Source organism: Ochrobactrum sp. S1502_03, assembly GCF_044435015.1.
Lineage (GTDB): Bacteria > Pseudomonadota > Alphaproteobacteria > Rhizobiales > Rhizobiaceae > Brucella > Brucella chromiisoli.
Window position 1 is genome coordinate 1 of the sequence record NZ_JAYEXN010000003.1, and the last position, 115,343, is coordinate 115,343.

The following is a 115,343-nucleotide window of genomic DNA, read 5'->3' on the forward strand; positions in this document are numbered from 1 at the left end:
GGGAAGCCTCTATCGCCTCAGCAGAGGCATGGATGTTCATAGCATCCATCAGGCGAATGACACGCCGTATCGCAAAGCTTGAATTTTGAGTCGGGCACTTATATTTCTTACTCTACTAAGCTTGATATGATACAAGGTATATGTCAATCAATTGCTTAATATTAACATTATCTACAACACAAAATTTCTGACTGTCATTTTTTATGTGTTACTTAGCTTAGATACGCAAAGTAAATATATCGAAATTACATGCCCTTGTCTCGTTTTTATTGAAACAGAGTTAAAATCCGAATATTGCCGTCAGTGAGAGGTCATCCACTCACGCGCGCCACGAAGGGCTGCGGCCAATTCGCTTTTGCTCATGGTTGCGGCAACCTGATTGCGCATACGTTCAGCTTTCTGGTTGCCGCGAATGGCTGCGATGTTGAGCCATTTATGCGCTTCAACCACATCGATTTCACAGTCGCGACCAATAGCATATTTCAAACCCATCTCCAGCAGGATGCGATCCTGTGAAGTTTTCGTGTGGTGCTGTGTAACGCTCTGAAACTGTGTCATTTTCTTTGTCCCTGTTAAATCCCGAGAACCGTCCGCTCTTTGTTTCCGTGACGGGCTTTCGCCGCCGCAGATTGTCGGATCTGTCGTTCCGTTCATGGTCTTCAAGATAAGCCACAGGATTAAAATGCGCGTTAAAACAGATGCTTAACAACGCGACAACGAAATACAAACAAGGGGTAAACTTCGGAATTTGTTAAACATCCAAAGGCCGACAATTGCTGTGCTTTTCTAAAATAACGCAATTTTGCGGCAGCGGACCTTTAAACCAGATGATAACCATGACGCAGATTGATCATGTCAGAAACATTGCTGCCGTGCGCAAATTATCCCTCTTCCACTTCGACGAAAACTCCATTACGTTTACGTTTGCGTAAGTTTTCCGCAAGGCTGATTGCCTTGCCGCATTTTGGGAGGAATGCATGATCCGTAAACTGTTTTTGGGAATAACGGCAACTGTTGCATTGAGCGCGACGCTTGCAGCACCTGCCTTTGCCAATGAGGCAATTGTCGGCACATGGAAACGTCCGAATGGCACGATCATCAGCTATGCCGCCTGTGGTGGCGGCAAATATTGCGGCACTGTGCAGACCGGCGAATATAAGGGCAAGTCGATCGGCACCATGTCGGGCGAGGACGGCAGCTATAAGGGTAAAGTCAACAAGCTCGACGAAGGCAAGACCTATACGGGCAAGGCAAGCGTCAAGGGCAACACGCTATCACTCTCGGGCTGCGTTATGGGCGGCTTGATTTGCAAAAGTGAAAGCCTCACAAGGCAATAGACCTATATATAAAAGGCGGCTTCTCAGCCGCCTTTTATCATTATCGCGCTTTCTGACCAAAGAGCACTTTCTGCTCTTCTTCCTTGTTTGCCGAGGCCAATGCGCGTTCGCGCTCTTCCTTACCAACCACAAGACCACGCTGTACGGCAGGTCGCGCATTCATGGTTTCATGCCAGCGCTTGAGGTTGGGAAAATCCTCCAGCTTCTGGTCAAAATTTTTGTAAGCATTGATCCAACCGATACTCGCCATATCAGCGATGGAATATTCGCCTGCGATATAATCTTTGCCTTCAAGCTGGCGATCGAGCACGCCATAAAGACGGTTGACTTCATTGGTATAGCGGTCGATGCCGTACTGCACCTTTTCCGGCGCATAAACGCGGAAGTGCCCTGCCTGCCCCGACATAGGACCAAGTCCGCCCATCTGCCACATCAGCCATTCATCAACGGCAACGCGCTTGCGTTCGTCTGCTGGATAGAACTTGCCGAACTTCCTGCCGAGATATTGGAGGATCGCACCGGATTCAAACACCGAGATCGGCTCACCGCCCGGACCTTCCGGATCGATAATCGCAGGCATACGGTTGTTCGGTGCGATTTTGAGGAAGTCCGGCTGGAACTGATCCCCCTTGCCGATATTCACATATTTGACTTCATAGGGAACGCCTAATTCCTCCAGCATGATGCTGATCTTAAAGCCATTTGGGGTGGGCCAATAGTAAAGCTCAATGGGTTTTATCTGCTCAGCCATAGGTATTTGTCTCCCGCTTTCTTGGCTTTGTGCGTATTTCCGATGCGAGTTAACATAAGATTCGTGCAGCTTGGCACAAGTGCGAAGCGATCAAGTTAATGAAACATCAATATTTTTGAACGCCGGATGAATGCAGCTCTCAGGAGCAGTTCAGATGGCAGCTTTAAACTCAACCGCATAGATCAAACGATTTTGAAGCCGGGGGAAATATGCTGTTATGGCGTGTCACAATAGTCTGTTTGATGATTGCAGGTTTTGCAATCATTGCAGGTCTCTTTGTTGATCGAAAATATGATGTCTATCGTGACAACCCCGTTATCAGCCCGATGACCGTGATGCATCTCAAACCTGCGCGCGAAGAGACAAGGCTATGATTTCACGTTGCCGTCTCTCCGCACTGATTGCATTGCGCGTTTTACTGTTCACAGCGGCTTTTACCGGACCTGCTGCTACATTTGCCTATACGCAAATCGGCCAGAAAGCACAGATGAGTGCCGCCGGACTCGTTCTTTACGTGAGTCTGCAACGAAGCTCATAAAGTGAGACATGCGCGTGTCAAAGACTTTGTTATACTAGGCTATGACACAGCGAATCGATCATCCATTTCTCAACGAAATTAAAACGCCGCCCTTTATGGAGCCGCAAGTTTTTACCGATGCTGGCGCGGCTGTTGCCGCGCTGCGCAAACTTTATGATCGCAACACCGCATTTCTCCGCAAGGCTTTTGAGCAATTGGCAAAGGGAGAGGTCCGCCCGCAGCGGTATAGGGCTTTTTATCCCGAAATTTGCCTGTCTACGTCGAGCTTCGCCCACGTCGATACACGGCTTGCTTATGGCCACGTGACCATGCCCGGCGATTATGCAGCAACAATTACACGACCTGATCTGTTTGATCATTATCTCAACGAACAAATCCGCCTGCTGATGCGCAATCACGGTGTTGCCGTCACCGTTCGGGAATCGGCAACCCCCATTCCGATCCATTTTGCCTTCATGGAAGGCACCTATGTCGAGGCATCGGTTGCCAATGCCTTCACGCACCCAATGCGCGATCTGTTTGACGTGCCGGATTTGGCTGCCACTGACGACAAAATCGTCAATGCGGACTTTGATCCAATACCCGGCGAGCCAATGCCGCTCGCTCCTTTCACCGCACAGCGCGTTGACTATTCGCTGCACCGGCTTGCCCATTACACCGCAACCAGCCCGAAACATTTCCAAAATTTCGTGCTGTTCACCAACTACCAGTTCTATATGGACGAGTTTTGCGACTATGCACGCAAGCTTATGGCAGAAGGTGGCGGCGGTTACGACAGTTTCGTCGAGCCGGGTAACGCGATAACGCACGCCGGAGAATCTGCGCCGAGTATCGGCAACGCATTACAGCGTATGCCGCAGATGCCAGCCTACCATCTGCAACGGGCTGATCATTCCGGTATCACCATGGTCAATATCGGTGTTGGCCCATCCAACGCAAAGACGATTACAGACCATATTGCGGTGTTGCGCCCGCACGCCTGGCTGATGCTGGGACATTGCGCTGGGCTGCGCAACAGTCAAGAGCTTGGCGATTATGTGCTTGCGCATGCCTATATGCGTGAAGACCACGTTCTTGATGACGATCTTCCTGTGTGGGTGCCTCTGCCAGCTCTTGCAGAAATTCAGGTTGCCCTGGAAGAAGCCGTTGAGGAAGTCACCGGCCTTGAAGGCTATGATTTAAAGCGCATCATGCGCACCGGCACTGTTGCCACAATCGACAATCGAAACTGGGAATTGCGCGACCAGCGCGGCCCGGTTCAGCGTCTTTCGCAGGCGCGGGCCGTTGCACTTGATATGGAGTCAGCCACAATTGCAGCCAATGGTTTCCGCTTCCGCGTTCCCTATGGCACGCTTTTGTGCGTTTCCGACAAGCCGCTGCATGGCGAATTGAAGCTGCCGGGCATGGCAACGGACTTTTACAAACGACAGGTCGCGCAGCATTTGCAGATTGGTATTCGCGCCATGGAAAAGATTGCCGCCATGCCAGACGAAAGGCTGCATTCACGCAAACTCAGGAGCTTCTACGAGACGGCGTTTCAATAATGATAAGGGTGCTGCGGGTTTACTTGCGGCACCATCATCACGCCGCAATCAAACGCTAAGCGCCTGTCATGTCAAAACGCCGTGAAAGCCTTTCATTTTTCCTGCTGATCACCGCCGTTCTGGTGTCAGTTCCGCTTGTGCTCGGATTTCTCGGCGCAGCGCATCCGATGTTTGATTCACTTGCGCATTTCCGGCCACATCTTGCAATTCTGATGGGGCTCTTTGCGCTGCCGCTTCTGTTCACAACGATGCGGCGAGAGGGAGCAATGATCCTGCTGTTTGCAATCCTTGCTTTCAGCACAACAGTGAGCGCGGCACGCAATCTGCTTGAAGGATCATCCGCAGCCCAGGCCACGACACCAGCATCTGCTGCGCGTTATAGTCTGGTGCAGATCAATCTACGCTATAATAATCCTGAACCAAAACGCGTCTTGCAAATGATTGCGCAGGAAAAACCTGATGTGATCACCTATCAGGAAGCCGGTTCCGATTGGGCTATGTGGATCGATATTCTCAAAGGCACATATCCTTATCATTTTGAATGCCACATCGATGGCGGCAAGATGGGCGTGGGTATTTTGTCCCGCCGCCCATTCAGTGAAGGCAGCAAACAACTCTGCCTTGGCGATAACCGCCTTGCTATGACAGCGATCGATTTCAGTGGCACAAGCGTCAACGTTGCGGCTTATCACGCCGCCCTTCCATGGCCATTTAATCAAGCCACGACCATTGATGCATTGGCGCCGGAATTGCAAAAATTCAACGGCCCGTCGATGATTGCGGGTGACTTCAACGCAACGCCGTGGAGCAATGCAGTCCATCGTATTGAAAAGGCTTCGGCCACGAGGGCGTTGACCGGAATCGGCGGCACATGGATGCCACAAAGTCTTTCCGTGGTACTCGCGCCTTATATCGGTTTGCCTATTGATCAGGTTCTCGTAAGCGACGAAATCCAAGAACCTGTTGCCATTTCACGCGACAACGTAGGGTCGGATCATCTGCCCGTCAGGCTTGATTTTTCAGTTCCTTTGCCTGTCCGGCCCGATACTGATGAGCCGGAAACGCAATCCGTTATGCTTCAATAAAAAAGGCGGTTTGAAACCGCCTTTTCCATTTACATGTTTTCCTAAACTGGTCCTTCGCCGACATTTTTCAACGGCGGTCGAGACGGACACAGTTCCTGTAAACATTACATGTTTACATAAACCGGTCCTTCGCCGGCATTTTTCAGCGGCGGACGAGACGGACACAGTTCCTGTAAACATTACATGTTTACATAAACTGGTCCTTCGCCGCCTTGTGGCGGAACCCAGTTGATGTTCTGGTTCGGGTCCTTGATGTCGCACGTTTTGCAATGCACGCAGTTCTGCGCATTGATTACAAAGCGAACGTCTTTGGCCTGTGGGTCAGTTGCAGAATTGCCGTCAGCATCCACCCATTCATAAACGCCCGCCGGGCAATAGCGTGTCGATGGACCAGCAAAAACATCATGTTCTGACGTCTGCTGCAATTTCATATCAGCGACTTGTAAGTGCACTGGCTCGTTTTCGTCGTGATTGGTGTTCGACAGAAACACTGACGACAGACGATCAAAAGTCAGAACGCCATCCGGCTTCGGATAGTCAATCTTCTTATGCTTTGCTGCAGGTTCCAATGCCTGCGCATCGGTCTTGCCATGCTTCAGCGTGCCGAAGAACGAAAAGCCAAACAGCTGATTGGTCCACATATCAAGACCACCAAGAGTAACACCCACAACTGTTCCAAGCTTCGACCACAGCGGCTTCACGTTGCGAACGCGCTTCAAATCCTTGCCGATGGCACTGTTGCGCCAGCTGTTTTCGATTTCAATCGGCTCATCATTGGCACGGCCAGCCGCCAAGGCTTCTGCAATTTTATTGGCGGCAAGAATGCCAGACAGAACCGCGTTGTGGCTGCCTTTAATGCGTGGAACATTGACAAAGCCTGCCGAACAACCGATCAGCGCGCCGCCAGGGAAAGACAGTTTTGGCACCGATTGGTATCCGCCTTCGGTGATCGCGCGCGCGCCATAAGACAGGCGCTTGCCACCTTCAAAAGTAGCGCGGATTGCCGGATGCGTCTTGAAGCGCTGAAATTCTTCAAACGGCGACAAATACGGGTTTTTATAGTTGAGATGCAGCACAAAACCAACCGCAACCATATTGTCTTCAAGGTGATACAGAAACGCGCCACCGCCGGTTTTCATGTCCAGCGGCCAGCCGAATGAATGCTGCACCAAGCCAGGCTTATGCTGGGATGGATCGACTTGCCAAAGCTCTTTGAGGCCAATACCAAATTTGGCTGGCTCGCGCCCCTCATCAAGCTTGAACTTGGTGATCAGTTCCTTGGCCAGCGAACCGCGCGCACCTTCGCCAATCAGCACATATTTGCCAAGCAATGCCATGCCGCGCGTGTAATTCGGGCCATGTGTGCCATCGCGCTCAATGCCCATGTCGCCCGTTGCCACACCGATCACAGCGCCTTCATCATTATAAAGCACTTCCGTCGCAGCAAAGCCCGGATAGATTTCAACGCCAAGCTCTTCAGCCTTCGTACCAAGCCAGCGGCAGACATTGCCAAGCGATACAATGTAATTGCCGTGATTGTTCATCAGCGGCGGCATGATGAAATTTGGCAAGCGCGCAGAGCCAGCAGGACCCAGCAACAAAAAATGGTCAGCCGTCACTGGCGTCTTGAAGGGGTGCCCCTCTTCCTCTCGCCAGCCCGGAAGAAGCTGATCAATACCGCTTGGATCAACGACTGCGCCTGAGAGAATATGCGCGCCGACTTCCCCGCCCTTTTCAAGAACAACGACTGAAAGCTCAGGATTGATCTGCTTGAACCGGATCGCCGCAGCAAGGCCAGCAGGGCCTGCGCCGACAATCACAACATCAAATTCCATGCTTTCGCGTTCGGGAAGCTCATGGCTCGCGATTGCTGGGCCTTCAGACATTCGTGCCTCCGTCTGGTTTACATTCCCCCTCACTATTTCAGCGCAGGTGATGCATCCAATTGTTTTTTGCTCATGAACCTATCGCGAATGGCGATAAACCATATCTTACTGGTCTTGTTCCCATTGACGTCTTACCCTCTCGCAGAGTTAAAGACTGGCGCATATGCGTCCAATTGTCCAAAATCACTGCAATAACAGCAATGATAATATTTACCTTAACGTAAACGTCAATTGAAAAAAGCGGTGAACGGGCTGTGGGCTATTGTGACGCAACACATATTTCTGCGCGCCCAGTCACTCTATGAACCGGAATTATACGCCTTGCTCTTGCATTCACGATCAAAATTCGCCACCTCAATCTGTGAGGTAGAAACATGATCAATGATCGGGAAACGCTGGATATGGAAGGTCTGCTGCGCTTTTATGCGGAAGCGGGCGTTGACATGCCGCTTTCCGATACACCCATTGATCGCTTTGCTGAGCCGCAGCGTCAATCAGCGCATTCACCAGCAGCGCCGGAAAGCAGACCATCGTCGCAAGTGGAGCGCCAGCGCGCGCAACAACAGCCCCCACGCCCAGCAGCAACGCCTTCCCCGACCAGCCGCCCCGTGCAGGCTGCCGCCGACGTTCCCGACAATAGCCAGATCGCTCTGGCCCATGAACTGGCTTCACAAGCCGCAACGCTTGATGAATTGCGTGAAAAGCTTGCAGCATTTGATGGCTGCAATCTCAAATTTACCGCCAAGAATCTATGTTTTGCGGATGGTGATCCGTCTTCAGACATTATGTTTGTTGGTGAGGCTCCAGGACGTGACGAGGATATGGAAGGCTTGCCATTCGTCGGCAAGTCGGGCCAGCTTCTTGATCATATGATCGAGGCCATCGGTTTTAAGCGCGAGAACGTCTATATCGCCAATACGATACCATGGCGCCCGCCGGGAAATCGCACACCGACGCCGCTGGAAGCAGAATTGTGCCGCCCGTTCATCGAACGACAGATTGAGCTTGCAGCTCCCAAAGTGATTGTTGCGCTTGGTGGCCCCGCAGGCAAAGCTTTGACTGGGGCGACGGAAGGCATTTTGCGTTTGCGTGGCCACTGGAAAATACACCGCACGGCTTCAGGCATTGAAATTCCTGTTATGCCAACCCTGCATCCGTCTTATTTGTTGCGCACGCCTTCACAAAAGCGCTTTGCATGGCGCGATTTTCTTGCCGTAAAAATGAAGCTCGCCGAATTTGGCGATTGATCTTCACTGATTTGAATGGCATCGGCAGAGCCACATGTCACCAACATGCCGTAAACTTCTATTAATCGGCCATATCGACGTGACTGATATTCTTTTTACATAGCTCTTGGTGGAGTTTTTCATGGCTGGCCAGCTTCTGCCCATAGCCGCTTTGCTTACAAGCACATTTCTCATGCTGCTTGCCGGTGGCCTTGCGGGCATTCTTCTGCCGATCCGCGGCGGGCTTGAGGGCTGGTCCACGACAACAATCGGCTGGATGGGCACGACCTATGCGCTTGCTTTCACGATTGGCTGCATCGTTATCCCCCATCTGGTGCGCCGTGTCGGCCATGTCCGCGTCTTCTCCGCGCTGCTGACGCTTTTATCCATCGCGCTGCTGCTCCACTCGCTTATCGTCAATCCCTATGCTTGGATGGTTTTTCGCGGCATTGCGGGGTTTTCGCTGGCCGGTTCCTACATGATCATCGAAAGCTGGTTGAACGAACGCGTGACCAATGAATCACGTGGCCGCGTCTTCTCGATCTATATGATCATCACCATGCTCGGGCTCATGTGCGGGCAGTATATTTTGCCCTTTGGCAATGCCACGACGCAGACCCTCTTCATTATCTGTGCGATCATCTACGCCAGCGCGCTTCTGCCGACCGCTCTTTCCAGCGCACAATCACCAAACCCACTGACACAGGTCACACTCGATCTCAAAGGTCTTTACCGCCGATCTCCTGCGGCAGCTGTTGGTTCACTGATTGCCGGAATCGTTGCTGGCACATGGAGCTTTCTTGCTGCGATTTACGGCGAGATGAACGGGCTTTCGACCTTTAGTATAGCGACAATGCTGGCATGCGCCATGATAGGCGGTGTTATTTTCCAATATCCGCTTGGTCGCGCTTCTGATGTTGTCGATCGCCGTTATGTGATGGTTATCGCCGGTGTTATCGGCTTTGTAATCTCATTGATCATGCTGATCGTGCACCCCACATCACCCTATGCACTTTATACGATGATGTTTCTCTTCGGCTCGGTCATCTATCCGGTCTATAGCCTCAATGTCGCTCATGCGAATGACTATGCTGATGCCAGCGAATTCGTGAAAGTTTCAAGCGGGTTGCTTATCATTTACGGAGCGGGCAGCGTTATTGGTCCTGCGCTATCAGGCCAGCTCATGGATGTTATGGGGGCCTCCGGCTTCTTTGTCACAATGGCCGTTTCCTATGCCGCCTATGGGCTGCATGCTTTTTGGCGTATCCGCCGCTTTGAGCGCCCAGCCGTCAGCGATCAGAAAACTGAGTTCAAGATTTATACACCCGACGGGCAGCCCACGCCTGAAACCATGCAGCTTGATCCAAGATCAGAATAAATCGTCCAGACATGGGTCTCACTGTGCTTGTTGCGGCGTATTGGTCTTATGCGGCGCAATTGCAAGCTTATGCTCACGATAGATAATATAGCCGCCGGCGCTCATGACAATCGCGCTGCCTAACAGCATTTCCAATGTCGGAATATCGCCGAAAAAGAAGAAGCCAATCGCCAAACCGAGCAGCATCGATGTATATTCAAACGGTGCGATCGTGCTCATGGGGGCATGACGATAGCATTCGGTGAGTAGAATTTGAGCGATGCCACCAGCGATGCCCGCGCCAATCAACATTGCCAGCTGCGGGCCACTTGGCATAACCCAGCCAAAAGGAATGCTCGCCAGCGAAATGACGGTTGCTGAGATTGAAAAATAAATAACAACTGTCGATGTGCGCTCGGTCTGAACCAGACGTCGCACCAGCATCATGGCAAACGCAGCCATGACTGCACCGCCAAGTGCCGCAAGAGCGCCCAGCGCTTCATTCCGACCCACATGCCCCTCAGCAAACAACGTCATGCGCGGCCATATGATGATCAGAACACCAAAAAGCCCGACAATGACAGCGCTCCAACGATACATTCTGACGACTTCACGCAGAATGACAGCGCCAAGAATCACAGCAATAAGCGGTGATGCATAATTGATCGCAATTGCTTCGGGCAAAGGCAGTTTGGTCAATGCATAAAAGCTTAAGGTCATCGCAGCGACGCCGACCATTCCACGCCAGAAATGGCTGAAACCGTGCTGCGTATGGAGAATACCGGATATTTGCCCACGCGCTGCGAAATACACCAGGATTGCCAATACGGCGAAAAAAGACCGAAAGAAAATCAGTTGTCCGAGAGGGATACCATCTGCGGCCTTGAGCAAGGTCGACATGCCGACAAACACTGCAACAGAAGCAACTTTGAGGCTAATCCCCAGCATTGGATTATTTTGAAGCAGATCAGGCTCGACAGTTTGGCTGATCTGAGCATTTGCGGAGGCCGCGTCCGGAAGGGACTTCACAACGCAATTCCTTAAAACAGGGAGGGCAAAGGAGTAAGGTGGGAAATTGTAGTGACTGTGATATCCATAGGCTTGTTCGCAATAAAGCACTAGGCCATGTGGACAATTATATTTTTGGTTCGTGGTATGAACGAGAATATAATTGACCACATGGCCTCGTCAGGCTTTCACGATTGCGTAAAAAATATCCTGTCATTTTGCCTTTCTTGTCGTTTACTCAAAAGCCGGATACGACTCCTGTATCGAAGTGATTACAGAGAAGAGTTTCGCAATGCGCACTGAAACCGGCCAGACATTCCGTCTTGAGGATTACCGCCCGACCCCTTACGCCATTCCGGAAACGAAACTCGATTTCACACTTGAACCGGAAAAGACGATCGTTCGTGCCGAACTCATCATCGAGCGCCGTGCGGGAACAGTCGCGGGCACGCCGCTTGTGCTGGATGGCGATGAACTGAAATTCATCAGCATTCGTCTTGATGGCAAAGTGCTCAGCAATAACAGCTACGCCGTGACACCGGACAAGCTGGAGATCACGGATCTTCCAGACGCCGAACGTTTTTCGCTGGAAATCGTCACCGAAGTGAACCCGACGACAAATCGCCAGCTTTCAGGGCTTTACCGCTCAAGCGACGTCTATTGCACACAGTGCGAGGCAGAAGGGTTCCGGCGCATCACTTACTATTATGATCGTCCAGACGTGCTTTCCGTCTATACAGTCCGCATTGATGCGGAGAAGGAAGCCGCGCCCATATTGCTGGCGAACGGAAACCCTGTCGAACACGGCGCCGTGTCTGGCACAACCGACAGACATTTTGCCATCTGGCACGACCCCCATCCGAAACCGTCCTATTTATTCGCGCTCGTTGCCGGCTCACTTGATGTTGTGAAAGATCATTTCACCACACAATCTGGCCGTCCGGTCGATCTCGCTATTTATGTCGAGCATGGCAAACAGGATCGCGCGCTTTATGCAATGGATGCGCTCAAACGCTCCATGCGCTGGGACGAGGAAAAATTCGGCCGCGAATATGATCTTGATGTGTTCAATGTTGTCGCCGTTTCGGATTTCAATATGGGGGCCATGGAGAACAAGGGCCTTAACGTCTTCAACGATAAATATGTGCTGGCTGATCCCGAAACGGCAACGGATGTGGATTATGCAGGCATCGAAGCGGTTATTGCGCATGAATATTTCCATAACTGGACGGGAAACAGAATCACCTGCCGCGACTGGTTTCAGCTGTGTCTCAAAGAAGGTCTGACCGTTTATCGCGATCACCAGTTTTCAGCCGATGAACGCTCGCGCCCTGTGAAACGCATTGCCGAGGTGAAAATCCTCAAAGCGCAGCAGTTTCCAGAAGATAGCGGCCCCCTTTCGCACCCCGTGCGTCCACGCGAATACAGCGAAATCAACAATTTCTACACCGCGACTGTTTATGAAAAGGGCTCGGAAGTGGTGCGGATGATCCACACTATCATCGGCGCTGAACTATTCCGCAAAGGTATGGACCTCTATTTCGAGCGCCATGATGGTGATGCGGCGACCATTGAAGACTTTATCAAAGTCTTTGCCGATGTATCCGGTCGGGATTTCTCGCAGTTCGCGCTTTGGTACGATCAGTCAGGCACGCCGAAGGTTGAGGCAAGCTTCGACTTTGATGCTGTAAACGAGACCTATACCATCCATCTCATTCAATCTCTTGCGCCCACTCCCGGCCAGCCGGTGAAAAGGCCCATGCATATTCCTATCGCCTTTGGCCTTTTGGGCTCGGATGGAAAGGACATTCACCCTTCATCTGTCGAAGGTGGCGACGTGCAGGACGGTGTTATCCATCTGCATCGCGCATCAGAAACAATCACGTTCCATGGCATTAAGGAGCGTCCTGTGCCCTCGCTCTTGCGCGGCTTCTCAGCGCCAATCAATCTGGTTTTACCACTGGATGCAAAAGACCGGGCTTTTCTCGCGCTCAATGACAGCGACCCGGTCGCTCGCTGGCAGGCACTCACCAATATCTTCACGCAGGCCTTGCTTGAAGGCACCAAACGCGTGCGTGGCGGCTATAAGCCAGAAACCGACCCAAATATCCTTGAACTTGCCGGACGCATTGCTTCCGATGAAACGCTTGATCCCGCCTTCCGTGCGTTGTGCCTGACCTTGCCAACGGAAAGCGACATCGCCCGCGAAATTGGCGAGAACGTTGACCCGGATGCTATCTTTGCAAGCCGTGATCATCTGATCGCGGCCATTGGGTCGGCTTATGCCAAAGAATTTGCGGCTCTTTACACCAGCCTGCAACAAGAAGGTGCCTTCTCACCCGATGCGGTATCGGCAGGCAAACGCGCCTTGCGGAATGTGCTTCTCGATTATCTGAGCCGCCATGAAAACAATCCTGCACGGGCAGCGCAACAATTTGCCGATGGCGACAACATGACCGAACGCGCAGCCGCATTGAGCATTCTGGTGCATCGCTTTGGTGATAGTCACGAAGCACAAGGCGCTCTCGCCTCCTTTGAAAAGCGCTTTGGCGATGATGGTTTGGTCATGGATAAGTGGTTTATCGTGCAGGCAACGCGTCCAGGCGAAAAAGCGCTTGAGGCGGTTCGTGCTTTGACGAAACACAAGCTTCTTTCCTTTGAGAATCCGAACCGTGTGCGTGCATTGATTGGTGCATTCTCGGCCAGCAATCCGACAGGCTTCAATCGCAGAGATGGTGCAGCTTACAGCTTCTTTGCTGATATCATTCTGGCAATTGACCCAGAAAACCCGCAGCTTGCAGCGCGTCTGCTAACAGCTCTGCGTTCGTGGCGCGCACTCGAAGACACGCGCCGTGAACATGCGCGCGCGGCTCTGGCACGCATATCAGCGACACCAAAGCTCTCGACCGACCTGCGGGACATCGTGGACAGGACGCTTGCTTGATTGGTCACTGATTCGCGAATCACTGAGATGATTGCGTGATTCGTAAAACCCGACTCGAAATGGGTCGGGTTTTATCATTCTGGCTATATTCAAGAAGTATCGCATAAATCCTGCGAAGGCTTACGGCTTTCATGAGTCTTTTCATGACGTTAGATGGGCCACTTCTCAAACTGATTCTACTTAACAGATTGAGATTCAACGGAAAATGTCATCAAGGAATGTCATTTTTTACATCTCGTTAACGAATTCGCTGGACAGCACGAATCACTTTTGATTCATTGAAGCTGTTCGGAGGCGGCGTATTCCGAACGATTTTGAGTAAAGATTTCAATTCACGCAGTTTCGAGTGGGCGGCGCTTTTTGGCGCATATTGGAAACTGTCACGACGGATCAAGAGGGGCCGACACATGGCGAGCACCGACGCGTATGACGCGGCGGCGGGGAAGCGTGGCTACTCCGAAGCAAAGCGCAAGAAGAGCAGGCTTTCGGGCCATGCCAAGCTTCTTGCAGGTCCTGCCTATGGCAAGTTCGCGGCATTCGAACCTGCATTGCGCCGTCTTGTGCCAGCCCTCATCATTATTTTTCTTGTCATCCTTGGCGCAGCGCGCGTGTTCTCGATGCTTTCATGGCGTGAAGACATTGAATTGCAGCATAAGGCTGCCCTCTCAGCCGCGACCGCCAATCTCGCGCAGATGATCGAGCGTGCCTCCAATGGCACACAGTCCGGCGCGCAAATGACGCCGAAAGATCTGGACAATACAATTGCCGAATTTCGCGCGCGTGGTCTTTCATCCAGCGGGATGACCATTGCTATGGTCAATGATGAATCTGTCATCGTGACCGCCTCGGGGCCTGCGGCGGACATAGTGGGAAAACAGGCGGACGAGGTATTCAGCGACATCCAGCCGCTGTTCATGTTTGCGGAACGCGCTGGCGTTCTGACGATCGTCATGAAGGGGGAAGCCGCTTATGGCACGGTGTCAAAACCAGTCAGCGTGCCTTATTCGATTATCGCAGCTGAACCGGAAAGCACGATCTTTGCCGAATGGCGGCGTGCAGTCTCGCTGAATGTGACGCTGTTTGCTGGCACGACCGGCGTGATGTTTGCAATTCTTTATGCTTATTTCAGCCAGGCGGCACGGGCTCGGGAGGCCGACGATCTTTCTGGCCAGATCCAGCGCCGTATTGATATGGCGCTGGCGCGCGGTCGCGGCGGCCTGTGGGACTGGGATATGGCGCGGGGGCGCATTTACTGGTCGCGCTCCATGTATGAAATGCTGGGCTATGAAGCGCAGGATGCCGTGCTGGCTTTTGGTGACGTATCGGCGATCATCAACCCGGAAGATGGCGATCTGTATTCCATCGCCGAGCAGGCTGCGGCTGGCGACATCTCACATGTTGATCGCGTGTTTCGCATGCGCCACGCGGACGGCTCGTGGGTATGGATGCGGGTTCGCGCTGAGATTGCAGCAGAAAATGAACTGCATCTGGTCGGCATTGCCTTTGACGTCAGCGAACAGCATCGCTTTGCGCAACAGACGGCAGAGGCCGATATGCGCATCCGCGAAGCCATCGAAAACATTTCCGAAGCCTTCGTTCTTTGGGATTCCAACAATCGTCTGGTAATGGCCAATTCCAAATTCAGCGAATATGCAGGCCTGCCTGTCTGGACATTGAAGCCCGGCGTACCACGCAACGAGGTTGATGCGCATACCCGCCCGTTCAGCTTCGAACGCCGCATGGCCAACGAGCACAATCGTGCAGGCGGACAGACGTTTGAACGCCAGTTGAGTGATGGTCGCTGGCTCCAGGTCAACGAACGCCGCACGCAGGACGGTGGTCTTGTTTCGATTGGCACCGATATTACGCAGATCAAACAGCATCAGGAGCGTCTGGTGGATAGCGAGCGCCGCTTGATGGCGACCATTCACGACCTCTCCATTGCCCGCAAAGGCGAGCGCGACCGGGTGCGTGAGCTCTCGGAATTGGCGCGTAAATACGGGCAGGAAAAGGAACGCGCGGAAGCTGCAAACCGTGCCAAATCTGAATTCCTTGCCAATATGTCCCATGAACTGCGCACGCCGCTCAATGCGATTATCGGCTTCTCTGAGATGATTCAGGCTGGCACATTCGGGCCGCTTGGTTCAGACCGTTACGAGGAATATATCAACGATATTCACACCAGCGGTAACTTCCTGCTCAATGTGATCAACGACATTCTCGATATGTCGAAGATCGAAGCGGGTCACTTCTCGCTTGATCGCGAAGAGATCGACCTTTGTCCGCTCATCAATGAAACCGTGCGTATGATCTCGTTGCAAGCAGATGAGAAAAACATCACGGTTGAAACGCGCATTGAAGAAGCGATGCAACTCAATGCCGACCGCCGTGCGGTCAAGCAGGTCCTGATCAATCTTCTGTCCAATGCGGTGAAGTTCACTTCGCATAACGGCCATATCACGGTGCGCGCACGCAAGACCGGCTCAGCGCTGTTCATGACCATTCAGGATACAGGCGTGGGCATTCCGAAATCCGCGCTCAAGAAAATCGGCCAGCCATTCGAGCAGGTGGAAAACCAGTTCACCAAAACGCATAGCGGTTCAGGTCTTGGCCTCGCGATCACCCGTTCGCTTGCAGAGCTGCATGGCGGCTGGCTGCGCATCCGCTCAACCGAAGGTGTTGGAACGGTGGTTTCCGTCTGCATTCCCGATCGCAGACAGAAAATCGTCAATAACCCGGAGGCGGAAATCCACGCGGCATGATTATTTGATCAGCGTATCAAAGCTGGTTCGAACCGTTGCTGCAAGTTCGCTCAAATGATGTTCGACGCGATCAATATCTGGCAGTTCGGCCGCACGGCAAAGAAGATCAACCATTCCAGGAATGAATTCTTCGCGTTTTGCATCGCCCCCCAGACAGAGCCTGATTGTCTGGCTGAGATTTGTGTAGAAGCGATGTGCCTCAACCAGAGTGTCAATGACAGCGGGATCGGCAAAAGATGGGTCTAATCCCGCCAGCACATCTTCGGTTCCCAAGGGTCGGGGATGTCTGATTTCCTTGCCGGTCAGCACGGCAAACTGCGCGATGAATTCTAGATCAACAATGCCACCGGGTTTCAGCTTGAAATCCCAATCGTCACGCGGCGGCTTTTCCTCATAAATGAGGTCGCGCATTTCGTGCACATCTTTGGCGATCTTGTGTGTGTCGCGTTTGGCCGCCAGCACTTCGTCAATTTCGCCCCTGATAAAGTCGCTGAATGCCACGTCGCCATGGATCGGGCGCGCACGGGTGAGCGCCATATGTTCCCACGTCCATGCCTCGCTGCGCTGATATTTGCCAAATGATTCAATATGCGTGGCAACGGGGCCTTTATTGCCGGAGGGGCGCAAACGCATATCGACTTCATAAAGCACGCCTTCGGCGGTTGGCGCAGACAAGGCCGCAATCAAACGCTGTGTCAGTCGAATATAATATTGCGACGGCGCAAGCGGCTTCGCGCCATCCGATTCCTCAGCATCCTTGTCATGATCATAAAGCAGGATCAGATCGACATCGGAGCCTGCAGTCAGTTCGCGACTGCCAAGCTTGCCCATGGCAAGCAATGCAACCTTCGCGCCCTTCACCTTGCCATGGCGGCGCTCAAGTTCGGCTTCCACTGCCTCGAAAGCCTTACCAATCATCAGTTCAGCCAGATCGGAGAATGCGCGCCCTGCCCGAACACCATCAATCGCACTGGTGAGCAGACGAATGCCGATCAAAAAGCGATGTTCAGCCGCAAAAATGCGTAAGCGGTCGAGCACTTCTTCATAATCGGTGGCAGCGCCCAGAAAAACGCGCAACCGCTCCTCAAGATAATGACGCGTTGGCATTTCCGAGAAAATTGCCGGATCGAGAAGTCCATCAAAGACATGCGGATTGCGCGTGATCACCTCTGCAAGCCGGGGGGCGGCGCTCATGATCATCACAAGCAAGTTGAGAAGGCGCGGATTGGATTGAAGCAGGCTGAAAAGCTGGATGCCCGCAGGCAGTCCCTGCAGAAAACCATCAAAGCGCAAAAGCGATTCATCTGCGCGCTTTGTTGCGGCAAAAGCCTGCAACAAGGCTGGTGTCAGTTCTGTGAGACGCTCGCGTGCTTCGGCTGATTGTGTGGCGCGATAACGGCCAAAATGCCATGTGCGGATGACACGGCAAATGTCGCTTGGACGCTCATACCCCATCGAGGCAAGCGTTTCCAATGTTCCCGGATCATCGACATCGCCAGTGAAAACGAGATTACCACTGGATGAGCCAAGTTCGGGCGCCTGTTCGAACAATGCAGCGTAGTGCTTTTCAACGATCTTGAGCGCCGATAAAAACACATCGGAAAACGCGGCTGTATCAGAATAGCCCATCATATGGGCAATGCGGGCAAAGCCTTCATCATCTTCCGGGAGAATGTGGGTTTGCTCATCGGCAACCATCTGAATGCGATGTTCAACATCGCGCAGGAAGTAATATTCCTTGCCAAGCGCATCACGTGCCTTCTCGGTGATCCAGCCGCGCTCGGCAAGTCTGGCCAGCATTGGGACCGTCTGATTGCCACGCAATTCGGGAAAACGTCCACCGGCAATCAATTGCTGTGTCTGCACGAAAAACTCGATTTCGCGGATACCGCCGCGCCCAAGTTTCACATTATGCCCGCGCACGGCGATATCGCCATGGCCCTTATGCGCATGAATCTGCCGCTTGATCGAATGCACATCAGCAATTGCCGCATAATCGAGATATTTGCGCCAGACATAGGGGCTAAGTTCGGCAAGCACTTGCTGGCCGGATTCGCGATCACCGGCAACAGGCCGCGCCTTGATCATCGCTGCACGTTCCCAGTTCTGGCCGCGCCCTTCGTAATAATGAAGCGCTGCCCCCACCGGAATTGCCAGCGGTGTCGATCCCGGATCAGGACGCAGTCTGAGATCGACGCGGAAGACATAGCCGTCAGCCGTGCGATCCTGCAGAATACGAACCAGACGCCGCGTCATCCGCGAGAAAGCATCCACGCACTCATAAGGGTCTATAATCGCCGGGCGTTCTGAATCGATAAAAACAATCAGATCAATATCAGAAGAATAATTAAGTTCGCGCGCACCGAACTTACCCATGCCAAGAATGATCCAGCCGCTTTCTTTTTCGGGGTTATCGCGATCCAGCAGCTTGATTTTACCGGCACTGTCCGCATCGCGCAGAAGAAAACGAACGGCTGCGCCCGTACAGGCTTCTGCGAGATCCGTGAGCCAGCCAGTCGTCATTTCGGTATTAAAAATCCGAGCCAGATCACAAAGTGCAATCAGCACATGCGCCTCTCGCTTTCGTTGCCGCAGGCTGCTCATCAACGCCGCCTCGGTCACACCGTCTTCGAGGCCGGATGCAACAATTTCGGAAAGAATATTGGCAAGCGCCTGCTCAGGCGTATCGACTGCAATGCGATCAAGAATGCGCGGGTGACGGATGAGCGCCTCGCGCATAAAGGGCGACAGGTCAAGGACGGCTGCCAGAAAGCTCGCGGCGCGTTTGTCTTGCAAAAGGGCTTTGACGCGGCCAAGTTCTTCTTCCTTTACCCGCTCTTCAAGATCAGTCAGGAAGGACTGTGCTCTCTCGTCATCAAGGGGTGTCAGCCCACAAAGGTTTCGATCAAAAAACAGTGCCTTTGTGTCTTCAGCCGTCATAAGCCCCTCGTGTATTAGAGCACATCTCGATCTGATTTTATCAAATCGGCGCTCTGTTTATTTGTTTTGACGCGCATCTTATATGAAAATCACTTCACACTTTTCGGGATGCGCTCTAAGCCATTATGGTTTTTCATCTTTTACCAACGGAAACTCCAGAACAGCACGCAGACCGGGACCATTGTCTTCGAGACGAAGAGCGCCACCGTGCAACTTCATGACCGCCTTGGCAAGGCTTAAACCGAGCCCTGAACCCGGCTGCGTGCGGCTTTCCTCAAGTCTTACGAAACGCTCTGTCGCCTGTTCACGCTTGTCCTCGGGAATCCCCGGACCGTTATCGGCCACCACAATGCGCACCCATTGCTGATCGCGCTCCATGGAGAGACTGACGGCAGCATCCTTCTCGCTTCGCAAAGCATATTTGATGGCATTATCGACGAGGTTTGAAACCGTCTGGCCGACCAATTCGCGGTTGATATGCAAAGGCACATCGTCCAACGCTCCAAGCGTCAAAGCAGCGCCAGCATCTTCGGCAACCGGCTCATACATTTCCGCAACGTCCCTGACAATCGACGCCACCGACATGTTTTCAAGACTTTCAGTCGAATAGCCCGCTTCGAGACGCGAAATCATTAAGATGGCGTTGAATGTGCGGATCAGCTGATCGGATTCGCTGATCATAGCCTCAAGCGCTTCACGATATTCCGGGCCGGTTTTCTTGCGCGAGAGCGCTTCTTCAGCACGATTGCGCAGTCGTGTCAGCGGTGTCTTGAGATCATGCGCGATGTTATCAGAAACCTGTTTCAGCCCCTCATTCAGCTCAAGAATGCGCCCAAGCATGACGTTGAGATTGCCGGACAAGCGATCAAACTCGTCGCCCGAACCATTAACCGGTAACCGACCTGTCAGATCACCATCCATAATGCGCTGTGATGCACGCGACATATCATCAATGCGCTTGAGTGCCCGACGGCCAACAAAGAACCAGATCAGAAGTGCGCCAACGCCCATGATACCAAGTGCCAGCATCAGCGAGCTACGCACCAGATCGCGGAAACGCTCCGGTTCGCCCAGATCGCGGCCGACCAGCAGGCGCATACTATTGGGCAGCGCAATCACCACGGCAATCGCACGATGCTCGGTTTCAGCCCCCTGATCACCATAGCGCCGATATTTGAACGCGCGTTCAACCACGCCATCCGTATCAAGGACACCCGGCTCGACACCTTCGACATTGCCGGAGAGAATACGCCCCGATGGATCGGCGACGAGATAAAGATAAGCGCCCGGCTGACGGGAACGATAATCAATTGTCCGCACGAGTTGAGGTATGCCGCCACGCGCATAGGCCTTGCCAATGCTTGCAACTTCCTCGCCCAAAGCTTCCTGCGTCTGGCCATTGAGAATTGAAGCCGACAGATTTGTCATGTAAAAAACAAGCGCGACCGCGCCTACTGCAAAAAGCAGCAGGTAGAGCGTGGACAATCGCACGGCAGTTGTCCGCATAAGTGCGGAAAAACGGCTCACTCTTGTCCTCCGGAAACGGCTGTCCCGGCATTCGAAGCTGGCTTGGAACGTCCGGCTTTCAACATGTAACCTGCACCGCGCACCGTGTGCAGCAGCGGACCGTCAAATCCCTTTTCGATCTTTGAACGCAGGCGCGAAATATGCACATCAATCACGTTGGTCTGGGGATCAAAGTGATAATCCCAGACATTTTCGAGCAACATTGTGCGCGTCACGACCTGTCCCGCATGACGCATCAAATATTCAAGCAAACGGAATTCGCGCGGCTGGAGTGTGATGTCGACATTTTGTCTGCGTGCGGTGTGTGCGAGACGGTCGAGTTCCAGATCACCAACGCGATAAATAGTATCGGCCTCGCGCGGACTCGAGCGACGCTGCAAAACTTCCACACGCGCCAGAAGCTCGGAAAATGCATAGGGTTTGGTGAGATAATCATCACCACCCGCACGTAAACCCGTTACGCGATCATCCACTTCGCCGAGGGCAGAAAGAATGAGAACCGGCGTTTCCAAGCCCTTCGCCCGAAGACCTGCAACGACAGAAAGTCCATCGCGCTTGGGCAGCATCCGATCAACGACCAGCACATCATAGCTGCCATGTTCCGCCAGTGCATAACCAGTCTCGCCGTCACCGGCAATATCAGCAGAATGACCGGCCTCGGTAAAGGCCTTCTCAAGATAGCGGGCCGCTTCGCGGTCGTCTTCGATAACGAGAATCTTCATGGCGTTACTATACCGGGTCGTTGGAGAAAATGAAGCAATGCCAGGCGGATCGTCCGCCTGGCACCAGATTTAATCACAGCAAGACCAACAGTACAGCATTAACCCTGATCGATTGGTAGAGCGACGAAGCGGCTCTGATCATTGCTCTGGATCTGAAGCAACACAGCCTTGCGACCTGCCTTCGATGCTTCGGCAATAGCCTTGTCGATATCCTTCGCGCTCTTCACGATCTGATTATTGACAGTAACAATCGTATCGCCAGAACGAATGCCACGATCCGCAGCATCGCTGTCCGGGTCAACATTGGTTACAACAACACCGTCACCTTCTTCTGAAGGCGTGACCGTCAGACCATAGTTGTCAAGCGTTTCACCCTGATCGCTGTTGCCATCATCGGACTGGGTTGTGGCCTTGCCTGCATCCTTAGGCATAGCGGCAATCGTAACGTCGATTTCCTGAGCCTTATTTTTACGCCAGACCGTCAATGCTGCCTTTTCGTCCGGCGCAATCTTGGCAATCTTGCGTGCAAGATCACGTGGATCCTGAACAGGGTCACCATTGACTGCGGTGATCACATCACCTGCCTTGATGCCTGCCTTTGCAGCAGGGCCATCAGCCTGTGGCGAGGCAACGATTGCGCCTTTTTCTTCCGCCAAACCGAGCGATGCTGCAATGTCCTTGGTGACAGGCTGAATCTGAACACCAATCCAACCACGTTCAACCGAACCTGTCTTGATCAGCTGATCCACAACCTGCTTGGCAGTGGAAGCCGGAATTGCGAAGGCAATACCAACGCTGCCGCCAGATGGGGAGAAGATCGCGGTGTTGATGCCGATCACTTCACCGGAGAGATCAAAAGCCGGACCACCGGAATTACCTTTGTTTACCGCAGCGTCAATCTGGATAAAGTCATCGTAAGGGCCGGCACCAATATCACGACCGCGCGCCGAAACGATACCGGATGTCACGGTGCCGCCAAGACCAAAGGGGTTACCGACAGCGACAACCCAGTCACCGACACGGACCTTGTTATCGTCACCAAAACTGACATAGGTAAATTTATGCTTAGGCTGATCAACCTTGAGCACAGCAAGATCGGTGCGCGGATCGGTGCCAATGAGCTTGGCATCATATTCGGTGCCATCATCCATCACAACGCTATAAGCGTCACCATCGGAAACGACATGATTGTTGGTAACCAGATAGCCGTCTTCTGAAATGAAGAAGCCAGAACCCTGCGCAAACGGACGTTCGTGACCTGGACGCGGCTTTGCACCGCGCTTGCCCTGACGGCGATCATCCGGGCGCGCATCACCGCGTGGCTCCATACCGAAATCACGGAAGAAGCGCTTTAACGGATGACCGTCCGGGAGCTGATCAAAGCCTGGAGGCAGCGCGAACTGCTGACCCTGATTGTCAACTTCCTGCACTTCCTTCTTCACCCGCACGCTGACAACAGCGGGGCGAACCTTTTCAACAAGATCAGCAAAGCCTGCCTGCTGGGGACCGGTAACGCGGACAGCTTCAGCACGGGCATCCTGCAATGCGCCCAAAGGGCCGGTTGCGACAAAACCGCCAGCGAGCGCTGCCGACAGTGCCAAGGCTGCAACGCCCTTACGATACCTGGAATTAGTCGCTTTAAACATAAGTCTCTCCTTGCGAGCAATATTCTCGGACCAGCGCGCCGTTACATGGCTTACCAGCTCTGTGAACTCTTTATAGAGCTTAAGATAGTATGGGCTACCTTACCGCTCAATTTCCGCAAGATGAAACTTTTGTAAGAATAGAGCTTATAATTCCCGCTCAAACGCGATTATTTGTCGTCAAGAAGCCGGGAAAGCTGGGCTCTTTCGCTTTCAGAAAGCGGCTTTTGCACTTCAACGACAGCACTTCTTCTGCGAAATGCAAAAACAAGTGCGATGCCACCAATTAAAAGAAGAAGCACAGGGAAACCCCATAAAAGAGCTGTCTGTGCATTGAAGCGCGGCTTAAGCAAAACGAATTCGCCGTAACGATCCACCACAAAATCGATAACCTGCTGATCGGTATCGCCCGATGTCAGGCGCTCCCTCACCAATATGCGCAAATCTCGTGCGAGTTCGGCATTGGAATCGTCTATCGATTCATTCTGACAGACCATGCATCTAAGTTCAGCCGAGATTTGACGCGCACGACTTTCAAGCTGAGGATCAGGCAGAATCTCGTCGGGGTTCACTGCCAAAGCAGCAGAACCATATAGTATCAATGAAAATCCTAAAAAAAACGCCGCGAGTTTTTGGGAGAGTCTCATGCGCTTGCCCCTGCCTGCTTGGACGAAGACTTGCGCGCTTTCGACGGAGCGCCGATGCGCAATCGCCGATCGGCCAGCGAGAAGATGCCGCCAAGCATCATCACCAGAGCGCCGTACCAAATGAGTGTGACATATGGTTTCCACCAGACCCGCACAACGATGGATCCTTCACCCGGCTCATCACCAAGAGCGACATAGATCTGGCTGAACCACAGTGTGCGGATGCCCGATTCAGTTGTGGGCATCTGACGCGCAGGGAAAAAGCGCTTTGAGGAGTGGATCTGCCCAAGATCACGATTTGAGGAATCGAACAGCGTAAAATCGCCGCGGTTTTCTGTGAAGTTAGAGCCCGTTAGCGGGCGCAGTCCGTCAAAGCGCAGCGAATAGTCGGCAATGCTGACCGTATCACCGGAACGCATAACAACGACATTTTCCGTGCCAAAGGTTGTGACGCTGACAATGCCAAGCAGCGTAAAGCCAAGGCCCATATGCGCGAGCGATGTGCCGAAGACCGAACGCGGCAGACCGATGAAGCGTGAGAATGCCTTGCCTGCCGAAACTTTACCGATCCCTGCTTTGAGCCACAGGTCAGTAAGGCTGCCAAAGATAAGCCATGCCGCGAGACCGATGCCAAGTGCTGCCATCACCGAATGCGCATTGCTGCGCCACAGCACGATGCCAAAGACAATCAAAGCCAAAGCGAAGGCGGTCATCAGCCGTTGAGCGACGCCATAAAGATCACCGCGTTTCCAGGCCAGAAGCGGCCCGAAAGGCACGGCCAGCAGCAACGGAATCATCAACGGCCCGAATGTCATGTTGAAGAATGGTGCGCCAACTGAAATCTTCTCACCCGTCAGAACCTCCAGAAGTAACGGATAAAGCGTACCGATCAGCACCGTTGCTGCCGCCGTTGTGAGGAAAAGATTGTTAAAAACCAGGGCGCCTTCGCGCGAAATCGGCTGAAACAGCCCACCCGACGAAAGGCTTTGAACACGCAGCGCAAAAAGCGACAGGGAACCGCCGATGAAAATCGCAAGGATGGCTAAGATAAATAGCCCACGCCCCGGATCGGTTGCAAAACTATGCACCGATGTAAGCACACCGGAGCGCACCAGAAATGTGCCGAGCAGAGACAGCGAGAAGGTCAATATTGCGAGCAGGACGGTCCAGATTTTCAGTGCCGAGCGCTTTTCCATCACAATTGCCGAATGCAGCAATGCAGTGCCGACCAGCCATGGCATGAAGGATGCGTTTTCAACCGGATCCCAGAACCACCAACCTCCCCAGCCAAGTTCATAATAGGCCCAGTAGGAACCCATCGCGATGCCGCCCGTCAGGAACATCCATGCAAGCAGTGCCCATGGACGCACCCAGCGAGCCCATGCAGCATCCAGACGTCCCTCGATAAGCGCCGCAAGAGCGAAAGAGAAACAGACTGAGAAGCCGACATATCCCAGATAAAGCAGCGGTGGATGGATGGCGAGGCCGATGTCCTGAAGGATCGGATTGAGATCGCCCCCCTCCATCGGCGCTGGAAAGATGCGTATGAAAGGATTGGATGTGAAAATGATAAAAGCAAGAAAAGCCGTGGCAATCCAGCCTTGAACAGCCAGAACGTTGGCGCGCAGTGTCTCAGGCAGATTGGCCGAGAAGGCTGCAACAAGTGCGCTGAAAAAACTAAGAATCAGCACCCACAGCAGCATCGAGCCTTCGTGATTACCCCAGACGCCGGTGATTTTATAAAGCATCGGCTTCTGCGAATGGGAGTTCTCGACCACATTCAGCACCGAGAAATCGGATGTGACATAAGCAACAGTCAAAACGATGAAGGAAAAGGCAATCAGTGAGAAAACTGCAAGTGCAGTGGGGGCTGCAACGGACATGAGTTGCATATCTCTGCGTTGCGCGCCCACAAGCGGAACAATAGATTGCACCACAGACAAAGCCAGTGCAAGCACAAGGGCAAAATGACCGATTTCAACATTCATGTTCTATATCCCGATCTCATCATTGCCCTTCCCACACGCCCTTTTCCTTCAGGCTGTCGGCGAGATCTTTAGGAATGTAATTTTCATCATGTTTGGCCAGCACACTATCAGCGCGAAATACCCCGTCAGGGCCGAAGCGCCCCTCGGCGACAACACCCTGCCCTTCCCGAAAGAGATCAGGTGCAATGCCTTCAAACACGACTTTGACGGTTTTAATTGTATCGGTGACTGTGAAGTGTAATTCGCTGCCAACCCGCGTAACAGATCCCTCTTCCACAAGCCCCCCCAGACGAAAGCGGGCCCCGGACGTGATTTCCTGTTCAGTCAAATCCGCAGGTGTTCGAAAGAAACGAATATCCTGACTAAAAGCCATCAGCATGAGGCCGACCGCGACCGCAAGAACAGCCAGCGCTCCACCAATCATGATAAGGCGCTTGCGCTTCCTCTGGCTGACGGCGCGGGCAAGACTGCCTGTCGGTTTCGCTTTCCGATCATTATTTTCTGCAGTCGCACTCATTGGGTTGCGCTCCCTGCTTCAAGGCCCAGCCCCGCGGCAAAGCTTTTCAGCTCATCCCGCTTCTCAACATTGAGCGCTTCCGCACCACGTTGTAACGCATCAAGGGCCGCATCGCGGCGATTAAGAACAATGTAAGCCTGCACAAGCCGCTTCCAGCCGTCAAGATTGTCACCGTCGTTGCGAAGGCTATCATCAAGGCGTTGAACCATGCCTTCAACCATGGCCTGACGATCATCGGCATTCATGGCAGCAGCAGCAGCCACATCCTCTGTCGTTGGGCCATTGGCAGGCGGCGGGGCCGCAACAACCCCCTTAATACGGGCAATTGCCTGCTCAATCTGAGCACGCCATGGTGCTTCAGCAGGCGCTTCATCAAGCAGACTTTGTAACCGCTTCACAGCACCTTCGGTATTGCCATCCTGAACTTCGCCCTGCGCGAGGTAGTATTGCGGGCGAATATCTTTCGGGTTCAAACTTGCTGCTTTGTTGAATAATTCTTCAGCTTCTGCCGTCACCGGCCCACCTGACACTGCGATCAAGGCTTCACCAAGCCCAAGAAGGCGAGAAAAGTTTTCGCCTTCAAGACGAATTGCTGAACGATAAGCGTTGACCGCATCGGCACCACGGCCAATGCGCAGATAAATTGGCGCCAAGACATCCCACCCGCGTGCATCATTCGGATTTTGAGAAAGATGTGTTTCAGCACGCGCAATAAGCTCGTCAACCGAACTGTTCTGCGGACTATTTTCCAGACGCGCGGCAAGCGGCATGGACTGCATATCGGGCGCACCAAACAAAGGATAAACACCCCACGCGATCAACGGCACAGCCAGAACAGCCAGAAATGCAAGCAGGCGTCCGGAGCGGGACTTCTTCATTTGCGCGGCTGCATCCGTGCTGGCTTTCTCGGCATTGAGAATACGGCGGGAAATTTCGATACGTGCCTGTTCAGCGCTTGGCGCATCAATCATGCCGCGTGCGGCATCGGCTTCGATCTCACGCAGCTGATCGCGATAAACTTCCAGATCGTTTTTTTCAGGGGGCAAAAATTCCTGCTTGTTCCGCGTCAGCGGCAACAAAACAGTCAATGTAGCTGCAAAAGTCAGCAGTGCGGCAGTCAACCAGAATTCCATGGCTGAGACTTAATCCCAGCCGAGGCAAAAACCAACACTAACCTGCTATAAGTCGCATAGTAGGGCAATTCGCCGCAAAGGCCAAATCAGGTTAATGGCGTCCAGCTTCCATCCGTATTGCGACAAGCCGTTCCACGTGCAGTTTGTGGTGCTCCCGCAATCGTAAAGCTATGGGTATATTGGCGGCAATTTTGGGATCCGACCTGATAAGGCTGTGCGGCGGTCACATCACCAGAAGCCGACCCACTGCCGCTCCAAGACACTGCTTTGCCAGCAGGCGAATATTCGAGCGCGCGATACTCCGCTTCAAGCGCAGTTTTGCGGTCAGCGGCAGTCAATTGCGCTGCTGAACTGCCAAGAAGCCCATTACCGAGTGAAGCAAGCAGATCAGGACGTGTGTCAGCCGGGCGCGTGTTAGCCGGAGCAGAAAGACCACCAAGTGAAGTCAGCCCCGAACCCTTTCCGCCGCCGGACGTACCGCAGGCAGAAAGCGCAATCGCCATTGAAGCAACCAGAATCGGAGCAGAAAACCTTGATACAACCATCATAATAAACCGGCCTTCATAATAAATGAGCATGCATACTATCGCAGAATACAGCTAATAACTTCAATCTTCTAAATCACCTTGAGCCAAACGCAACAGTCAATCTTCGGTCAGCGGCAACACAACGCGCACCTGAAGCCCCCCCATATCGCTTTTCCCCAGATGCAGAGTCCCCCCATACTCGCGCACCGTATCCTGAACGATTGCCAGACCAAGACCTGTTCCCGGCTTCGTTTCGTCAACACGATTGCCACGTTTCAGGGCCGCATCCATCTTATCCGGCGCAAGCCCCGCACCATCATCTTCGATCAGAATTTCAAACTGCCGTTGCGAATCCGTTGCAGACTGCAAAACAATCTTTATCCGTCTGCGCCCCCACTTACCCGCATTTTCCAGAAGGTTTCCGACAATCTCCTCCAGATCCTCCTTCTCACCAGCAAAGACTGCTTCCGGCAGGGTGTTTCTGAAAGTGATCTTCAAAGAAGGGTTGAGCTTTGCTGTCACCCGCTCCATGCGTTCAAGAACAGGCGTAACCAGGGTGCGAAACACAACACTGTCACGTTGTGCTGCAATCCGTGCTCGTTGCAGATAATGCTGGATCTGGACCTGCATTGCCTCGCTTTGTTCCAGTACAAGCCGCCCCTGCTGACCACCCATTGTACGCGCCTCATTGGCAAGGACCGATAGCGGCGTTTTTAGCGAATGCGCAAGATTCCCGACCTGTGTGCGCGAGCGCTCGACAATACGGCGGTTGTTTTCAATCAGCGCATTCATTTCAACCGCAAGGGGGGCAATCTCAATTGGCAGCGATGTATCAAGCTTCGCAGAACGCCCCTCTCGAATATCAGCCAAAGCCTGACGCACTTTATCGAGAGGACGCAGACCAAAAAGAATAATGCCTGCATTAATGAAAACACTGCCTAGGCCAAAAATCGCCAGATAGAATGCAAGTTTCCTTCTAAAGTCCGAAATTTCACTTAGGACTTCACTGAGGTTTCCCATCACGCGAAAACGCGCAACACGGTTGTCATTGTCGAGCACCACTTCCGTTTCAACGATGTAAAGCTCTTCACCGTTGAGACCTGGCAAGGTGTAGCTGCGCATGAACGAGCTATCAAAAGGCGCCTGCGAAACCGGCATTTCCGGCACGATACGCCCCACTGAAGACAGAGACTGTAATTTGCCATTGGTGTTGGGAGAAATGGGGTCAACAAACCAGTACCAACCGGAGAGCGGGCTGGAATATCGCAGATCACCCAATTCCGGGCGGCCCTGCAGAAGCCCATCGGGTGTTATGCTCACGGCGCCAACAAGACTGAAAAGGTGCGCCGTCAGAAGCCGCTCGAAATTATTGCGCGCCGCATCGCCATAAAGTGTGCTGATAAGTGTCGCGACAACGACCAGCCCCAGAATAACCCAGAGCGTCGATAGGGTGACGACGCGTATCGCAAGGGATCGTAAAGAGGGGAAAACGCTGAGAAGCTTCAGTTCCCGGTCCCTTTCGTATCTCCCTGCTCGTCCGAGCGAATGCGATATCCCATACCGCGCACGGTTTCGATCAGATCGACACCCATCTTCTTGCGCAGGCGTCCGACAAAAACTTCAATCGTGTTCGAGTCACGATCAAAATCCTGATCATAAAGATGCTCAACCAGTTCAGTTCGCGAAACGACCTCATCCATATGATGCATCAGATAAGACAGCAGGCGATATTCATGGGATGTGAGCTTGAGCGCGACGCCATCGACGCTTGCCTTGGATGTCTTCGTATCAAGATGCAAGGAACCACAAACCAGCTCAGATGAAGCATGCCCGGCAGCGCGACGAATCAATGCACGCAATCGGGCCAGCACTTCCTCAATATGAAAAGGTTTGGCAACATAATCATCGGCACCGGCATCAATACCAGCAACCTTGTCGCTCCAGCGATCCCGCGCCGTCAGCATCAGAACAGGCATTGTGCGGCCACTGCGCCGCCAGCGCTCAACCACGCTAATGCCATCCATCTGCGGCAAGCCAATATCAAGGATCACCGCATCATAGGGCTCAGTGTCGCCCAGATAATGACCTTCCTCGCCATCAAAAGCGCTATCAATAACATAACCTGCTGCACCCAACGCATCCGAGAGCTGCCTGTTCAGGTCCTTGTCATCTTCAACAATCAGGATACGCAAGCCATATTCCCTTGCCTATGTTGCCTTGCCTATATTCTCTAGCAAAGTAAGTTATTGCGCAGGAACAGCCACTTCGACACGACGCGGACGTTCGCCATCGCGCCCCGGCACGAGCACCACGATCACGCACATAGCGCGACCGTTCTGTGTGGTGGGTGTTGCCTTGGCCAACTGGCCCCCCTGTGAGGCGGCCACTTGTTCGCCGACTGCCGCGCAATCACCTGCGGCGGCAATCAGCATGTTGGACTTCTGCGGGGTAGCAATTGGCAAGGCACCGGCGTTAACAGGCAACAGACCAATGCTAACGGCCAGAAGCGCGAAAATTTTGAGAGCAGGGTTCTGTTTCATCATGTCCCTTATATAGCGCCTTTCATCTGAACGATGCATGAACGATACACGCAGATGATCAACGCAAAGGAATTTTTCCCATAAAACAGCCTCAGACCGAAGCCATTCTAAACTATTGTTTTTACGCATAATATCTTCCGAAACATCCGTCAATATTCCGGTATCAGGCGATCTTCGGAACTTTGCTATCACGGTTTATGAAATTATGAAATGCGCGAAGTTGCCCCTAACCTTCCAAAAATGGTAATAAGACCGGCAATTGCAGTGGCAAGTTGCAGCATTACATCAGTCAAAGCACCATGATCCACCGCATCGCTGATGAAGCCAAAAGCGCCAGCCAGCGACAGAAAAAGCGCGACCAGCCCGGCCCAGATAGTGCGAGAAAGATACCAAGGCTTGTCTTCACTCATGACGTGTCCTTTCATTTCACAAAACATTCTGAATTTCGATTGAGGCAAAATCGCCCGCGCCTATTCTTGCGCTCAACATCGCAATCCGCAGCTCAAAACTGTTGGCTCCAACCTCAGCCATTCGTTCAGCATTCGGATAGATCCATGATGGCGTCTGCACCTCTAAACTTCGGACAAGCGTTTCCCCCTGCCAGATTTCAATCCGATAGGCTTCTGCGTCCTCCCCCAGCGGAATATCTGCGCCCATCCAGCTATCGGCATCTACACGCCCGCGCCTTATCCAATGCAGCGACAGATCACCATTACCAAGCCGTTCTGCCCTGAGATGAACAGGGCTTAAAGGTCTCAAAGCGTTCAGACCACCGATGACTTTCACAGTATCAAAATACTCATCCGAGAAGGTTTTGCCTGCCGCGCCTATCCGCCAATTGAGCTCAAGCCCGATTTCATTTGCCTGCAATCCAATGCTTTGTACGCCGCCATCAAAGAGCACAAATGGCGCTCCGATGGGTTTTTCGATGCGGCTTGCCGCTTCTGTGCCAAGCTGGCCGCGCAAAAGCCGCGATAATCGCCATTGATTCTGTCCAACTTCCTCGGCCTCAAGAAACTGAACCACCTCCCATTTTCCATCGGGAGATTTCATCATTGCCATATTGGCACCATTGAGAATTTGTGCGATCGGCTTTGATTGCAGTTCACCCGAATAAAGCACCACGTCTATGGTCTGCGCTTCGATCAGACGTCCACTCGGACCTGATCCAAGTGCCGCGGTGAGTTCTCCCATGACCGCGCGCTCCCCAATCATATTACGCTCGGCAAAACCATCATCGGAAGGCGAAGCATAAATTGCCACGCCACGCCATGGTCTGGCATGGCAAGCAATGCGAAACTGACCAGCGGGATCTTCCGCACCCGGCCAGAGCGGCACATCAATCAGATGGAAAATCGGCTTCATATCAGAAACTGACCCGCCCGGCGAAAGCTGTGGTGTTTCGCCTCTGTCGGCAAAGGCGACATTGGGCGCTAACGCCACCGCCTTGACCGCTCGCACCTCACCATCTTCGAGCGATGACACCACATAATCACGCTCACCGCCCAAAATATCGATCCGTACCCGGTCCCCGACATGAAGCGCTGCTGCCGACCACGGCAATGAAAAGCTTGCTGTGCGCCGCTCCGCATAGCGACGTGCCATCCAGCCTTCAGCCAGGGCCATTGCCTGTCCTGTTTCCATCGAACCTGAAAGGCTGAGACTCTCTGTCCCTTGTCCCGCATCGCGGCGCACGGATGCCCCCACGACCTGAAAATCACGCAGAGGATCGTTGCAATAAAGCTCCGCCACGCTGGGCAAATCGCCCTGGTCTTCAAGAACAGAGGTCAGCGCATCACCATCATGCGGCTCGACCAACAGGTCCGCAACATCCAGCGTTTGTGCGGTACGTCCAATGCTGCGGAAGACGAATGTTCCCGCCTGCTCAAAACCATGAACGCCAAATACATTCACCAAAGGTTCAAGCACGCCACGCGCTGTGGAGGGTTCTGAAATGACGAAGCCGGTCAAATGTCCATCTGCACCGGAACAATCAGCTTGCGGCAAATCAAAGTCCTCAAGGATTGCGGCAATCAGTTCATCAAGGGCAACGCCACTCAGCCGGCCGTTCAACCAATGACCCAGCCGCCAGTTTGGCGTATCACCCCACACATCCCCTTTCAGCGGAAATTCCGGGAAAGGCCTCGTATCCCAGGCCCAGAGATAAATGCGGTCCATATCCAGCATTGACCCGCCATAGACCGGCGAGACCGGATTATTTTGAGGCCAATAGTAATAATGCGCGCGCAGGAAGCGATCCATTGCGATATCGGAGCGCGAGCCATTCGAAAAATAGGGCGTGGCATTTTCCGACGATTTTGGATCGGGAAATACATTGGGCTGGTTCGGTCCCTTATCGACTGCCGGACATCCGAGTTCCGTAAACCAAATGGGCTTTGACTGCGGCACCCAACCGGTCGGTGCTGCAACCTCCTCACCATCAATCCGGTTATGATGCGGATTGCTCCACCATGCACGAGTGTCTTTGTAACGATAGACCCATGGCTTCCCCGCAAGCCCGTCAGTGATGCGTGTGCGCTTGCGCTCATCCCGGTCTTGACTGTTGGCATAATACCAGTCGAAACCTTCACGTGCCTCAACACTCTGTAGCAGTCCATCAAGATCATAGGGCCCCTCGAAACCATCGGGATTGCCGCCGCGAAGATCACTATCTCGCCAGTCGGAAAGCGGCATGTAATTGTCGATGCCAACGGCATCTATTGCCGGATGCGACCAGAGCGGGTCGAGGTTAAAATAAAAATCGCCGGTTCCGTCCTGTGCCTGATAACCAAAATATTCGGTCCAGTCTGCGCCATAACTGATGCGGCAACCCGCCCCAAGCTTCACACGCATTTCACCGGCGAGCGCACAAAGATGCGTGACAAATGGAAAGTTCTCTCGAGCATCGCGAATGCTTGTCAGGCCGCGCAATTCAGATCCCAGCAAAAACGCATCGACTCCACCGGCCCGTACCGCAAGATTTGCACAATGATTCAAAAAACGTCTGTAACCCCATGTTCCATTGACGAAAGCCTCAACCTGACTTCCCGCCTCAGGCGTTGTATCTGGCGAACCTGTTTCACCGATTGCCGGATGGCAGGTGATACGTCCGCGCCATGGATAGACCGATTGCCCAATTCCACCATAGGGAGACGGCAACTGATTATCAGCCGCAATATCCATCATGATAAAAGGATATAATGTGACTTTAAGACCGCGCGCTTTCGCATCGCGGATGGCACTGATCACGCTCTGATCGGATGGCGTTCCGCCATAGGCCGCGCCCTTGCCGCTCGTCGAAATCAAATGCGCCTGCGCGCGCGTGACATTCTCGACCTTCCATGTCAGGCTTGATAACAGCGACGCCTGATGCGTGACACCGGGGCGAATTTTACATGATGCTGCACGCAGATCATCGCCAAACCACGGCAGAACGATAGCCACGTGTTGCAATTGAGGGCACAGCGCTTGCAGTTCATCCATGGCCACCGTCCAGTCGCTACGACCGCGCTTTGCATTGCGGTTGAGTGTGCGGCGTTCACCGAAGAAGACCCGATCCGTAACCGGATCAGGCGAAAGACCAAATTCAGTTGACCCCGGAATAAGCGCGATGGCACGAAGATTCTGTGCCAGTTCTCCAACCGGTCGCAGAACCTCAAACTGAAACTGCGGAAATCGGTTTCCGTAAGTATCAAGCGGAATGCGTTCGAAAACCACATAGGCCGTACCGCGATAAGCGGGTGCATTGCCCGTGCCCTGCTTTGCCTCAATCAGCGGGTCCGGCTGCTGGGTATCGGTGCCGTGATAAATGCGCATTTCGATCTCGGTAAGATCAAGCTCCTGCCCATCGGCCCATACACGACGAATAGTAGCAATTTCACCTTCGGCAACTGCATAGGCTGCATTGCCGAAATAACTGTAGCTGGTGACTTTCGGACCGCCCTTGCCGCCCTGGCGCTCGGTGGTTTTCTTTTCCTCAAAACGGGTTGCCCAGATCAGCGTGCCCGTAAGCCGTGCTGTCCCATAGACAAATGGCAATGCAGCGCCCTCTTCTGCCGTGGCCACGCGGCCGCTATTGAGGCGTGCCCCTTCCATATGACGGGTAGAATTGATGATTGCCGTGTCGATGGCATATCCGCCCATGGCACCAAGACCTGCGCCGATAGCTGCACCCACAGGACCAAAAATGCCTCCGACAGCAGCGCCCACGGCCTGCAGAACAACAGTCGCCATTGCTTAACCTTTTGGTTCGGGAAAGATGAAAATTCCGGCTATACGTTTCCGCCATTGCGGCACCAGCGCAGAGGCCATTACCCGATGCCCCTCATAGGCATGGATGAAACGGTTTTGATTGGTCATAATGCCGAGATGCTTGGCCGCAACATCGGCACGCCAGCGAAAGATCAACAGATCACCCGGCTCAGGATTATAGCTGGAACGAGGCTGCATATGCCGGTTGGCCGCCTCCAGCAACGGATCGCCAGATGCGGCCTCCGCCCAGTCCGGCGCATAGGCACCGGGATCTTCTGGCTCCTCACCATAAAGCGCATGCCAAACACCCCGCACCAGTCCGAGGCAATCGCAGCTTATGCCGCGCGTTGAAGCGCCATGCCGATAGGGCGTACCAATCCAGCTTTCAGCTTCGGTCAAAACTTTGTCTGCGATTGTCATGGCACCAGTGCGCTCCCGTCATACTCATTGCCGCCGCTGACATAGGCAAAAGCTGCATCGTTTCCGGGAAGATGCGGAAAACCTCGGAAGTTAATGCCGTTTTCGAATTTCGCCTTACAGGTGGCAAAACTCTTGTCGCAGCCAGCAATGATACGAAAACCATCGCCTGCTGTGACAGGCAGGACCGGCTGATCGGTTAGGTTTAGATTAGTGCCACTGTGCATAAGAACACGCACAGACCGACCGACATTTTCACCACTCGTCCATGTGAGCAGTCCTTGCGTGAACCAGCCACTGCCAAAGCCCTCAAGCCCGGCAACATCAAGCATCACACCATCGGCATGCAGGATTGAACCAACGGCAGAAAATCGCGGATCATTGCCATTCACGCCGCAACGGTTATCGCCTAGCACTGCATTACACTGGCGCATAATCCGGCGCCCACAAACGGCATCGAACGCTGCAGCGGCGCCTTTCAACTCCATTACGAAGCGTCCATCGGAGCGGCTGATGGTGCCCGCTATCCAGCGCCGCAACAGCATGTGCTGATCTGGAGCATTCCAGTTGACCAGATAGCTTTCAACGATGGCACCATCGTAGCGGCCAAGTTCAATAACGCGATCGCTGATGCGCTGCGATGAGAGTGCACCCTCGACCTCGCCTCCGGCGATAGAGAGACCAAGCATTGTGGTTGCTTCGCTGCTGTTCAATCCCGTGAGCGGTTCACATAAAACACCGTCCAAAGGCAAAGCAGAATCATGATCGGTGAAACCGAGAACGACAGTGTCAGAACGCCTGATAAGCCATGCAAAGCAATGGCTTGTCACTTCACCCTTTAAATGTGATTCAAGTTCGGTCGGAATAGGGATCATGCCTTGACCTCAATGATGGGAATAGACGGGATTTCACCCGCCTGAAACGAGGCGATGCTGGCCGAAAGACGATCCGTATCGAAACGTACCGGCACATCGAACAGGAAACCAGCACTGACCCGCTGGCCTGAAGACGGCACATAACCGGATGTGAAGGCGACAATGCCAGTGGCGGGCTCAAGCGTGAAAGCCTCAGTTTCAGTCAGCCTTATGCCATCCACACCAACCACCACAGAGCCTGCAACGGGCCGCCGGATGGGGCGATCATATGTCTCGTAATGTTTGACGAGTTGAAAGCGTGTGGTGGCCCCATCGCCCGTTCCAATCACCTGATCGAGATGCGAGGGCGCAGCACAGCCGGTTGCGGAAGAAAAATCGAGCGGGTCGCGGAACCGAAACGTATGAAGCGACCCGCGCCGCGCCTCAAAAAACGCCAATACGGTTTTCAGATCATCAAGCGAGCGCAGCCCCGTCCCCGCATCAAAGTGTCGGCGTGAATGCGCCCAGCGCGCATTCCGCTTTTCCATACCTGATGTGAGCGTGACAATTTCATTGCGCCATTCCGGCCCACCGGTTGCACCAAACGAAACGCTGAGCGGAAAACGCACATCGTGAAAGGCTTCCATCTCACATCCTCCGTGCGCCACGGCGTACTGCACCTGCAAGCATGGTGGAAAGCTGTGCCTCGGACTTGCGGAAAGAAGATACATCGGGCGACGTCATATTAAAGACCACCTGCACCGGCTTACTGCCTGTGCCACCCGTGGCAACGCCAAGTCTGCCATCAGCACCGCGCGCGAGTGGCAAAATCGCCTCTGCACCGGCCTCCCCCGTCAGCCCCAGCGCCCCATTGCCCATGCCGAAATAGGTCGGGCTTGAAACCACACCGCCTTTCGCAAACGGCATGATGCCACGAATACCGCCAAGTACGCCCGACATCAGCGATGAGCCAAGACTTTGCAATGGCTGAAGCCCGGCCGAAAGTGCCGAACCTGCCAGACTGCTGGCAAGGCCGCGCAGCACATCGTCAAGCCCCTTGCCGGAAACGATTGCACTTTTGAGTGCAGTCGTCAGGCTTGAGCCGAAGCTTGATGAGCGTTTTTCGAGGTCCGTCAATGCGCGATCAAATGCGCTTGTATCCGCCTCGACGGAAACAGTTACGGTTTCATCCGTCATGATAAATCACCTATCGGGAAAGGCATGCATCAGCGCGTCGAGAGTCGCGCGCGAAGGAGCATTTTTGCTCTGCGAGACAGGCCCGAGAACGACACTGAGTTCGCGTGGGGTCATCGCCCAGAAGTCTTTTGAAGAAAGCCGCAGCAAACCAAAGCCAGCGCGCATCACCTCTTTCCAGGGAAAAGGCTGACGTGAAGGACTTGATTCAACTGCGGCACTCAAGGGTTTGAAGGAGAATCGCTTTCTTCCGTTCCGAAGGTCGCCGTCAGCAGTGCTGAAACGATGCGGGCATAGCCGCTGGCACCGCCATCGGCGCGCATTTCGGCCACGTCTTCAAACGGTACATTATGCCCACCACCATGAAGGCCCGCACAGATGATGCGCTGCATATCGAAAGCAGACAGCTTACCGCCGGAAAAGCGCATGATCAGGTCAGAAAGATTGTCTGCCTCAAAAGCAGATTCGAGTTGCGCCAGCGCACCGAGCGTCAGGCAGAGTGTCCAGTCACGACCATCCAGTCACGACCATCCAGTTTTGCCGCAACCTCGCCACGATGACGATTGACCATCATAGCGCTTCTCCGAAGGCGATCAGTCCGGCGGATTCCAACGCAATTTCAAAGGTCATTTCCGCATCGTGATTGCCGCCATATTCAAGAGCCACGATCTGAAACGGCCCTGTGATCGTTCCAAAGTCAGGAAGTAAAATCTGCCAGTTGCGAATTTCACCATCAAAGAATACGCTGCGTATCAGAGCATCAGACGTTGCATCTTTGAATATGCCAGACCCGCTTACAGAGGCCCGCTGCACGCCGCTTCCGGCCAGCAACTGTCGCCAGCGCCCGGCTGCGTCGGCGTCAGTCACATCGACCGTTTCCGCATTGAACGCAATGCGTTTGGTGCGCAGGCCGGCACAGGTTTCAAACTGCCCTGCGCCATGCGCAATTTTCAGCAAGATGTCCTTGCCGCGTTGAGCTGTCATATATGGCTCCTGAATCAAATTACGGGTTCTGTTACGGCCCGATAGCGCATGGTGCCGAGATAACTCCCGAACCCGTCGGTGTTACGGGCTAGCACTTCGGTCAACATAAGATTGACGATGCGATGGCCGTTGACTGCGAGCGGTTGTTCATCAAGACGCGTAGCGATGCGCCCGGCAATCTCCAAAACGCGTTTGCGGCCTGACTCGCGCGCCCATATCTGAATGTTGAGAAAATGCTCCCCGCCCAGCTCGCTCGCCGTGCTCCAATCCTTCGTCAGTGTCTCGCCAAGCGTGATATAAGGGAACGCGGTTTTTGGTGGGACATGGTCATAAACATGTTCTCCACCAAGCGTTTCAATGAGTTCGCCGTCGTTCTTCAAGGCCTCATAAAGTGCTTTCTGCAATGCTGCCGCGCTGCTCTTCATTGTGTTCCCCAATCAGCTTTTCTTTGTCGCCTCGACTGCCAGATCCCCAGGTGGCAATTTCCTCGCGCAGCGCTATCTGTTTGAACCGAAGCGCACGCACGAGGCCATCAAACGTTAATTTCATGGTTACGTTCACCGCCCTTCCTCCACTGCCAGACAAATCAGATAGCGTCCGCTTTCATCCGGATCGCGTACGGAACGCAGCAAGAAAACACGCCCCCCTTTTCGGAAGCGCTTGTCGGATGAAATATCCTCACGATGGCGCACCAAGATACGATGGGTTATTTCCGGGCGTGGCCGGGTGCCGAAATCGCGTTGACTGGCGGTTATTGGTTCAATGCGCCCCCAAACGGTTGATACTTCCACCCATGTTTCGCGATAGCCGCCCATGCCGTCGGCAATCGGATGCATGGCTTCCAGAGCCAGCTCTACGGTGAGCTGGCCTGGATCAATAAACAGGACGTTGTTCATAGAGATATGCGCCGCCAACTATCGACCATCTGCCCAACCATCGGCGGAAGCTCTGATGTTGCGCCATCAAGACCAGCGCGGTTCTCGTAGAGATGCGCGCTCAACGTGAGTATGGCTTGCTTGAGGGCGTCAGGCACCTCGACACCCGTTTCGCCAAAGCCCGCAATGAAGTCGACTTCAAGACCGCAAAACGACTGCGCATCAGGATATTGTGCCATGTAAACACGCTGGGGGCGGCGTCCATGCTGGAGCATGAATTCTTCGGGCTCCATGCTGATTGCAGTTCCGTCGCAGCGATATGCGACGACAGCGGTCACAGCCTTTACCGGATACTTGAAAAGAGCCAACCGACCCGAACGCGGCCAGCGATCAACGCGCAACCGCCAAGTTTGGTCGATAAGAGCCAGCCCTGTATCAGCCTCGACCAGTTCACGTGCTGTCTTGATAATACGGCGAAGAATGTCATCTTCGCTGTCCGTTGAAATTCTTAAAAATGCACGCGCATCCGCGACCGTCACCGGTTCAAGTACCGGCGGCGTGACAAGAAACATTGTCATTTATTTCCCCTTAAAATAACTCTCAAATCAGATAGTTACGAATGGCATTCCAGAAAAAGATTCAACGTGTTTGCGAATTGAATCTAGCTGCCAAAACCGGCAGGGTCGTTAAGCAGAAATGCAGCAAAGCCGCTGCGAAATGCGCATCCCGAAAACATGATTCCGCTTTCGGATACGATGCTTGTTGATGCAAATATCAGGCTCCAAACTTCAGAAGCTTGATCGCATCAAAATCCTGAACACCACCGCCAACGCGCTTGGTGGTATAAAAAAGCACATATGGTTTGGCAGAGTATGGGTCGCGCAAAACGCGAACACCAATACGGTCCACAACCAGATACCCCCGTTCAAAATCACCAAAAGCGATTGGCGTTTCGTCGGCTGCAATATCCGGCATATGCTCGGCCTCAACCAGACCAAAGCCCATCAGTGACGCTTTCTCGCCAACAGCCGAGGGCGGCTGCCAGAGGTAATTTCCGTCTGCATCTTTGAGCTTGCGCAGCACGCTCTGAGTCTTGCGATTCATAACGAAACTGGCATTCTGACGATATCCGGCTTTCAGCGCATAGATAAGTTCGATCAGCTTGTCAGACGGATCGGCTGCTGGCAGCGCACCTGCAACACCCGTTTCGATATGACCGATCTTGCCCCATTCCCAGCTTGTGTCTTCGACCGTATCATAGCTCAAAAAGCCCGTTGGCTTGTTGACGCCATTGCCGCTGATAAAGGCCTCGCCTTCCTGCTCGGCAAAGGCTGCTTCCACTTCCTCGGCGATCCACTGCTCGACATTAACGGCAGCATCATCGAGAAGCGAAGATGTTGCCGCCGGCATCGCGTAGATTTCCATAGTTGGAAACTGCAGTTCTGCCAGTTTGGCCGAAGCTGTCTGTGGGCGAGCATCAGTTTCACCGACCCAGCCTGTTGCCGGGCCGCTCACCGAAAACGGCTTTTTGAGCACAGCACCAGAAACTTGGCGCACGCTTGAAATGCCACGGATCGGCGACAACACAACCAGCCTGCGGCCAATTTCGGTTTCAAGCTCTGCTGGCACAAGATAACCGCCATCCGGCCCAGAGGCGTAAGAATGCGCTTTCTGCTCAATACCGCGCATCGCCTGTTCATCGCCACGGCGTACATAGTCATCGAAAGCCTGCTTGTGTTCGCGGTTTTCGACAACCGGACATTTGCCCAGTTGCGGACGTGCAGTTTTCAGAACAAATTGGTCAAGCGCCTGTTTCTGCTCGTCGAGCGCGTGGTTGATACGATCAACCTTTTCGCGCAGCAGCACATCGACACTCGTATTCTTTTCGACTTTTTTCAGCCGCTCATCATTGGCTTCACGAAAGGCCGAAAAAGCGGCCATGAATTCATCGAAGGCTTCCGACACATCGCCATCATTGCCCAGATTGGCGCCAAGCGCCTTTGTTTCCACGCTCTTGGTTTCGAGCTGGACTTTATGAGTGTTGTTCATTTTGATCCTGATTTAGTTAAAAGACATCATCTTGCAGGCGGCACGCATACGCTGTGCAAGGCCTGTATCGCCCGAGTTGAGAGCGTCCCGCTCATTCCGGCTTTGTAAGGCTGCAAGTGCTGAATAGCCTTTGGCTATCACCAGACGTGCAGCGGAACGGCTTAACCCCGCATCCCGCGTGAGCCAACGTTCAAATTCTCTGACTGTTGGCAAATCCGCTTTCAGATTGTTGATGCGCGCCTGTGGCAGCATCGGAAACGTCACCACCGAGATTTCCCAGAGATCCGCTTCAACAATATGGCGCAGGCCCGTGCGTGCATCCTTGCGCGCCTTCACGGTGCGAAAGCCGATGGACAGTCCATCAAGCCCGCCTGCCCGCATCAGCTCCAGTGCTTCGCGTGCGCGCGCCACACCCTTGGCAAGCCTGCCTTCCACATAAAGACCACGCGCATCCTCGCGAATATCTGTCCATACACCGATCGGCTCGGCCGCATCATGCTGCCAGAGCATCCGCACACCCGACGATCTCCGGGTCGACAGCGACTTTGCAAAAGCACCTTTTTCAATAATGTCATTGCCAAGATCAGGCAGGCCGAAAATACTGGCATAGCCGGAAAAACTCCCGTCCATTTCGACATCACTGAGCGCAAGTGAAGCACGCTTGGTTTCCAGTTTGAGATCAGGCTTTATCATTCCCGCTCCTTTGAGACGTTATAAGCCCCTGAAGCGGCGCATGCTTCACCCGCTCGGCAAAGCGCTTCAGAATGCCAAGCACCGACCATGCAGCAAGGCTTGCAGCCGTCGACCCCATCAGCATCAGTTCAGCTCGGCCAAGAAGGGCTTCAAGCGAGAGTGTTTCCGCTATTTTAACGCCTGCGGCACCGCCAAAGATCATACCGCAGATGATTCCCACCGCAAAGCGAATGCCAGCTTCGCGTTTTCCTTTGGGCAGCATATAGGCAAGTGACACGGCAGAACCGGCAACCGCTCCGGCAATCTTGGCAAACCAAACCAATGTTGCATCGGATGTCATTACGGTATCACTCAGATTACTCATGGCACTCTCCTTTCTGCGCGCAGCTGATAGCCAACCGCATCGCGTTTTTCGTCATCGCTAAGAAATGAGGCTTCTGACACAAGCCGCCAGAGCGACTCCCGTTCGAGCGACAACCCTTCGATCTGGTCAATGTCATGCTCTAGCCGCAGATCGCCGCCAAACAGTGGGCCCAGCCAACAGCCAAAGGCCTTGGCAGTCCGGTTGATCAGCGGCAGAACAGTCAGGCGATAGAAGGCGCGATTGGCTTCGGCATAATTTGCATATGTGTTATCACCCGGAATACCGAGCAGCATCGGCGGCACGCCAAATGCCAGCGCAATATCGCGTGCGGCACCATTTTTGGCTTCGATAAAATCCATATCCTGCGGGCTATAGCCCATGGCTTTCCAGTCCAGTCCGCCTTCAAGAAGCAATGGTCGCCCCGCCCCTGAGGCCCCTGTGTAGCCTTCTTCAAGCTCGGTTTTCAGGCGATCAAACTGCTCTTCCGTCAGATTGCCACCATCTTTTGGTGCGTAGACTAACGCGCCGGAAGGCCGTGCGGAATTATCAAGCAGAGCCTTGTTCCAGGCACCTGCTGCATTATGCAGATCAAGCGCCATTAAAGCCGCTTCAAGCGGCGGAAAACCATAATGATCATCCAGTGGATGAAACAGTTTCAGATGCAGGCCAGAGGATGCCTCGCCTGAAAGAGACACCACTCGGCTTGTATTGCCTGAACGATAGACCAGCGATTGCGGCCATCCATCATTCGATGTTTCTAGCGTCACCCTTTCAGGCCTGAGCAAATGCAACTCGCTGTTTCCGCTTGGAAGAGCAACACGCTCCACATAAGCATTTCCTGAAATCAGCAAATGGCCATAAAGCCGTTCAAAAAAACTGCTTCCATCCAGACCACTCTGGGGGCGCGCCACAAGATCAAGCAGCGGATGAACTTCATGCTCGGTCGTGCCCTCATAAAGCAGCCACGGCACATTGCTGGCCGCTTCGGCGATCAGCCGAACGCAACGATGCACCACCGGATTACGCATAAACCCTTCGCGCGCCAATGATGTAAAATCCCGCGCTATCCAGGATGGTCCGCGTTCCATATGAAGGGCCACAAAGCCATTCGTGTTTTTGCGCTCACGTCCCGCATCAGAATATGAGGCTGCCTTCCCGGCATTTCTACGCCACGGCAAATTCCACGCCATATATCGGCTCTCCAATCAGTGTAAATGTTATCCGAAACGCCTGATACGCGGCTTTCGGTCGTGACCGAGCATGAGTTCGGTCAGCGCCCAGACAAGGGCATCAAGACGGTCCGGCGAGCGCCCGGTGGACAGACCTTCGGGTGCGAAATCACACATTTCATCTTCAAGTGCTGCAAAGCGTCCTGCATGACGAACACGATCCTGTTCATAAAGGGCCGCCACCGGCTCGGCGCGCAGCCATTTGCCGCGCGATGCATGCCGCATCAGCACCGGAACGGTGGCATCTTCGGCCGACAGAACGGCGGCAACCATTTCACCGCCCTGATTGACCTCGGCCAAAATCGCATCGGCCTCATAAGAATGATAAAGTGCGATTGCACGCCGCGCCCATTGATGCGGCTTGGCCATATTCATGCTTTCATCAGCCAACACATGCGCAAAGCCATTTTCATCAATCCCGGCCACAACGATTCCGCAGGCATCCGACGATTTGTTGGATGATGCAGGCGGATCAACAGCGATCAGAATACGCTCAAGCTCAGGGGCTTTGGGTTCAAAACACTGTTCGATCCGCTCACGCGACCACAAAGCGCCTGCGCGCTCCTCAATCAATTCGCCATCGAGTTCCTGTCGTCCAAGGCGGGTTCCCGCATAGCGTTGATTGATAGTCTCCATAAAGCCAACAGCCAGATGCGCTGCATTCTCCGCGGTGCGCATATGCGTCATGGTTACAGAACTGTCTGTCATCAGCGCCTTCAACAATGGCACTGCCCTCGGTGTTGTAGTCACCACCTGACGTGGGAAGTCTCCCAGTCGAAGCCCGAATTGCAGCATGTCCCATGTGGCTTGCGGGTTTTTCCACTTTGCAAGCTCATCGCACCATGCGGCATCAAACTGCGGCCCACGCAAGCCATCTGGATCTTCTGATGTATAAAGAGACGCCACGGCCCCATTGTCCCACAGCAGTCGCCTGCGCGTTGTTTCATAACGGGGACGCGAAATGCGCGACACCGATAAAATGCCGGAAGGGCCATCGACCATCACCTCACGCGCATCGGCGAAAGTTTCGCCGACCAGCGCAATATGTCCGCATGCTTTCTGCGAGAAAGGTGCCAATCCCAATGCCATCCCCGATGCCCATTCCGCCCCTGCCCTCGTTTTTCCCGAGCCACGTCCGCCCAGAATAAGCCAAGTCCGCCAGTCACCAAATGGTGGCAATTGCGCATCACGCGCCCTGATCAGCCATTCACAATCCGCTGCCAATATCTGATTTTGCGTCAAGTCCGCGCCCCAAGATGTCCCGCGCGCGCCTTTGAGCAAGATCTTCAATTCTCCTGTCTATGCGGATAAGCGCCTGTCGAACCTCGTGAAGGCTTGCAACGGATGTCACCGTGTCCCCTTCAGCAGTCTGTGTTTCAGCAACAAGCTCGCCAACGGTTTTCACAGCCTTGGCCAGTGCCATCAGGGCTTCAGCCTTGCTTTTGTCCGGCAAATCATCGCCATCAATTAATTTATTGAGTTCTGCCTGCAATCTTTGCAAAGCCGTTTCACTGGCAGACGGCTTGCTGACAATTTTATCATCCAGATTGAGACGCCCGAGACGAATCCGATAGTTTTTTTCCGTGATGCCCATCACCTGCGCAATATCCGCAGGGGTGATTTCATGTTTTATTTGCAGGCAAAAAGCCAGCCTGACCTGCGCCTCGCGGTCCGCGTCATTTTTTTGCGTCTTCAACGGCCATATCCGTCAGGTTTAACCTCTTTTCATGCAAAACCCCGAAAGCGCGTTGCTTCCGGGGTTTTGTAAATATCGATAAAAGCCGGGGGTATCGAAGCTCTCATCGGTATCAGTCACAATTTCTTGACCGTATCTAATTGGTAGCAAAGCACCGTTACGCCGTCAAGGACTATTTTCCTATTTATGATTTTTTTCATATCGACTTTTGTCGACTCTGTTTACGAATTAAAATGAGTTATAACTTATTAATCTGCTATTATCCGCGAGCAGGTTTCGCTCGTTTCATAAATTTTACGGCTTTAAAGTAGAGTTCATGCGTAAAACGGCCGATGAAAGTTCTAACAAAAAAAGCCGCCGGCCCTTCCGGGTTTCCCGGCTTATAGGACTTGATGCCTGGATCGATTCCGGCCTCTATAATCTGCGTTCTCATACACGTGAATGGTGGGAAAATATCACTATTTTCTCGCGCAGATTTCGTGTTCGCGGCTTTCGACGTCTGGTCGTGGAAGTGCTGGATGAAGGCTTTACGCTTGGCACGATTGGCGCCGTCCTTATGCTCGGACTTGCACTTCCAGCTTTTGACGAAACCAAAAAAGACTGGCGTGCGCAGGATGACTATGCCGTCACCTTTCTCGATCGATATGGCAATGAAATAGGCCAACGCGGGATTTTGCATCGCCAGGCAGTGCCGATTGATGAACTGCCCGATCATGTCATCAAAGCAGTGCTTGGTACGGAAGATCGTCGCTTTTTCGATCATTATGGCATTGATTTCTGGGGGCTCAGCCGCGCGCTCAATCAGAATCTGCGTGCCAATAGCGTGGTGCAAGGCGGCTCGACCCTCACGCAGCAGCTTGCCAAGAACCTGTTTCTTTCGAATGAGCGGACGATTGAACGCAAGATCAAGGAAGCTTTCCTCGCCCTTTGGCTTGAAAGCAATCTCACCAAGAAAGAGATTCTCCAACTGTATCTCGACCGCGCTTATATGGGGGGCGGTACATTCGGGATTGCTGCTGCCTCCGAGTTTTATTTCGGTAAAAACGTCAAAGATGTCACTCTTGCGGAAGCCGCCATGCTGGCCGGGCTTTTCAAAGCGCCTGCGAAATTCGCACCGCATGTCAATCTGCCTGCGGCACGCGCACGCGCCAATGTGGTGCTTTCCAACATGGTTGAAAGCGGCTTCATGAGCAATGGCCAGGTGGCTGTTGCGCGCCGCAACCCTGCCAGCATCATCGACCGTGCAAAAAATGAAAGCCCCGACTATTTCCTGGACTGGGCCTTCGAAGAAGTCAAAAAAGTTGCAGGAAAACTTCCCCAGCGTACGCTCACCGTACGCACGACACTCGACCGCAACATTCAGAAAGCAGCTGAGGAATCGCTCGAATTCTATCTGCGCCAGAATGGCAAAGAGTATAATGTCTCGGAAGCAGCCACCGTCGTCATAGCCAATGACGGTTCGGTGCGTGCGCTTGTCGGTGGGCGCGACTATGGCGAAAGCCAGTTTAATCGCGCAACCAAAGCGCTGCGGCAGGCAGGATCGTCCTTCAAGCCTTATGTCTATGCGGCCGCGATGGAAAAAGGTCTGACGCCAAGCACGGTCGTTTCCGATGCACCGATTAGTTGGGGCAACTGGTCACCACGCAATTATGGCCGCAGCTTTGCCGGACGCGTTGATCTCACAACAGCACTTGTGCGCTCGCTCAATTCGGTGCCTGTGCGCCTTGCGCGCGATCATCTCACAACTGCCCCCATTGTTGCACTTGCAAAAGCCATGGGGGTGGAATCAACCATTTCTTCGCATAAAACCATGGTGCTCGGCACATCGGAAATGACGGTGATGGATCAGGCAACCGGCTTTAACGTCTTTCCCAATGGCGGAATGGCTGGCAATCGCCATGGCTTTACGCAGATCATATCGGCAGATGGAAAAGTGTTATGGGATTTTACCCGCGATGCACCAAAGCCGCATCGTGCGCTGTCCGAAAAAGCAGCGTTTGAGATGAACTCAATGCTTGTGCAGGTGCCAGAACGCGGTACGGCACGCCGCGCAGCCCTTTCCATGACGCGGGTTGGCGGCAAAACAGGCACGACGCAGAACTATCGCGATGCATGGTTTGTCGGCTTCACCGGAAATTTCACAGCCGCAGTCTGGTTCGGCAATGATAATTTCACGCCGATGAAAGAGCTTACCGGTGGCGTTCTGCCTGCGATGGCATGGCAGCGCATGATGAATTACGCGCATCAGAATATCGAGCTAAAGCCAATACCCGGTATCACGCCTGCCTTCCCCGCCCCTGCAAAGACGCCCCAGGCAACGCTTGCGGCAACGGCAAGCCCGCAGGAAATGATGGCCGCTCCACCGCGCGTTCTCTCACCCGCCGCGACAAAAACGCTTAAAGAGCTGCGCGACAAATTCCTCAGTTCGCCGCCCGTTCCCTCGCTTGCGGGACGAACAAAAATATCGGTTCTTTGAGTCCAGAATGCTGAAAACAATTCTCAAAGTTCTGGCCGTGCTCACGATTGCAATTGGCGGCGGTATATGGGTGACCGATTATACGCTGGACCATTTTGACGGGTTCGGTGAATTGCAGCTTGACGCGTGGAATGCCTACCCCGCCTCCGGTACCAGTCAGGCCGATCCTTATTCAAAGGCGCGCGCCGCGCGCAAAGCCTCGCTTGCACTCGGAACAGCTGAAGGGCTACCGTTTTATGCGCGTCGTGATAGCCATGGAGCGGAATTGCGGCGCGGGTGCAGTTATCGCCTTACCGGACTGACACCACCGGCACGTTTCTGGACGCTCTATCCGGCCGATCCGAACCTTGAGCCGCTTCCCCCCCGCGAAGGTCTGCAACCTGCGCTGCACTCACGTGAAGTGCTTTATGACAATGACGGCAGCATTCAGATCACAGTGGGGCCAGATGCCAGCCCGGATAACTGGCTGCCCGTTGAAGGCAGTGGCAGTTTCGTGCTTGTCATGACACTTTATGATACACCGGCTGCAAGTTCGTCCGGGCTGACTGATCTCGTCATGCCACGCATTCTGCCAATTACCGGACGGGAGGCTTGTCGTGGCTAAGGTGCTCCGCCTGTTGGTGCTTGGTCTGGTCGGCGCTGCAATCGTGCATATTGCGGTGTTGTTGCTGGTTCCGCTTTATTCGAGCAAGAATGCGTGGTCACATCTGGAAGCTTTGGGCGAGCCTTATCGCTTCTATATGCTTTCCGACACATCGGGGCTTGTCAGCGATCAGGACCCACTCATAGAACAGGCCGCATGCCGGTTTGACCTGACCGATGGCCCCGTACAGATCACCGCAAAAGGCAATCTACCTTTCTGGTCGCTATCGGTTTACGCACCCAATGGCGATAATCTTTACAGCCTCAATGATAATGTATCGACTGACCGGCAGCTTGATCTGATCATTGCCGATCCGCTTGGTGTTGCAGCGCTTCGTGCCGAGGGTCTGCAGAATGATGGCCGTTCCATCATTATTGAACTGAATGCCGGCGAAGGTGCGGTTCTCCTGCGGGGGTTCGTTCCTGATGCGAGCTGGGGTCAGCAGGTCCAAGACTTTTTCACACAAGCAAACTGCACACCATATGAAGCGGGTTAACTCCCTGCGAAACAGACACTTTCTTACGCACGGTTAATGAGTTGCTAAGGCTTCATACCTATTATCCAGGTTGCCGACTTGTGGCAAATGGCGTTCGTAGTGTTAGGTCGTGTGGAGTAATTTTGCGTGACAAATGATCAGTTCCGCGTGCTGGAAGAGATTTCAGCGAACCGGAGCCAATCACATTCAAGAGCTGACAGCAGCAAAGCAGACGACCTTCTGGGCGCTGCAATAGCTGCGTTTGCCTCCATCACACGCCCCAGCCGTCACGATGCGCATCAGCTTGAAGATCTGGCATTTCCGCTCATTGAACGCGCAACCACACGCGGAAAACGGCAAGCCGCCCACGCACTTGCTCAGATTGAAGACGCGCCGCGCCGGCTCATTCTTTCGCTTGCAAGCGAGCCAGTCGAGATTTCCGCACCAATCCTTCTGCGTTCGCCGGTTTTGCGATCCGAAGATTTGCTCGACATCATCGCCAAGAATGGGCTGGACCATGCCCGCGCTGTTGCTCGCAGGCAGTCTGACGACCCATTGCTGAAAAATGTTCTGCGCAGCTTCGATGATCCGGCAATCAATCGATTGCTGGCCCTGCAGGAAAATCTCGCGGGCCTTGAACCTGAAAAAACCGTCACGTCAGAATACACAATTGAAAAGCCGGATGACGGCTCACCCTTTGCGTCATCGCTTTCGGGTACAAGCGCACTCTGGGCACCTGAATATCTTATCGATACGGCTTTGCTCATCGATGATCAGATTTTCCGGACGGCGCTGGCCGATTCGCTTGATGTATCTTTTGAGCGCGCCGATCACATTATCGGGCAATGGCCGCAAACACATCTGCCTATCGCACTGCGCGCACTTGGAATATCCGCTTCGGAATGTTTCATGATCATGTCAACGCTTTTGGGGCCGATTGCAGCCAGTCGCGATCATTTGCGCGAATTCGTTCAGATGTATCGTTCGATTGACCGCGAAAAAGCTGTCATGCTCGTGCGGCGCTGGAAGGCTGATGACATGTCGAAACTGTTGCGCAGCAAGTTGCGCGAGATGGCGACTGCCGCGGATGTAAATACCGCTACAGCACGATCAAACTTATAGATCATCCGGTGAAATAGAAAATAGATTTGCCGGATCAGCCAGATCTTCCAGTTCAACCAACCAAAGATCTGGATCAAAGCGAATTTCGCGCTCCATGCGCTCCCCTGCTTTCAGAGCATCCACCTCGTGGAGAATGCGCAAAAACATGCGTTCTCCATCATCGTCTTCATCATAAGACGTCTGCGGTGCGGGCGAATATAGATCACATGTTCCAAGGCGCGAACTGACTTTGATGAAGATCGCACCGGCCTCTTTGGAGCCGCGACGCGCGAGATAGGCAAATCCGCCCTCGCCCTGCACTCTGCGGATTAAAGCCGACACCCAGAAATCAGATGTAACACGCATCAGCTTATCAACCCGATTTCGCGCATCTTGGAAATCAGTGCAGCATCGACTTCTCCCGTGACGCGCAGGTTGAACAATTTCTGGAATTCGCGAATGGCATCCTGCGTCGACTTACCGGGAACCCCGTCAACGCTCACTTTTTCATTGCCGAAAGCTTTAAGGCCCGCCTGCACGCGGACAATATCCTGAGAGGAAATCCTTGCCTGCTGCTCAATGGCCGGTGCCGATGCCGCATGCTTCTTTTGCGGCGCTGGTTTACGCTCCAGCGATGCAAGATCGGGCGCGCGATTTGCTGTTTCACTGACTTTCAACACGGCAGGTTCGGGACGCGGTGTCGGTATGGCCAGATCGATAACCTTTGCAACATCATCTTGCGATGGCGTTTGTGCCGAAGCATTTTGTGCAGGAACACCGAGCTTCTTCTGAAGTGCCTGCCACCGCTCAATTGCCTCACGCGTCTGGGGGCCGGTGAAGCCATCGACAGCGCCTTGATAAATACCAAGCGTCAACAATCTTTGTTGCAATCGCGCGATCTCCAGATCGGCATTTGGTGCAAGAGCGGGCAGCATTTCATCAATAGAGCCTGTCACTTGCAGGCGATCAGGCGACAATTCTGCGCTCTCCGCCACTGATTGCGACGGCACTGTCTGTGGTGTTTCTATGCTGGCAGTTTCATGCTTTTTATCAACAACCGTTCCAGGCAGCACCGCACGTGGCGTTGCCTTGAAAACAAAATTCGCACGGGTTTTGAAAAACACGGCATTATGCGCTTCTGGCTGATACCAAAGCGCATTGGCCGAAACAAACCCCATCACCACGATAAACGCTGTGGCTCCGCCTGTAAGCACAGGATTGCGCACGATGACATTGCCAGCGAAAATCGCCAGCGCGGAAGCCGAACTGAAGAAGAACTTGAGCAGACGGCGACCGAGGCTATGCCGTTTTGCGGGCTTGCGCGTCGATCCGCTCTGGGCTTTGTTCCCGGTTTTCGTCTTTCTGCCAGTCATTATTCCGTTCTCCCTGGTGACGGTGCATGTCAATAACCGTGCCAAGTTGCTGTTGATCTTCTTCTCCCAAAGCGCCCGGTTCGAGCAGTTTTTGTGGGCCTGCAACCGGAAGGTGGACCGTTACGACCGTTCCTTCGCCCACACAGCTTTTAATTTGCATCGAGCCTTGATGCAGTTCCACCAGCCCCTTGACCACCGAAAGGCCAAGGCCGCTGCCCTCTTGCGCGCGCGTATAGTGATTGTCTGCGCGCACGAATGGCGCCCCGATGCGCTGCATATCTTCCGGTTCAATGCCAATGCCGGTATCAGAGACCACGATTTCGAGATGTGGACGCCCATTGATCATTACACGCGCAGCATCGATCGTGACGCATCCACCGGTTTGCGTAAATTTCACGGCATTGGCTGCAAGATTGATCAAGATTTGCTGTAGCGCACGGCGATCCGCCACCAGATCACCGGTGCTCGCATTCACACGATGACAAAAAGCGATGCCCTTTTTCTCGGCCTGCGGCAGCATAACAGCCGCACACAGTTCAGCCACTTCCCTGAAATTAATATTCTGTGGCTCAATGCCGTAAGTGCCAGTTTCAAGCTTTGAATTATCAAGCACAGAATTGACCAGCTCGAGCAGATAATGGCCCGACTTGTGAATGAGACCAGCATATTCGCGCTGTTTTTCATTCTGCAACTGGCAACCCATTTCGTGCGAGAGCATATCCGAAAAGCCGATGATCGAATTGAGCGGCGTGCGCAGTTCATGGCTGACGGTTGCAAGCAAACGTCCCTTGCTGATCCGTTCCGCTTCAAGCTGCGCTTTCAGCGCATTGATTTCTTCAAGCAGCTTATGTTCGCCTTCGAGCGAACGGCCGACCAGGGTGATAATGCCGTTGCTGGCAGCACCTTCCATACGGAAGGCTAGAAAAACCGGAGTGCCGTTTTCCAGCATGCGCAGACGAATATCCGCTGGCTGTGATGCATGTCCTGAACGCAGGTCCGCCAGAAGCGACAAATATTGCACGCGATCTGCAACATGGATCCGATCAATCAACGCAACGCCTTCAAGATTGTGTGGCTGCACGCCCAGCACTGCTGCGGACTGCGCATCAACTTGAGTGAGAACGCCCTCGATATCCAGACAGAGTCGCACACCGCCTTCCGCGACCACAGGTTGATGCTGCACAAGCGGCTTTGATTGAAGTGCAGATTTAATCGCAAAACTGCGCGCTATAAGGCTCATCATATAAAGTATCAAAATGATCAGCGATGCGGGTGCAACAGATATGCCACCTTTAAGCGCAAAGAAACTTAAAACGCAGGCGCTCAAGCCAGTCGCTGCAAGCACAGGCGGAATCTTACGGCTGACAAACCATATTTCCAGCGGCAAGGCTGCTGCCATTATCCAAAGCGCGACGTTGCTGGCATTTAGAAACATTGAAATTGCGGCAAGACCGGCGCCATAGGCCAAGAAATTCAACGCTCCAAGTGCTGCAACGCTCAGACCCATGAGGCTGAGCGCGCATAGAATCATCGCAAAGCCAGCAAAACTTGCGGCAAGAACAGCAATGGCTGCAAAATCTGTCGTTAAGCCCGATGCGAGCACGGCTGCAAACAGAAGGGTGGGCATGAGCATAAATGAGCCGACAGTGCGAAGCGCTACGGCATCCGATTGGTCAGTCCAACGCTGGCAGAAACGTTCGTGAAAACGCGCCAACGTCTGCACCTTCGTGCCGAGAATCTGTGCTGCGTTCAAAAGAATGGCGTTCAACTTGCCTTACTCACTCAATACTCGCTCGGTTTATCCATCGCGGAAGAACCTCTGGAAGCCAGAATGCAGGTGAGGCTTTAAAGAAACGATAAAACGAAGCCATCTTCAGCAACTTGATGCAGAATCTGACGGTTCGGCGCGGGTGTTTTTTCGCTATGGTAAACAGATGGTGGATATGGGCAGTCCCGATTGCCTTTCAAGGCGCGCCACAATCAGGAGTAAGACACCAGCGATTCTTGCGGTTACGGAATCTTTTCAAATTACGTAGACAATGCCATTACCAATCCCGGCCAACAAACTCCGAGCGTAATGATCCGTTTTCTCATCAAATCCGTATTCTGGTTGTCGCTGGCATTTATTGTCATGCCGCACTTCTTTCCTGCGGACAAAGAAAACACGTCATCTAAAAATGCTGCTTCGGTTGAAGCAATGGCAAAGCCAGACTCCATCAATCAACTGCTTGCAAACGGCAAAACGGCATTGGAAGTTGGAAAGCTCTGCGCCAACAATCCTGCATTGTGCGAAAATGGCACGTCTTTGCTTTCAAGTGCAGCCAGCGGAATCCTACACCGCAGCGGCAGTATCCTCGAATATCTGAGTGATCGCATCGGCACAAAGCATGAGATACCTGCTGCCACTGTTACAAAGCAGGAGCCGCTGACAGAGCCTTCAAAGACGTCTCTCCAGACCATTCCGGTCCCCACGCCGCGTGCAAGCGCATTGCGAGCGCAAGCGAGATGAACGAAGCCCGTGAATGCAGACAGAGCCCAGAGCACATCCTGAAAAGTGCGAAACAGTTTTCCGTGACCTTGGCGGCTTTTGTCCCTATATAGATGGCTTATCCAAGATTTTATTCAGGCGAATGTCATGACCACCACGATAGACAGCATTATCTCCGACTTCGAATTTCTCGACGATTGGGAAGACCGCTACCGCTATGTGATTGATCTTGGAAAAGAATTGCCTGCCTACCCGGAAGATGCCCGCGATGCTGCACACAAGGTGCAGGGCTGTGTCAGTCAAGTCTGGCTCAAAACCATTCCACATGAGGGCGATGACCCGATTGTGGAGTTTCTGGGCGATTCAGATGCCCATATCGTGCGCGGGCTAGTGGCCATTGTGCTAGCCTTCTATTCAGGCCGCAAGGCATCGGAAATCGTCGCATCCGATCCCGAAGACCTGCTTAAGAAGCTCGGACTGGATGAGCATTTAACGCCGCAGCGTTCTAATGGCCTTCGCTCCATGGTGGCGCGTATTCGCAGGGATGCAGAAATTCTCCGTGTTTCAGCTTAACAGTTTTTCGACTGTAAGCGCGGCTGAGAGCAGCTCTTTATCAGCGCCATTGCGTGCGCTCATCATCAGGCCTGCCGGCATCCCTGAAACAGGCATCGGCAATGTAATGCTGCAAAGATCGAACTGATTGGCAATCTGCGTATTGCGCAATAACAGTTCTTCAACCCGATCATATTCGGCAGGGTTTCCACTGACCGATGCGATGGTTGGTGCAACAATCGGCGTTGTTGGCGCGATGGAAAAATCAATGTCGCGCAGCCGCTGATCCATTTCTTCAATCAGCTTCAACCGTGTATCCATTAGCTGGTTATAGGCTGCATTGGAGACGTTAAGACGCTTTACAAGCGTATGTTTTACCCTCTCATCGACGTTCGCGTCAGGGTCTTTCAGCCAAGTTTGCGCATGAACACGGCTCGCTTCAATACCGGCAATTGAGCCAATGCGGGTCGCTTCGTAAAAGGCAAGAATAAGATCATCCAGTTCAATTCTTACAATGCGTGCTCCGGCTTTTTCGAGCATGCTCACCGCCAGATCAAAAGCGGTCGCGACCTCCGGCTGCATGTCGTGCAGCAAAAGGCCAGCAGGCAGCCCTACTCTTCGCCCCTCCACAGACGCAAAAACAGGCAAAACCGGGCTATCGCCTGCCATTACCGCATCGACAAGAATGCAGTCGCTCACGTTTTTCGTTAAAGGGCCAATCGAATCAAGCGATGGAGCGAGCGGAAAGGCACCTTGGAGCGGAATGCGTTTTGCGGTCGGCTTGAAACCGACCAAACCATTGAGTGCCGCCGGAATGCGAACGGAACCGCCTGTATCAGAACCAATCGCAATTTCACTGGTGCCCTGCGCAACAGAAACCGCAGCACCGGACGACGACCCTCCCGGCACACGTGTTGGATCGGCGGCATTTGCCGGAACGCCATAATGCGGATTGAGCCCCACTGCGGTGAACGCAAATTCCGTCATGTGGGTCTTGCCGACGATGATGGCACCCGCAGCTCTCAGGCGTTGCACAATAATCGCGTCCGTATGCGCAGACGCAGCCGTTTTGCGAATGACGGAGCCAGCCAGCGTTGGCTCTCCTTTCACATCGAACAGGTCTTTGATCGAAACGATCCGGCCATCAAGCGGACCAAGAACACGCCTCTCTTTCGCACGTTGCTCAGACGCGCTGGCCTCAAGACGCGCCGTCTCCTGATAGACAACACTGAAGACGCACTCATTTTTCGCGCTCGTCTCAAGCTCTTTCAGAATTGTCTCCAGATTTTGCCGACAGCTTTGCATTTTCGTTTCCATATTCAAATTGCGATCAGCCCTTTGCCGGGCTTGCAGTCGGGCGATAGTCATCAGAACCCCAATGCAGAATCACCGGAGATCGGCATTCTTTTGCGAGTTGTGGATTATAATGTCGGTGTAGCATAGAAAGTCCCATTTTTAGCAGCATTTTGCCAGAACGCACCGGCCACTGTCGTTCCCGCTCTACCGTTTCAAGTCCTTTGAGAAAGCAGCACACATCAATCAGTACGCCGCTTAATTCGGGTCCAACGGCATCCAGCGCCCGCTCCACGCGCATCCGGCTTGCCAGCGCAATATCGGTGAGTTCCGCCATCCCACCCGGCCCCGAACGCGTGGAACCAGAAACCCCGACATCCCAGCGCGCTGACATGGATGGCATCATAGCGCCACGGGTAAAATCGGCCCGTAATCTCTCGCCTGCGCGAAATTCATCTTCACAAATGAAACTTCCACCATCAGCGTTGCGAAGACGATAAAGTTTCGCAAGCGGAGATTCAGACAGGTTGATTTCAACCTTTTCACCGTGCTCAGTCTCAACGGTTTCTGTCTTGCGCACAGGTTTTGGATTTTTCGCCGCAGTCTTGCGCGTATAGCCTGAAATCACCAAGCGCTCGCCTTCGCAAATCACAATGCCGCGCTTTTGCATTGCATCCAGTTCGACACGCGTTACGGCTATATTTCCCTGCTCGCCAACCAGCAAAACATGTGTTTCGCGGACCGAATCCTGCATCTCACAGCCACCCTGCCTGAGAAAACGAATGATCCGGGCTTCGGACGTCGAATATGTTGTGCTCATGCTGCCATCCTCCACGCCGAGAACCCTTGATTAACAACCTTTTCCAGCGTCGCAACCACAGCGTCGTAATCCTCATCATCACGCCTGTCCTCCACGAGGTGGCAGGCATACATAACCGTCGTACGATCGCGGGCAAAACCGACAGCCACCTCACGCATCACCATTCCGAATGAAGTATGTGCGAGATACATTCCCAATTGTCGAACCTGTGCCACTTCTCTCCTGCATCGCAAAGGCGAACGTAATTCTGCGCCACTGACAGCGAAATAAGCAGACAATAAATCGATAAGCGCATCACAGATTTCCACGTTTTTCTCCTGACGCCTGCGCCCCAAAGCAGGACCGGAATTATCCGGGTTAAGCGTTCGTCCGTGTCGCGCTGCAATGACTCGTAAAGCTTCTACAGCTTCTGCGCGGGTATGGATGATATCCGAAAATTTCAGAGACATTCATCTTTCCTCACCATTATAGGAATATGTTCTTATAATGAGGATTCTGCAAGTGGGGATAAGTTTATTGAAGCACTAAGACACTTCATTATCCAGAGATTTTATCAAAAAATAGGAATTTTATCCAACAGCCGTCAAAGACGGTGATCCTATCATCGGTACGCATCACGAACCCATGAAAGATCACCAAATGGAAATTGTTCTTCGTAAAGCCTGCCAGGCATTTCTGGCAGCACGCAGCCAGGAGCGTATGAACTCCATGCAGCGCATCGCACTACAGATTATCGCCGGTATCGATATGGATAATCTCTTGAGCGCCCCGCAAGACCAACAAAAACAAGCGCAAAGCAAGCTTATCCGGTTGATTGAGCGCGAGCGCCTGAAGGGCGTCAGCGGCCACTGGAGCTACGATCTCAACAGACATATCGCTTTGAAGCCGGCGCTCGACAGGCTTGGCGGAGAAATAAATACAATGAAGAGAAAGACCGTATCAGGCATAGCGAGATAAGCGCTCGAATAAAATTCAAATAAAAATAGCCCGGCATATCAATGCCGGGCTACACTCAACCTGTTTTACAACACGTAACGAATTAGAGCTCCGATCTGATTAAACAGATCAAAGCTCTAAATTTTTCTATTTGAAGCACAATCTTAACGACCTTCGCTTCGCTCCGGTCGGATTATGCTCTAAATTATGCGTCCTTAGGCTTACGGCCCAGACCCATCTTCTTTGCAAGGCGCGAACGTGCTGCAGCATAGTTCGGAGCAACCATTGGATAGTTAGGATCAAGATCCCACTTTTCACGATACTGCTCAGGAGACAGGCTGTAATGGGTCATCAGGTGACGCTTCAGCGACTTGAACTTTTTGCCGTCTTCGAGGCAAATAATGTAATCATCATGAACCGATTTCTTCGGATTTACGGCCGGCTTTGGTTTTTCAACAACGACAGGCGCTTCTTCACGAGCAACGTGGCTCTTGAAAGCAGCATGTACTTCTGAAATCAGGAGAGGCAGTTCACTTGCGCGAATAGAATTATTTCCGACATAAGCTGCAACAACATCAGCAGTCAGGCTGAGAAGCAATTCTGCGCTCTCATCGTAAACTTCAGAGTTTTCCATTTTATTTCCTTTTTGGTCGTCTTAGCATCAAACAGATTATGGCTCTCAAAAACCTGAATGCCGTCTGCGCGAATTTCTTATCCCCACCCCACCTTACAAACGATGCAATTAACAATGAATAGTGTCATTTGCAATAGAATTGTCAAACCACATTACATTAAAGTGGCCGGTTTCTTCTTATGTCATTAAATACAACATAATTATTCCCGGACTCAGACCATTAAGTTGACTGAAAACACACAGACAGCGCTGCTTTCAGCGCCATAATTTATTCGTATTGCTGGGCGGAAATGGAAAATTGTGTTGGCGCGCCCTTAAGTTGCAGAGCACTCATAAGCAATCATTTTTTTGTGATAAGTCTTTTACCATAAGCTAGAACAAATATCATTCTGCACGTGAGACCCTGAACAAGGAGTCTGGCAACAAAAAGGCCAGAGTACAATATATTTTGATTAAATAAACTCGCATTCAACGGTGTCACCAACTATATATTCGCCATACGTACATCAGCAGATTGAGCCCGATTAGCGTAGACAAGATTTATCAGTGGGTTGAAGCACTTACCCCGGAGCGCGCTTTGATCAGATTGAATCACATCAGTGCTCTAAACTGACAAGAACCAACTGGCAGTCTTACACTGCAATACGCCAAAGAGAGGACAAAACCATGTCAAGCTCTACCAGTCAGAGAAGCAATCTTAAGGTTGTTAAGACTGATGCCGAATGGCGGGAACAGCTCACGCCCATTCAGTATCAGATCACACGCCAGCACGGCACAGAACGCGCTTTTTCAAGCCCGAATTTCGACAGTTCGCTGCATGGAACCTATCGATGCGTTTGTTGTGATCGTCCGCTCTACAAGTCGGAAGCGAAATATGAATCAGGCACTGGCTGGCCAAGTTTCTATCAGCCGATTGAACCTGATGCCGTTTCTGCATTTGAAGATCATTCCTATGGTATGACCCGCACTGAAATCCGCTGCTCAGACTGCGATGCGCATCTGGGCCACGTCTTTCCCGATGGTCCGCCACCAACCGGCCTGCGCTATTGCATGAACGGAAATGCACTGATTTTCGATCAGGATTAATTCTTGTGTTTAACAGTCCGGAACGGCACAACGGTTCGGACTGATTTCATTTGCTTTTTACTGGATTTTACATGCCACACGACACCAATTTTCCTCACCCACCAAAAGCACCAAAGCATCCTGCGAGCGATACACGCCATGGCATCACCCGCACCGATGATTATGCATGGCTGCGCGCCGATAACTGGCAGGAGGTCTTCAAGGATCCGTCTGTTCTGGCGCCTGAAATTCATGATCATCTGGAGGCAGAAAACGCCTATCAGACAGCGCTCATGAAAGATACAGAAGCGCTTCAGAAGCAGCTGTTTGCCGAGATGCGTGGTCGCATCAAGGAAGACGATTCATCGATTCCGTCAAAGGACGGTCCCTATGCTTATGGCATGTCGTTCCGGACCGGCGGCGAGCAGCCTTACTTCATTCGAACCCCACGCGATGGCGGTGATGAAACCATTCTGCTCGATGGCGACAAGGAAGCGGAAAATAAAGCTTATTTCCGCCTCGCATCCGCCGATCATTCGCCCGATCACAATCGCTTGATCTGGGGCTATGACGATAAGGGATCAGAGTTCTACAAGCTCAGAGTTCGTGATCTCAGCACCATGTCGGATCTCGAAGATATTCTGTCGGATACCAACGGCGGCGGAAGCTGGGATGCAGACAGCAAAGGTTTTTTCTATACCTTGCTGGATGAAAACCATCGCCCCTCCAAGGTCTTTTACCATGAAATCGGCACTGAACAGTCGCAGGATAAGCTGATCTATGAAGAGAAGGACGCCGGTTTCTTCCTCGGTGTTGGCGGTTCTGCACTGGATGATTTTATCTTTATCGATATTCACGATCACGAGACTTCGGAATGCTGGCTGTTGCCAGCCAACGATCCATCTGCAAAACCGCAGTTGATCATGGCGCGCCAAACGGGTGTTGAATACGATATCGCGCCCGGCGGCGATGAGTTCTTCATTCTGACGAATGTTGACAGCGCCAAAGACTTCAAGATCATGCGCGCGCCCGCATCGGCACCGCAACCAGAAAACTGGGAAGAGCTGGTTCCAGAAGTACCGGGACGCCTGATCTTGTCGCATTCCGCCTATAAGCGGCATCTGGTCTGGATGGAACGTGACAATGGCCTGCCACGCATCATTATCCGTGATCGCGAAACCGGTGAGCAGCACGCGATTGCATTCGACGAAGAAGCCTATTCGCTTGGCCTGCATGGCAGCGCGGAATATGATACAGATGTTATTCGCTTCTCCTATTCTTCGATGACCACGCCTGAGCAGCTGTTTGATTACAATATGCGCACGCGTCAGCGCACGCTGCTCAAAACGCAGGAAGTCCCATCAGGCCATAATATTGCTGACTATGTGACACGCCGCGTCCTTGCTCCGGCAGCGGATGGCGAGTTGGTGCCTGTGTCGCTGATCTATCACAAGGATACAAAGCTCGACGGTTCGGCCCCTTGCCTGCTTTATGGCTATGGTTCTTACGGCATCACCATCCCAGCAAGTTTCAGCACCTCGCGCCTGTCGCTTGTTGATCGTGGCTTCGTCTATGCCATCGCGCATATTCGTGGCGGCAAGGACAAGGGTTTTGCCTGGTACGAAAACGGCAAACGTGAAAAGAAGACCAACACGTTTACGGATTTCATTGCGGCAGCAAAACACCTCGTCAGCGAAGGCTTTACGAGCCATGATCGCATCGTCGCGCATGGTGGTTCGGCAGGCGGCATGCTGATGGGTGCGATTGCCAATATGGCACCGGAAGCCTTTGGCGGCATCATCGCGGAAGTGCCTTTTGTCGATGTTCTCAACACCATGCTCGATGATACACTGCCGCTGACGCCGCCAGAATGGCCGGAATGGGGCAATCCGATCACCTCGGAAACCGATTACCGCAACATCGCGTCCTATTCGCCTTACGATAATGTCCGCGCGCACGCCTATCCGCGCATTCTGGCAGTGGCTGGTCTGACCGACCCGCGCGTTACCTATTGGGAACCTGCCAAGTGGGTTGCGAAACTGCGCGAGCTTAAGACAGACGAGCACCCAGTTCTTTTCCGCATCAATATGGATGCTGGACATACCGGTGCCTCAGGCCGGTTCTCTCGACTGGAGGAAGTCGCTTACACCTATGCTTTTGCGCTGAAAGCAGTCGGAAAAGCTTAGCGGCCTTATTTATAATCACTCCCGGCAAATCAATTGCCGGGAGTTTTTATTGAGCTTATATTGTCTAGATCAATACACGCGGAGATCAGTTCATGCATCGCGCATTTTTGACCGCTCTCATTGCTTTTCCTTTGTTGGCCCCAGCAACACAGGCTGGAGCTCAGGTGCGCAAAAATGTCAGCGAATATGCGGGGCAGCGTTGCAACACGCCACCACGCGGCAGCGGTATCATTGTCGGTCAGTTCAGCGGTGTGGACGATTCGCCCTTTATCAGTGACGGTGACGGGCGCGTGCCGATTGATCGCTACCGCTGTTTCACGACAATGGCAGAGTGCAAAGGCTGGCTCTATACCATGCAAAGCAAGTACACGAGTGCCGGAGCGGCAACGGTTGTGCGCTGTACAAAGCGGTAATCAGCGACTGGATGGATAGCCGTTTGAATGCGCCGGAATGGTTTTGAGATAAGCAGCAATCGCATCGCGATCGGCATCTGTCAGGTGCGCCATATTGGTTACAACATCCGCCATTGATCCACCGAGTGAATCAAAATCAGGTGTGAAGCCGCTTTGCAGTGCATAGGCGATATCATTTTCACTCCAATCACCAATACCACCCTCTCCAGAAGTAATATTGGGAACCACACCCTTGCGACCGTCGCTGCCCGTTTCAGGCGACAGAGCACCGGCCATCCATTGCGTATCATCAAGCCCGCCAATGACAGTGCGCGGCGTATGGCACTCGCCACAATGACCAAGCGCTTCGGTCAGATATTGACCGCGCTTGACCTGATCAGATGCATTTGCGAGTTCTACAACTGGCTTGTCGGACAGATAAAGCTGCTTCCAAAGCCCCAACCCACGACGGATATTGAACGGAAATCCGAGCTTATGCGGTGCCGTCACATTATCAGACGCAGGCAAAGTCTTCATATAGGCAAACAGGTCTGCCACATCCTGCGGCTGCATTTTTGCGTAAGATGTGTAGGGAAAAGATGGATAGAGATGCTCCCCTGCCCGCCCTGTTCCTTTGAGCATTGCATTGGCAAAGTCGTGCAGGGTCCAATTGCCAATGCCCTCTTCTGACGGAGAAATATTGGGTGCAATGAAGGTACCAAAATCCGAAACCAATTCGTGGCCCCCGGCGAGTAGCTTTCGGTCCTCATCTTTTGCTTCGGGCGCCGCATGACAGGAAGCGCAGCCCCCTGCCCAGAACACCTGCTCGCCCTTTGTAACATCACCCGGCTGCAAGGATGCGATCACCGACTGATCCACCGTCTGCGGCGTTGTCAGCATCCAAAAGGAGGCTGCACCAATGATGATTACAGCGCCTGCGGCATATGCGATTTTACGGGCCATTGTTGTGCTGATGTTAATTCTTCTTCATCCGATAGGCCTGATGGCAGGAACCGCAATTGGCTGCAACCTGCTGAAAGGCTGGCTTCAAAGCATCAAGATCAGCAGGTTTGGCCGCGAGCGCTGCGGCTGCGTCAGAGCGAAATTTTTCAACGTGCTTGACGAAGTCTTGCTTGTTTTCCCAGATCTTTGGCGAAGCTTCCGTGTCACCCTGATCAGAACCGGCTGGGAACAAGGCATCAACGTCAAACTTCTTCGCATCAGCGTTGATCTTTTCAAGGGCTGCGAGAGCGGTTACAGCATCAAAAGGCTTATCACCCTTCACCATCGGTGCGAGCTGTCCAACAGAACGCCCCATATCCTTCATGATTGCCTGACGGTCTGCAATCGCATCGGCATGGGCTGCGCCGGCGGTCAAAAGAGCCACTGAGCTGATAGCCAGAAAAAATGAACGCATACGGTCCTCCGCAGTTGAAAATGGATGAAAATCACCCCTATGCAAATATCTGATACGTTCACCGCCTTTGCAACAAGCGCACCTAATAAATGGTGACAATAATAAACAACATGCTGATATTATATCGAATATTACAATATATTCACGTTAACGTGAAAATCATGATTAAAATACTATTGTTTAAGCACTCTCAGCGTTGCGGTCTAATCTATGGGCGAGCACCCATAATCATGAATGCAAAAATCATATTTTATGTAATTCTTGATCAGCAAATAAAAACCCCGCTTTCGCGGGGTTTAAAGCTCATTATGAAACGGCAGATTATGCCTTTTCGTAAAGCTCCAGGACATAATCCCAGTTGATCAGGCTGTCCACAAAAGCTTCGAGGTACTTCGGACGCGCGTTGCGGTAGTCGATATAGTAGGAATGTTCCCATACGTCGACGCCGAGGATTGGCGTTGCGCCGTGAACAAGCGGGCTTTCACCGTTTGCAGTCTTCGAGATTTCAAGCTTGCCATCTTTAACCGACAACCATGCCCAACCCGAACCGAACTGACCAGCGCCAGCAGCGATAAAGTCTTCGCGGAACTTGTCGTAACCGCCGAGATCGGATTCGACTGCCTTTTCAAGCTTGCCTGGCAGCTTCTTGCCGCCGCCGTCTTTCTTCATCCAGTTCCAGAAATGGAGATGGTTGTAGTGCTGGCCAGCATTGTTGAAGAGTGCCTGATTCTTGCCGAAGCTTTCCTTGACGATCTCTTCGAGGCTCTTGCCTTCGAGGCCGGAACCTTCAAGCAGCTTGTTACCATTGGTAACATAAGCCTGATGGTGTTTGTCGTGGTGGAATTCGAGCGTTTCGCGCGACATGAACGGAGCAAGTGCGTCATAATCGTATGGAAGGGCGGGCAGTTCAAAAGCCATTGGAACTCTCCTCTTTGTCTTTCAGCTTACAACAGGCAGCGACTGGGGGCAGTGTGAATACATGCCCGAAAACTTGCGTGCGCAATCTACATAGGCCGCAACGGTTCATGCGGCAATGGCGCATGTTCTAAATTTGCCATGCAACTCGATGAATTTTTATTGAAATTGCATAAGGATAGAGGCCATTCTATTTTTTTGAGATAAATGCCCAAAGGGAGAAAACCGGTGTCCTATAGTTCCTATGTTTTCGACGCTTATGGCACATTGTTCGATGTGCATTCTGCCGTGCGTCGTTATGAGGAAAAAGCAGGACCGGATGGGGCGGCTTTTTCCCTGCTCTGGCGCACAAAGCAGCTCGAATATTCGTGGACACTGAGCTTGATGGGCGAATATCGCGATTTCTGGAAGCTCACGGAAGAAGCGCTTGATTTCGCCTTTGCACGGTATCCGTCCGTCGACCCGACGCTTCGCAGTGACCTGCTTGAGGCTTACTGGAAACTGGACTGTTACGAAGAAGTCCCTGCGGCCCTTAAAAGCCTGAAAAATCGCGGTGCGCGGTTGGCTATTCTGTCCAATGGTTCGCCTGCCATGCTTGAAGCCGCCGTCAAATCATCCGCCCTTGATGAATTGCTGGATGATATCATCTCTGCCGATCGTGTGAGACGATATAAGACGTCGCCATCTGTCTATGAACTCGTCACAATGCAGTGGCGGCTTTATCCGTCTGCCATTTCATTTCAATCGTCCAATCGCTGGGATGTGGCAGGGGCTGCGCGATTCGGAATGCGTGCAGTCTGGATCAACCGATCCAATCAACCAGACGAGTACAGGCACTATCCTCCCGCTCTCATCTTACCGAGCCTGCAACTGCTCGACTGAAACTCACCCAAACTTGATCAATCCAAATTGAGTGACAATGGCCTGTTGCGGCCAAAGTTGTGTCGCAACGGCAACACACGCCCCATAGCGGCCTATCAGCCACTTTTAAGCCTTATTATGAACCCCTGGCGGTCACATTTATCGGGCGTTTTGCGACCAATAAATGCGGAACGAAATGTCTGTAGCATCGTTATCGCCGCGTAATTTGTGACCATAGCAACGGGTTGGTCGCACTTAATTAACCCTGACCGTTGTAGTTATATCCACAGATCCTCCCGCCACCAAAATGGTTTTCATATGCAAACGACTCTTACCCGCCGTTCTTTTCTGACGGCCATGACAGCAACAGCGGCGGCCGGCCTCGCCGGTTGTGCTCAGTTGGGGCAGAATGTTCCCATCATTGATGTCGATGCCAATGGCAATCCTATCAACAAGACACCGCAAGCCAATGTCGACGCTTCTTACGGAAGCTGGGCATCCATGTATGCAGCTGTTGAAGACAACGGCTATCAGCTTCCGGCTATTCCGATCCAGAAAATGGACAAGCGCTATCTGCGTCAGGTTGTTCAGGATCCAACGGGCGAAATGCCGGGCACAATCGTCGTCGATACGGCCAATCGCTTCCTTTATCTGGTGCTCGGCAACGGTCAGGCAATGCGCTACGGCGTCGGCATTGGTCGTGACGGCTTTGCATGGTCAGGCCGCGCTGTTATTCAGTACAAGCGCGAATGGCCACGCTGGACGCCACCGGATGAAATGGTTGCGCGTCAGCCAGAACTCGAACCCTATAGCTCGCGCAATGGCGGCATGGCTCCGGGTCTCAAGAACCCGCTCGGCGCACGCGCGCTTTACATCTTCAAGGATGGCAAAGACACAATCTACCGCCTGCACGGCAATCCGGAGTGGTGGTCAATCGGCAAAGCCGTTTCTTCAGGCTGTGTACGTCTGATGAACCAGGACATTATCGATCTTTACAACCGCGTTCCGCCAAAATCACCAATCGTGGTGATCTGATACAAAAAAGCCCGGAGTTTTCTCCGGGCTTTTTTACTTCACCAGCGTTTAGCGTTTAAAACTGCCCAAAATGCCACGCACCAATGCGCGGCCAAGCGATGTGCTCACGGAACGTACCACGGACTTCATAGCCGTTTCAGCGACCGTCTGACGACCCGACCGGCGACCACCCGTCCCAAATGCGGTTCCCATAATTTCGCCGAGAAGACCGCCACCTTCACCGGATTCCTCCTGCTTGGCCTTCTGCTGCGCGTCTGCTGCGGCCTGCGCTTTTCGCGCCAGCATTTCAAAGGCGGAATCGCGATCGACAGCCTGATCATATTGACCGGCAACCGGGCTTGCCGCGATGATCCGGGCGCGCGCTTCAGGCGTTAATGGGCCAATCTGCGAAGCTGGCGGGCGGATCAATGTGCGCTGTACCATTGAGGGCACACCCTTCGCCTGCAAGGTCGAAACAAGCGCTTCACCCGTTGCGAGATTGGTAATCGCCTCAAACGTCTTGAAATCTGGGTTTGGACGGAATGTATCCGCAGCGGTCTTCACAGCATTGGTTTCGCGCGGTGTATAAGCACGAAGCGCGTGCTGCACACGATTACCAAGCTGCGCGAGCACCGTTTCCGGCACATCAAGCGGGTTCTGTGTTACGAAATAAACGCCGACGCCTTTCGAGCGAATGAGGCGCACCACCTGCTCCACGCGATCGACAAGTGCCTTCGGCGCTTCATCAAACAGCAAATGCGCTTCATCAAAGAAGAAGACGAGCCTTGGTTTATCGGGATCCCCCACTTCCGGGAGCTCCTCGAACAATTCCGACATGAGCCAAAGCAGAAACGTCGAATATAGACGCGGGCTCATCATCAGCTTATCCGCCGCAAGCACACTGACAACGCCACGACCATCTGTCGTGGTGCGCATCAAATCCGCGATTCGCAGCGCTGGTTCGCCAAAGAATTTTGAGCCGCCCTGCTGGTCAAGCACCAGCAACGAACGCTGGATCGCACCAACGGAGGCTTTGTTGACATTGCCATATTTGGCCGAAAGCTCCGCTGAACGCTCAGCCATTTCTGTAAGAATTGCCTGCAAATCTTTCAGATCGAGCAGCAGCAGACCTTCTTCATCGGCCAAACGGAAAGCGACGTTCAAAACGCCTTCCTGCGCGTCGGTCAGGTTCATCAGCCGTGAGAGCAGCAGCGGCCCCATTTCGGAAATCGTCGCACGGACCGGATGGCCCTGCTCACCAAATATATCCCAGAAAATGACCGGCGATGCCCGCATTTCATATGGATCAAGCTTAACTTCTTCGGCGCGTTTGCTCAAATTATCATTGAGCACGCCCTTCGCGGCAATGCCGGACAAATCACCCTTGATATCCGCACAGAAAACTGGAACGCCTGCCGCCGAAAAACTTTCGGCCAAAACCTGCAACGTAACCGTTTTACCCGTACCCGTCGCCCCCGTAACAAGGCCGTGCCTGTTACCATATTTCAGCGCCAGATATTCGGGCTGCTGATAAGAATCATCTGGTTTGCGGCTTGCACCAAGGAAAATGGCATCGTCGACAGTCATCAGGCAGGTCGCTCCGTAAAAGATCTACTGACATCAGGTTATACAAGCACCATCGCGCTGCAACAATGATTAAGCGGATTTTCTGCTTTGCTGTTTAATTTCACGGCGCTAAGTTTTTAAAAACAGAATTATTTTAAGCCATGAAAGCTTGCAAAGTCCCGATGACAATGCATATTACGTAAACGTAAGATTTTGGGAGACTTTCTATGGATGAACTGATTGCACGCATCACCTCCAATGTTGGCATTGATGCGGCAACGGCGGAGAAAGCCGTTGGTATGATTTTGGCATTTCTGCAAAAGGAAGGTCCAGCCGACAAGGTTCAGCAGCTGATCGCAGCTTTCCCCGGCGCGGAAGAAGCCATTTCGCAGGTTAAGGGCGGCGGACTCCTGTCCGGCCTGATGGGTGGTGTTATGGGCCTCGGCTCGCAACTCATGGGTGCTGGCCTCGGCATGGGTGAAATCTCTGGCGTTGCCAAAGAAACCATTCGCTTTGCAAAAGAAAAGGCTGGCGATGAACCTGTAGACGCCGTGATCGGTGCAATTCCGGGTCTCGGACAGTTCATATAAGCTCTTATTGTAAAACAAAGGTCCCGGTCTTCCGGGACTTTTTTATTTTTTTTGTATGACTTTTACGCCGACATGTTTTGACCGGCCTGCGCCCCAGCCATTAATCGCAGCGCCAAGGCCAATCAAAGCAAAAAAGAGGCCGCAGGCCGCAAAACTACCCGTCGCACTGTGAATCAGTCCAACCACCAGCGGTCCGACGGAAGCCAGTGTATAACCAATGCATTGCGCCATACCGGAAAGATGCGCCGCCGTATGCGAATCCGGCGAACGCAAGACAATCACCATCATGGCCGCAGCGATAAGACCGCCCTGCCCGAAGCCCTGAATGATCGCAAGCAACCAGAAACTCCATTGCGGCAGATAAAGAAAGCCAATCAGCGGGAGTGCTGCGCTCATGCAAAGCACAACATTGAGCAGGCTTTGGCTTTTCTGCCTCACCGCAATCGACGGGATTGCCAGACAGGTGATGACCTGCACCATAATGGAGAATGAAACCAGCCCTCCGGCTGCGGTTGCGCTCAGTCCCTGTTCACGCAAAATCGGTGCGAGCCAGCCAAAAACCACATAGGCCATAGAAGACTGAAGCCCCATGAACAGCGTGACTTGCCATGCAAGCTTGTCTTTCCACAAGCCCATAACCTTAAAGCCAGAATGTGCGACATTGTGTTTTGCGCGCAAGGCTTGTGGCAACCAAAGTGCCAAAACAAGCGCTGCCGGCAAAGCCCAGAAGGCCAGAGCCAGGTTCCAAGAACCACCCAGCATATGCTCAATCGGAATGGTGAAACCGGCCGCTGCTGCCGCGCCGCCACAAAGCGCCATTGTATAAAGCCCGGTCATGATAGCTGCGGTTTTTGGGAAATCGCGTTTCACCACGCCCGGCAGCAACACATTGCCCGTAGCAATTGCGGCGCCTGCAAGTGTCGCGCCTATGTAAAGTGATGCTGAATTTCCGATGCCGCGTATCGCCGTACCAATCGTCAAAGCGACAAGCACAAACAACAGAACTTTTTCAGCACCGAAGCGCTGCGCAAGGCGCGGCGCAAAAGGCGCGAAAACCCCGAGACAAACCACCGGCAAGGTCGTCAAAACACCTGCCGCCACACCCGACATACCAGTTGCGTCGATGATTTCAGGCAACAGCACGGACACGCTGGAGAAAACAGGCCGCAGGTTTGCCGCGATCAGAACAAGGCTCAGGCCAAGAAGGATACGCAGCGCTTTGCTTTGCTTTTCCGGCTCAGGCGGTTGCGGCACGCTGTCTGTTTCAGCATCAACCAGTGAGGCCTCAGCCGCAGGGTTTGTGTGGCTCATATCGCCAGCACCTTTCATTTCAATCTCATCACAAGACAGCGGTGTACTACATCGTACACCTGGAGCAATAGCTTAAACATTGTGATAAATACCGCTATGAAGCTGCTTGCCGCATTCCGTTAACATTTTTAACGCAATGTGGCGGGTAAAATTTCAGACTTCGCAATCGGGTGCCGCATGATCAATCTTTACTGCCTTAATGGAGATCATCTTGAACGTGTCGAGGTAGAGCCCGGCACGCCTTTGCCTGATAATATTATCTGGATTGATCTGCTCGCACCGGGCGTCAATGAAGATCACGTCGTTGAAGCATGGACCGGCATCTCGATTCCTACCCGCGAAGACATGACGGAAATTGAAGAATCGAGCCGATTCTACATGGAAAATGGCGCGCAGTATCTGACGGTGCCGATCCTTCATGCGGTCGATCTGGATCACCGTGAGCTCGCACCCGTTACATTCGTCCTTTACGGGCAAAGACTGGTCACTGTGCGCTATGCCGATCCCAAATCAGTCAGCATTTATATCAACCGCGCGACCAAACCCGGAAATGGTCTGATCCCGAACGCCAAATGCTCCGGTCTTTCGATCATGCTTGGCATTATTGAGGCAACCACTAACCGTCTGGCGGATATACTGGAAAGTGTTGCTGGCAAAATTGATGCAGCCTCACATTCGATCTATCGCCGCCAACCAAAGGCGCGGCCAATGACGACAGAGGATTTCCGGAATATTCTCACGCAGATCGGCGGACAGGGTACGTTTCTATCGCGAATGCGGGAAAGTCTTGCTGGCGTCAGTCGCATGCTTGTCTATCTGTCTGCGATCAACAGCCCTGTTGCGACCAAAAAAGACACACGTTCCTGGATCAAATCGCTGGAGCGCGATACACAGTCGCTCGTCGCTTACGTGGATTTTCTATCCAATAAAGTTACGTTCCTGCTTGATACGATTGTCGGTCTAATCTCTGTCGAGCAAAACGCAATCATCAAGATTTTCTCAGTTGCAGCCGTGGGCTTCATGCCGCCGACACTTGTCGCATCCATCTACGGTATGAACTTCTCGTTCATGCCGGAGCTGCATTCGCAATGGGGCTATCCGATGGCGCTGGGCCTGATGGTGGCCTCAGCGCTTCTGCCGCTGTTCTATTTCCGCCGAAAAGGGTGGCTGTAAATCATATCTTGAAAGCCAGAATCTCCCAGTCCTTGCCATTGATCTTCAAAACATCGCCCACCGGCTTGCCAAAAAGCATGATGGCCACAGGCGAAACGTGGGAAATTTTGCCGCTGGCTGGGTCGGCCTCGTCTTCGCCAACAATGGTCCATACCCGCGTGCCACCATCATCGAGGTTTTCCAGCTCCACCGTCATGCCAAAGCGCACAACATCGCTATCCGGCTCGGGCACGGATAGTTCTGCTGTTTCGCGACGTGACGTCCAGTAGCGGAGATCACGCGAAAGACGGGCAATTGCCGAACGCTCTCCTGCAATATTCGCCTCTGCCAGTTCGCGATGAAGACGCGCAAGCTCGTCTTCAATCATCTTCAGGCCATTGGCCGTGACGAGATTGCGATGCGGACTAATGGGACGTTCGCCGAGATCCGTCGGCGCGTCATCCTGTTCTTTGGTGAAAGCTCTGCTCATCGTCTGAATGTATCCAGAGCCACTATTTCCCGCAAGCCCACAGATTTGGCCTCATACGCGGCGAAATTAATTCGCATTTTTCTGCATCAAGAGTTTTTATTGATTGATCAGTCAATCAAATATAAAATGCATTCAAACTCACCCTCAACCCGGATGACGATTATGCCCAAAATCGGGATGGAGCCTTTACGGCGGCGCGAACTGATCGACGCTGCCATTCGTACAATCGGCCAGCGTGGTTCGCTGGACGTGACGGTTGCGCAGATTGCGCATGAAGCCGGCGTTTCGCCTGCGCTCGCGCATCATTATTTTGGCGGCAAGGACAAGCTTATTCTCGCCACCATGCGCCATTTGCTGCGTGAGCTGGGTAGCGATCTGAATGCGGCTGTGAAACTTGCGGAAACCCCGCATCAGCGTTTAGCAGCAATCATTGCCGTCAATTTTTCGGCGTCACAGTTTGCGCAGGAGACCATTGCAGCCTGGCTGACTTTCTACGTCCATGCGCAGCAGTCCGAAGACACAAGACGGCTTTTGCGCATCTATGCGCGCCGCCTGCATTCCAATTTTGTCTTCGCGCTGGAGCAACTCACCAGCCGCGAGCGTGCAAACCGTATTGCGGAAGGTGCCGGTGCACTGATCGATGGGCTTTATATCCGCCACGCCCTCGGCGCCGATGCGCCCAATGCAGATTCAGCGATTGCGCTTGTCGAAGATTACATCGCTGTTCAGCTTGCGGCGGAGAAATAAAAATGGAAGCGGATTTCGTTATCATCGGCTCAGGTTCCGCTGGCTCGGCCCTTGCCTATCGCCTGTCGGAAGACGGCCAGCATTCGGTCATCGTCATCGAGTTCGGTGGCCCGGACATTGGTCCGCTGATCCAGATGCCTGCCGCCCTCTCCTTCCCCATGAATATGGAAACCTATGACTGGGGCTTTTCAACAGAAGCTGAGCCACATATCGATGGGCGTCGTCTGGTGACACCACGTGGTAAGGTGGTCGGCGGCTCATCATCCATCAACGGTATGGTCTATGTGCGCGGCCATGCACGCGATTATGATCATTGGTCGGAAAGCGGCGCACGCGGCTGGTCCTTTGCGGACGTACTGCCTTACTTCAAACGGATGGAAAACTCCCACGGTGGGCAGGAAGGCTGGCGCGGCACCCATGGCCCGTTGCATATTCAGCGTGGACGTCGCGACAACCCGCTGTTTAAGGCCTTTGTTGATGCAGGAAAACAGGCAGGCTTTGAAGTCACAGACGATTATAATGGCGAGAAGCAAGAAGGCTTCGGTCCGATGGAGCAGACGATTCATAATGGACGTCGCTGGTCTGCTGCAAATGCCTATCTCAAACCTGCGCTCAAACGCCCTAATGTAAAGCTCGTCAAAGGACTGGCGCGCAAAATCGTGATGGAAGGCAAGCGCGCCGTGGGTGTTGAGATCGAAGCAGGCCGAAGCTTCTCGACCATCCGCGCGCGGCGCGAAGTCATCATCGCCGCATCGTCTATTAATTCGCCTAAGCTGCTGATGCTTTCGGGCATTGGCCCAGCTGCGCAGCTTAAAGAACACGGCATTGAAGTGCTGGCTGACCGGCCCGGTGTTGGCCAAAACCTGCAGGATCATCTGGAAGTCTATATCCAGCAGGAATGCACGCAGCCGATCACGCTCTACTCGAAACTCAACCTGTTTTCCAAAGCCATGATCGGGGCACAATGGCTGTTCTTCAAAACTGGTGACGGCGCGACAAACCACTTTGAATCTGCCGCCTTTGTGCGTTCGAAAGCGGGTGTCGAATATCCGGATATTCAATATCACTTCCTGCCGGTCGCTATCCGCTATGACGGCAAGGCAGCAGCAGAATCCCATGGCTTTCAGGCACATGTCGGACCAATGCGCTCAAAATCGCGTGGTAGTGTGACGCTTCGCTCTGCCAATCCACGCGAAAAGCCACGCATTCAGTTCAATTATATGTCGCACGAGGATGACTGGGCCGATTTCCGTCATTGCGTGCGGTTAACCCGAGAGATTTTTGGGCAGGATGCGTTTGCATCCTATCGTGGTGCAGAAATCCAACCCGGCGCGCATGTTCAATCGGATGATGAGATCGACAATTTCATTCGCGAGCATGTGGAAAGTGCATTTCACCCTTGCGGAACCTGCAAAATGGGATCAGTTGACGATCCAATGGCCGTGGTTGATCCTGAATGCCGGGTTATTGGCGTTGAGGGATTACGGGTCGCGGATTCGTCCATTTTCCCGCGTATAACCAACGGCAATCTCAACGGCCCGTCGATCATGACCGGCGAAAAAGCGGCAGATCACATTCTGGGTCGCACGCCTTTGGCAAGGTCCAACCAAGAGCCATGGATTAACCCGCGCTGGGAAATATCTGATCGCTAATGAACTTCGAGGAGAATAGTATGAAAGTTCAACCCAAAGCCTCGCATTTCATCGGCGGTGCATTCGTGGACGATAAAGCTGGCAAGCCGCTTTCAGTCATATATCCGGCAACGGGCGAAGAAATTGCAAAGCTTTATTCAGCAACACCGGACGTCATCGAGAGCGCCTATGCAGCAGCATTGAAAGCGCAGGGCGAATGGGCGGCACTCAAGCCCGTAGAGCGAGGCCGCATTTTGCGCCGCACGGCTGAAATTCTGCGCGAAAAAAACAAAAAACTCTCCAAGCTTGAGACACTTGATACCGGCAAAGCGCTACAGGAAACACTGGTAGCGGATGCTGCGTCAGCCGCCGATGCACTGGAGTTTTTTGGCGGTGTCATTTCCGGGTTCAATGGTGAATTCGTGGAGCTTGGTGGCTCGTTTGCCTATACACGTCGCGAAGCGCTCGGTATCTGCGTTGGGATCGGCGCATGGAATTATCCAATCCAGATCGCCGCATGGAAATCCGCGCCAGCACTCGCCATGGGCAATGCCTTCATCTTCAAGCCATCGGAAAACACCCCTCTTTCTGCCCTCGCGCTGGCGGAAGCCTATAAGGAGGCTGGCCTCCCCGACGGCCTGTTCAATGTGGTGCAAGGTTTTGGCGATGTCGGTGCCGCACTTGTCAATCACCGTCTGACAGCAAAGGTTTCGCTGACTGGTTCGGTTCCGACCGGCAAAAAAATCATGTCGCAGGCTGGCGAACAGCTCAAACATGTCACGATGGAGCTTGGCGGGAAATCGCCGATCATCGTTTTTGATGACGCCGATATTGAGAGTGCCATTGGCGGCGCGATGCTGGGTAATTTCTATTCGACAGGACAGGTCTGCTCCAACGGCACACGTGTTTTCGTACATAAAAACATTCAGGACGTCTTTATCGAACGTCTTGTTGAGCGCACCCGCAAAATCCGCATTGGCGACCCTCTGAATGAAGCAACCCAGATGGGTCCGCTCGTCAATGGCGCGCAACGCGACAAGGTTCTGTCCTACATTGAAAAGGGCAAAGCCGAAGGTGCCACGCTCGCCTGTGGCGGCGGCATTCCAAAAATTCAGGGCTTTGATAAAGGCTATTTTATTGAGCCAACGGTCTTCACGGGTGTTACCGACATGATGACCATTGCGCGTGAGGAAATTTTTGGTCCAGTCATGAGTATTCTGGAATTCTCTGACGAAGAAGAGGTGATCGCGCGTGCCAATAATAGCGAATTTGGCCTGGCGGCAGGTGTTTTCACCGCTGACATCGCCCGCGGTCATCGCGTGATTGGCCAGATCAAGGCAGGCACCTGCTGGATCAATGCCTATAATCTTACGCCGGTCGAAGTACCTTTTGGCGGCTATAAACAATCGGGTTTTGGCCGTGAAAACGGCATTGCAGCATTGACCCATTATAGCCAGATCAAGACCGTCTATGTGGAAATGGGCAAGGTCGAAAGCCCTTATTAAATCTGACGTGACGCATTCTATATTTTCGTCGCTTTTCTTGATCGCATCAGAACAAAACCCAGCCCGAAATGCAGGCGCTTGATTTGATGCGATCATTTTTTATTTAAAACGATCAATAAACCTTAATTTTAAGCGCGTAAATATAAGTTAATTAAAATATTATTATTTAGAATGAACGAATACTTCATATAAAATATTTTATTCACACTAGCGAATCTTTTACTTTTTTATATATACTCAAATCAGCATCCATATACTTGCTTCGAAATCTTAAATTTTTGCTTATCCACATGTTCTAATTAAGTTTAGATGGGATTGAGATGGATATTGAACTCTTTTTATCGATGAACATGGAGTATTCCCAAGGCCGAGATAAGTTTGGGGATGATGCATTTAAAGCCAATTATGAGGCGCCTAAAAACACCGGCCCTCATTTGAAAGGCTTTCGCGGAGTTTTACGCGAAAAAACGATGGAATCGCTGCTGTTGGGCAGCACAAATTTTAACAAGCAAAGCGATCAATGCGCCGAAAGACTGATCACGAATAATGGACTTGACCATTATATTCTTCACATCATTCTGGCGGGAACGCTGCACGGAAATTTTAACGGCATAGAGGTTTTCGCTCATCCGGGTGATATTATTCTTCTCAATTTATCGCAGGTGGTATCAAGCAGCACTGAAACAGATGGGCGGATCACAGTTCTCATCCCAAAACATGAGCTGGAAAAGCGCACCGGATGGAGAAAGTTGGATGGTTCCGTCCTTAAAGCGCAATCCCCAACAACGATTTTACTGTTTAACTATGTGAAGGATATGATCAATATCAGTTCACAGCTCAATGCAACCGAAGCAACGGCTGCCAGAGAGGCAATGCTAACACTTTTGGCTTCCTGCATTAACGGCACGCAACAAGAATTAACAAACAGCGTAGCCATGAAACTGACCATGCGACATCGGATTCTGGCATATATTGATGATAACCTTACCAATTCTGCCCTAAAGCCAAGGTCTATCCAGCAGCATTTTCACGTCTCGCGCTCACATCTTTATCGAGCTTTCGAGGCAGATGGCGGCGTGGCAAAAATCATTCGAGACAAACGGCTTGATCTTGCTTATCAACTATTGATTGAAATACAGGGCAAGCAGCTTTCGTTTAAAGAAATCGCCTATCGTTGTGGTTTTCAGAATACAAGCCAGTTTACCAAAGCATTTAAGAGCCTTTACAGCATCTCACCCAAAGAGGCCCGAAAAACCAACTCGCTGATAAGTGAATACAGTGATATTTCCATATTTCAAAAGCATTTGATTGCACAGAATGACCAATACAATATCGAAGAGGAAAAAGGGGGCGGTAAAACCACCGCGCCGCCTATGAAGCAGAAACTTATATGATCATATTGCCGGTACGAATACTGCGCCAGACTGTTCCATCTGAGTAAGCCATTTGCGCACCGCCGCTCGCGTTGTTCACAAAAACAATGGCTCCGGCACCGTGTTGAGAGGCAGATGGCAATCCGAACACCGGATAGGACGCCGGGCGAACGGGCCCATCAACATGCAGGCGGGTTGTCGGCAACATTGCCCCCACTGCAACATTGCCGGTTTCCCGGTCAACCTTCACCGCGACGCGCCAATTGCCGGCATCATTGCCAACCTTGATGCTGAAATTATCGTCACCACTCAGGCCCATCTCGGCATGTCCAGTCCAGCCTGACTGGAACAACAGGCTTGCGGTGTCAGCGGAGGTGTTTTTATTAACTTTTACCTGATGCCCTGCGCCGGCATTGTTAAACAGACTTGCCTCTGAAGAGAGTGCAAAACGGTTGGTCGCATCAGCCGTCGCTTGAATGCCCAGCATGGACAGAGAAAGACGTTCCGGGATGGAACTTGCGCCTTCCCACTGCGTGCCGTTAAACACCAGCAGGTTGCTTTCATCTTCAACATAAGCCAGCCAGCCTTTTGCCACAGCAATAAAAGACCAGCTGCCATCAACGAAGACGGCGATCATACCGGCCTTGCCTGCCCACAGCCCTGCGGCAGGTGCTGCAACGATATATCGTTCACCGGATAAAGGTGTTGCAGGCGCATCGGTTTGCGTGCGTGATTTCACGCTCAGATGTACAACTGCATCCAGCAATCGCAGCGCCTCATTATGGGTCACGTGTTTCTGTGCCTGGCTGGACGCAATATAGGGAAGTTTGAGATTGGGTGTCTGATCCATGAAAAACTCCTCGCGGTAACAATGCGAGGAGCTTAATCGCTTGCCTGATGATGGGGATAAGTCAGCTCCCACGATATGTGGAATAAGACCAGGGGCTCACCAGCAGAGGCACGTGATAATTGCCGTCTTCATCTGCGATTGCGAAGCGGATCGGGATCAGATCGAGAAAAGGAGGATTGGCAACATCGGCGCCACGCCCCTCGAAATATTCAGCGACGTGAAACTGCAATTCGTAAGTGCCTTCCTGCATCTCACTGCCACTGAGTAATGGCTCATCCGTACGACCATCCAGATTGGTGACCGTGCGCTTAATCAGCTCAGTGCTTCCCAAAGCACCAAGCCTGTAAAGCTCTAAACGCATTGCCGCCGCCGGGCTGCCATGGGCCGTATCTAGAACATGTGTGGATAGCTTGCCCATGGTTCACCTCAGATTTGCTTTTCAGGAGCCGGAATTGTCTCTATGCGGTAGGTAACATCCGACAGGAAATATTCCTCCAGATTATCTTCACTGCCCGCGCGGTCAACAATAAGAAAATCCGATGTCTCTTCGAGAGACACCAACGGATGATGCCAGACATTGCGCCAGTAATTGACACCCTGATCACCCCGCGCCAGAAATGCGCGTGGTCGGTCAGGCTTGCCATCATTATCTTCGGCGACAACCACGAGAAACGGCCTGCTATTGAGCGGAACAAAAGCCTGCGAACCAAATGGATGCCGCTCCAGCATGACAATATCGATTGGTAGCTTAAAAAACTGACCGCGAAATATATTGATCAGAACACGCGCATTGGTGCCCGCCGCCTCAACGCGGGCCAGATCATGAAAGCGCTCCGTTGTGCCATTGTTGATGAGACGGCGCTCGGCCTCCTCCACTTCAATCACATCCCCAAAAGGCGCGAAAGCGGCCTTTGTCAGCCGCTCAACCTCAAGCACTTCAAACTTCACTCAGCCCTCCCCCAGTCACTGAACGCATCTTGCATAGCAAAGCGTCGCATCCAAAGTATTGTCAATCGCGAAGCAGTTTCAACATACAGATGAAAAAGGCCGGGATCGTCACCCGGCCTTTCAAATTTACAGCGGTCTGGATCTATCAGCGCTTGAACAAGGCGCTCACAGCTGGAACGCCACAGGCCGCAAGTGCGAGCTTGATCAGATCACCGACAATGAAAACGCCGAAGCCAAAGGCAATACCTTTTTCAAGACCAAAGAGATAAGCCATCCAACCGGCACCCATGACAAGCACAACGAGTTCGGCAAGCAGCATCACACCACCCAGCGCCAAAGGATTACGGGCCAATCCCTTGTCGGCAGCGCGACCGATCATCCATGCAGCAACAAGATAGGAAAGAAGATAGCCGCCAGTCGGGCCGACCATATAGGCAAGGCCAATACCCTTTTCAGGCGTTCCGGTGAAAACCGGCATACCGAGTGCGCCTTCAAGCAGATAAAGCGCTACCGTTGCGACAGCAAGACGCGATCCATAGACCGCCGAAAGCGCAAAAAGCGCAAAGGTCTGCATCGTCACATTCACATAAAGAAGATCGACCTTGATATTTGCCGATATGGTCAGCACAGCGGTGCCGATCAGGGCAAGCGAGACAAAATAGAAAGCCCGTGCCAATTGCCCTGTGGGCAGATAGCTGGCGGCGAGTGATGCGGTGGCGGCTTTGGCCCGAGATCTGTTCTGCATTTTTATCTCACTCCTTAGACTGGGCGTTCCGGTTTGCAAAACCAGATAATCCATTTGAAACCTGACATTATAAATTCTAATCAATTCAGGCAATAAAACCAAAGAAGCATTGGACCATTCAATGGCGCTGGATTTCGACGGTCGTTTCTCTCCTGAATATGGAACTCCGATTGCCTTGAGTAAAGATATTTTACGCCTGACCGCAAATAATCCGAGCGCTTTCACATTTCATGGCACCAACAGCTACCTCATCGGAACGGATACCCTTGCCATCATCGATCCGGGCCCGAAAGATGAGGCGCATTTTCAGGCCCTTCTGGCAGCAATTGGTAACCGTCCGGTGAGCCATATTTTTGTGAGCCACACACATCGCGACCACTCGCCGCTCGCAAAGCGCTTAAAAGAGCAGACCGGCGCGCTTATCGTTGCTGAAGGTCCGCATCGCCCGGCCCGACCTTATCACAACGGCGAAGTGAATCTGCTCGAAGCCAGTGCGGATACTGATTTTGCTCCTGATCTGGCCTTGGCGGATGGCGAAAAAGTCGATGGCGACGGCTGGGTTTTGCGTGGCATACACACGCCCGGCCATGCCGCCAATCACATGGCCTTTGCCCTTGAGGACTCGGATGTTCTGTTTTCTGCCGATCATGTCATGGCGTGGGCGACCTCGATTGTAGCACCGCCGGATGGCTCCATGAGCGACTATATGGCGTCACTTGAAAAGCTGCTGGAGCGTGATGATCGTATCTATCTGCCCGGTCATGGTGGAGCTGTTACCAAACCCGCAGCTTTTGTGCGTGGTCTTCGCACACATCGCAAAATGCGGGAGCGCGCAATACTGGAGCGGATCGTGCAAGGCGACCGCACCATTCCCGATATGGTCAAGGCCATTTATCGCGACACCGATCCGCGTCTGCATGGTGCGGCCGCCTTGTCGGTGCTCGCACACCTTGAAGACCTTGTGGGGCGCGATGAAATCACCACCGACGGCAATCCCTCGCTTAACGGTATTTATCAGCCAAAGTAATTATTCAGCATCAGCAGGCGCTTTGTTGACCTCTCCCTCAAGTGCGCTCAAAAACTGCGTAATGAAAGCTGCGTTCAGCCCCATGTCGCGATCGCCATAATGTGATAAAGACCGCATATCAACATAGGTGATTTCGCCTTCGTCAAGCAGCCGAATCACCACATCGCTTTTCAGGCCAAGAATTGGACTATGCGCAATCACAGCAAAACGGATCGCGTTTTGTTGTGACAAGGGAATATCACGGCCAATTTGCGTCCAGCTAAAAGCTTTGAGCGTATTGACAACAGCTTGCGCCACACGATCAGGCGCAGCTTCATAGCGGCGTCCGATCACATCGGGATAAGCCGCCATCTGTCCCAGCATGTCCCCCTGAACGGCCTCTGAGAGCGGGTTCATCCCGGCCAAACGCTGCGGCATCGTTGATGGAAATTGTGGCGGCATCTCAAAATCGGTTGTCACATCAAAAATGCGTGCCGAGCCATACCAAAGATTACCCACAAAGCAGACCGGCAAAAGAACTGAAAACGCCAGAAACCCCGCCCAAAAGGAGCGCGCGCCGCCTTTATCTCCATTGACCCAGAGATTACGCAGTCCTTTGGCTGCGCATAGCAAAGCCAATATTGCAATCACTGCACCAAGAGCAGCAATGAGAACGAAGTGTGGTGTTTCAAGCTTGCCAAACCTGTGCAGTATGAGGCCAAGCACGGAGAGCACAAAGGCAAATATACCGAACCGCAATGCCCATATTGCGGAACGTGACTGCCTGCGTTGATAACGAAGTTTCCTCATGCAACGCCCCAGAATGATTTGAAAACCGCGGCCTCATGCATAACAGAGACTGCCTTGGCGCAAAAGAAAAAGGCGGGCGTCACACTGGCAATTCGTCCAGTTATAAAAAATGCGCTTAAAAAATATAGCTAAATCAATATAAAAATCATTGTAGCAACTCCTAATGGAGGGCATGATCGCGTATATGGGGCGTTTATCGGATTCGTCGGAAAGGACGACATGGATCGAAACCTTCATAATGGGCATTCATCAGCCACATCCAGCATTGCTGCCTCCGAGCAGGAAGTCATGACCCTGGAGGCCGTCGAGCTGGAATTTGCGCTCGGAGCCATCGACGTTTTGATTGAAGGATTTGACACAGCTCTTGCCAAAGCCGCAGAGCGGGTGGGTGGCGAAGTGCTTTTCAACATGCCTGCGCTCGATACGAGTACGGCTCAGCGCATCGGTGCCATCGCGATTGCCGGCCAGCCACAGGATCAGGTTGTTTTTGTGACTTTGGGAAATGATGGGACAACGCTTTCCGTTGCGCCGCCCACCGGCGAAAATGCTCTTTTCGTCAGTCTTGGCCGCAATTATGCAGAGGTCATGAAAAGCCTGACGCCTCAAGGTCCGATCAACGGCGAATGAACCTTGTCTATCAATTGTCCGGTTGCGGAACTGCGTCCACATGAAGATGATGTGCGGGCACCGGATTGAGTGTCATGGTTGTCTCGACATCTCTTAGCTTTACAAACTTCATGCCTTTGGCTTGAAGTGCAAGAATGCCTTTGGCAACGCCTTCGCCTGCCGAACGCGTGGGCTGATTGATATGTGAAATAATCACATCACCATCGCGTGCGGCTGAAATGCGCCGGGCAACGACGGGTGCAAGCAGCGATGCGCCCTGATCGCCATTGAGCGAGTAACCACCGATTTTATAGCCCCTGCTTTGTGCAAATTTAATCGCATCTGTCGAATAACGGGCCGTTGCATCGCGATACCAGAGCGGTTTCGATGCACCTGATTGCACGATCGCATCGGCACCACCGTCAATTTCAGAGCGAACGGCATCCAGTGAGCCTGCCGTTTTAATATTGTACATGGTCGGCACATTGGTGATGGCTGGCACATGCATGTTGCCGTGGTTCTCAATATCGAAAAGATCAGGATGGGCTTTCATCACCGCAAAAGCTTCCGCATTTTGTTTCAACCAGCGCGCGGTTACAAAAATTGTTGCCGGAATGCGGTTCCGCACCAGCACATCAAGAATACGGTGATCCGTCTTCCCCATGCAAGCATCAAGGGTCAATGCAACCTGCGGCGCAGCCGAACCGCCTTTTGCGATATGCAATTGCGGCTCAACGATGCTGATTTTCTCATGTTTATCCGTCTTTGACGATGCATCAGAAGCGTTGGCCACAGAGCAAGAAAAAACGAGCGCGGCCCCCGCCGCTGACAAAAAACGAAACATAGCCACCCCGGCACATAGAATTCTGGCAATAAGCTGCCCGCTTAAATGCCAGAATCATAGCCGAAGTGTGGTAACTATTTATTGCGAATTGCGGCTTGGGCGGCTGCAAGCCGTGCAATCGGCACGCGGAATGGCGAACAGGACACGTAATCAAGGCCTGTTTGCTCGCAGAAACTGATTGATGCCGGATCGCCGCCATGTTCGCCACAAATCCCCAGCTTGAGTTTGTCGCGTGTTTTGCGACCACGCTCGGCTGCAATCTGAATCAGCTCGCCCACACCATCGAAATCCAATGAAACAAACGGGTCCTGTTCGATCACGCCTCGGCTCTGATAGGTCGAAAGGAACGGCGCTGCATCATCACGTGAAATGCCAAAAGTGGTCTGCGTGAGATCGTTGGTGCCAAAAGAAAAGAACTCTGCGGTTTCGGCAATTTCAGCTGCCCGAAGGGCTGCGCGCGGCAATTCGATCATCGTGCCGACCATATAGTCGATCTGCACGCCGGACTCGCCAATCACTTCTTTTGCCACCGCATCGATGCGGGCCTTGACAAAATCGAGCTCCGCCTTGAGACCGACCAGCGGCACCATGATCTCCGGCACCACCGGCTCGCCGGTTTTCTTGCCCGCTTCAACGGCGGCTTCAAAGATTGCACGCGCCTGCATTTCAGCGATTTCCGGATAGGAGATAGCCAGACGGCAACCGCGATGGCCAAGCATCGGATTAAACTCGTGAAGACTATCGGCACGTTCACGCAGTTTATCCGCGTCAACACCCATGGCGCTTGCCACTTCCGCAACTTCCTCATCGGTGCGCGGAAGAAACTCATGCAATGGCGGATCGAGCAAGCGGATTGTGACAGGCAACCCCTTCATGATCTCAAACAGTTCAACAAAATCCGAGCGCTGCATTGGCAGAAGTTTGGCCAAAGCAGTGCGGCGGCCATCCTCTTTGTCAGCAAGAATCATTTCGCGCATCGCGATAATGCGTTCGCCCTCAAAGAACATGTGTTCGGTGCGGCAAAGCCCGATGCCTTCGGCGCCAAACGAGCGTGCTGTGCGGGCATCGGCAGGCGTTTCCGCATTGGCGCGCACCTTCATGCGGCGAGTCTTGTCGGCCCATTCCATGAGCTTGCCAAAATCACCAGACAGCTCGGGCTGCAACATGGCAACAGCGCCTTTCAGCACCTGACCACTACCACCATCGACAGTGATGATGTCACCTTTTTTAAAGATTTGCCCGGCAGCAAGCATCGTGCCGTTGCGATAATCAACTCGCAACGAACCCGCGCCCGAGACACATGGCTTGCCCATGCCGCGCGCGACCACAGCCGCGTGGCTGGTCATACCACCGCGTGTGGTGAGAATACCTTCAGCAGCGTGCATTCCGTGAATGTCTTCCGGGCTTGTCTCAACACGCACCAGAATGACATTGCGGCCTTCAGCTTTTGCCTGCTCCGCATCTTCGGACGAGAACACAATTTCGCCCGTGGCAGCCCCGGGAGAAGCGGGCAAGCCCTGGCCTATGACGATGCGCTCGGCACGCGGGTCAATGGTCGGATGCAAAAGCTGATCAAGTGCCGCCGGATCAATACGCAACACAGCTTCTTCTTCGGTAATCAGCCCTTCTGCGACCATTTCAACAGCCATTTTGAGTGCTGCTTTTGCCGTGCGCTTGCCGGAGCGGGTTTGCAACATCCAGAGCTTGCCGCGCTCGATGGTGAATTCCAGGTCCTGCATATCGCGATAATGCTGTTCAAGCCGATCTGCGACTTTCAAAAATTCGCCAAAGGCTTCCGGCATAACTTTTTCAAGCGAAGGCTTGTCGGAACCGGCAGCAATGCGCGCTTCTTCAGTGATGTTCTGCGGCGTGCGAATGCCTGCAACAACATCTTCGCCCTGCGCATTGACCAGAAACTCGCCATAGAGCTTCTTTTCGCCGGTCGAAGGGTTACGTGTGAAGGCAACACCCGTTGCAGAGGTTTCACCCATATTGCCAAACACCATGGCCTGAACATTCACCGCCGTACCCCATTGGGCCGAGATGCTATGCAGGCGACGATAGGTGATGGCGCGTGCATTCATCCAGCTTGAGAAAACGGCACTGATCGCGCCCCAAAGCTGTTCACGGGGGTCTTGCGGAAAAGGCGCGCCGAGTTCTTCCTCAACTTTCGCCTTATAAAGCGCAATCACGTCTTTCCAGTCGGCAGCGCTTAAAGCTGTATCGACTTCAACACCGAGATCTGCCTTTTTGTCTTCAAGAATTTCTTCGAAGAAACCGTGATCAACACCAAGCACGACATCCGAATACATCTGGATAAAACGGCGATAGCTGTCATAGGCGAAACGCTCATCATCAGCTTCGCGTGCAATCGCCTGCACCGTCTCATCATTGAGACCGAGGTTGAGAACCGTATCCATCATGCCCGGCATGGATGCTCGCGCACCCGAACGCACCGATACAAGCAAAGGTTTTTCCGAGCCACCGAACACGCGCCCGGTCAAGGCAGCCACCTGATCAAGCGCGTTTTGCACCTGCTGATCAAGTTCCTCAGGATAGGAGCGCTCATTGTCATAATAGGAGGTGCAGACTTCGGTTGTAATCGTAAAGCCGGGCGGCACAGGCAAACCAAGGCTGCTCATTTCAGCCAAGTTCGCCCCCTTGCCGCCGAGAAGGTTGCGATCACTCGCAGCACCCTCTGCCTTGCCATCACCGAATGCGTACACCCACTTTGCCATGCTGGCCTCCCTTGCGCAGGTAACGGTCCGCAATGTCTGTGTTTTTCCACAGAACTGCAGAAATTACCTTCGTGCTTATGCGATCAAGTCGTTGTCTGCCAATCAAAAAAGACAAAGCATCGTAATAGAATCGATTAGACAACGATAAAGCCAGCTCATCAGCTTGACTCTGATGGCGGATTAGATCAGAAATAAGAACAAAAATAGAACATTTGGAGTTGACTATGCGTATCACCGGTAAACTTGATTATCTTGAAATGCCTGCGGCCAAGGGATCACTGGATAGTGCAAAGAGTTTTTATGCGCGTGCTTTTGGTTGGTCCTTTGTTGATTATGGCCCGACCTATTCTGCTTTTGCGGAGGGATTGGATGGTGGTTTTGATGCCGACCCGGAAGCAACCCCCAAACCCCTGCCTGTCCTTTATTCAGCGCAACTCGAAGAAACTTTGAAGGCTGTGACAGAAGCTGGTGGCACAGTTGTGAAGCCGATTTTTGCATTTCCGGGCGGTCGTCGTTTTCATTTCACCGACCCTGCGGGTAATGAACTTGCTGTTTGGAGCGAGACATAACAACATCATGGTCGCTGGTTGACAGCGGCGCCCATATGGAAATGATGCAGCGCATCTTATTTCGTTCAAATTAGAATTCGGTGATATGCGCTTCATTCTCCCTGCCGTTCTGCTCTCCCTTGCATCCACATCAGCATTTGCGCAAAAAGCGGCGCCTGCACCCGAGAATGCACCGCTTAACCGGTGTGAAGAATTCCTCAATGGTATGAGCCTTCTCACACCTGGCAAGGATTATGCCGTCAGAGATATCCCCGATGGCTGCATTGTATCGAACAGCGTTTATCACACGATGCGCATTATGGGCTGGACGATCGACAGGGCAATCCTCGAAGCTGATCGCTTGCAGGATTATCTGTCAGAAGCACCTGACTTGAGCAAAGCCGCACCACAATGGGGACGCATCGCAGTGGACGGTGTGCGCATGACGCTGCAAAGCGGCAACAAGGTTTCCGATTATATCACCTCAATTCAGCAGTGGCCGATGGACTTTACGGCGTCTTACCGCTTCAACCCACAGAGTGGTTATCTGCACATTCAGAATGCGGAAATCAGCAGTTTAAAGATTGGCAAGGCTTCAGTTTCTGCGCAAATCAATCTGCCGGTTGATTCGTCGGTTGCTTCGCTCACCGTTAATCCAACCGCAACGCTCTCTCATCTGCGCTTGCGCCTTGATAATCAAGGACTATGGGAGAGCATCGCTCTGCCTGTTCTTGCCAATTACGCTGCATTGCCCTCCGAAACGGGTGAAAGCGACCCGGAAGCCGATATTGCGCGTCTGCGCGATGTGGCAAGCAAAGGCATTGAAATGTTGCCCGACAGTCAAATCAATGCGGATTCCCGAAAAGCGCTGCTGCGCTTTGTTGCGGACATGCCCCATCCAACCGGCTTCTTCACGATGGATGTGGATTTCGACAAGCCTTTGCCGATCAGTCTCAACGATCTGGAACCGGACACACTTGCGCAACACGCGCTGACAGGTGCAAAAATCAGCGTAACCTACAAGGCTCGCTGATCTTAAAATGACGTAATATCAGCTTGCTTCGCGCAATTGCTCTGCGGTTTGCAGATCAACCGAAACAAGCTGGCTCACGCCCTGCTCGCCCATTGTCACGCCGAAGAGGCGATTCATACGCGCCATGGTGATCGGATTATGCGTAATGATGACAAACCGTGTTTCGGTCGATGACGCCATTTCGTCCATCAAGTTGCAGTAGCGCTCGACATTATGGTCGTCGAGCGGCGCGTCCACTTCGTCCAGCACGCAGATCGGAGCCGGATTGGTCAGGAAGACAGCAAAGATCAATGCCATGGCCGTCAATGCCTGTTCACCACCTGAAAGCAGCGTCATCGTTTGTGGCTTCTTTCCGGGAGGACGTGCAAGAATTTCCAGCCCCGCATCCAGCGGATCATCACTTTCAATGAGCTGTAATTCCGCAGTGCCGCCGCCAAAAAGATGGGTGAACAGGCGCTGGAACTGCGCATTCACAACATCAAAAGCCGCCAGAAGCCGCTCACGCCCTTCTCGGTTGAGGCTCTGAATCGCCTGGCGCAGTTTTTTGATCGCTTCGATCACATCTTCACGTTCTGAAACAATCGCATCAAGACGCCCGGAGAGTTCTTGGCTCTCCTCTTCCGCGCGCAAGTTCACCGCACCAAGGCGTTCGCGTTCGATACGCAGTCGCTCAAGCTGGCGTTCGATCTGATCGGGGTCGGGCATGCGATCTTCTGGCTTGAGGCCGGTCTGTTTGATGGCCTCATGGGGCGCACAGTTGAGCGCCTCCGCAATACGCGCTTCTGCATCCCTGCGGCGTTCCTCGGCTGCCGTCAGTCGCTCTTCCGCACGCGCACGCTGTTCGCGACTGGTTGCAAGCTGCTGGATGGCAAGGGTCGCAGCCTTGTCAAGTTCTGCCTGGGCGGCCTCAGCTTCAATGAGAATATCCGCAGCCCGCTTGCGGCGCTCATCAGCTTCCGAAAGCTCATTAAGCAAGGCACGGCGTCGGCTTTCGATCTCTTCCGGCGCTTCAGCCAAGACTTCCGCTTCGTCCGCAGTTTCCGCACGGCGATCATTTAAGGCCGAAATTTGGCTCTGCGCACTCTGCGCGCGCGCGGCCCAGTTGCGGCGCTCAAGCCCGATCATGGAGAGACGCCGCAAACGATTATCCGCCTCACGGCGCTGACCTTCATAAGCAGCGCGGGCTTCCGCAAGCCTCGCACGATCCGACTGCACCTGTGCTGCAAAAACAGAATGCCGTTCGCTGATGACGCCAATATCCGGCATTTCATTCAGCCGATCTTCGGCCTCAACCACCAGAACCTGTGCTTCCTCAAGGCTTTCCTCAAGACGGGCTTTGGTATCTTCCAAACCGGCACGCTTGGTTGCCAGTTGCCCCGCAGCCCGCTCAACCGCAGAAAGCGCTTCGCGTGCATCATCAAGCTTGCGCTGGTTTGCGCGCCATGCATCGCGCGCAACACGTTCATGCTCCACGGCTTCACGAACGGCCGTTTCAAAACGCTGCAACACTTGCTCCGCATCAGACAAGCGACTGGCGGCGCGAATTGCTTCCTGCTCAAGTTCAGCGAGACGGTTCTTTTGTGCAAGCCGTTGCGCGGCAGGTGTCGGCGCATCGGCGCTCGCCGTATAGCCATCCCAGCGCCAAAGAGCACCAGCCTTGCTGACAAGCCGCTGACCGGGGCGCAACGATGCCTGCAAACGCGGTCCATCATTCTCGGAAACGACCCCAACCTGTGCCAGTCTTCGGCGCAATTGCTGCGGCCCTTTTACGATCTGATCAAGCGGCGTTGAACCGGAAGGTAAAGACGGATCGGCTTCCTGTGCCGGATTATAGGCCCAATAGACGGGTGCAGCATTATCGCTTGCTGCATCAAGGTCTTCACCCAATGCCGCACCAAGGGCTATTTCATAGCCTTTCTCAACCTGCAATTCTTCAACAACGGGCGGAAACTGGCCAGTCTCACCGGCATTGAGAATACGCGCCAGTGTCTGCGCTTCGGTCTCTATCCGGCTCAACTCGGTGCGCGCCTCATGCAAAGGCTGACGGCTCGTCATCTCCTGTTCGCGCGCACTGCCAACACATTCTTCGGCGGCAATCACCGCCTCCTCTGAAGCCGCCAGTGCTTCAACGGCGGTCTCAACGGCAAGACGTTTTTCAGCAGGATCAAACAATCCACCGATCTGCTCGACGACCGCTGCAATATCACGCTCAATATTATCAATCTGGCTGATCAGGCGGTCACGGCGGCTTTGTGTTTCCTGCAACGCGCGCTCAATTTGGCTACGTTCGGCAGCAGCTTCCGCACGTTCCGAGGTTACCCGCGCCAAGGCGTTTTCGCTGTCCTGCAGGCGGATTTCTGCTTCTTCAAAGATCGCGCGCAATTCTTCATCACGCTCACCAGATGCCTCGTTGGAGGCGGTCAGCTCCTGCTCTTCCTCGTCAAGACGCGCCAGTATATCAGCATTCTCGCGCACCAATTGTTCTTCGCGCGCAATATCGGCGGTCAATTGTTCAAGCCGCTTCATAAGCTCGGCACGGCGGGCGCGAATACGAGCATCTTCTTCGTCGAGCTGTGTACGGGCAATGGAAAGTCGCTGCACAGCAGCCGCGGCTTTGGCTTCCGCCTCACGCAGTTCGGGCAATTTATGCGCGCCAACGGCCTGATCACGCGCAGCGTTCATCTGTGCCTGCGCCATATCGCCAACAATCGAAGTTGCCTGTGCAAGCGCGCTTTGTGCTTCACCTTCCTGCGTTTTGGCGTGCGACCAACGCAAATGAAGCAACGATGCCTCTGCGCGGCGAATATCAGCAGACAAAGCTTTGAAGCGATTGGCCTGACGCGCCTGGCGTTTCAGGCTTTCAATCTGGCTGCCAAGTTCACCAACCACATCTTCGAGACGCTCAAGATTGGTTTCGGCTGCACGAAGGCGCAACTCAGCCTCGTGACGGCGGGTATGGAGGCCGGAAATGCCCGCCGCCTCTTCCAGCAATGCGCGACGCGCCTGTGGCTTGGCTTGGATAAGTTCACCGATACGGCCCTGGCCGACCATAGAGGGCGAACGTGCGCCGGTCGATTGATCAGCGAAGAGCAGCTGCACATCCTTGGCGCGGGCTTCTTTGCCATTAATACGATAAACAGAACCAGCCTCCCGCTCGATACGGCGTGAAACCTGCAATTCATCCTGATCATTATAGGCTGCGGGCGCTGTGCGGTCGGAATTATCGAGGAAAAGGGTGACTTCCGCCGTGTTACGCGCAGGTCGCGTGCCAGAGCCTGAAAAAATTACGTCGTCCATGCCCGAAGCGCGCATATTCTTGTACGAGTTTTCACCCATCACCCAGCGCAGCGCTTCAACAAGATTGGATTTGCCGCAGCCATTGGGCCCGACAACGCCCGTCAGTCCGCCTTCAATGACGAATTCCATCGGCTCGACAAAGGATTTAAATCCGACAAGACGCAGCTTGGAGAAGCGCATCAGCATCCTCCCCGCTTAAAAACGCAAAAAGCGGACGCAATAAAGCGTCCGCTTTTCATGCCGAAAGGCGGCTTAGAGCAGCTTGTCAATGATTGCCGACATCTCGTCAACCGAAAGGGCTCCAGCGTATTTTTGTCCGTTGATGAAGAAAGTTGGAGTGGCATTCACACCAAATTCCTGCGATCCGCGTTCCATGGTTGCTCTCACATCATCGAGAAGTTGCTGGTTCGTCAAGCAAGCCTTGAACGACTCCTGTGTAAAACCTGCAAGTTTCGCGATCTGAAGCAGTGCAGCTTCTCCATCAGCCGCACCAGCCCATTGTTGCTGCTGCTTGAAGAAGACTTCGATCATCGGGAAATAACGATCTTCAGGCGCGCAGCGAGCAAGCATAAAAGCAGCTGTTGCGCGCGGATCGAACGGGAATTCGCGGAAAATCAAACGCACTTTGCCCGTATCAATGTATTTTTCTTTGATCTTGGGAAAGGTGTTGATAGCAAAATCTGCGCAATGTGAGCAGGTCAGCGAGGCATATTCAACAATCGTAACAGGCGCATCGGCCTTGCCATAGACCATGTCCTTCAACTTGCCGGCTTCAGCGACCTTGGCAGCATCAACACTTGCATCAGCGCTGCGTGACTGCGCGCTCGCATTGCCAGCAAAAGCAATACCCGCGGCAGCGGCCCCCGCAAGGGAAATAACATGTCTGCGATTAAGCGTTGCAGGCATACGAATCATCCATTCCTGTTTCAATGTTAATATTCGAGAACAATTTAAGGTGGCCAACGATTAATCACCAGCCCCGTTGCAATCAAATGAAATTCAGCGCCAGCCATGCATCAATTTTATGGCAGGGCGCTCATTTCTTTGTAGCGCGCTTTTCGGCGAGGATATTCTTGCCTAGACGCGCCAATGCTGCGCGCAGGGCATCGTCTTCAATCCCGTCTGTTGCCTTGTCGATACGGCGCTCTTCCGAAGGTGCCAGAGGCACCAGCCGCCTTGGCTTGCGCCTGAAATCAAGCGCAGGCGGCTTCTGCTCGATCTTGATGCGGCCAACGGCTGAGAAGCCAAGGAAACCATTTACGCGGCTGATGATTTCGCCTGTCTCATGCTGGATCTGCAACGCAGAAAAGCCTTCGCAAGCAATAACCAGCGTTGCAGGACTAAACGGATCGTCATCATGCAGACGGCGCGGCCAGAGAATTCGCAAAGGCCGGGAGGAAGCACCGATTGCAGGCCCAACAATATCTTCCCAGGATTGCAGCAGTGAAAGATTAATCCCCGCACGCTTCTGCAACATCGGGTCCATCAGACCAGACGTCATATCAGCCAATGGGCGAAAGCCCCGTTTTGATTTCGGTTCTCTCATCGCAATCCATTATAGCCGCGAAACCAATCGACAAACAGAGGAATGCCTTCCTCGAGCGTGGTTTGCGGGTTGAAACCAAGATCCCGCGCCGCAAGCGTAATATCTGCATAGGTGCGCGGAACGTCGGCTGCAGGCATTGGTTCAAACTTGCGGATCGCTTCTCTGCCGCATGCTTTTTCAATCGCTGCAATGAAATTGCTAAGCATAACAGGCCGGTTATTGCCGAGATTATAGACCGGTGCGGTTTGTTCAGGTTGCGTGATGATCCGCTTTACAGCGCCCAATACACCACTGACGATATCATCGACGAAAGTGAAGTCGCGCTGCATTTCGCCGTTGTTAAAAACACGGATCGGTTCGCCTTTAAGGATCGCCGATGTAAACAGCCATGGCGCCATGTCCGGGCGCCCAAATGGACCATAAACCGTAAAAAAGCGTAAGCCCGTCGAGGCAAGTCCATGTACATGCTTATAGGAAAAGGCCAGAAGCTCACCCGAACGCTTGGTTGCTGCATAGACCGAAACCGGGTGATCGACAGCATCACTTTCTGAAAATGGGATTTTTTCATTCGCGCCATAGACCGAGGACGAACTGGCATAAACAATCGGCGGACGCTTATCGAGCTTGAGGGCTGCTTCAAATACTGTCACCTGTCCCATGACATTGGCGGAAACATAAGCAGCAGGGTTTTCAATGGAATAACGCACACCAGCCTGTGCTGCGAGATGCACGATCGCATCGACATCACGATCAGCTCCGATAGCAGCATTGAAAGCTTCTGCATCGGAAATATCAGCTTGCGCAAAGCGGAAGCCACTAAGCGCACGCAGCTTGGTAAGACGGGTTTCCTTGAGATCGACCTGATAATAATCATTGAGATTATCGATACCAATAACTTGCCAGCCTTCATTAAGAAGCCGCGCTGCGGTATGATAGCCGATGAAGCCAGCCGCCCCCGTCACAATCGCTTTCATGGTTTTCATTTCCCGCAAATATAATCTGTGAGGCCTGCCCGGCGGAGTGCCATGACACGGCGAGACGCAGCCGCATTCAGAGCTGCAATGAAGAACATGACCGATGAGATCGTAACCTCATGCAACAATGGATTATGCAACATCCCATAACTCGCGCACACGAAACTGAAATAAATGAGCGCGCGCCGCATCGCCCAGCTGTCCGCGGTTTTCCAGAGAAAGACAAAAATCGCGATAAAGGCTGAAAACATAAAAAACAGGCCAACAATGCCGTCATTCAGCAGCTCATCAAGCACGGTGTTATGCACATGACGGAAGCCGGCAAGCAGCGGGGCTTGTTCGCCAGCCTGCTGCCTGACAATATCCATTTTGGAATAAGAGCCGACGCCTGCTATCGGATGTTGCCCGATTATTGTGGCTGCACTTTTCCACATGACTTCACGAATATCGGCGGAGAGTTTGTCTTCCCATTTTGAGCTGTCACCGCTGTCGTAATATTCGACCATTCCGGCAAAACGCTTGGAAAGCGTGTCTCCAACCGGCCCGACAACAATAAGTGCTGCGAGTGCCGCAGCCAGTGCAACATAGACCGCACCTTGCTGCCTGAGACTGTATTTTCTTAAGAAAAGCACGATTTCGACCAATGCGCATATCGGCAAAACAACAATGACAGCGCGCGTTTCCGATGTGAGGACCGCTGCAAGTCCAAGTACCAGCCAATGCGGTCCATTTGGCAGATAGCGTGGCGCCCGCGAAATCGGAATGGCGGCAGAAATCGCCGCAACACCTGCAACAAAAGCAAATACGGCTTCATTGCCTCCGACGCCAATCCGTCCGCCTTTGGTCAGAACAAGGTAAATAACCGCCAACACCGCCAGAATAATACCGGCGCGTGAACCAAGCACGTAGGATCGCAAAGGGTTTCTGACCAGCACCATGCCCGCGCCTGCAAAGGCAAAAACGGTTATAAGCAGCGTGTATCCAATCTGCCGATTGCCAGAAAAAGGCTCACCCCTATAAAGAATAAGTCCGAGCGACCAAGCCGCGTATAGAAGAATGAAAATATAGAATTTTTTCGCAAATAACCGCGTCGTATTATGGCGGGCGGCAGCCAGATAAATGCCCAGACATGAAAAAACAAAAAGGAGAATTGGCCCAAGGCCCAGACGGACCGGCATTGCCGCAGACGCGAGCGCTAAAACCCAGCCATCCACTCTTCGCCTCACCAGAAATGACTTTTTAAAAAACTTCAACTATCCACTACTCCCAATCGCTTAATGCGCAAAGCGTAGGCGATTCGCCTGATATAGTCAGTTGTTCTAAAGAGGAGTGTGCTCAGCCTTTTATAGGCCGGCAAGCGCGCTTTGGCGTAAGTATTCCGGCCGTCCGCAATCGTTGACAGCCCCACTTGACGAAGCGCAACCAAAGGCTGCTCCGTTAAAAAGAACTCATAATCTCCTGCCCAGCCGCGCTCCAGGGCAACATCATATGGCAGCGACATTGGTTTAATCGCTTCCAGCAATTTAATTGCTCCGTTTCGCGTTACAAGATAAGCGGCAGAACTGCCCAACGGGCCGTGCAAGCAGCGCCCAATCGAATTACCACCTTCAACCTGATTGAAACGGCGATAGGCAGCTGTGCGATGATTGACGAGTTTAATCACATCCCAGCCTTGCAATTTTGATACGCTGGAGATGAAAGGTAAAAAATCCGGCGTAAAAAGAACATCGTCTTCGGCAATGACTGCGTAGGCTTCCGGGGCTGCGGCAATTGTTTCCAAAGCCTTGATATGGCTAAAATAACAACCGATTTCTGCCGGCAGAGCAATTTTTCCGTGGCGGCGGCGGAAACCAGCTTCATCAAAATTACCGAGTTCATCAGCTTTCAACTGCTTGCCTTCTACGGCCTCTACCCGGCGCAGTTCAATTCCAAACTGATCGGCACTTTGCTTCACGTCATCCCAGCGCTGTGAAGAGCGCGCAAGATTAATGACGTAGACCGGGACTGAACTGCTCACGCGTTATCTTTCTTTGACATTCATCTGCCCTGTACCACTATGGGCGTGTTGATTATAAAGCACCGCATCCTATGCACTTCAATTTTATATCAATTCCCCAAATTCAACGTTAATCATAAATCACAGAGCTAACTTTAAGACACGATCAAACAGGATTTATGCTAAAAACACTCAAATCTGACCGTACCAAGGCAATTCTCAACTGGTATGATCGCCATCACCGTATTCTGCCATGGCGCGTAACACCAGTGCAGAACGCACGGGGCATGACAGCAGATCCTTACCGTGTCTGGCTGTCCGAAATCATGCTGCAACAAACAACCGTTGAAGCAGTGAAATCTTATTTCACGAAATTTGTGGAGCGTTGGCCGGATATTATGGCAATGGCCAATGCCAGCGAAGACGATATTCTTCGCGCATGGGCGGGCCTGGGTTACTATTCGCGCGCACGCAATCTCAAAAAATGCGCAGATATTATCGCAACAAAATATAATGGGAAATTTCCGTCGACCGCAGCCGGATTGAAAGAACTTCCAGGTATAGGCGAATACACATCAGCAGCAATTGCGGCTATCGCCTTTGGAGAGCAGGCAGCCGTGGTTGATGGCAATGTTGAGCGCGTTGTCTCTCGACTCTTTGCCATCGACACGCCGTTGCCCGCGGCAAAAACCCAAATTCGTGCGCTGATGGGAGAACTGACACCAGACGACAGGCCCGGGGATTTCGCGCAGGCCGTGATGGATTTGGGCGCAACAATCTGCACCCCACGTCGCCCAGCTTGCGCAATTTGCCCGGTTAATGATGGTTGCGAGGCCTTGGCGGCCCACGACCCTGAAACATTTCCGGTCAAAGCACCAAAAGCTCAAAAACCAATCCGTGTGGGAGCTGCATTCATTGCCATTGCGGGAGATGGCTCCATTTTGCTGCGCAAACGCAAGGGCCAAAGCCTGCTTGCCGGGATGACCGAAGTCCCCGGCAGTGATTGGACCGCACGCATTGATGGCGATGTCACGATCAATGCCGCACCGTTTGAAGCTGATTGGGTGTCCTCGGGCAGCATTACCCATGTTTTCACACATTTTGAGCTGCGCCTTTCCGTCTATGCGGTCAGCGATATACTCAAACGCAATGATACGGACGGCTGGTGGTCTGCTCCTTCAGACCTTGAAGACGAAGCACTGCCAACCGTCATGAAAAAAGCGATCAGTGCTGCAATTCCGACGGCATTTAAACGGGGGAGGAAAAACCGTTGACCACTCAGGTTAAACACGTTGTTTTCGATATTGGCAAAGTGCTGCTGCATTATGATCCGGAACTCGCTTATCTCGAAGCGATTCCTGATCCAACGGAGCGTCGCTGGTTTCTGGACAATATCTGCACCGGTGAATGGAATATTGAACAGGATCGTGGTCGAAGCTGGCAGGACGCCGAAGCACTTCTCATTGAAGAGCATCCTGAGCATACCGACAATATACGGATGTTTCGTCGGAACTGGAACCTTATGGTTCCGCACTCTTATGACGACAGTGTTGCGATCCTGCGCGGGCTGATTGCTCAGGGCCATGATGTGACGATGCTGACGAACTTCGCTTCCGACACGCTGCGCGAAGCACAGGGGCGCTTTCCGTTTCTCAACGAAAGCCGTGGCATCACAGTTTCAGGCGACATCCGCACATTGAAACCAAACCGCGAAATTTACGAACACCACGTTACAAGCTTTAATCTTGATCCGGTGGCAACGCTTTTCATCGATGATAGTCCGGCCAATGTTGAAGGCGCCAAAGCCGCCGGATGGCATGCCGTACATTTTACCAGCGCACCCAAGCTTGCCGATGATCTCAGAGGCTATGGTCTCTCCTTCTGATAACAAAAAGACACCCGAAGCAAATTGCTTCGGGTGTCTTTTTATCAGACTTTGTTGGAGGTCGTCCGATAGTAAACTCTGATTTCAGTTATGCGCCTGCTGCCGCCATCTGATCGCGGATAATTTTGCGCAGATCATCAATAGGTTTCAGCACGCCTGCTTCTTCATAATGCCAGAAAGTCCAGCCATTACAGGCATCAAAACCCTGCACTTTGGCACCGATGCGGTGAATGGAGCCAGCTTCGCCATTGGCGGTGAGTGTTCCGTCCGCACGGATGATCGCAGCGTGACGGCGGCGTGCATCGGAAAGCACGGTGCCCGGACGCAAAAGACCTGCTTCCATGATCGACGTAAAAGCGACGCGTGGTTCAGCACGCTTGCCAGTCATCACTTTCAGCTCAGCCTTGCCCAGTGGCTCAACCGCATTAATCCGTGCCGTTGCAGCATCGATATAGTCCTGCTCGCGCTCAATACCGACGAAATGGCGACCAAGGCGCTTGGCAACAGCACCGGTAGTGCCCGAACCAAAGAACGGGTCAAGGATCACATCGCCCGGCTTGCTCGAAGACATCAGAATGCGTGCAAGCAGTGCTTCCGGTTTTTGCGTCGGATGCACCTTATCACCGTTTTCGTCTTTCAGACGCTCCGAGCCTGTGCAAATCGGGAACAGCCAGTCAGAGCGCATCTGCACATCGTCATTCGCCGCTTTCATGGCGTCATAATTGAAGGTGTAGCCCTTCCCTTTCGAATCTCGCGATGCCCAGATCAGCGTTTCATGCGCGTTCTGAAAGCGGCGGCCACGGAAGTTCGGCATCGGATTGGTCTTGCGCCAGATGACATCATTGAGCAGCCAGAAACCAATATCCTGAAGCTGCGTGCCAACGCGGAAAATATTGTGATAGGAGCCGATAACCCAGATTGTGCCATTTGGCTTTAGCACGCGGCGGCAAGCCATCAACCATGCACGCGTGAAAGCATCATAAGCCTGAAAGCTTTCAAACTGGTCCCAATGATCGTCAACGGCACTGACCATCGACTGATCCGGGCGATGAAGATCACCGCCAAGCTGAAGATTGTAGGGAGGATCGGCGAAAATGACGTCCACCGAGTGATCCGGAAGGCGCTCCAGAGCGGAAACGCAATCACCCTTAATGATAGAGTCGAGCCAAGCGGTACGTGGGGCCTCTACAGGCAACTCATGTGCAAGACGTACTAGGGACATGGGATACTCAATTACTTGTGAACGCGAAAAACTTGTCCCTATGGTTACTGAACAGGGTAAATATGGGGTTAACGCCAAGTGATTGAAATTGTAAATCTTTTCTTAACTTCTCTGCAAAGGCCCGCATTTGCTGGGCTTCGCACAACCATCTGTCTTTGACAGTTTTGTTCCAGCCATATTAAAGCCGTCAACCAATTGCAGTGCAGTCAGGAAAAATGGCTCATTCAATAAGGCTTGATTATTCGTTTCCCCCTATAATTGCGCCTGGGATTAAAACTGATTTGCGTAACTGTTCCATGTGTCTTCATGAATATTAATGAACTGCGTCACAACCGATATTTACGTATTCTTTTCGTACCCTTTCGCATGCGCGCAGTTGTGCGCGGCAGCGAAATAGGGCTTGTGATCGCAGGCGCGCTGGTTGGTATCATCTCCGCGCTGGCAGTTGCAGCCATTGCGGGCATTTCCCAGAGGATGCATCAGGCGCTCTTCGGGCTTGCTGACGGCGAACGACTAAGCTCCGCCTCGCAGCTTGAGTGGACAGCCTACTTCGCCCCGCTTGCAGGCGGTATTTTGATGGGCGTCCTGATCTGGGTGCTGGCACGCTGGCGAAAAAAGCCGATTGTCGACCCTATCGAAGCCAATGCGTTGCATGGCGGGCGTTTGTCGCTGACAGACAGTTTTATTCTTGTCGGGCAAAACCTTGTTTCCAACGGCTTTGGTGCTTCAGTTGGGCTTGAAGCAGCCTATACGCAGCTTTCAAGCGGATTTGCATCGCGCATTGGCCGCGCGCTCAAGCTGCGCCGGGCCGACCTGCGCACCCTTGTGGGTTGCGGAGCCGCAGCAGCCATTGCAAGTGCTTTCAACGCGCCACTTACAGGCGCATTTTACGCTTTCGAGCTGATTATCGGTGTTTATTCCATCGCGACACTGGCGCCTGTGGTGGTCGCAGCAATTGTCGGCATGCTGGTCACGCAAGCCATCGGCGGAGCACCCCTGGTTATTCACGTCGGTCAGCTTGATGGCATTGCTGCACGAGATTATGTGCCAGCACTTGTGCTGGGTTTAATTGCGGCAGGTATTGCCATTTTGATCATGCGCGGCGTGACGACAGTCGAACGGGTTGCCCGCAAAAGCGTTGTTCCCACGGTGCTGGCTCCGGCATTTGGTGGCGCGATTATCGGCATGATCGCTTTCGTCGCCCCTCAGGTTCTGGCTTCAGGTCACGGTGCATTGCATCTCGATCTCAATGCAAATCTGACAATTCCGGTGCTGCTGCTTCTGATTTTCGCCAAATCTCTGGCATCCGCCGTCTCCATTGGCTCAGGCTTTCGCGGCGGTCTGTTTTTCGCCTCGCTCTTTCTCGGCGCATTGACCGGTAAGCTTTTTGCTGCGCTCACGGGCTACGTCCTGCCACTCACCCTTGAACCGGAAGTTTATGCGGTCATCGGCATGAGCTCAATGGCGGTCGCAATCATCGGCGGTCCATTGACGATGACATTTCTGGCGTTGGAACTTACCGGGGATTTTCCAATAGCGATGCTTGTCCTGGGGGCTGTCGTTTCTTCATCGCTCATGGTCAGAAAGACCTTCGGTTACTCGTTTGCAACGTGGCGTTTCCACCTGCGCGGCGAAGCAATCCGCTCTGCGCATGATATTGGCTGGGTGCGCAACCTCACAGTCCTTCGCATGATGCGCCATGATGTTCGTACCGTTTCCATCGACACAGATATTGAAACCTTCCGCAACGACTTCCCGCTTGGCTCAACGCAGCGCGTCATTGCAGTGGATGGCGAAGGCCGTTATGTCGGAATGATACCTGTGCCTGAGGCTTATTCGGAAAGTTTTGACAGCACAGACACCCAGAAGGGCATCATTGATCTGCTTCGCTATCAGGATGAATTCCTGCTGCCGCAGATGAACGCGAAAGAAGCTGTGGTGCGCTTTGACAGGGCGGAGGCCGAAGCGCTCGCAGTTATTAACAATGCGCAGGAGCGTAAAGTTCTCGGGCTTTTGAGCGAAGCACATACGCTGCGCCGCTATAGCGAAGAACTCGACCGGCGCAGACGGGAAATTTCAGGCGAGGTTTAAGTTACTGAGAAGTATCGGTGACGGGCTCCACTCCGCGATTTTCCGGTGTAGCGCTGTAATAATATGGCGTTGCAAGAACGAACGCCAACACAACTGCAATTGCGAGAATGAACAGCACAACGGATTTTCGCATCAATTTCTCCTTCACTGAAGAAAGAAACGGCTTCACACCGACATCGTTCCCTAAAATTCCGGCAGCCGATACGCCGAAGTTTGACCTGGTGAGCATAAAGATGTAGCTCATCGACAATGTTTTGTGGGTGATCTTACCCCATCATCTCCCAAGTAAAGGCTTTTGACATGGCAGCTCCGGCCCTGATTATTTTTGATTGTGACGGTGTATTGGTGGATTCCGAAATCATCGCAGCGGAAGTCGACGCAGCACTTCTGACAGAAGCAGGCTACCCGATTGAGGCTACAGAAGTTGGCGAACGCTTCGCTGGCCTCACCTGGCAGGACATTCTTCTGACGGTTGAGCGCGAGGCAGGCATTCCCATTTCCGCTTCCCTTCTCGACAAGGCAGAAAAGCTGCTGGATGAGCGTCTGAAAAACGAAGTTCAGGCGATTGATGACATTGTCGAGGTTGTTTCTGCGCTTGATCTGCCAAAATGCATCTGCTCAAATTCGACCAGTAAACGCCTTGAGCTTATGCTCAAGCGGGTCGAGCTTTACGATCTTTTTGCGCCAAATATTTTCTCGGCGCGGGAAATTGGCTCGAAAAAGCCAAAGCCTGCACCCGATGTCTTCCTTCATGCCGCCAAGCATTTTGGTGCCGATCCGGCTGATATAATTGTAATTGAAGATTCAGCGCACGGCATTCATGCAGCACGCGCGGCGGGAATGCGCGTCATCGGCTTCACCGGCGGTGCGCATACCTATCCGGGGCACGCTGACAAATTGACAGATGCAGGCGCCGAAACCGTCATCCATCGCCACAAGGATTTAGCAAGCGTGATCGATGCTTTGTCGATCTGGACTGACGCCTGATCTTATTCAGACACATCCCGGAAAATTTCGTTGCGCGCCATGTTGGGCGCGCAAAGTTGATTAAGCAGCGCTACGCTTGCTTTTGTTTTTCGCTGCGGCATTGAGCGCGGCAAGCAATTCCTTCGACTCGCTTTCACTTAGACCAATCATCAGCCTGTCACCAATAGAGGCAGGCTCGTCGGTCGCAGCGTCGAAAATTGCCCAAGTATCTGTCGGCTCAAGAACACGTTCATATTTCGGTTTCATGGGTCTAAGCTCAGAACGTTCATTGCCGCCCTGCCCCTAATGTTTCGTTACAGTTTTTCATAAGAAGCGGCCGCTGCTGCCCATTCTAAGGCAGAGCTGTCTTATTCGTTACTGTTTTACACCAAACATCTTGCGATTCATTTCACAGAAGCAGTCGAATTTAACAAAAGCCCAGAATATTACTTCTATAGTTAATTTTTGTTTCGTAATGGCACATTGACAAAAGCGCTGATCTGATTGGCTCAAATCAAAAAGGCGCGCTCTAAGGCAACGGTCTCCTGTGGGATCCGCCAAAATTACGAACCGGATGCAGACTTGGGTCGGCCACGTTTCTTTACAGAGGAAACATTCCCGACAAGCACCTGCACCGCAGCTGCGTCGACAGGTTTTCCAAAGAACCAGCCTTGTCCAAAAAGTTCAGAGCAAATGCCGCGGAAATATTCGGCCTGAGACTCCGTTTCGACACCTTCGACCACGATGCCCAAACCATGCTGATGCGCCATCGAAATGATCTGCGGAACGATAGAAACCGTATCAACCTCATTGCCGACCGTGCGCGTAAAAGCCTTGTCGATCTTGATGGCGTCGACCTTCAACTCATCCAGATATGCAAGGCTGGAATAGCCCGTTCCAAAATCGTCAATATAGACCTTATGGCCTCTTTCGCGCAGCAATTTGATACCCTCGCTGGCCTTTGCAAAATCGACCGGTGTGCGCTCTGTTAGCTCCAGCCCGATCTGTTCCGGCCTGATGTCGGCTGTGGTCAAGCGCTCATCAATGGCCTTCATAAATTCAACGCTCTGCAGATCGCTGGCCGTAATATTGATATTAATATGCAGCGCGCGTTGCTTGTTAAGCAATCCTCCCATTTCAAGGATAACGCGGTCAAGAACGTAAAGTGTGACTTTATCCGCAATACCATGAGCTTCTGCTTTAGCGATGAATAGGTCAGGAGGAACAAAATCATCCTTGGTTATTTCCCAGCGGATCAGCGCTTCAAAACCAACGATTTTGCGGCTGCTAATATTCACGACCGGCTGATAAACAAGGGTTAACTGTTTTGCTGCAAGCGCTTTTCTCAAAAGTGACATCAACGAACGATCACGGTTGCGGTAATTGCTCCAGCCAATTGCCAGCCCGCCTCCCACAAGCATTCCAAGGCTGATAAAGACCAGCTTCAACAGCCCACCAGAATTGTCGCTCCAGCCTGGAGACGTCGCAATAAAAATACAAATGCCCGTCGTTTCGTCGCAGGATTTCTGCTGCAGGATACCATCCGTTATCTCGAAAACCCGTCCCCCACTGACGGGAAAGAGACCGCTTACGACATCTCCCGGAAAATCAATTGGATTGCTAAATAACCGGGCGAATTGTGTCCGGTCCTCGTTCACCATGAAAACAGCAAAATAATATTGAGGAATATGGAGCGCATCAAAGGCAACAGCGCTTAGCACCACATTTGCCTTATCTCGGCCTATAATGGGTCCGTGGCTACCCGGTGTAATCAGCTGCTCGTCACGATAAATGTATGTGTGATCCTTGAGAAGAACATCCTCCTTGCTTCTCGGACGTGAATCCTTGAGTTCATTCAGAAGTGTCGAACATTGCAGTTTTTCATTTTCAAGCCGACCAATATCCTTGATATGATAACCGGAGAAAAGAAGCTCGCGCATATACTGCTTATCATCAGCGCCACATATCGGGTTGGTTGAACGGTTCATTTTATCCAGCACATCACGGGCAGAACCGACAATGCGGTTCGCCTGCGTCATAAGCACCGTCATATAGGTGTTCATGTCGCCTTCTTCATCAAGCAGGCTGAACCTCTCACCTGCCCACTTGCCCGCAAAAGCACCAAGCAGCAACATGATGCAGATAACGAATGGGACCGGCGAAAGAAATGAACTGCGCGGAAACCTCATTAAAACCGCCTTACCAAACTTAAAAAATGAACAAGCCGTAAAATATTACCATCGTTCTATAATGCACTTTCATAGTTCCAGCGCATATTACCTGACGCCGGAAGCAATACAGAATGATTGTATTACCGTTCATCAAAATTAATAAATCGACTAAACGCCGAAACTACAAAAAGAAAAGTGAAACATGCTTAAGAATAGAACAACGTCTAAAAGCTGCTTCTATAATACAAACGGCTTATGGTAAAATCATAAGCCGTTTGTCAAAATTCAATCTATTAAATTCCAATCCGGCTTACTTCGTATTGTAAGGCCCTTCATCGAAGCCGACAAAAATCTGCACGCTTTGTGCGCTTGCCGTTGGGATCGAAATCGCCTTGTCGTTGAAGACGAATTGCGTCGCACCGCCACTGGAAACATTCACAGTCTGCTTGTGCAGCTTGGAATAGATAACCTTGCCACCCTCAACCACGGCAACACGAATCGGCATGGTGATATTGCCGCTCTTGTATTTCGGGCCGGGGACGACCTTGCCGGCAGCGGCAACATCAAGATTGATGGTTCCGTCAGCATATTGGCAGGCGCGCGTGGTGTCAGTCAAAGCTGCCTGATAGATGACGCGGCTTGCATCCTTGTCGCCACCCTTTTCATAGGTATTGAAATAGGCCGTGCCTTCACGCAGCGAAACGGTGGGGCAAAAAGCGCGCAGCTCCGATTCCTTGATGCGCGGCTGACCAGCTTCGGTAAGCGATCCGTCGGCTGTTTTCTGCGTGCCGCTCGTTGTGCAGCCTGCAAGTGCTGCGAGCAAAATCGTTGCAAAGACTGGTAACAACGATGAACGATTCTGTATTGGTTTCTGCATAAACCGGGCTTCCCTGCACTGATCGACCTGTTCTATACCACTATGCAATGCACAGTGTGAGGGTGTTTTCCCGTTTTTTATCGTCAAGAGCAACCCCACCCTTCAAAGGATACTTTAATTCTTGCGGCTTTTTTAGGGAGGCTCTATTGCATTCAACGGTTAAAATCCGCCTCGATCCGAAATGAAGGCCCTTAAGATGAAATATATCAGCACACGCGGCGAAGCACCTGTTCTGGGGTTCAGCGATGCTTTGCTCGCCGGACTTGCCCGTGATGGTGGTCTCTATCTTCCGCAGAACTATCCGCAATTCACGCCCGATCAAATTCGTGATCTGCGTGGAAAATCCTATGTGGATATCGCGCTGGCCGTGCTCACTCCCTTCATCAATGGTGAAATTCCGCAGGCCGATTTTGAACGCATGGTGCGCGAGGCCTATGGTTCTTTCCGTCATGACGCAGTCTGCCCGCTGGTTCAGACAGGGGCGAACGAATTCATTCTTGAACTGTTTCACGGTCCGACGCTGGCTTTCAAAGACGTCGCCATGCAGCTGCTGGCCCGTATGATGGATTATGTTCTGGCACAGCGCGGCGAACGTGCGACAATCGTAGGAGCGACTTCCGGCGATACCGGCGGTGCCGCCATCGAAGCATTTGGCGGCCGTGACAACACCGATATATTCATTCTCTTCCCCAATGGCCGCGTATCGCCGGTGCAGCAGCGCCAGATGACGAGTTCCGGGTTTTCCAATGTTCATGCCCTTTCCATCGAAGGCAACTTCGATGACTGCCAAAATTTGGTCAAGGGCATGTTCAATGATTTGCAATTTCGCGATGCCATTTCGCTTTCCGGGGTGAATTCAATCAACTGGGCACGCATCATGCCCCAGATTGTCTATTACTTCACCGCAGCACTGAGTCTTGGCGCGCCGGATCGTGCTGTTTCGTTTACCGTGCCAACCGGCAATTTCGGCGATATTTTCGCAGGCTTTGTTGCAAAGAAAATGGGTTTGCCCATTGATCAGCTCATCATTGCCACCAATGATAATGACATTCTGGCGCGTACGCTGGAAAACGGCGCATATGAAATGCGTGGCGTCGAACAGACGACATCGCCATCAATGGACATCCAAATTTCGTCTAATTTTGAGCGTTTGCTGTTCGAAGCACATGATCGTGATGCAAGTGCTGTTCGCGGTCTGATGGACAGTCTGAAGCAATCAGGTGGCTTCACGATCTCTGAAAAGCCACTTGCCGCAATTCGCAGCGCATTTTCTGCGGGGCGTTCAACCGTCGAGGAAACCGCAAAAATCATCAAGTCCGTTCTCAACGACGATGGCTATCTGCTTGATCCGCATTCGGCGATTGCCGTTAAGGTCGCTCGCGAAAAAGTGTCCGGCACTGCACCAATGGTGGTATTGGCCACCGCGCATCCGGCCAAATTCCCCGATGCTGTAAAGGCTGCAAGCGGTATTACGCCAGCACTGCCTGCGTGGCTTTCAGACCTTATGGATCGAAAAGAAAGCTTCACAGTTCTTCACAACGACCTGAAAATCGTGGAAGAATATGTTCGCCGTCATTCTCGAGCATAAGTGTGAAGGCTCTTTGAAGAGAATAAGAACGGGAATTAGGGAGCATTTTGCTAATGGGTGTTGAAGTAACGCGTCTTTCCAATGGTCTGACCATTGTAACGGATAACATGCCGCATATCGAAAGTGTTGCACTGGGTATCTGGGTTAAGGCGGGCGCAAGAAACGAAGCTCCGGATCGGCATGGCATCGCCCATTTGCTTGAGCATATGGCCTTCAAAGGCACAGAAAAGCGTTCTGCCTGGCAGATCGCCTCAGACATTGAAAATGTCGGCGGCGAAATCAATGCCGCGACAAGCGTGGAGACCACATCCTATTACGCGCGTGTTCTTCGCAAAGACATGCCTTTGGCCATCGATATTCTCGCTGATATTCTGACCGCTTCCAAATTTGATGAGGCGGAACTTGAGCGCGAGAAGCAGGTGATCCTGCAGGAGATCGGCGCGGCACATGATACACCTGATGACATCGTCTTCGACCGCTTTTCTGAAACCGCTTATCGCCACCAGCCGATCGGGCGCGCTATTTTGGGCGAACCGGAAACGGTTATGTCATTCACATCCGACAACTTGCGCCAATATATCGATGAGCAATACAGCGCAGACCGCATGGTGGTAACGGCTGCAGGCGGCGTCGACCATGATGCGTTTGTAAAAGAAGTTGAAAAGCGCCTTGGTGGTTTTCGTGCGCATAACACTGCGCCAACGCTTGACCTTGCGACTTATGTTGGCGGCGATTTCCGCGAAAATCGCGAATTGATGGATGCGCAGGTTTTGATCGGCTTTGAAGGCCGCGCCTATCATGTGCGCGATTTTTATGCCTCCCAGCTCCTTTCGATGATCCTTGGCGGTGGAATGTCCTCACGTCTGTTTCAGGAAGTGCGCGAAAAGCGTGGCCTGTGCTATTCGGTTTATGCTTTTCATTGGGGCTTCTCCGACACAGGCCTGTTCGGCATTCATGCCGCGACGGGCCGTGATGAACTGGTTGAACTGCTTCCGGTTATCATTGATGAGCTGCACAAAGCAGCCGATTCCATAAGCATTGAAGAAGTGAACCGCGCACGCGCGCAATACAGCGCAAGCCTTTTGATGTCGCAGGAAAGTGCGGCGAGCCGTGCGGGTCAGATCGCTCGTCAGTTTTTGCTCTATGGCCGTCCCGTGCCAAACAGCGAGCTGATGGATCGTTTGTCGCTCATCACGCCTGAGCGGCTGAGCGATCTTGCAGGACGCCTGTTCCTTGATAACAAGCCGACGATTGCAGGCGTTGGTCCGGTTGGGCGTCTGATGAGCTTTGAAGGACTCACCGATGCGCTTTCGACCAGCGCACATACGCGAAAGATTGCAGTTTAAGCGATAAGGCAGCAGGGTTTTGTGAACTCATTCTACGGAAAGCCCTTTTGCCCTGTTCACCAGCTGCTTTATAAACACAGGAACCCGCATGATCGGCCTGCCATTCCGGCGCAGCAATCCGTCAATTCTTCGTGGGCCGCGGATTTATCTGCGCGAGCCGTTGATGAGCGATTTTGCCAGTTGGGCCAGTGTGCGTGAGCAGAGCCGTGCTTTTCTCACGCCATGGGAGCCGACCTGGGCTGATGATGATCTCACGAAAGGTGCATTTCGCTATCGGTTGCGGCGAGTCCAGGAAGAAATGTCAGATGGCACCGGCTTTCCATTTTTTATTTTTCATAACAAAGACAACCAGCTGCTTGGCGGTATAACCCTTGGCAATATCCGGCGCGGCGTTGGGCAAAGCGGCATGATCGGGTATTGGAGCGGCGTTTCATCAGCGGGTAAAGGCTATATGACCGAAGCGCTATCTTTGGTTATCCCCTTCGCATTCGGGGAACTAAGGTTGCACCGGATTGAAGCTGCCTGTATTCCCCATAATGTTCGTTCGATACGGCTTCTCGAAAAAGCCGGATTTCAGAGAGAAGGACTGTTGCGCTCCTATCTCAAGATAAACGGCTTCTGGCAGGATCACCTGTTATTTGCTCTGATAGAAAGCGATTTACGCATGATCAATGGCAAGGTTGAACGCTCGTGAATGGTTTTACAGACAGGTTTTTTTCAGCTCTCACACGTTTTGCAGCGCTGATCGTGATTGTAACCTGTTCTGCGGTTCATGCTTTTGCGGTTGAACCGATCAAGATTTCCAAGGAAGATACCGCTCTTGACCTTTCGCGCGCTGTGGAACTGCTGCGCAATCAGGGTGAGAGCGTGCAGGTTTCAACCGCACCGGGTGCTGATGGCATTGTTCGCCGCATCGAGGTGCAGGCCGACCCCAATTCCAATGCGTCAGGCGACTGGGCGGCATTTTCGATTGCCAATCCAACCGATGAACAGATCGACCGGCTGATTGTTGCGCCGCATTTCCGACTGGTTGGTTCGGGTGTCATCTGGCCGGATCTTGGTTCGCCACGTATTGCGTCGATTACGCCCAGCGAAGGCTTTGCGCTTGACCGGCAACCCAGTGCCGATGCTGATGTTTTCCGCATCACGCTCAATCCCGGCACTGTTGTAACCTTTGTTGCCGAATTGTCGTCCCATAATCTGCCCCAGCTCTATCTGTGGGAGCCGGAAGCTTACAAGGATGCGGTTAATTCCTACACGCTTTACCGCGGCATTCTGCTTGGAATTTCCGGTCTTCTGGCTCTGTTTCTCACAATCCTGTTTGTTGTCAAAGGAACATCGCTGTTTCCTGCAACAGCTGCCCTTGCATGGGCTGTACTTGCCTATATCTGCGTGGATTTCGGCTTCTGGAACAAGCTGATGGAGATCTCGCCCGGAAACGAGCAGGTCTGGCGAGCGGGTACGGAAGTCGCCCTTGCCGCCTCTCTGGTGATCTTCCTGTTTACCTATCTCAATCTTAACCGATGGCACGACCATTTCAGCTATGGCGCTGTGACATGGGTGCTCGGCCTGATCGCGCTGGCAGGGGTTGCGGTCTTCGATCCGCCGGTGGCTTCTGGCATTGCGCGCATATCTTTGGCGCTCACTGTGGCCTCGGGCATCGGTATCATCGGTTATCTTGCGGTCAAAGGCTATGATCGAGCGGTGATGCTCATTCCGGCATGGCTGCTCATACTGATATGGCTGCTTGGCGCGTGGATGACGGTATCCGGCCAGCTCGACAATGATATTATTCAGCCCGCGCTTGGTGGCGGTCTGGTGCTGATTGTGCTGCTTATTGGCTTTACCGTCATGCAACACGCCTTTTCCGGTGGTGCGCTTCATCAGGGGCTGCTCTCTGATATGGAGCGTCAGGCACTGGCCGTCATCGGTGCGGGCGACATCGTCTGGGACTGGGACGTGCCGCGCGACCGCGTTGTCACCACGCCCGATATTGCCAACTATCTCGGAAACACGGCCAGCTCTCTGCAAGGCCCAGTGCGCAACTGGTTGCCAGCCATGCACGCTGATGATCGTGATCGGTTCCGTTCCACGCTTGATGCCATTCTTGAAAACCGGCGCGGCCGCATCGGCCAGATTTTCCGACTGCGCGCCAATGACGGCCACTATCACTGGTATGCGCTGCGCGCACGCCCCGTCATCGGTTCAGACGGCGAAATCGTTCGCTGTGTCGGTACGCTCATCAATGTAACTGAACAGAAAAAGGCCGAAGAACGCCTTTTGCATGATGCCGTGCATGACAATCTGACGGGACTGCCCAATCGCGAACTCTTCCTTGATCGTCTCAGCAATGTGATGAACATGGCACGCGGCGAGAGCAACCTGCACCCGACCGTCTTCATCATCGACATAGACCGTTTCAAGCAGGTCAATGACAGCCTCGGTATGTCGGCCGGCGACACGATTCTGCTTACGATCTCGCGCCGCCTGTCGCGCATTATGAAGCCACAGGACACACTTTCACGTCTTTCTTCCGATCAGTTTGGTCTGCTTTTGGCCTCTGAAAGCGATCCGGGCCATATTGCTGCCTTTGCAGAAGCATTGCGTCAGGCCGTGCGCTCACCCATTGCCTATGCAAAACGCGAAATCGTGCTCACAGCCTCAGTCGGCCTGATCACATGGACCAAAACGGCTGCTTCCGCAGAAGATTTTGTAAAAGACGCCGAACTGGCGATGCATCAGGCCAAGCGTTTTGGCGGCGACCGTATTGAGCCATTCCGCCCGGCATTCCGTGCAATCGGTAGCGACAAGCTGCAACTGGAATCCGATTTGCGCCGTGCGCTTGAACGCGATGAAATCAATATCGTCTACCAGCCAATCGTGCGGCTGGACGAAGGTACAATTGCAGGTTTTGAAGCGCTGATGCGCTGGGAACACCCGCGCCGCGGTTCCATCTCTCCATCGGAATTCATTCCGATTGCCGAAAATTCAGGCCTTATCGTGCAGCTTGGCCTGTTTGCAATTGAACGCGCTGCGGAAGATCTGTTTGCCTGGCAGGAACAGTTTCCAAAACTCGATCTGTTCGTCTCCGTGAACCTGTCGAGCACCCAGCTTATCCGGCAAGACCTGATCAATGATATGCGTTCGGTCCTCTCGCGCATTCACCTCACACCGGGCAGTCTCAAGCTGGAACTGACCGAATCCGTGCTGATGGAAAACCCGGAACAGTCCGCTCATGTGCTTGCACGCCTCAAGACGATGGGCGTCGGTCTTTCGCTTGATGATTTTGGCACCGGCTATTCATCGCTTGCCTATCTCACCCGCTTCCCGTTCGACATCATCAAGATCGACCGTTCATTCGTCAAAGGTGATCAGCCGCAAAAGACCACGCTGCTGCGCTCTATCGTCAGCATGGCGCATGATCTCGGACTTGCAGTCGTAACCGAAGGCGTCGACAGCGAGAGTGACGCGTTGCAACTGCGCCAGATGGGGTGTGAATATGTGCAAAGCTTCATGTTCGGAGAACCATCCAGCCGCGAAGATGCAACGCGCATGATCAAAGATCAGCAGGAAGCAACAGCGGCGTAATCTGTACGGAGAATGTTCAGGCGTGACCGGCTTCGGAAACGAGCCGTGTCATGTCGATGCCCATATGGGTCATCAGCCGGTCGTATTTGCCGGTAATATCGCTGTCAAAAAGCATGTCCATTGGCGCAGGGCATGCCAGCCAGCCATTCCCCGCAAATTCTGCATCAAGTTGCCCCGGTGCCCAACCCGAATAGCCAAGCGTCATCAAAGCCTGTGCGGGACCTTTGCCGCCATAAATGGCACGCAAAATGTCAACGGTTGCTGTAAGACACACATCTTCGGCGACCGGCATTGTCGAATCCACCATAAAATCATCGGTGTGCAAAACGAAGCCACGTGTTTGATCCACAGGGCCACCATTGCGGACGATCATATTTTGCGCGCGCTCAGGCAGCACGATCAGATCATCATCGTCAATCACACCAATCTGTCGAAGAAGATCAGGAAAACCAACGGGCTGAAGCTGATTGATAATCAATCCCATAGCCCCCTCTTCCGAATGCGCACAGATATAAACAACCGAGCGCGCAAAGCGCTCGTCGCTCATTCCGGGCATGGCGAGCAGGAATTGCCCATTCAAGAAACCCTGCTCCTGATTTGGCTTCCTGAGAATGTTCATAGCTGAGAAGGTAGCAAGACTATACGAAATGACAACGAATTTCGTACAAAGTTTATCAAAAGCCCTCTTGGGTCGATTTCAACCGGATTTGCCCAATCTGGAAATTAAGAAGAATTCTGGCATGTTGGCATACATCATAATAAGCTCGGTAATAGTCTTCGTTCTTTATGCCATTTATGCACAAATAAAACTCTCTCGACTGATCGACTTCATCAGACAAAGTCCAGCGATGACGCAGATTATTGGCGACGTATCTGACCTCTATTATATCGTCACAATGACACGCGGCAATTATGGCTTTGCGCTCTATCTTTGGCGTAATCCGGTGCCGGATGCTGAGATCAATGCAAAATTTGCTGATTACAATAAACTTCGATCCATCTCCAATATTGCCCTCCTGTTGCATATGGCCCTGGGCGTTCTCATCATATTGTCTGTTTTCAAAAACCTGATATTCAAAATCTGAATTTCGGACATCAATTCTTGCGAACAACATCTTAAGCCTTGATAACGACACGATTTTCTATCAATCTCACCATATGAAATTATGTCGTTTTCTGATCATCGCCGTCGTTCTGGCCGCAGGCGCACCAGCGCACAGTGCTACGTCCGCATGGACGGAAACGCCGGGCGGCAGGGTTCGGGTTATCCTCGACGAAACCAACACAGCAGATGGGCTGCGCGGGGCTTTGCAGATTGATCTTAATCCGGGCTGGAAAACCTATTGGCGCAATCCGGGCGATGCCGGTGTGCCGCCGCAGCTCAATGTTGACGGCGATGCGCACGCGCGCATCGAATTCCCTGCACCTGTGAGCTTTGGCGCTGGTGATGAAGGCGGTATCGGCTATAAGAATCCTGTATCTTTACCGCTGACATTCACCGTAAAACCCGGTGAAAAGCAGCTCAAGGGAAATGTCTTTCTTGGCGTCTGCCATAACATCTGCATTCCTGTGCAGGCAGAGTTTGACTTCCCGCTTTCCACAAAAGCGGCAGAACAATCACCGCAAGCCATCGCTGCGAGCACGATTGTTGAAACGGCCTTTGACCGATTGCCATCCCCTGCCACGCCAGAATTTGGTGTCGCCGCCGCAAGGCGCGAAGAGAACAAAGCCATTTTCGATATTTCAGTGCCGGATAGCCAAGCACCCGCAGAGCTTTTTGTCGGCAGCGAGCAGTTCAACTTGTCTGAAACAACACCCGATGAGGCCTCTGACCAAAAGCGTTTCATTGCAACATTGCAGGGAAAAGCCAGCGAAGGTGCCATGATCGATTATACACTGGTGCAGAACGGCAAAGCAGTCTCAGGACAGGTCCGGCTCGACTAACTTCAACCATCAGCAATTTGAAATTGTCCAACGCGCCTTTATCGGCTTAAGTGGCGTTGCGATGCTTTGCATACGGAAAATTGAAAAACAGCCATTCACACAGGTGAGCACCGACGGCAAACGCTCACTTTCAGGAGAAAACAATGACGATCAAAGTTGGTGACAAGCTGCCAGCAGCTACCTTCAAGGTAAAGACTGCGGATGGTGTGAAGGAAGTGACGACGGACGAAGTCTTTGCAGGCAAAAAGGTCGTTCTTTTTGCAGTGCCCGGTGCATTCACCCCCACTTGCAGCCTCAACCACCTGCCGGGCTATCTTGAAAACCGTGACGTGATCCTTGCCAAGGGCGTAGATCAGATCGTTGTTGTTTCCGTCAATGATCCATTCGTAATGGGCGCTTGGGCACAGAGCACCGGCGGCGAAGGCAAGATCCTGTATCTTGCTGACGGCTCAGCCCTGTTTACAAAGGCCATTGGCCTCGAACTGGATGCAACTGCGGGCGGTCTTGGTATTCGCTCGAAGCGTTATTCCGCTATCGTTGAAGACGGCGTCGTCAAGACGCTAAACATCGAAGAACAGGCTGGACAGGCTGTAACTTCAAGTGCGGCGACGCTGATCGAACAGCTTTAAGATAAGCCAATCACGCGCCCTGCTTTTCAGGCAGGGCGCGCATTTCGCGGGTCAGCCATTTTTCAAGCGCCAGCGTATCCGGCTGCCCTGCCCTGTGTGGCGCGATCCATAGCAGCATGCGGCGCGGCCCCGGACAAAATCCAAATGGCGCAACAAGACGGCCCGATGCAATGTGTTCCGCCACCAGCATGCGCGGCACCACCGCCACACCCAATCCACACAAGACGGCCTGTATCAGCAGGTAGAAATGATGGAATGTCGATTTAAACTCCGGCATCTGGAAATCTACGTTTGCTGCCTTCTGCCAGTCCTCGAATGCCTCAAGACGTGTCTGTGTTGCAAGCACTGTCGCATTCACCAGATCAGTTGGGCCGCTTAACGGGCAATGCTGCAGATAAGACGGCGCGCAAACCAAACCGATCTCCTCGCGTCCCATATCGCGAATTACAGCATCCGCCGGCGGCTCGATGATGCTTGAACGGATCGCAATACCAATCTTGTCACGCATGAAATCGATGCGATCATAATTCATGTTAAATTGCAGTTCGATATGCGGATAGCGCTCATGAAAGCGGCCTATGCGCGGAATGATCCACTCCATCATAATCGACGATGAACAGGAAAGCGTCAGAGGTCCCGGTTTTACCCGCTCAATGCTCGCTTCAATGATTGAAAATGCGCTGGCGAGCGCTTCCGCTAACCGTACACCCTCAGGTGTCGGATCGCTTACGCGCGCCGTGCGCGTGACAAGAAGAACACCAAGCGTATCTTCGAGTGCACGGATCTGACGGCTGACTGCACCATGCGTCACGCAGAGCTCTTCGGCAGCACGCGTCATCGAACGATGGCGTGCAACAGCTTCAAAGGCTTTAAGCGCATTCAAAGATGGCAATGGACGCATGTAAGACTCCATTCGAGTATGAGTATACCTGTGAGGTAATATCACAGTTTGGCGCGAATAAATCGCTTGCGGCGGCATGTCGCATTCATTAGCTATCCGCCTATTTAAAAGCGCAAGTGCCGCATGAATAGGCAATTCATTTGATTTGCCTTCATACTGTTTCTTCCGCTTACGTTAAATATGCAAGCAGGGAGGAACTGCCATGCAGCAAAAATCTCACGAAATGACGCCCGCTGAAAAGTCGGCCATATCGAAAATTTCGATCCGGCTGGTCCCGTTCATCGCGCTGATGTTCTTCATCAACTTCCTGGATCGGACCGCAATTTCGTTTGCTGGTCCAAACGGAATGACAACCGATCTTGCGCTGACAGCAGCACAGTTCGGCTTCGCCGCCGGTATCTTCTTTGTTGGCTATATCATCCTTGAAGTTCCAAGCAATCTTGCGTTGCACAAGTTTGGCGCGCGCAAATGGCTCGCCCGCATCATGGTGACATGGGGCATTGTGGCGCTTCTGTTCACATGGGTTTCAAGCTCTACAGAGCTTTACATCCTGCGCTTCCTGCTGGGTGTTGCGGAAGCTGGCTTCTTCCCGGGCGCCATTCTGTTCCTGTCGATGTGGGTACCTTCGCGTCACCGCAACAAGATTCTTGCGCTGTTCTACATCGCGCAGCCACTGACAATTGTTATCGGTGCGCCAATCGCTGCAATGCTGATCGATATGCATGGCGCTTTCGGCCTTGAAGGCTGGCGCATCATGTTCTTCGGTGTTGCTGTTCCGGCAATCATCATTGGTATTGTCACCTTTTTCTACCTGCCGGATACGCCAAATGACGCCAAGTGGCTGAACAAGGAAGAACGCGACTGGCTGAATGGGGCACTGGCTCAGGAAGAAAAAGTCAAGGAAAGCGCCCATGGCCGTATGAGTGGTCTGGCACTGTTCGACAAGCGCGTATGGCTTCTGTCGATTGTGTATTTCGGCCTTGTGTATGGTCTTTATGCACTGGCTTTCTTCCTGCCATCGATCATCAACGGGTTCGAGCAGGAGTTCAACACGAAGTTTGACGTGTTCGATAAGGGCTTGATCACTGCAATTCCTTATCTGCCAGCCGCCATCGCTCTCTATTTCTGGAGCCGCGATGCAGCAAAGCGCGGTGTGCGTCCATGGCATATCGGCATTCCGGCACTGGTTGGCGCTTTTGCTATTCCAGCCGCCCTTTTCATGCCCTCGCCTGCAACCACGATCTTGATGATCACCATCACAGCCTGTGCGATCTTCTCCGCATTGCCGAACTTCTGGGCCATTCCATCGCGCTTCCTGAGCGGTCCGGCAGCAGCAGCAGGTATCGCATTGATCAACACCATCGGCAATATTGCAGGCTTTGCAGCACCTTACATCACGGGACTCGTCAAGGATTGGACCGGTCTTTACGAAATGCCGATGTTTATCGTCGGTGCGGTGATGCTCGCGTCTTCGCTGCTCGCCTTCTCGCTGACAGGTCGTCTCAAAGACCCATCCGAAATGCAGCAGGGTAAGTAATCTGCACAAAACCAAAAAGCCGCGCTGAAATTCAGCGCGGCTTTTTCACGTCCGGAACCATGACGTTCTTATTTGACCTGAAGAGACTTATGGCCGTTATATTTGAACGGCTCCATGCCTGCACGGGCAAGCTCATCGGCGCGTTCATTCTCCGGGTGTCCGGCATGGCCTTTGACCCAATGCCACGTCACTTTGTGCGGCTTGCGCGCTTCATCCAGCGCCTGCCAAAGCTCAGCATTCTTGACCGGCTTCTTGGCGGCTGTCTTCCAGCCATTGCGCTTCCAGCCCTCAATCCAGCCGGAAATACCATCACGAACATAAACGCTATCGGTATAAAGATCGACTTCACAGGGTTCTTTCAGTGCGGATAGCGCTGAAATTGCCGCCATAAGCTCCATGCGATTGTTAGTGGTATCAGCCTCG

General features: G+C 52.8%; 110 protein-coding genes and 1 pseudogene (1 of these 111 running past the window's edge). 42 read left to right on the forward strand and 69 right to left on the reverse strand.

The window, feature by feature from the left end; genetic code table 11:
• Positions 1–300: 300 nt before the first annotated feature.
• Positions 301–558: a sel1 repeat family protein gene (locus VBH83_RS03490; protein ID WP_265983236.1), complete on the reverse strand. Its 258-nt coding sequence runs from the start codon at positions 556–558 to the stop codon at positions 301–303.
• A gap of 419 nt (positions 559–977) precedes the next feature.
• Between VBH83_RS03490 and VBH83_RS03495 the strand changes: the two genes are divergently transcribed.
• Positions 978–1,337, forward strand: coding sequence for a DUF2147 domain-containing protein (locus VBH83_RS03495; RefSeq protein WP_396996398.1), 360 nt, complete (start codon positions 978–980; stop codon positions 1,335–1,337).
• 40 nt (positions 1,338–1,377) lie between these two features.
• Here VBH83_RS03495 and VBH83_RS03500 read toward each other — a convergent pair whose 3' ends face one another.
• Positions 1,378–2,088 (reverse strand): glutathione binding-like protein, encoded by a 711-nt coding sequence (locus VBH83_RS03500; protein ID WP_265983234.1) that lies wholly within the window; start codon positions 2,086–2,088, stop codon positions 1,378–1,380.
• Positions 2,089–2,297: 209 nt separating this feature from the next.
• Between VBH83_RS03500 and VBH83_RS03505 the strand changes: the two genes are divergently transcribed.
• The 3 genes from VBH83_RS03505 to VBH83_RS03515 all read left to right on the forward strand — a co-directional run bounded on the left by VBH83_RS03505 (position 2,298) and on the right by VBH83_RS03515 (position 5,255).
• Positions 2,298–2,462 (forward strand): hypothetical protein, encoded by a 165-nt coding sequence (locus VBH83_RS03505; protein ID WP_265983233.1) that lies wholly within the window; start codon positions 2,298–2,300, stop codon positions 2,460–2,462.
• A gap of 205 nt (positions 2,463–2,667) precedes the next feature.
• Complete coding sequence (locus tag VBH83_RS03510) at positions 2,668–4,170, forward strand: AMP nucleosidase (RefSeq protein WP_396996401.1); 1,503 nt, start codon at positions 2,668–2,670, stop codon at positions 4,168–4,170.
• 68 nt (positions 4,171–4,238) lie between these two features.
• Positions 4,239–5,255, forward strand: coding sequence for an endonuclease/exonuclease/phosphatase family protein (locus VBH83_RS03515; RefSeq protein WP_265983230.1), 1,017 nt, complete (start codon positions 4,239–4,241; stop codon positions 5,253–5,255).
• A gap of 179 nt (positions 5,256–5,434) precedes the next feature.
• On the opposite strand, the gene VBH83_RS03520 is transcribed toward VBH83_RS03515, so the two are convergent.
• Positions 5,435–7,141, reverse strand: coding sequence for an electron transfer flavoprotein-ubiquinone oxidoreductase (locus VBH83_RS03520; RefSeq protein ID WP_265983229.1), 1,707 nt, complete (start codon positions 7,139–7,141; stop codon positions 5,435–5,437).
• A gap of 374 nt (positions 7,142–7,515) precedes the next feature.
• Here VBH83_RS03520 and VBH83_RS03525 point away from each other — a divergent pair, with 374 nt between their 5' ends.
• Together VBH83_RS03525 and VBH83_RS03530 are read left to right on the forward strand one after the other, a co-directional pair.
• The gene (locus VBH83_RS03525) at positions 7,516–8,388 is read left to right on the forward strand and encodes a uracil-DNA glycosylase family protein (RefSeq protein ID WP_265983227.1); all 873 of its coding nucleotides are present in this window, start codon (positions 7,516–7,518) and stop codon (positions 8,386–8,388) included.
• Positions 8,389–8,509: 121 nt separating this feature from the next.
• Positions 8,510–9,745, forward strand: a complete 1,236-nt coding sequence (locus VBH83_RS03530) for an MFS transporter (RefSeq protein WP_265983225.1) — start codon at positions 8,510–8,512, stop codon at positions 9,743–9,745.
• 18 nt (positions 9,746–9,763) lie between these two features.
• Here the strand turns inward: VBH83_RS03530 and VBH83_RS03535 are convergent, their stop codons facing one another.
• The gene (locus VBH83_RS03535) at positions 9,764–10,672 is read right to left on the reverse strand and encodes a DMT family transporter (RefSeq protein ID WP_265983862.1); all 909 of its coding nucleotides are present in this window, start codon (positions 10,670–10,672) and stop codon (positions 9,764–9,766) included.
• 352 nt (positions 10,673–11,024) lie between these two features.
• Here VBH83_RS03535 and pepN point away from each other — a divergent pair, with 352 nt between their 5' ends.
• Positions 11,025–13,676 (forward strand): aminopeptidase N, encoded by a 2,652-nt coding sequence (pepN, locus tag VBH83_RS03540; protein WP_265983223.1) that lies wholly within the window; start codon positions 11,025–11,027, stop codon positions 13,674–13,676.
• A 407-nt stretch (positions 13,677–14,083) separates the two neighbouring features.
• Positions 14,084–16,438, forward strand: a complete 2,355-nt coding sequence (locus VBH83_RS03545) for a PAS domain-containing sensor histidine kinase (RefSeq protein WP_265983222.1) — start codon at positions 14,084–14,086, stop codon at positions 16,436–16,438.
• On the opposite strand, the gene VBH83_RS03550 is transcribed toward VBH83_RS03545, so the two are convergent.
• The 31 genes and pseudogenes from VBH83_RS03550 to VBH83_RS03700 form a co-directional block, all read right to left on the reverse strand.
• A complete protein-coding gene (locus VBH83_RS03550) occupies positions 16,439–19,378 on the reverse strand; it encodes a bifunctional [glutamine synthetase] adenylyltransferase/[glutamine synthetase]-adenylyl-L-tyrosine phosphorylase (protein WP_265983220.1) in 2,940 nt (979 codons plus the stop codon).
• Between the two features lie 123 nt (positions 19,379–19,501).
• Positions 19,502–20,884 carry a HAMP domain-containing sensor histidine kinase gene (locus tag VBH83_RS03555; protein ID WP_265983861.1) on the reverse strand — a complete coding sequence of 461 codons (1,383 nt, stop codon included), beginning with the start codon at positions 20,882–20,884 and terminating at the stop codon, positions 19,502–19,504.
• 17 nt (positions 20,885–20,901) lie between these two features.
• Positions 20,902–21,627, reverse strand: coding sequence for a response regulator transcription factor (locus VBH83_RS03560; protein WP_265983219.1), 726 nt, complete (start codon positions 21,625–21,627; stop codon positions 20,902–20,904).
• Positions 21,628–21,725: 98 nt separating this feature from the next.
• Complete coding sequence (locus tag VBH83_RS03565; protein ID WP_396996406.1) at positions 21,726–23,273, reverse strand: Do family serine endopeptidase; 1,548 nt, start codon at positions 23,271–23,273, stop codon at positions 21,726–21,728.
• Between the two features lie 167 nt (positions 23,274–23,440).
• Positions 23,441–23,917 (reverse strand): cytochrome c-type biogenesis protein, encoded by a 477-nt coding sequence (locus tag VBH83_RS03570; protein WP_265983216.1) that lies wholly within the window; start codon positions 23,915–23,917, stop codon positions 23,441–23,443.
• Positions 23,914–25,905: a heme lyase CcmF/NrfE family subunit gene (locus tag VBH83_RS03575; protein WP_265983215.1), complete on the reverse strand. Its 1,992-nt coding sequence runs from the start codon at positions 25,903–25,905 to the stop codon at positions 23,914–23,916. Before VBH83_RS03575 ends, VBH83_RS03570 begins: the two co-directional genes overlap by 4 nt.
• Positions 25,906–25,924: 19 nt before the next feature.
• On the reverse strand, positions 25,925–26,422 hold the full coding sequence (ccmE, locus tag VBH83_RS03580; RefSeq protein WP_265983214.1) for a cytochrome c maturation protein CcmE: 498 nt from the start codon (positions 26,420–26,422) through the stop codon (positions 25,925–25,927).
• Complete coding sequence (gene ccmI / locus VBH83_RS03585) at positions 26,419–27,555, reverse strand: c-type cytochrome biogenesis protein CcmI (protein ID WP_265983213.1); 1,137 nt, start codon at positions 27,553–27,555, stop codon at positions 26,419–26,421. Before ccmI ends, ccmE begins: the two co-directional genes overlap by 4 nt.
• Before the next feature lie 86 nt (positions 27,556–27,641).
• A complete protein-coding gene (locus tag VBH83_RS03590; RefSeq protein WP_265983211.1) occupies positions 27,642–28,103 on the reverse strand; it encodes a hypothetical protein in 462 nt (153 codons plus the stop codon).
• A 96-nt stretch (positions 28,104–28,199) separates the two neighbouring features.
• Positions 28,200–29,510 carry an ATP-binding protein gene (locus VBH83_RS03595; protein WP_265983860.1) on the reverse strand — a complete coding sequence of 437 codons (1,311 nt, stop codon included), beginning with the start codon at positions 29,508–29,510 and terminating at the stop codon, positions 28,200–28,202.
• A 74-nt stretch (positions 29,511–29,584) separates the two neighbouring features.
• Complete coding sequence (locus VBH83_RS03600) at positions 29,585–30,274, reverse strand: response regulator transcription factor (RefSeq protein ID WP_265983210.1); 690 nt, start codon at positions 30,272–30,274, stop codon at positions 29,585–29,587.
• A gap of 51 nt (positions 30,275–30,325) precedes the next feature.
• A complete protein-coding gene (locus VBH83_RS03605; RefSeq protein ID WP_265983858.1) occupies positions 30,326–30,622 on the reverse strand; it encodes a hypothetical protein in 297 nt (98 codons plus the stop codon).
• 203 nt (positions 30,623–30,825) lie between these two features.
• Positions 30,826–31,032: a hypothetical protein gene (locus VBH83_RS03610; protein WP_265983209.1), complete on the reverse strand. Its 207-nt coding sequence runs from the start codon at positions 31,030–31,032 to the stop codon at positions 30,826–30,828.
• A gap of 16 nt (positions 31,033–31,048) precedes the next feature.
• On the reverse strand, positions 31,049–34,855 hold the full coding sequence (locus VBH83_RS03615; protein ID WP_396996410.1) for a glycoside hydrolase/phage tail family protein: 3,807 nt from the start codon (positions 34,853–34,855) through the stop codon (positions 31,049–31,051).
• Between the two features lie 3 nt (positions 34,856–34,858).
• Positions 34,859–35,293 carry an NlpC/P60 family protein gene (locus VBH83_RS03620; RefSeq protein ID WP_265983206.1) on the reverse strand — a complete coding sequence of 145 codons (435 nt, stop codon included), beginning with the start codon at positions 35,291–35,293 and terminating at the stop codon, positions 34,859–34,861.
• Complete coding sequence (locus VBH83_RS03625; RefSeq protein WP_396996412.1) at positions 35,290–36,165, reverse strand: DUF2163 domain-containing protein; 876 nt, start codon at positions 36,163–36,165, stop codon at positions 35,290–35,292. The genes VBH83_RS03620 and VBH83_RS03625 overlap by 4 nt, the downstream gene beginning before the upstream one ends.
• On the reverse strand, positions 36,162–36,791 hold the full coding sequence (locus VBH83_RS03630) for a TIGR02217 family protein (RefSeq protein WP_396996414.1): 630 nt from the start codon (positions 36,789–36,791) through the stop codon (positions 36,162–36,164). Before VBH83_RS03630 ends, VBH83_RS03625 begins: the two co-directional genes overlap by 4 nt.
• A gap of 1 nt (position 36,792) precedes the next feature.
• A complete protein-coding gene (locus tag VBH83_RS03635; RefSeq protein WP_265983203.1) occupies positions 36,793–37,341 on the reverse strand; it encodes a phage tail tape measure protein in 549 nt (182 codons plus the stop codon).
• Positions 37,342–37,347: 6 nt separating this feature from the next.
• Positions 37,348–37,563, reverse strand: a complete 216-nt coding sequence (locus VBH83_RS03640; RefSeq protein ID WP_265983202.1) for a rcc01693 family protein — start codon at positions 37,561–37,563, stop codon at positions 37,348–37,350.
• Positions 37,560–37,909: pseudogene (locus VBH83_RS03645) on the reverse strand (gene transfer agent family protein). The gene VBH83_RS03640 and the pseudogene VBH83_RS03645 overlap by 4 nt, the downstream one beginning before the upstream one ends.
• A complete protein-coding gene (locus tag VBH83_RS03650) occupies positions 37,909–38,322 on the reverse strand; it encodes a phage major tail protein, TP901-1 family (RefSeq protein ID WP_265983200.1) in 414 nt (137 codons plus the stop codon). Before VBH83_RS03650 ends, VBH83_RS03645 begins: the two are co-directional and overlap by 1 nt.
• Positions 38,323–38,336: 14 nt before the next feature.
• Positions 38,337–38,747, reverse strand: coding sequence for a DUF3168 domain-containing protein (locus tag VBH83_RS03655; RefSeq protein ID WP_265983199.1), 411 nt, complete (start codon positions 38,745–38,747; stop codon positions 38,337–38,339).
• Positions 38,707–38,871, reverse strand: coding sequence for a hypothetical protein (locus VBH83_RS03660; RefSeq protein WP_265983198.1), 165 nt, complete (start codon positions 38,869–38,871; stop codon positions 38,707–38,709). Before VBH83_RS03660 ends, VBH83_RS03655 begins: the two co-directional genes overlap by 41 nt.
• 8 nt (positions 38,872–38,879) lie before the next feature.
• Positions 38,880–39,218, reverse strand: coding sequence for a phage head closure protein (locus VBH83_RS03665; protein WP_265983197.1), 339 nt, complete (start codon positions 39,216–39,218; stop codon positions 38,880–38,882).
• A complete protein-coding gene (locus VBH83_RS03670) occupies positions 39,215–39,775 on the reverse strand; it encodes a head-tail connector protein (protein ID WP_396996418.1) in 561 nt (186 codons plus the stop codon). Before VBH83_RS03670 ends, VBH83_RS03665 begins: the two co-directional genes overlap by 4 nt.
• A 196-nt stretch (positions 39,776–39,971) precedes the next feature.
• The gene (locus VBH83_RS03675; RefSeq protein WP_396996420.1) at positions 39,972–41,246 is read right to left on the reverse strand and encodes a phage major capsid protein; all 1,275 of its coding nucleotides are present in this window, start codon (positions 41,244–41,246) and stop codon (positions 39,972–39,974) included.
• A 12-nt stretch (positions 41,247–41,258) separates the two neighbouring features.
• Entirely contained in the window at positions 41,259–41,939 is a 681-nt protein-coding gene (locus tag VBH83_RS03680) for an HK97 family phage prohead protease (protein ID WP_265983194.1), read from the reverse strand.
• Positions 41,926–42,303, reverse strand: coding sequence for a DUF6107 family protein (locus tag VBH83_RS03685; protein ID WP_265983193.1), 378 nt, complete (start codon positions 42,301–42,303; stop codon positions 41,926–41,928). Before VBH83_RS03685 ends, VBH83_RS03680 begins: the two co-directional genes overlap by 14 nt.
• Positions 42,300–43,493 (reverse strand): phage portal protein, encoded by a 1,194-nt coding sequence (locus VBH83_RS03690; protein WP_396996423.1) that lies wholly within the window; start codon positions 43,491–43,493, stop codon positions 42,300–42,302. Before VBH83_RS03690 ends, VBH83_RS03685 begins: the two co-directional genes overlap by 4 nt.
• 27 nt (positions 43,494–43,520) lie before the next feature.
• On the reverse strand, positions 43,521–44,756 hold the full coding sequence (locus VBH83_RS03695; protein ID WP_265983856.1) for a DNA-packaging protein: 1,236 nt from the start codon (positions 44,754–44,756) through the stop codon (positions 43,521–43,523).
• Positions 44,740–45,228 carry a hypothetical protein gene (locus tag VBH83_RS03700; RefSeq protein ID WP_265983191.1) on the reverse strand — a complete coding sequence of 163 codons (489 nt, stop codon included), beginning with the start codon at positions 45,226–45,228 and terminating at the stop codon, positions 44,740–44,742. Before VBH83_RS03700 ends, VBH83_RS03695 begins: the two co-directional genes overlap by 17 nt.
• Before the next feature lie 316 nt (positions 45,229–45,544).
• Here VBH83_RS03700 and VBH83_RS03705 point away from each other — a divergent pair, with 316 nt between their 5' ends.
• The 4 genes from VBH83_RS03705 (at position 45,545) to VBH83_RS03720 (ending at position 49,944) form a co-directional block, all read left to right on the forward strand.
• On the forward strand, positions 45,545–47,704 hold the full coding sequence (locus tag VBH83_RS03705; protein ID WP_396996425.1) for a transglycosylase domain-containing protein: 2,160 nt from the start codon (positions 45,545–45,547) through the stop codon (positions 47,702–47,704).
• Positions 47,705–47,711: 7 nt separating this feature from the next.
• Positions 47,712–48,308: a DUF1214 domain-containing protein gene (locus VBH83_RS03710; protein ID WP_265983188.1), complete on the forward strand. Its 597-nt coding sequence runs from the start codon at positions 47,712–47,714 to the stop codon at positions 48,306–48,308.
• Positions 48,301–48,843, forward strand: coding sequence for a hypothetical protein (locus VBH83_RS03715; protein ID WP_265983187.1), 543 nt, complete (start codon positions 48,301–48,303; stop codon positions 48,841–48,843). The genes VBH83_RS03710 and VBH83_RS03715 overlap by 8 nt, the downstream gene beginning before the upstream one ends.
• 126 nt (positions 48,844–48,969) lie before the next feature.
• On the forward strand, positions 48,970–49,944 hold the full coding sequence (locus tag VBH83_RS03720) for a DUF2336 domain-containing protein (protein ID WP_265983185.1): 975 nt from the start codon (positions 48,970–48,972) through the stop codon (positions 49,942–49,944).
• Here VBH83_RS03720 and VBH83_RS03725 read toward each other — a convergent pair.
• Genes VBH83_RS03725 through VBH83_RS03735 form a run of 3 tightly spaced genes read right to left on the reverse strand, consistent with a single transcriptional unit; the run spans position 49,939 to position 53,064 of the window.
• Complete coding sequence (locus tag VBH83_RS03725; RefSeq protein WP_265983184.1) at positions 49,939–50,289, reverse strand: DUF1491 family protein; 351 nt, start codon at positions 50,287–50,289, stop codon at positions 49,939–49,941. The genes VBH83_RS03720 and VBH83_RS03725 overlap by 6 nt on opposite strands.
• Positions 50,289–51,296, reverse strand: coding sequence for a peptidoglycan-binding protein (locus VBH83_RS03730; RefSeq protein WP_265983183.1), 1,008 nt, complete (start codon positions 51,294–51,296; stop codon positions 50,289–50,291). The genes VBH83_RS03725 and VBH83_RS03730 overlap by 1 nt, the downstream gene beginning before the upstream one ends.
• Positions 51,223–53,064 carry a HAMP domain-containing sensor histidine kinase gene (locus tag VBH83_RS03735; protein WP_265983181.1) on the reverse strand — a complete coding sequence of 614 codons (1,842 nt, stop codon included), beginning with the start codon at positions 53,062–53,064 and terminating at the stop codon, positions 51,223–51,225. Before VBH83_RS03735 ends, VBH83_RS03730 begins: the two co-directional genes overlap by 74 nt.
• A gap of 309 nt (positions 53,065–53,373) precedes the next feature.
• On the opposite strand from VBH83_RS03735, the gene VBH83_RS03740 reads away from it, so the two are divergent.
• Together VBH83_RS03740 and VBH83_RS03745 are read left to right on the forward strand one after the other, a co-directional pair.
• A complete protein-coding gene (locus VBH83_RS03740) occupies positions 53,374–53,805 on the forward strand; it encodes a hypothetical protein (protein ID WP_265983180.1) in 432 nt (143 codons plus the stop codon).
• A gap of 126 nt (positions 53,806–53,931) precedes the next feature.
• On the forward strand, positions 53,932–54,357 hold the full coding sequence (locus tag VBH83_RS03745; RefSeq protein ID WP_265983179.1) for a SufE family protein: 426 nt from the start codon (positions 53,932–53,934) through the stop codon (positions 54,355–54,357).
• Here the strand turns inward: VBH83_RS03745 and VBH83_RS03750 are convergent.
• The 3 genes from VBH83_RS03750 to VBH83_RS03760 are packed head-to-tail and all read right to left on the reverse strand — an operon-like array spanning position 54,349 to position 56,892.
• Complete coding sequence (locus VBH83_RS03750) at positions 54,349–55,641, reverse strand: amidase (RefSeq protein WP_265983178.1); 1,293 nt, start codon at positions 55,639–55,641, stop codon at positions 54,349–54,351. The two genes, VBH83_RS03745 and VBH83_RS03750, sit on opposite strands and share 9 nt — an antisense overlap.
• Positions 55,642–55,666: 25 nt before the next feature.
• Complete coding sequence (locus VBH83_RS03755; RefSeq protein WP_265983177.1) at positions 55,667–56,449, reverse strand: DUF6456 domain-containing protein; 783 nt, start codon at positions 56,447–56,449, stop codon at positions 55,667–55,669.
• Positions 56,446–56,892 carry a helix-turn-helix domain-containing protein gene (locus VBH83_RS03760; RefSeq protein WP_265983854.1) on the reverse strand — a complete coding sequence of 149 codons (447 nt, stop codon included), beginning with the start codon at positions 56,890–56,892 and terminating at the stop codon, positions 56,446–56,448. The genes VBH83_RS03755 and VBH83_RS03760 overlap by 4 nt, the downstream gene beginning before the upstream one ends.
• Positions 56,893–57,088: 196 nt before the next feature.
• On the opposite strand from VBH83_RS03760, the gene VBH83_RS03765 reads away from it, so the two are divergent.
• Complete coding sequence (locus VBH83_RS03765; RefSeq protein WP_396996430.1) at positions 57,089–57,406, forward strand: cytoplasmic protein; 318 nt, start codon at positions 57,089–57,091, stop codon at positions 57,404–57,406.
• A gap of 184 nt (positions 57,407–57,590) precedes the next feature.
• On the opposite strand, the gene VBH83_RS03770 is transcribed toward VBH83_RS03765, so the two are convergent.
• A complete protein-coding gene (locus VBH83_RS03770; RefSeq protein WP_265983175.1) occupies positions 57,591–58,019 on the reverse strand; it encodes a MucR family transcriptional regulator in 429 nt (142 codons plus the stop codon).
• A gap of 666 nt (positions 58,020–58,685) precedes the next feature.
• On the opposite strand from VBH83_RS03770, the gene msrB reads away from it, so the two are divergent.
• The 3 genes from msrB to VBH83_RS03785 all read left to right on the forward strand — a co-directional run bounded on the left by msrB (position 58,686) and on the right by VBH83_RS03785 (position 61,683).
• Positions 58,686–59,105 carry a peptide-methionine (R)-S-oxide reductase MsrB gene (gene msrB, locus VBH83_RS03775; RefSeq protein WP_265983173.1) on the forward strand — a complete coding sequence of 140 codons (420 nt, stop codon included), beginning with the start codon at positions 58,686–58,688 and terminating at the stop codon, positions 59,103–59,105.
• Between the two features lie 71 nt (positions 59,106–59,176).
• Positions 59,177–61,270: a S9 family peptidase gene (locus VBH83_RS03780; RefSeq protein WP_396996432.1), complete on the forward strand. Its 2,094-nt coding sequence runs from the start codon at positions 59,177–59,179 to the stop codon at positions 61,268–61,270.
• A gap of 92 nt (positions 61,271–61,362) precedes the next feature.
• Positions 61,363–61,683, forward strand: coding sequence for a hypothetical protein (locus tag VBH83_RS03785; RefSeq protein ID WP_265983170.1), 321 nt, complete (start codon positions 61,363–61,365; stop codon positions 61,681–61,683).
• On the opposite strand, the gene VBH83_RS03790 is transcribed toward VBH83_RS03785, so the two are convergent.
• From VBH83_RS03790 to VBH83_RS03800, 3 genes are all read right to left on the reverse strand, one after another.
• A complete protein-coding gene (locus tag VBH83_RS03790) occupies positions 61,684–62,625 on the reverse strand; it encodes a cytochrome c (protein ID WP_265983168.1) in 942 nt (313 codons plus the stop codon).
• 13 nt (positions 62,626–62,638) lie between these two features.
• The gene (locus tag VBH83_RS03795) at positions 62,639–63,079 is read right to left on the reverse strand and encodes a cytochrome c (RefSeq protein ID WP_265983166.1); all 441 of its coding nucleotides are present in this window, start codon (positions 63,077–63,079) and stop codon (positions 62,639–62,641) included.
• A gap of 321 nt (positions 63,080–63,400) precedes the next feature.
• Positions 63,401–63,997: a superoxide dismutase gene (locus tag VBH83_RS03800; RefSeq protein WP_265983165.1), complete on the reverse strand. Its 597-nt coding sequence runs from the start codon at positions 63,995–63,997 to the stop codon at positions 63,401–63,403.
• A 225-nt stretch (positions 63,998–64,222) separates the two neighbouring features.
• Between VBH83_RS03800 and VBH83_RS03805 the strand changes: the two genes are divergently transcribed.
• Both VBH83_RS03805 and VBH83_RS03810 read left to right on the forward strand, forming a co-directional pair.
• The gene (locus VBH83_RS03805; RefSeq protein ID WP_265983163.1) at positions 64,223–64,876 is read left to right on the forward strand and encodes a haloacid dehalogenase type II; all 654 of its coding nucleotides are present in this window, start codon (positions 64,223–64,225) and stop codon (positions 64,874–64,876) included.
• A 297-nt stretch (positions 64,877–65,173) separates the two neighbouring features.
• On the forward strand, positions 65,174–65,890 hold the full coding sequence (locus tag VBH83_RS03810; protein ID WP_265983161.1) for a L,D-transpeptidase: 717 nt from the start codon (positions 65,174–65,176) through the stop codon (positions 65,888–65,890).
• A 48-nt stretch (positions 65,891–65,938) separates the two neighbouring features.
• Here the strand turns inward: VBH83_RS03810 and VBH83_RS03815 are convergent, their stop codons facing one another.
• Positions 65,939–67,456, reverse strand: a complete 1,518-nt coding sequence (locus tag VBH83_RS03815; protein WP_265983160.1) for a helicase HerA-like C-terminal domain-containing protein — start codon at positions 67,454–67,456, stop codon at positions 65,939–65,941.
• Positions 67,457–67,662: 206 nt separating this feature from the next.
• Between VBH83_RS03815 and VBH83_RS03820 the strand changes: the two genes are divergently transcribed.
• Entirely contained in the window at positions 67,663–68,025 is a 363-nt protein-coding gene (locus tag VBH83_RS03820) for a DUF2267 domain-containing protein (protein WP_265983158.1), read from the forward strand.
• Positions 68,026–68,067: 42 nt separating this feature from the next.
• On the opposite strand, the gene VBH83_RS03825 is transcribed toward VBH83_RS03820, so the two are convergent.
• On the reverse strand, positions 68,068–69,336 hold the full coding sequence (locus tag VBH83_RS03825) for an MFS transporter (RefSeq protein ID WP_265983853.1): 1,269 nt from the start codon (positions 69,334–69,336) through the stop codon (positions 68,068–68,070).
• A gap of 177 nt (positions 69,337–69,513) precedes the next feature.
• On the opposite strand from VBH83_RS03825, the gene VBH83_RS03830 reads away from it, so the two are divergent.
• Positions 69,514–70,509 carry a magnesium transporter CorA family protein gene (locus VBH83_RS03830; RefSeq protein ID WP_396996436.1) on the forward strand — a complete coding sequence of 332 codons (996 nt, stop codon included), beginning with the start codon at positions 69,514–69,516 and terminating at the stop codon, positions 70,507–70,509.
• 1 nt (position 70,510) lies between these two features.
• Here VBH83_RS03830 and VBH83_RS03835 read toward each other — a convergent pair whose 3' ends face one another.
• The gene (locus VBH83_RS03835) at positions 70,511–70,978 is read right to left on the reverse strand and encodes a GreA/GreB family elongation factor (protein ID WP_265983156.1); all 468 of its coding nucleotides are present in this window, start codon (positions 70,976–70,978) and stop codon (positions 70,511–70,513) included.
• A gap of 162 nt (positions 70,979–71,140) precedes the next feature.
• Between VBH83_RS03835 and betI the strand changes: the two genes are divergently transcribed.
• The 4 genes from betI (at position 71,141) to VBH83_RS03855 (ending at position 76,255) form a co-directional block, all read left to right on the forward strand.
• A complete protein-coding gene (gene betI / locus VBH83_RS03840; RefSeq protein WP_265983155.1) occupies positions 71,141–71,725 on the forward strand; it encodes a transcriptional regulator BetI in 585 nt (194 codons plus the stop codon).
• Positions 71,726–71,727: 2 nt separating this feature from the next.
• Positions 71,728–73,377, forward strand: a complete 1,650-nt coding sequence (betA, locus tag VBH83_RS03845) for a choline dehydrogenase (protein ID WP_396996439.1) — start codon at positions 71,728–71,730, stop codon at positions 73,375–73,377.
• A gap of 20 nt (positions 73,378–73,397) precedes the next feature.
• Positions 73,398–74,861 carry a betaine-aldehyde dehydrogenase gene (gene betB, locus VBH83_RS03850; RefSeq protein ID WP_265983153.1) on the forward strand — a complete coding sequence of 488 codons (1,464 nt, stop codon included), beginning with the start codon at positions 73,398–73,400 and terminating at the stop codon, positions 74,859–74,861.
• A 320-nt stretch (positions 74,862–75,181) separates the two neighbouring features.
• Positions 75,182–76,255 carry a helix-turn-helix domain-containing protein gene (locus tag VBH83_RS03855; protein WP_265983152.1) on the forward strand — a complete coding sequence of 358 codons (1,074 nt, stop codon included), beginning with the start codon at positions 75,182–75,184 and terminating at the stop codon, positions 76,253–76,255.
• Here VBH83_RS03855 and VBH83_RS03860 read toward each other — a convergent pair.
• The 4 genes from VBH83_RS03860 to VBH83_RS03875 all read right to left on the reverse strand — a co-directional run bounded on the left by VBH83_RS03860 (position 76,248) and on the right by VBH83_RS03875 (position 78,777).
• Positions 76,248–77,084: a DUF2793 domain-containing protein gene (locus VBH83_RS03860; RefSeq protein WP_396996442.1), complete on the reverse strand. Its 837-nt coding sequence runs from the start codon at positions 77,082–77,084 to the stop codon at positions 76,248–76,250. The genes VBH83_RS03855 and VBH83_RS03860 overlap by 8 nt on opposite strands.
• Before the next feature lie 61 nt (positions 77,085–77,145).
• A complete protein-coding gene (uraH, locus tag VBH83_RS03865) occupies positions 77,146–77,502 on the reverse strand; it encodes a hydroxyisourate hydrolase (protein ID WP_265983150.1) in 357 nt (118 codons plus the stop codon).
• An 8-nt stretch (positions 77,503–77,510) separates the two neighbouring features.
• On the reverse strand, positions 77,511–78,032 hold the full coding sequence (locus tag VBH83_RS03870; RefSeq protein WP_265983149.1) for an ureidoglycolate lyase: 522 nt from the start codon (positions 78,030–78,032) through the stop codon (positions 77,511–77,513).
• Positions 78,033–78,177: 145 nt separating this feature from the next.
• Positions 78,178–78,777 (reverse strand): biotin transporter BioY, encoded by a 600-nt coding sequence (locus tag VBH83_RS03875; protein ID WP_265983148.1) that lies wholly within the window; start codon positions 78,775–78,777, stop codon positions 78,178–78,180.
• A 121-nt stretch (positions 78,778–78,898) separates the two neighbouring features.
• Here VBH83_RS03875 and VBH83_RS03880 point away from each other — a divergent pair, with 121 nt between their 5' ends.
• Entirely contained in the window at positions 78,899–79,804 is a 906-nt protein-coding gene (locus tag VBH83_RS03880) for an MBL fold metallo-hydrolase (protein WP_265983147.1), read from the forward strand.
• Here the strand turns inward: VBH83_RS03880 and VBH83_RS03885 are convergent, their stop codons facing one another.
• Positions 79,805–80,593, reverse strand: coding sequence for a DUF1499 domain-containing protein (locus VBH83_RS03885; RefSeq protein ID WP_265983146.1), 789 nt, complete (start codon positions 80,591–80,593; stop codon positions 79,805–79,807). It lies immediately after the preceding gene.
• 219 nt (positions 80,594–80,812) lie between these two features.
• Between VBH83_RS03885 and VBH83_RS03890 the strand changes: the two genes are divergently transcribed.
• Positions 80,813–81,220: a hypothetical protein gene (locus tag VBH83_RS03890; protein ID WP_265983145.1), complete on the forward strand. Its 408-nt coding sequence runs from the start codon at positions 80,813–80,815 to the stop codon at positions 81,218–81,220.
• Between the two features lie 10 nt (positions 81,221–81,230).
• Here VBH83_RS03890 and VBH83_RS03895 read toward each other — a convergent pair whose 3' ends face one another.
• Entirely contained in the window at positions 81,231–82,043 is an 813-nt protein-coding gene (locus tag VBH83_RS03895; protein WP_265983144.1) for a polysaccharide deacetylase family protein, read from the reverse strand.
• Positions 82,044–82,117: 74 nt separating this feature from the next.
• Entirely contained in the window at positions 82,118–84,781 is a 2,664-nt protein-coding gene (ppdK, locus tag VBH83_RS03900) for a pyruvate, phosphate dikinase (protein WP_265983143.1), read from the reverse strand.
• A gap of 224 nt (positions 84,782–85,005) precedes the next feature.
• On the opposite strand from ppdK, the gene VBH83_RS03905 reads away from it, so the two are divergent.
• Complete coding sequence (locus VBH83_RS03905) at positions 85,006–85,350, forward strand: VOC family protein (protein WP_265983142.1); 345 nt, start codon at positions 85,006–85,008, stop codon at positions 85,348–85,350.
• A gap of 85 nt (positions 85,351–85,435) precedes the next feature.
• Positions 85,436–86,362, forward strand: coding sequence for a hypothetical protein (locus tag VBH83_RS03910; protein ID WP_265983141.1), 927 nt, complete (start codon positions 85,436–85,438; stop codon positions 86,360–86,362).
• Positions 86,363–86,380: 18 nt separating this feature from the next.
• On the opposite strand, the gene smc is transcribed toward VBH83_RS03910, so the two are convergent.
• The 6 genes from smc to VBH83_RS03940 form a co-directional block, all read right to left on the reverse strand.
• Positions 86,381–89,839 carry a chromosome segregation protein SMC gene (gene smc, locus VBH83_RS03915; protein ID WP_265983140.1) on the reverse strand — a complete coding sequence of 1,153 codons (3,459 nt, stop codon included), beginning with the start codon at positions 89,837–89,839 and terminating at the stop codon, positions 86,381–86,383.
• Positions 89,840–89,911: 72 nt separating this feature from the next.
• Entirely contained in the window at positions 89,912–90,565 is a 654-nt protein-coding gene (locus VBH83_RS03920) for a DsbA family protein (RefSeq protein ID WP_265983139.1), read from the reverse strand.
• A 130-nt stretch (positions 90,566–90,695) separates the two neighbouring features.
• Positions 90,696–91,205 (reverse strand): DUF721 domain-containing protein, encoded by a 510-nt coding sequence (locus VBH83_RS03925; protein WP_396996448.1) that lies wholly within the window; start codon positions 91,203–91,205, stop codon positions 90,696–90,698.
• The gene (locus tag VBH83_RS03930; protein WP_265983137.1) at positions 91,202–92,179 is read right to left on the reverse strand and encodes an SDR family NAD(P)-dependent oxidoreductase; all 978 of its coding nucleotides are present in this window, start codon (positions 92,177–92,179) and stop codon (positions 91,202–91,204) included. Before VBH83_RS03930 ends, VBH83_RS03925 begins: the two co-directional genes overlap by 4 nt.
• Before the next feature lie 5 nt (positions 92,180–92,184).
• Positions 92,185–93,432 carry an O-antigen ligase gene (locus VBH83_RS03935; RefSeq protein WP_265983136.1) on the reverse strand — a complete coding sequence of 416 codons (1,248 nt, stop codon included), beginning with the start codon at positions 93,430–93,432 and terminating at the stop codon, positions 92,185–92,187.
• Positions 93,429–94,196 (reverse strand): glycosyltransferase family 25 protein, encoded by a 768-nt coding sequence (locus tag VBH83_RS03940; RefSeq protein ID WP_265983135.1) that lies wholly within the window; start codon positions 94,194–94,196, stop codon positions 93,429–93,431. Before VBH83_RS03940 ends, VBH83_RS03935 begins: the two co-directional genes overlap by 4 nt.
• A gap of 158 nt (positions 94,197–94,354) precedes the next feature.
• Here VBH83_RS03940 and mutY point away from each other — a divergent pair, with 158 nt between their 5' ends.
• Both mutY and VBH83_RS03950 read left to right on the forward strand, forming a co-directional pair.
• Complete coding sequence (gene mutY, locus VBH83_RS03945; RefSeq protein WP_265983134.1) at positions 94,355–95,449, forward strand: A/G-specific adenine glycosylase; 1,095 nt, start codon at positions 94,355–94,357, stop codon at positions 95,447–95,449.
• The gene (locus VBH83_RS03950; RefSeq protein WP_396996451.1) at positions 95,446–96,060 is read left to right on the forward strand and encodes an HAD family hydrolase; all 615 of its coding nucleotides are present in this window, start codon (positions 95,446–95,448) and stop codon (positions 96,058–96,060) included. Before mutY ends, VBH83_RS03950 begins: the two co-directional genes overlap by 4 nt.
• Positions 96,061–96,148: 88 nt before the next feature.
• Here the strand turns inward: VBH83_RS03950 and VBH83_RS03955 are convergent, their stop codons facing one another.
• Positions 96,149–97,282, reverse strand: a complete 1,134-nt coding sequence (locus VBH83_RS03955; RefSeq protein ID WP_265983132.1) for a site-specific DNA-methyltransferase — start codon at positions 97,280–97,282, stop codon at positions 96,149–96,151.
• Between the two features lie 306 nt (positions 97,283–97,588).
• Between VBH83_RS03955 and VBH83_RS03960 the strand changes: the two genes are divergently transcribed.
• Positions 97,589–99,373: a chloride channel protein gene (locus VBH83_RS03960; protein WP_265983131.1), complete on the forward strand. Its 1,785-nt coding sequence runs from the start codon at positions 97,589–97,591 to the stop codon at positions 99,371–99,373.
• Between the two features lies 1 nt (position 99,374).
• On the opposite strand, the gene VBH83_RS03965 is transcribed toward VBH83_RS03960, so the two are convergent.
• On the reverse strand, positions 99,375–99,506 hold the full coding sequence (locus VBH83_RS03965) for a hypothetical protein (protein WP_265983130.1): 132 nt from the start codon (positions 99,504–99,506) through the stop codon (positions 99,375–99,377).
• Between the two features lie 167 nt (positions 99,507–99,673).
• Between VBH83_RS03965 and VBH83_RS03970 the strand changes: the two genes are divergently transcribed.
• The gene (locus tag VBH83_RS03970; RefSeq protein WP_265983129.1) at positions 99,674–100,360 is read left to right on the forward strand and encodes an HAD family phosphatase; all 687 of its coding nucleotides are present in this window, start codon (positions 99,674–99,676) and stop codon (positions 100,358–100,360) included.
• A 60-nt stretch (positions 100,361–100,420) separates the two neighbouring features.
• Here VBH83_RS03970 and VBH83_RS03975 read toward each other — a convergent pair whose 3' ends face one another.
• From VBH83_RS03975 to VBH83_RS03985, 3 genes are all read right to left on the reverse strand, one after another.
• Positions 100,421–100,606 (reverse strand): hypothetical protein, encoded by a 186-nt coding sequence (locus tag VBH83_RS03975; RefSeq protein WP_265983128.1) that lies wholly within the window; start codon positions 100,604–100,606, stop codon positions 100,421–100,423.
• Between the two features lie 296 nt (positions 100,607–100,902).
• Complete coding sequence (locus VBH83_RS03980) at positions 100,903–102,528, reverse strand: EAL domain-containing protein (protein WP_396996454.1); 1,626 nt, start codon at positions 102,526–102,528, stop codon at positions 100,903–100,905.
• A gap of 292 nt (positions 102,529–102,820) precedes the next feature.
• Entirely contained in the window at positions 102,821–103,387 is a 567-nt protein-coding gene (locus tag VBH83_RS03985) for a hypothetical protein (protein ID WP_265983126.1), read from the reverse strand.
• Between the two features lie 196 nt (positions 103,388–103,583).
• Between VBH83_RS03985 and thrC the strand changes: the two genes are divergently transcribed.
• The 4 genes from thrC (at position 103,584) to VBH83_RS04005 (ending at position 109,909) form a co-directional block, all read left to right on the forward strand.
• On the forward strand, positions 103,584–104,975 hold the full coding sequence (thrC, locus tag VBH83_RS03990) for a threonine synthase (protein ID WP_396996456.1): 1,392 nt from the start codon (positions 103,584–103,586) through the stop codon (positions 104,973–104,975).
• 53 nt (positions 104,976–105,028) lie between these two features.
• The gene (locus VBH83_RS03995) at positions 105,029–106,321 is read left to right on the forward strand and encodes a pitrilysin family protein (protein ID WP_265983124.1); all 1,293 of its coding nucleotides are present in this window, start codon (positions 105,029–105,031) and stop codon (positions 106,319–106,321) included.
• A gap of 88 nt (positions 106,322–106,409) precedes the next feature.
• On the forward strand, positions 106,410–107,015 hold the full coding sequence (locus VBH83_RS04000) for a GNAT family N-acetyltransferase (protein ID WP_396996458.1): 606 nt from the start codon (positions 106,410–106,412) through the stop codon (positions 107,013–107,015).
• The gene (locus VBH83_RS04005; protein WP_396996460.1) at positions 107,012–109,909 is read left to right on the forward strand and encodes an EAL domain-containing protein; all 2,898 of its coding nucleotides are present in this window, start codon (positions 107,012–107,014) and stop codon (positions 109,907–109,909) included. The genes VBH83_RS04000 and VBH83_RS04005 overlap by 4 nt, the downstream gene beginning before the upstream one ends.
• Before the next feature lie 16 nt (positions 109,910–109,925).
• On the opposite strand, the gene VBH83_RS04010 is transcribed toward VBH83_RS04005, so the two are convergent.
• Entirely contained in the window at positions 109,926–110,528 is a 603-nt protein-coding gene (locus VBH83_RS04010; protein ID WP_265983121.1) for a YqgE/AlgH family protein, read from the reverse strand.
• Positions 110,529–110,556: 28 nt separating this feature from the next.
• Here VBH83_RS04010 and VBH83_RS04015 point away from each other — a divergent pair, with 28 nt between their 5' ends.
• The 3 genes from VBH83_RS04015 to VBH83_RS04025 all read left to right on the forward strand — a co-directional run bounded on the left by VBH83_RS04015 (position 110,557) and on the right by VBH83_RS04025 (position 112,482).
• On the forward strand, positions 110,557–110,994 hold the full coding sequence (locus VBH83_RS04015) for a hypothetical protein (protein ID WP_265983120.1): 438 nt from the start codon (positions 110,557–110,559) through the stop codon (positions 110,992–110,994).
• Between the two features lie 73 nt (positions 110,995–111,067).
• Entirely contained in the window at positions 111,068–111,853 is a 786-nt protein-coding gene (locus tag VBH83_RS04020) for a protein-disulfide reductase DsbD domain-containing protein (RefSeq protein ID WP_265983119.1), read from the forward strand.
• Positions 111,854–111,996: 143 nt separating this feature from the next.
• Positions 111,997–112,482 (forward strand): peroxiredoxin, encoded by a 486-nt coding sequence (locus VBH83_RS04025; RefSeq protein WP_265983118.1) that lies wholly within the window; start codon positions 111,997–111,999, stop codon positions 112,480–112,482.
• 10 nt (positions 112,483–112,492) lie between these two features.
• On the opposite strand, the gene VBH83_RS04030 is transcribed toward VBH83_RS04025, so the two are convergent.
• Positions 112,493–113,383, reverse strand: a complete 891-nt coding sequence (locus tag VBH83_RS04030; RefSeq protein ID WP_265983117.1) for a LysR substrate-binding domain-containing protein — start codon at positions 113,381–113,383, stop codon at positions 112,493–112,495.
• A 202-nt stretch (positions 113,384–113,585) separates the two neighbouring features.
• Here VBH83_RS04030 and VBH83_RS04035 point away from each other — a divergent pair, with 202 nt between their 5' ends.
• The gene (locus VBH83_RS04035) at positions 113,586–114,920 is read left to right on the forward strand and encodes an MFS transporter (protein ID WP_265983116.1); all 1,335 of its coding nucleotides are present in this window, start codon (positions 113,586–113,588) and stop codon (positions 114,918–114,920) included.
• A 68-nt stretch (positions 114,921–114,988) separates the two neighbouring features.
• Here the strand turns inward: VBH83_RS04035 and rnhA are convergent, their stop codons facing one another.
• On the reverse strand, positions 114,989–115,343 hold the 3' portion of the coding sequence (gene rnhA / locus VBH83_RS04040) for a ribonuclease HI (RefSeq protein ID WP_396996464.1). It continues 110 nt past the right edge of the window; 355 of the gene's 465 nt are visible here — the last part of the coding sequence; the start codon falls outside the window, past its right edge; the stop codon is at positions 114,989–114,991.

Coding starts and splice junctions, on each gene's coding strand:
- VBH83_RS03490 (WP_265983236.1), bottom strand. CDS start 558: ATGACACAGTTTCAGAGCGTTACACAGCACCACACGAAAACTTCACAG.
- VBH83_RS03495 (WP_396996398.1), top strand. CDS start 978: ATGATCCGTAAACTGTTTTTGGGAATAACGGCAACTGTTGCATTGAGC.
- VBH83_RS03500 (WP_265983234.1), bottom strand. CDS start 2,088: ATGGCTGAGCAGATAAAACCCATTGAGCTTTACTATTGGCCCACCCCA.
- VBH83_RS03505 (WP_265983233.1), top strand. CDS start 2,298: ATGCTGTTATGGCGTGTCACAATAGTCTGTTTGATGATTGCAGGTTTT.
- VBH83_RS03510 (WP_396996401.1), top strand. CDS start 2,668: ATGACACAGCGAATCGATCATCCATTTCTCAACGAAATTAAAACGCCG.
- VBH83_RS03515 (WP_265983230.1), top strand. CDS start 4,239: ATGTCAAAACGCCGTGAAAGCCTTTCATTTTTCCTGCTGATCACCGCC.
- VBH83_RS03520 (WP_265983229.1), bottom strand. CDS start 7,141: ATGTCTGAAGGCCCAGCAATCGCGAGCCATGAGCTTCCCGAACGCGAA.
- VBH83_RS03525 (WP_265983227.1), top strand. CDS start 7,516: ATGATCAATGATCGGGAAACGCTGGATATGGAAGGTCTGCTGCGCTTT.
- VBH83_RS03530 (WP_265983225.1), top strand. CDS start 8,510: ATGGCTGGCCAGCTTCTGCCCATAGCCGCTTTGCTTACAAGCACATTT.
- VBH83_RS03535 (WP_265983862.1), bottom strand. CDS start 10,672: ATGCTGGGGATTAGCCTCAAAGTTGCTTCTGTTGCAGTGTTTGTCGGC.
- pepN (WP_265983223.1), top strand. CDS start 11,025: ATGCGCACTGAAACCGGCCAGACATTCCGTCTTGAGGATTACCGCCCG.
- VBH83_RS03545 (WP_265983222.1), top strand. CDS start 14,084: ATGGCGAGCACCGACGCGTATGACGCGGCGGCGGGGAAGCGTGGCTAC.
- VBH83_RS03550 (WP_265983220.1), bottom strand. CDS start 19,378: ATGACGGCTGAAGACACAAAGGCACTGTTTTTTGATCGAAACCTTTGT.
- VBH83_RS03555 (WP_265983861.1), bottom strand. CDS start 20,884: ATGCGGACAACTGCCGTGCGATTGTCCACGCTCTACCTGCTGCTTTTT.
- VBH83_RS03560 (WP_265983219.1), bottom strand. CDS start 21,627: ATGAAGATTCTCGTTATCGAAGACGACCGCGAAGCGGCCCGCTATCTT.
- VBH83_RS03565 (WP_396996406.1), bottom strand. CDS start 23,273: ATGTTTAAAGCGACTAATTCCAGGTATCGTAAGGGCGTTGCAGCCTTG.
- VBH83_RS03570 (WP_265983216.1), bottom strand. CDS start 23,917: ATGAGACTCTCCCAAAAACTCGCGGCGTTTTTTTTAGGATTTTCATTG.
- VBH83_RS03575 (WP_265983215.1), bottom strand. CDS start 25,905: ATGAATGTTGAAATCGGTCATTTTGCCCTTGTGCTTGCACTGGCTTTG.
- ccmE (WP_265983214.1), bottom strand. CDS start 26,422: ATGAGTGCGACTGCAGAAAATAATGATCGGAAAGCGAAACCGACAGGC.
- ccmI (WP_265983213.1), bottom strand. CDS start 27,555: ATGGAATTCTGGTTGACTGCCGCACTGCTGACTTTTGCAGCTACATTG.
- VBH83_RS03590 (WP_265983211.1), bottom strand. CDS start 28,103: ATGATGGTTGTATCAAGGTTTTCTGCTCCGATTCTGGTTGCTTCAATG.
- VBH83_RS03605 (WP_265983858.1), bottom strand. CDS start 30,622: ATGAAACAGAACCCTGCTCTCAAAATTTTCGCGCTTCTGGCCGTTAGC.
- VBH83_RS03610 (WP_265983209.1), bottom strand. CDS start 31,032: ATGAGTGAAGACAAGCCTTGGTATCTTTCTCGCACTATCTGGGCCGGG.
- VBH83_RS03615 (WP_396996410.1), bottom strand. CDS start 34,855: ATGGCGACTGTTGTTCTGCAGGCCGTGGGCGCTGCTGTCGGAGGCATT.
- VBH83_RS03620 (WP_265983206.1), bottom strand. CDS start 35,293: ATGACAATCGCAGACAAAGTTTTGACCGAAGCTGAAAGCTGGATTGGT.
- VBH83_RS03625 (WP_396996412.1), bottom strand. CDS start 36,165: ATGATCCCTATTCCGACCGAACTTGAATCACATTTAAAGGGTGAAGTG.
- VBH83_RS03630 (WP_396996414.1), bottom strand. CDS start 36,791: ATGGAAGCCTTTCACGATGTGCGTTTTCCGCTCAGCGTTTCGTTTGGT.
- VBH83_RS03635 (WP_265983203.1), bottom strand. CDS start 37,341: ATGACGGATGAAACCGTAACTGTTTCCGTCGAGGCGGATACAAGCGCA.
- VBH83_RS03650 (WP_265983200.1), bottom strand. CDS start 38,322: ATGACAGCTCAACGCGGCAAGGACATCTTGCTGAAAATTGCGCATGGC.
- VBH83_RS03655 (WP_265983199.1), bottom strand. CDS start 38,747: ATGAAGAGCAGCGCGGCAGCATTGCAGAAAGCACTTTATGAGGCCTTG.
- VBH83_RS03660 (WP_265983198.1), bottom strand. CDS start 38,871: ATGAAATTAACGTTTGATGGCCTCGTGCGTGCGCTTCGGTTCAAACAG.
- VBH83_RS03665 (WP_265983197.1), bottom strand. CDS start 39,218: ATGAACAACGTCCTGTTTATTGATCCAGGCCAGCTCACCGTAGAGCTG.
- VBH83_RS03670 (WP_396996418.1), bottom strand. CDS start 39,775: ATGACAATGTTTCTTGTCACGCCGCCGGTACTTGAACCGGTGACGGTC.
- VBH83_RS03675 (WP_396996420.1), bottom strand. CDS start 41,246: ATGAACAACACTCATAAAGTCCAGCTCGAAACCAAGAGCGTGGAAACA.
- VBH83_RS03680 (WP_265983194.1), bottom strand. CDS start 41,939: ATGATAAAGCCTGATCTCAAACTGGAAACCAAGCGTGCTTCACTTGCG.
- VBH83_RS03685 (WP_265983193.1), bottom strand. CDS start 42,303: ATGAGTAATCTGAGTGATACCGTAATGACATCCGATGCAACATTGGTT.
- VBH83_RS03690 (WP_396996423.1), bottom strand. CDS start 43,493: ATGGCGTGGAATTTGCCGTGGCGTAGAAATGCCGGGAAGGCAGCCTCA.
- VBH83_RS03705 (WP_396996425.1), top strand. CDS start 45,545: ATGCGTAAAACGGCCGATGAAAGTTCTAACAAAAAAAGCCGCCGGCCC.
- VBH83_RS03710 (WP_265983188.1), top strand. CDS start 47,712: ATGCTGAAAACAATTCTCAAAGTTCTGGCCGTGCTCACGATTGCAATT.
- VBH83_RS03725 (WP_265983184.1), bottom strand. CDS start 50,289: ATGCGTGTTACATCTGATTTCTGGGTGTCGGCTTTAATCCGCAGAGTG.
- VBH83_RS03730 (WP_265983183.1), bottom strand. CDS start 51,296: ATGACTGGCAGAAAGACGAAAACCGGGAACAAAGCCCAGAGCGGATCG.
- VBH83_RS03740 (WP_265983180.1), top strand. CDS start 53,374: ATGATCCGTTTTCTCATCAAATCCGTATTCTGGTTGTCGCTGGCATTT.
- VBH83_RS03745 (WP_265983179.1), top strand. CDS start 53,932: ATGACCACCACGATAGACAGCATTATCTCCGACTTCGAATTTCTCGAC.
- VBH83_RS03750 (WP_265983178.1), bottom strand. CDS start 55,641: ATGCAAAGCTGTCGGCAAAATCTGGAGACAATTCTGAAAGAGCTTGAG.
- VBH83_RS03755 (WP_265983177.1), bottom strand. CDS start 56,449: ATGAGCACAACATATTCGACGTCCGAAGCCCGGATCATTCGTTTTCTC.
- VBH83_RS03765 (WP_396996430.1), top strand. CDS start 57,089: ATGGAAATTGTTCTTCGTAAAGCCTGCCAGGCATTTCTGGCAGCACGC.
- VBH83_RS03770 (WP_265983175.1), bottom strand. CDS start 58,019: ATGGAAAACTCTGAAGTTTACGATGAGAGCGCAGAATTGCTTCTCAGC.
- msrB (WP_265983173.1), top strand. CDS start 58,686: ATGTCAAGCTCTACCAGTCAGAGAAGCAATCTTAAGGTTGTTAAGACT.
- VBH83_RS03780 (WP_396996432.1), top strand. CDS start 59,177: ATGCCACACGACACCAATTTTCCTCACCCACCAAAAGCACCAAAGCAT.
- VBH83_RS03785 (WP_265983170.1), top strand. CDS start 61,363: ATGCATCGCGCATTTTTGACCGCTCTCATTGCTTTTCCTTTGTTGGCC.
- VBH83_RS03790 (WP_265983168.1), bottom strand. CDS start 62,625: ATGGCCCGTAAAATCGCATATGCCGCAGGCGCTGTAATCATCATTGGT.
- VBH83_RS03795 (WP_265983166.1), bottom strand. CDS start 63,079: ATGCGTTCATTTTTTCTGGCTATCAGCTCAGTGGCTCTTTTGACCGCC.
- VBH83_RS03800 (WP_265983165.1), bottom strand. CDS start 63,997: ATGGCTTTTGAACTGCCCGCCCTTCCATACGATTATGACGCACTTGCT.
- VBH83_RS03810 (WP_265983161.1), top strand. CDS start 65,174: ATGCAAACGACTCTTACCCGCCGTTCTTTTCTGACGGCCATGACAGCA.
- VBH83_RS03815 (WP_265983160.1), bottom strand. CDS start 67,456: ATGACTGTCGACGATGCCATTTTCCTTGGTGCAAGCCGCAAACCAGAT.
- VBH83_RS03820 (WP_265983158.1), top strand. CDS start 67,663: ATGGATGAACTGATTGCACGCATCACCTCCAATGTTGGCATTGATGCG.
- VBH83_RS03825 (WP_265983853.1), bottom strand. CDS start 69,336: ATGAGCCACACAAACCCTGCGGCTGAGGCCTCACTGGTTGATGCTGAA.
- VBH83_RS03830 (WP_396996436.1), top strand. CDS start 69,514: ATGATCAATCTTTACTGCCTTAATGGAGATCATCTTGAACGTGTCGAG.
- VBH83_RS03835 (WP_265983156.1), bottom strand. CDS start 70,978: ATGAGCAGAGCTTTCACCAAAGAACAGGATGACGCGCCGACGGATCTC.
- betI (WP_265983155.1), top strand. CDS start 71,141: ATGCCCAAAATCGGGATGGAGCCTTTACGGCGGCGCGAACTGATCGAC.
- betA (WP_396996439.1), top strand. CDS start 71,728: ATGGAAGCGGATTTCGTTATCATCGGCTCAGGTTCCGCTGGCTCGGCC.
- betB (WP_265983153.1), top strand. CDS start 73,398: ATGAAAGTTCAACCCAAAGCCTCGCATTTCATCGGCGGTGCATTCGTG.
- VBH83_RS03855 (WP_265983152.1), top strand. CDS start 75,182: ATGGATATTGAACTCTTTTTATCGATGAACATGGAGTATTCCCAAGGC.
- VBH83_RS03860 (WP_396996442.1), bottom strand. CDS start 77,084: ATGGATCAGACACCCAATCTCAAACTTCCCTATATTGCGTCCAGCCAG.
- uraH (WP_265983150.1), bottom strand. CDS start 77,502: ATGGGCAAGCTATCCACACATGTTCTAGATACGGCCCATGGCAGCCCG.
- VBH83_RS03875 (WP_265983148.1), bottom strand. CDS start 78,777: ATGCAGAACAGATCTCGGGCCAAAGCCGCCACCGCATCACTCGCCGCC.
- VBH83_RS03880 (WP_265983147.1), top strand. CDS start 78,899: ATGGCGCTGGATTTCGACGGTCGTTTCTCTCCTGAATATGGAACTCCG.
- VBH83_RS03885 (WP_265983146.1), bottom strand. CDS start 80,593: ATGAGGAAACTTCGTTATCAACGCAGGCAGTCACGTTCCGCAATATGG.
- VBH83_RS03890 (WP_265983145.1), top strand. CDS start 80,813: ATGGATCGAAACCTTCATAATGGGCATTCATCAGCCACATCCAGCATT.
- VBH83_RS03895 (WP_265983144.1), bottom strand. CDS start 82,043: ATGTTTCGTTTTTTGTCAGCGGCGGGGGCCGCGCTCGTTTTTTCTTGC.
- ppdK (WP_265983143.1), bottom strand. CDS start 84,781: ATGGCAAAGTGGGTGTACGCATTCGGTGATGGCAAGGCAGAGGGTGCT.
- VBH83_RS03905 (WP_265983142.1), top strand. CDS start 85,006: ATGCGTATCACCGGTAAACTTGATTATCTTGAAATGCCTGCGGCCAAG.
- VBH83_RS03910 (WP_265983141.1), top strand. CDS start 85,436: ATGCGCTTCATTCTCCCTGCCGTTCTGCTCTCCCTTGCATCCACATCA.
- smc (WP_265983140.1), bottom strand. CDS start 89,839: ATGCGCTTCTCCAAGCTGCGTCTTGTCGGATTTAAATCCTTTGTCGAG.
- VBH83_RS03920 (WP_265983139.1), bottom strand. CDS start 90,565: ATGCCTGCAACGCTTAATCGCAGACATGTTATTTCCCTTGCGGGGGCC.
- VBH83_RS03925 (WP_396996448.1), bottom strand. CDS start 91,205: ATGAGAGAACCGAAATCAAAACGGGGCTTTCGCCCATTGGCTGATATG.
- VBH83_RS03930 (WP_265983137.1), bottom strand. CDS start 92,179: ATGAAAGCGATTGTGACGGGGGCGGCTGGCTTCATCGGCTATCATACC.
- mutY (WP_265983134.1), top strand. CDS start 94,355: ATGCTAAAAACACTCAAATCTGACCGTACCAAGGCAATTCTCAACTGG.
- VBH83_RS03955 (WP_265983132.1), bottom strand. CDS start 97,282: ATGTCCCTAGTACGTCTTGCACATGAGTTGCCTGTAGAGGCCCCACGT.
- VBH83_RS03960 (WP_265983131.1), top strand. CDS start 97,589: ATGAATATTAATGAACTGCGTCACAACCGATATTTACGTATTCTTTTC.
- VBH83_RS03965 (WP_265983130.1), bottom strand. CDS start 99,506: ATGCGAAAATCCGTTGTGCTGTTCATTCTCGCAATTGCAGTTGTGTTG.
- VBH83_RS03970 (WP_265983129.1), top strand. CDS start 99,674: ATGGCAGCTCCGGCCCTGATTATTTTTGATTGTGACGGTGTATTGGTG.
- VBH83_RS03975 (WP_265983128.1), bottom strand. CDS start 100,606: ATGAAACCGAAATATGAACGTGTTCTTGAGCCGACAGATACTTGGGCA.
- VBH83_RS03980 (WP_396996454.1), bottom strand. CDS start 102,528: ATGAGGTTTCCGCGCAGTTCATTTCTTTCGCCGGTCCCATTCGTTATC.
- VBH83_RS03985 (WP_265983126.1), bottom strand. CDS start 103,387: ATGCAGAAACCAATACAGAATCGTTCATCGTTGTTACCAGTCTTTGCA.
- thrC (WP_396996456.1), top strand. CDS start 103,584: ATGAAATATATCAGCACACGCGGCGAAGCACCTGTTCTGGGGTTCAGC.
- VBH83_RS03995 (WP_265983124.1), top strand. CDS start 105,029: ATGGGTGTTGAAGTAACGCGTCTTTCCAATGGTCTGACCATTGTAACG.
- VBH83_RS04000 (WP_396996458.1), top strand. CDS start 106,410: ATGATCGGCCTGCCATTCCGGCGCAGCAATCCGTCAATTCTTCGTGGG.
- VBH83_RS04010 (WP_265983121.1), bottom strand. CDS start 110,528: ATGAACATTCTCAGGAAGCCAAATCAGGAGCAGGGTTTCTTGAATGGG.
- VBH83_RS04015 (WP_265983120.1), top strand. CDS start 110,557: ATGACAACGAATTTCGTACAAAGTTTATCAAAAGCCCTCTTGGGTCGA.
- VBH83_RS04020 (WP_265983119.1), top strand. CDS start 111,068: ATGAAATTATGTCGTTTTCTGATCATCGCCGTCGTTCTGGCCGCAGGC.
- VBH83_RS04025 (WP_265983118.1), top strand. CDS start 111,997: ATGACGATCAAAGTTGGTGACAAGCTGCCAGCAGCTACCTTCAAGGTA.
- VBH83_RS04030 (WP_265983117.1), bottom strand. CDS start 113,383: ATGCGTCCATTGCCATCTTTGAATGCGCTTAAAGCCTTTGAAGCTGTT.
- VBH83_RS04035 (WP_265983116.1), top strand. CDS start 113,586: ATGCAGCAAAAATCTCACGAAATGACGCCCGCTGAAAAGTCGGCCATA.